The organism is Pullulanibacillus pueri, from assembly GCF_014639255.1.
Taxonomy (GTDB): Bacteria; Bacillota; Bacilli; order Bacillales; family Sporolactobacillaceae; genus Pullulanibacillus; species Pullulanibacillus pueri.
In genome coordinates, this window is sequence record NZ_BMFV01000012.1 from 1 (window position 1) to 108,835 (window position 108,835).

Sequence of the window (108,835 nt, forward strand, 5' to 3'; positions counted from 1 at the left end):
AATTTCTAAGAAGATTATCGCATGAGTGATCTATAATTTCCTACGTGTAATTTATTTGACGCTTACCCTTATCTAATATGCTATAAACTAATGAGTCTCGCCAATCACCATTTTTCATTAATAAATTCTCACGAAGCTTTCCTTCCTGAGTTAAACCTGCTTTTTCAAGCACTCTCTTAGACCCTAAATTATCTGGATTGCAATAGGCAGTAATTCGGTGAAGGTTTAATTTTTCAAATCCAAAACCAATTAACATCTTTGCTGCTTCCGTTGCAATACCTTTCCCCCAATACATTGGGTTTACAATGTAAGCAATATCACCTGATTTATTTAAGAAATCCCTTATATTTATTTCCCCAGCACCGACCAATGCATCATCTTTTTTAATAATAATTGCAAAAACATAACGTGTTCTTGGTTTTTTTAATTTATCTTTCAAGATTTGATTTACAAACGTTTTAGTTTCTTCTTCAGAATTCGAGTCCCAAACTTGATATTTACTAACTATATCTTGAGAAGCGTACCGATGTACCCCCACCCAATCACTTTCATTAAATTCCCTTAGATATAATCTCTCGTTGTTTAAAGAACCACTATTCCACTCCATCATTTTCCTCCCTCTTAAAAAATGATTAAATATTCAATCATCATTGTCGTTAGTACAAAGGGTTTTAATTATCTTTAACTAACTCCTCGGTTAGTTAAAGAACAACTAATCCTATTCATTTGTTAGTTTTTAAGACTAATATCCCACAGTCTCTTTAAGGATCTTTCATTGAAAAACAGGTTTACATTCAATGTGAGGCATCATCGTGCCAACAAAATATCATTAATGTTATTTTTACCATTCAAATATTGCTTAAGAGTAAAATTGATCATTTCGAGGTATGTAAAACGAATAATTCATTCTGTGGAATCCAAAATAGTTCCCCTTCATCAGAAGGAATAAAATTCATCTGGTCTGTCTTTCCAAAGTAGACATATTGTTGCCGCATTTCTCCGATATTTTCCGCTTTCTATTTTTTACAATCAATCTGTTATATAGGTAAAAAATACATCGTTATCAAATTCTCATATAATAAATAAAAAGACGATTTTTCTTTATTTAAGAAACGCCACTGAGAGTTGAAAATAAAATTCGTATCAAGAAATCGGCATAATTACTCTTGCAGTCGATTCATTATCACTTTCAAAACATCGTTCTGCGACATATCATTCGTCAGTATTGTTTCTCCATAAACTCCCAAATAATCGTTTGGATTCCACCAAGCACGTAAAGAGTCTTCTCCGAATTCCATCTTTTTCGAACTTAAGTTGTGCCGCAAGACTGTTTCCTCAAAAGATAAATCAAAATAAAACGTATATGTCTTTTGGTCAAAGAACTGGATTAAGTTATTCAGCATTTCACCATAGCGACTTTTATATAAAATTCCTTCCACAATAACAAATTCACATTTATCTTTACCGTATTCTGCAATCCGTTGAATTAAATCAATCGAAAGGTTCCCGTCTCTATCGTGAACCTTCAACATCTCACGGCGAACAACATCCTGGGAAACCAGGAGTGTTCCGTCACCCAAATGATTCTGAAGACTTTTCGCCGTGGTTGTCTTTCCACTCCCAGAATTTCCTCGTATGATAATTAGCTTTGATTCCATATTCTCCTCCTATACATACTTACTGCCTTATGTAAATCTTCATTTGTTTAAACGACATTTTTTTATTCATTCGATAAAGAAATAAATTATTCCTTCTTACATAAAAAAAGGCCGCTCTGCTTATACCAGAAACGCCCTCTCTAATTCAATAAAGGTGTTTTACAAACTTATTAAATTCACAGTAACGATGATGGATAACGAAACCCACATAATAAAAATAAAAGCTACAAAATGACTCGACGCTTCTCCCTTTATAGCTTTAATAAAAGATAGGATAAAGACATATCCAAACACTAAGAATAGAATTGCATATAAGAAAAACAAATTTTACCTTCCTTCCAATAATCTATTAAATACTTTTATCATTAGCTTGTTCCACTAAGCTAATCTTTTGCTTCAATAGAACCGTAATTCTAATTCTGGAGTAACTCTAATTTCCTAAATCAATGATGAACTGTCCATTCATTAATATATCAAGTCCTATTAGACCATTGATTCCCCAATCTATATTCCCAAAATCTAACTTCAGATTAGGAATTTCATAATTATCCAGTTTAATAAAATCAACTGGTTTTCGGAAAGAATACTCCTCACCGCCAATTCCATAAGAACTTACAAGAGGATCTCCATTCTCAAAGTATATGCCTATCTCATCAACAATATCAGATGAAATAAGAGTATGAGCTGCACCTGTATCAATAACAAGTTTATCAATTGTTTTTGTTAGTCCTTTATAAGAGATCATCATTTCAACTTCTAATAAATGATTCACAAAGTCTAACTTCATAATCGTATACCTCTTAAACCTATTGCTTTTCTCATCTCAATTACGATTTCTTCAGCTCCTGTATGATAAACAATGGTATCGCCCTTAGATTGGAGTAACTCTTGAGTAGCTAATTTAGGATCTTTAATAACATTAATTAACGCGACATCAGTTACAATCTTTTCATCATCTTCTAAGTAAAAGTCAATGATGTTAAGTTTAACATATTGATTTGGGTACATACTCCTAACTTCTGACCACTTCATAACATAGTCCACCCCTTTTACTCTTTACCAAAATTATATCACCGATATTTCTAACTCTCATGTTTTATAATACCTAGATTGAAGTATCGTTATTATGCTAACCTGCTTCTTTAACTTAATAATTTTAACAAAAAAGCGCTAATCCATCATACTAATTTTTTAATATAACAATTGCAATCGTGAGCACGTTTAAATTTAGATTTTATATAACTCTGATCATCTCCAGTATAGTGAGCAAAGGCTTGTACAACCTTCAGATTAGGAACATTTACATTAATAACTTCTTGAACTTCCTCGTTTCCTTCTATAAACACTTGCAGATAAGAATACACTTTTTCAAAGTTGTTTTTGATGTACCACTTATTTACCCATTCATCATCTCTTGTCCAAGCTTCAAGATATTGTAACCCTTTTTCTTTAGAAATCTGTTCTGCTTGTTCTAAAAGTTTAGTTCCAATACGCTTTCTCTGAAAATCAGGATGAGCGGCAATATGCCAAATCATACCTCCGAGTCCTTTACCTTTGGTACAAATGGTATTTTCCTCTTGTTCATATTCAATATCCAATAAGCCAACAATTTGTCCATCTTCTACTGCAACTATTTCAATAGCTGAGTTTTTGTATATTTCCTTTTTGTTTAAAACGTTGTCATAGTAGGCAGTATTTAAGAATGATAATGTTCTACAACGGATCCAACTCACTTCATCAGATTGGGTATAACCTCTTATTTCCATCCTAACCCACCAATTCATTTCTAATTTTTATACAATCCTTATTACAATATTAAAGGAGCAATTTCTTTCTCGTAGTATTGCCTCCGTTTGTTTAAAAAGTTTATGTTATACTTAAAAAAATTATATTGTCTATTTATAATACTTGTATTTCTTACAGGTAAATCCCGAAGTAGATAATCCTTCCGTTTTGTCAGCAATATATAACCTTTATTATTAATCACAATAGAAAATCAGCCCGAAGTTTTTGCCATATCCTCAGCTGCTCCTTTTTTCAACTCTTCTGTCCGTTACTTCAAGAACCCAATTTTGATTTATTCTTGAAAATGCACTGAAAACGTTCAACTCCAGGATACTTTTCTCCTAAACTTTTTATTTCAAATCCATATTTCCTATAAAAATTTATAGCATCATTATCTGTCTCAGCTAATACATAAACTAATGAATATTTTTCTAAAATAAAGTTAATCATTTCACTCCCTATTTTTCTGTATCTATGACTTGGTGATACTGCAATATGCTTAATCACACAACGCTTTTGACCTAATAGTTCAAAACCAATACAACCTACAATCTCACTGTCAAGAAAATAGCCATATAGCTTCCTCGTTGGTAATTTTATATACATTCGATATTCTTCATTAATGTTTTTTTCCGAGGTAGCAAAAGATAAAAGCTTAAACACACTTGGGGAAATTTTACTTGAATTTAACTCTTCCACAAGACACCACCTTATTAATGAAACTGACCTTTAATTTATGTTTAGGATTCATTTGCAAAACTATTTTCAACATATTCTCTAATTTTTTTCCACTCATCATTTTCTTTACGGAATGTCTCAACAAAGAGCATTTTATTATTGGTTAAATTTCCATCAACTTCAAAAGTCACCCAAAATACAGCCACTCCTTCTTTTTGTTGATTGATTACAGTTAATATATCTTCAAAGAACCATTTGGGATTTCTACCTTTATACATATTAAAGGCTTGTTTCCAGCCTATAGCTGAATTGTCATACCCCCAATCATTTATCTTCGCATCCTTTCCTGGCCATCTTACTTTTAACTCTTTAGAAGAATGTCTCGACATTCTTTCATTATCACAGCTATTCCATGACTTACGGTATTCTGACAAAAACCCTTTAAAATCAGATAATATAGAATGCTCCATTTTTAATTTATTCCCCCTTTAATTTTATAAACAACTTCTATCCCCTTATGCCACAATCCTGCCCTTTACTTACATAAAAAAAGAGCGATCTCCTCCAGAAGGATCGTCCCATAAGTTGAATGATTATTAGCCAATAATCGGGTAGGTTTTTCTTGATAATAGATCGTTAACCAGCATCATATGTTCTTTAAATAAGTTGTCAGGCAAATCATCAAGTGAAAAAAACTTATTTTGTATAGACTCTTTCTTGCTCTCAATTAATTCGCCCTTATGTTCCCTACAAAGGAAAGAAATTAGAACCAATGAAACTTGATCTCCATTAGGAAAAGTTTTGTCATATTGCGGCCCTGAATAAATGCCAAATAGTTCGAGGTGGTCTAATTGAAGTCCTGTTTCTTCATAAACTTCCCTCTTTGCTGCCTCCTGAACGCTTTCATCTAATTCCATAAAACCACCAGGAAACCCCCACTGCCCATTATCTGAGCGTCTTTGCATAAGGACTCTATTTTCTTTATCAAAAACGATTGCCCCCGAAACAACCATTATCACCTTTTCGTTACCAACCATTGACCTCAAATATTTTATATAATCCAAATTTCTCCTAACCTTTCTTTTTGTAAATATTTTCCTCACATTCCTTATTCCACACTCTTACTTCTCTCCCGTTTCCTTTTTCTCCATATTCTATGCCAGCCTCAAGTTCTACTTCTGTTCTTAATTAGCAAATATTGCCGATAGCAAACTCATTGAACTTCACATTTTAACTCCTCCTACATAACAAAAACATGATCCTCAAATCTTTAAAGTTCTTTTTTCATGTTTTGCTTTCTCAAGCTTTTACTGGAGATTTTAATTTCAATCCATAAGCTTTAGTCAATACGTTTCCTCAATTTTAAAATGTTAACTTATTAAAAGCAATCTACATTGATTTAATCCTTCCTTCGCTAAACTATCCTTTACTTCAATAACATTGGGGCAATAGCCTTCTTAAACGACAGCCCGCTTTAGTTGAAGAAGCATTTTATGCATTTATTTAAAACACGTGGTCTAATTACCTTAGTATAGAGTGAATTTTCTATATATAAGAGTCGCATATAATGTATAATAAAATTGATTTTCCTTTTCTGGCACAATACATAAGAAGAAATGGGGGCTATATAATGGGTGAAATTTATGTGTATCATACAGTTACTGAAAAACCTATGAAACTTGGACAAATAATAGTATTTGATAATCATCATCATAATGGCGTTTATAATCGGGTTTTGGCTTGTAAACATATACTGGATGGCCATGAACCCAAGGATAGTTTATCAAATTTCATTCATAAAGATTTGGAATATTGGACTGTTAGAACATACAGAGAACTAGCGTTGGAAAAGGTTAGAAAGGAAAAATATCCAAAATACCCCTCTAGAATGGCGTGTTTATACACGTCAAAAACTTTGTCAGATGCAGAGATGTGGGCAAATTCATTTATGAATAGTGGAAGAAAAGTTTATCAAATAGTGAAGTTACGAACAGATGGTCATGTGTTTGATGGTGATGCGTTTAATGTATTTGACGGAACTAAAAATGCATCAGGAAAATGAAAAAAATGCAGAATGCTACTGGAGTAATAAACCTAATAAATTCGGTAGAAAACCATTAGTTGAGACTTTAATAAATGGTAATATAGAAGTTGTAGAAATAGTTAAGGAGTTTGAAGAAAATTAAGATGATTTTTTCTATCAACCAGAATTATCCTTTTTAAGTTACAGCTGCATATAGCGTGCGAACGAGCAACAGTTTTGACAAGCCCTTTTTTAACTTATAGAGTTTTTTGTCACCCTAAAATACACACAAATTGTCTTATTCAACCAAACTCCCTATATTAATTTTGAGGGTTTCTCTTCATCATCACGTATCTAGCCAATATACCAGCGAATATATAAACTATAAAAAGCCCCCAATCAACTCTCTTAAACAACATGAATCCTAATATTCCAAAAATAAAACACGAAATAATAGCTGCAACAAGAAATTGTAAAATCTCTTTCATTATTTTTACATTCATCAGTGTCCCCTCTTCCACTAATTGCTCCTTAAACATGTAAGGACTACAACCTTATTCCAGATAAGCAGCAAGTCTATAATAAAAAACATTTTCTACCCGGATTCTTTATTAAAATCCCGATTGCCAAGCTATGATTATAAATGAAACCCCAAAATTCAATGCCAATCCAACCAACAATTTCACCTTCAATCTTATACGCAAATAGTTTTTTAGATGATAATTCCATATATGTACGATATTCTTGGTTAATGTTTTTTTCTGAAGTGGCAAAGGATAAAAGACTCCACACATTGGAGTGAATTTCTTTTGATTTCATTTCTTCCAAGAAAACACCTCCTTAGTTGAAAAAATAACGGGGCTTTGTTCAAGAATTCTGCCCCGTTAATAAACAATGGTTGTACTATTCTATCATTCTTTTCTTTAAAAACACAATAAAATTGTCAGCTTTTCAAGACAATTTATTTGCTCTGAAGACATGGTGAGGTTCACCGTACCGTTTTTAATGTCGTTATTTTATTTTAATGAAAAAAAGCCTGTTTATGCTACTATACATGGCTATTAAAGTTAACCCAAAATCTCAATATCTTTCAAATTCAACATACTAAAATCAACCTTAATTGCCCCCATTTCATATATAATATTTGATCTATTGTTAAATCCACCGTGGTCATCATTGCCTACAGTTATTAACATATTATTTTTTTGACAAAAGTCTACAAGAACATTTGTTGTTTCCCCTGTATGAGTCGTGTAATAACATTCAAAGCCATCTGCACCCATATTTTTAAGTTTTTTTAAACGAGGTTCTATTTCTAAAAGATTGTTCTTCATGTTTTCTCCGATATGGGCAATAACGGCTTTACCATTTGCATTATGTATTGTACTTATTACATATTCTATTGATGGAAATGAACTTTTTGGTTGAACATGATAATCGCTGACGAGCTTAAAAAAACTAGGAACATTATTCACTAAATTTTTGGTTTTTAAGTAGTCAAAACCTTTCCAACCACCGTTTTTTAGATTTCGATTGAAAGCATTATAATCTTCTATACCTATTTCCTTATAGTCAACACTCATCTTTTTGATTAATTCTAAATCAATATCAGCATAAACCGACTCGCATTGTTTGCAAATATCAATAATTTCTTTGTTTTCAAATTCGAAATCATAAGCGAGGACATGAAATTCTTTACCTTCAAAAGAGGTAGAGATTTCTGCTCCTCGAATTAATTTGATATGGTTCGCTTTACACAAAGGTATAAGCTCATTATAAGCTGCTGTTGTGTTGTGGTCGCTTACACATAATAAGTCACTGCCAAGCTCTCTCGCCTTTTTGACAATTTCCTCAGGAGAACGGGTACTATCGGAATAGTGTGAATGAATATGTAAATCTGCATACATTATAATTTCACCTCTAACTTGTAATTGAATGTCTAATTCTTCTTTCCTTATATATTGATTAGTTGCACTATACCATGACGGTCATGGACTCTCTTCGTTCTTGTTAACTATGTTTCCGCATTTGTAATTTCATTGAATTCCATCTCATTTAATAATATTTTTCATTTTTTTGATTTTGGTATCTTGATAGGCATAAATTCGTCACTAAATAAGATACCCTACCCCTAAAATCAGTGCCAATATACTAAATATTCTAGTGTAATTCATACGTAATTTAACACCGTCTGAAAATAAAATTCGTACCCAGATGCACCAGTGTAATGGGCTGTCGCAACCGTGAGTTTACTGCCGTTGGCTTTTATTCTCTTCGCTTTGACGGATGATCTGGTCAACGACTTGATTGATCGGTGCGGTGGCGTCGATGATGATCCCGTTTTTGGGAATGCCTTCTTTCGTTTGATGCAAGCGCGAAATGATTTCCCGTTCCCCTGGTCTTCCACCCCAGTCAGTTGGGTCCAGTGCCACTCGCTCATCAATCCTCCAGAGACAGGTGTCCAGGTCGACCTCAAGGACAAACACGCCGTCAAATAGATCGATGAATTTGGAAAAGTTCCGTGAACCACCGCAGAAAAATGTTACCACCTCATCCTGATTGGCGACCAAAGCTTTTACTTTATCTACATGCCAAATGTGGTTCTCGTACGTGGCGCTATCCGTTGGGATACCAGTTTCCGGATCGCCTTGATAAGCCAATTCACGATCGCCATGAATGGCATGGTAGCCGCGTCGCTGTAATTCGTTGCAGACCGTAGTTTTGCCGGCACCAGAACCGCCTTCAACCAGATAATTCCTAATACCCATGATTATTAGACCCTCCATTCACCTAGATAAGCTCACTATATTTTGATATGTCTATCTGTCGCTAAACTGCTTCTTTTCTTCAATAACAAATAGATATTATCCTTCTTGAATTCTCGCTACGTTAATTTAAGACTACGTTATTTTGTTTTGTTCGTTGCCCAATTTAGGATTTTCACAGCGGTCTCCTTTTGAGATATATTTGTTGTGTCTAATAATTCTATGATAGGATCATTCTTTTTTCCATTTTCTATGAACCAATTATTATATGAGATCATATCTTTTATAAATTTTTTATCGTTACTATTCCTCCACGAAGGTCTTTTATTTAATCGATGGGTTAGCTCTTTATCTTCACATACTAAGGCTAAATAGAATATGTCGGAAAAATAGCGTCTTTCAGTACAATTTTCAAATTGATCAGGCATTGCTGATCCACACAATACAACCGGCTTGCCACTTTGAGAAATATTTTTGGCCATTCTTAACCAAAGCTCTCTATATTCACGATAATTGTTCTCAGGAGTATTAAAGCGGTTGTCCCATAATATATCAGTCTCCATAAACACGAAATCTTGAGTTAATGCCGAAAGATAAATAGCTGAAGTTGACTTTCCTGAACCACTTGCTCCAGTTATAACAAACAAAGGAAGTTGTAAAAATTGATGTTTATAATTGCATTCTGGGCACTCAGCAAAAGCTTGTCCATCCTGTACTTCAATTATCTTCTCTACCTTGTATTCCCCACAATTTAAACAAACATTAAACATTTTAAAAGACCTCCCCGAAGTCCTAGTTTCAACTCATTCAACCCCAGCTTACTTATATCTTTACAAAAGTAATACTGGTTCATCAATAAAAAAGTTTTATGCTTCTTAAACTTCACAGACCCGTTAGCACAAAAAATGATAGCCCGCCTTTTAACAATCGCCACCGTTAATTCAATAACTATAATTGAGATCCCAACTTTATGACGGAGCCATTCTCCTTTTTTCAGCCTCTATAAAGTCATAAACATTCAATATTTCTTTATCATAGTTGTTTTCGATTTCAAAATACCTAACACCTGCTTGTAAACATTTTGATTTAAATAATTTATGTTCCTTGATTAGTTCATTACTCGTTATTTCTTCTGGCCAATCCCGGACTTCAATAACATTCCTATGTTTCACTATATTTGTTTCGAAATTTTCTTGAATATAATTCGGTGAAAAGCCTAAGAAAACTGGAATAATCTTTTCTGAATAATTGATGTCAAAGTCCTTCATATAGCGAGGCAATATGTAGCATCCTTCAATAATAATGTGCTGTTCATTCTCGATGTTTGTCATAATAATTCCTTTTAATATTGGCCAGAGATGATCTCCAATGACTTCGGTATCGTCTAGTGGTGTGAATTTACAATGCTTATCTCCTCTGTACAAGCCCATTTTCAAATGATCTATAGAGAGATAAGAAATATGATATTTTTCTAGTAATTTTTGAGCCATCAAGGTTTTTCCAGTTCCGCTGACAGCACTTATCAAAATAACCCTATTACTCTACCCCATTTCGATTTATTTGAAATATAACCGATTACTACACTAAACTGACCCTTCGTTCAACAAGAATCGCTACATTTATGCTTTACCCATATAAATTCCAAATCTAATAAATCCTCTACCTTTACCTTTTGCTGTAATTATGTTACCATCCTGAACTACTGCATCTTCTAAGTGGTTTTCTTTTTCGAAAACACCTAAATTCTCGATAGCTTCTACCATCAAGCCAATAGTAAATTTGTTACCTCTTAACATACCTTCTTTTGCTAAAATGAACGAACAAAAATTCATTAAATTATCTGATTTTTTAATAAAATAATATGATAGCCTAATCAAAGGTTATTTAAGATGAGCCAGAGTCATTTCATATATTTATCTGTACCCCTATCTTATTTACTTAAGCACTTATCAAGGAGTATTCATTTTAGAACAACGCTCAATTTTTTAGCTACAGATACCATTATCAGTTCTTCTTCAACGAAAGCCCCGTTAATGCAATAAGAAATAACATAGTCTCAAGAATGACATTAAAAATCAAATGACGCCTTTATAGGTTAGGAAATAAAAGAGTGCTGTAACCAAAATATTTGGTATTGCCATAAAGAAACATTTTGTTGTAAATTTATCTCTATTTAATCTGTCTTCGCGCGTTTCTGTAGCATAATTTGCTCTCATTCTGTCACCGCTTGCTAAAGTACCAGAGAGAATAGCACACAAAGCAATTAAAATACCCGATACTATGGCAGTCATTAAATACATTTTATCTAAGCCCCAAAAAGCCCATGATACAACGACACCAACAACAGAAATGCCTAAACCAATCCAAATAAATCTGATAATAAGCACCTCCTATAAATTATTACGAACTAAAAATTAAAGCGTTCCATTATTCAATTTCTTGTTCCATCGTCTGAACAAGTGTAGAGAAACCCTGGTTCCATAAAAGTGCTTCATTAACAATAACCCATTTCCTTATTGAAACATCACACATCGTTAGTTCTCCAATACCCCAAAAGGGTGTTCCATCTCAACCTCTCCCACAGTTTATTTTCCAAATAATTAACAACATAAAACAATTATCGCAACACACCCTAACTTTAAAAGGAGGAGATGGATTTGAAAGTGTTATTATACAGCTTGTTCATATCAATGGTTATTTTAACTGAAAACGTTCATCTCGCTTCAGGAAGGACATCCTTTCCCAATACAAGTGATGATGGACTATTGACGTTAAACGATAAGGAGTTAATCCCCTATTTCAATCAAACGCTATCGCCTCATTCAAAACTCGGAGAAACCTGTAATAAAACGGTGTCAAGCCAAGAAGCTTTGACCAAAAATAAGACAGATTTAAGTAACGGTCCCCTTAAGAAATATCGGATTGTTTCCTACTATGGTCACCCAAAGTCATCTCGAATGGGAATTCTAGGGCAATTAAGTCCTAATGAACTTGTTTCACGGTTAAAGAAACAAGCACAAGCCTATTCAAAATTAGATCCGTGTCATCCTGCGATCCCCGCCATTGAATTAATTACCACTGTGGCTCAACGTACACCCGGAGCAAATGGTCTTTATTATCATAAAACATCATCTGCGGATATTGAGAGGTATGCCACCCTTGCAAAAGAAAATGGAATGTTGCTCATTTTAGACGTTCAATTAGGGCGTGATAGCATTATCCATCAGGTTCAAATGTTGAACCAATATTTAAAGCTTCCTTACGTGTCTCTTGCCATTGATACAGAATTTCATGTCCGTGCTAGACAAACGCCTGGTGTTCAATTAGGTCACGTCGATGGAAATCATATACAAACAGCAGTTCGATACATTAATGATCTTATTGAAAAGAATCATTTGCCAGATAAGGTGATAATCGTTCATCAGTTTAAGTATGGAGTGATTGGAAATAAACATGCCATTAAACCAACAAATCACGTTGAAGTTGTTCTCAATTTCGATGGATTTGGTAGAGCCAAAAATAAGAAAGACGGCTATCGTTTACTTGTTAAGAATCAACCCGTTCAATATGGAGGATTCAAATTATTTTATAAACAAGACACCCCACTACTCACACCTAAAGATGTCTTGAATTTAGATCCAACGCCAGTCTTCATCGACTATCAATAATCTAAACATACACCCTCTTGTGTTTTTTAAAATTGAATGTTAACAAAAATTACCTTACATTCATTTCATAAATGTTAAAAAAATAGTACTATGCTTAAAGGAGCGATGAAATGCTGAGAATGAAATTATTTGCCCTCTCTATATGTTTAGTGTTGATGTTATCGTCCTGTAGCGCTCTACATCAATCAGATAGTAGTTCAAAGGATAAAAACATCTCTGTTTCCTTAAGTAAGATGGAGGAAGCAAGTCATAATAAAAAAAAGATACCTTTTAATGGAAAAAAGATGTAAATGGAAAAATAAATGTACTAATAATTGGCAGCGACGCCCGTGGAGAAAAAAGATCCCGTTCTGATACAATTATGGTTGCCCAATATGACCCTCATTCTAAAAAAGCAAAACTTGTGACCATTATGCGCGATTCTTATGTCAATATTCCAGGTGAAAGTCCACACTACAATAAGATCAATAGTGCTTATTCTCAAGGTGGTCCTGAATTATTACGAAAAACCATTAAAAAAAACTTTGGGATTGACGTTAATCACTTTATCACGATCGACTTTAAAGGATTTGTAAAAGTGATTGATATGATTGCACCAGAGGGCATTGAGGTCAATGTGACTAAAAAAATGATCGAGGACATGAATTTAAATGTAGAACCAGGCGCGCAAAAGCTACATGGAAAAGATTTGTTGTCATATGTTCGTTTCCGGCATGATAAGCTAAGTGATTTTGGTCGAGTACAAAGACAGCAAGAAGTTCTTTCCTTATTAAAAGATACATTTAAGGAACAATTGGGATCCGTTAATGGAATCCTGGAACTGCCTGAAATTGGTGAAGAAATCATTCGTGATATTGATACGGATATGGACTTTAAAACGTTTCTCTCTCTTGGTAAAGTTGTGCTATTTGACCAAGTTAAAGGTATCGAATCTATGCGTGTTCCTGTACCGAACAGCTATTCTAATAGGGAGTATCCTCATGCTGGGCAAGTGCTTCAATTAGATCTTGACGAAAATAAAGAAGCGATACAAAACTTTTTTGAGAAAAATCCAAAGCCTGTAACCAAAGAAAAAAGTGAATAGCAAGAGAGAAACTTAGAAAGAGATAATAGAAGTAGAGGCTTGTAAGGATCATATCCATATGCTAGTAAGAATGCCACCAAAGATAAGTGTATCCTCTTTTGTTGAATATCTTAAAGGGAAAAGTAGTGCGGTTGGTAAACCTTTCAGAGCCCTTTGAAGGGCTGACAAGTAACAAAGGCTTTCAGCTTCAGAATAAACCACCCATTCACTCGGGTGGTTTTGATTGTTAATTAAGAAACGAACTTGACCATTTAGAGAATAGCTATAACAACGATACCGGACTATTATGTCAGAGCAACTATACACCAATCACCTATGACTGTCATTTGTAAATTATCTATGACTTTTCTCTTTATATTAATGTTGGGATTAAGTAAAATAGCTCCATTCTCAAATAATTTATTTACCTTTGACCTTGAAATGCCAAATATTTCTGCTAGTAGTTTATCTATTCTAAGACCAAAATCATATTTATAGCAAAGTCGAATAGTAATCTCGTTAGATAATGAATCGACTTTTTCTTTTCTTAACTCATATCGTATATCCGTATTCACATCATTACACAGTTTTCTTAACTTTTTAATTTGAAAAGCATAGTACCAAGTTGTCTCTTTATCATTATTCATAAACTTTTGAATTAGCATGGAATCAATGTTATTAATATTGACTCTTGATAAAATAGGGTAATTCCAAGTTCCGTCACAATGTATACAGTTATAAATTAACCAAATATCAATGTTTTTGTGATTCGCATTCACCCTAAATTTCTCACTACAATAAAATTCTGTGTTCGTTTTACATTTACTACAATTTCTTTTTATTTAAGGTGTTTCCTTAGCAAGGATCTCATAAGTAAATAAATGATTAAAACTCATTAACCAGTTCCTCCTATTTGTTCAGAGGAACGCAAAAAACGGTTGAATGGAGAAAGATTTCCCATAGAAAAGCGGAATACCTTATAGGTACCCCGCTGGAATTAATACAACTGACTATCCTGCGTTCCCTGTAATGGCTAAAAATAGGCACACTTCTCCCTCATTAAACAATATTGTTCAAAAAAAGAAATGCACTTTTTAGTTGCTTAACCATTACAAGTATGCTGGCAAATCAAATTCCACCTTCCGTACTTCTCCTGTATTATTAGTATATCATCATTATTTTTCTATATCAACAATTACCATTGTTTTGACAATTCAAAGATATAACTATTTACTCTATCGCCTCGTTCTATATATTCACTTCTATATTGAGTATTTTTACCGCCATCCTCAAAAGATCTTCTTAACTTTTCGCCCTTAAAGTGGAATAACTGTAAAGCTAATTAGGCTTTTTAAAAGCTGCGTTTCCCTGCCCAAGCTCCTTGCATTTTACTCAATAATACAATTTGACCGATATGATACGCGTCATGCAATGCTAAACTCTTCAATTCAAGTACTAATGATCTTTCTCCGGGGATTTGTCTATACAAATCTTCACGGTCAGATTTTGCTAGTATTTTTTCAAGTTCCCTATGAACATGAAAGTATTCTTGTTTTGTTTCCTTCCAATTTTCAAGTGTCTCAGTTGGTAATCGAAATGTAGATGCATTATTTTCTGCCTGTGGTTCATTCGCTGTTTCACCAAGAAAACGCATCAGAAGTCTCTTTTCATAGAAAAGTAAATGACAAACTAATTCCCATATGGAATTCATTTCTCCCTTAACCGGCTTCCAAATTGCCTGTTCAAGAGTAATATCCTCTAGCACCTTTTCAAGTGGTGGAAACCAATCTTCTTCATCTAAGCAGCTTGTCCATTGCTGTAACAAAAGTGTCTTTACATCCATTTTCTATTCCCTCCAATTTAAGATAAATCCATTGGTCCGAACTTCATTTTCGACATGTTGTTCTGGCATAACTTACAATTTCGAGATAAACCCTCTCATTTCCTCCCTCATTCCATAACCAGGCTCGGTGATTGAATAGAGCTAAAGACGATTCTTCCACTTAAAGCCCTTTTGTTTAAACACAAACATTCTCAATCAACTATTTTTGGATTAACGTAAAATTCCCAAAAACAACTCTAATGAGAGAAAACATAAAGAGACAGACAATTTTAATCGGCCATTATTAAAAGTTATCAAACCTTTTTCTTAATGAGCAGTTTTTTATACAGCCTGATATTTAGGCATTCGCCTTCACACAATTTTGGAAAACGAACGAAAAACATGCCTACTTATTCAGTTGAGCATCAATAGTTTATTTACCAAAATGCACCGTCAACACAAAATGATTGGAGCGGAAGTGCGTTCTAACGCTGATCCTACCCACGTCAAAAAATCGTAAAACACGATTTTTCTGTGAGGGCTTATTCTCTTAGTTCCTGTGGGTATGAGAAAAGCGAGCGTTCTGAGGTGGAAATCTACACCTCAAGATGACCAGAATTTTATATTTTCTTATTCCTTTTTTAAAAAAAGACCAGAACGTGTCTGGTCTTAGTGTATATCTATAAATTTATTCGGTTTCTTCAGCTTGCTCATTCAATTCCAGTGGGATCCAAGCATCAGTTAGTGCGCCATCTTCCTCTTGATCTATATAGTAAGACCCATTATTGTAGCGGTCTGCAGATCGCAGAGTATTGACGTGAAGATCAACGATTTTTCCTTTTGAGCTTTCTAAACGGATATTTGTATTGTCCTCGACAAGGAGTGCTTTTACAATACGGTGCGGGGATGCTTTTAATTCCCGTAACATGATTAATCCGCGACGTGCTCTTGTGGATTTTTCTAATTCACGATAGATAGACATCTTCTTAATCGCTCCCCTTTGGGTGGCAATAAGAAGATCAGGGTTTGAACCCACCGGGAAGGTTAAACTACTGACAACATAATCATCGTCTTTTAAATTAATACCTTTTACTCCTGCAGCCCTTTGGCCAACAATACTGGCTTCACTTTCATCAAACCAGAGACCATAGCCTTTATTGGTCACAATGAGAACATTGGCAGTACCATCGGTTAAAGCAACATCCACTAATTCATCACCTTTTTTTAATTTTAAGGCCATCAGTGGTTTGGAGCGACGCTGAGCTTGATAATTTTCTAACTCTGTGCGTTTAATTTGTCCCAATTTAGTGGTAAAGGTCAAATATAATGGCGATTTAAACTCACTAATCGCTATAGCATCCACGATTGTTTCATCTTTATCAATGGGAACCATTTGAGCAATATGCTGGCCCATCTCTTTCCAACGTTTATCGGGAATTTCGTGAATCGGTATATAGAGATAATTTCCTTTATTCGTGAAAACCAGTAACGTATTGGTGGTATTCGCTCCCGATTGCCAGAGAATTCGGTCGCCCTCTTTCATGGTGATGTCCTCTGTATTAGAGGCGGCATAAGAGCGGAGACTCGATCGCTTTATATAACCTTCTTTGGTTAAAGCGACCATGACATCTTCGGAAGCAACCGTCACTTCTAAGTCAATTTTAATCTCTTCTATTTTTTCTTCTATTTTCGTTCGGCGTGGATCCGCATAACGATCTTTGATATCCTTTAATTCCTTTTTGATGACCGCAATGAGTTTTTTTTCAGAGCCTAAAATAGCTTCCAAACGAGCAATTGTTTTTTCCAGTTCGTCGGCTTCTTTTTGTAAGGTCTGAATATCTGTATTGGTCAAACGATAAAGCTGGAGATTCACAATGGCTTCTGCCTGAGGCTCCGTAAAGCCAAAGGCATTGGATAAATTCGTTTTAGCATCTTTCTTGTCTTTTGACGCTCGAATCGTTTCTATCACTTCATCCAGGATTGAAACCGCATGAATTAAGCCGTCAACAATATGACGACGATCTTGCGCTTTGGCGAGTTCATATTGCGAACGAAGGGTAATGACTTCTTTTTGATGCGCTATGTAAGCCTCTAAAATAGGCTTAAGTCCCATAAGTTTTGGGGTTTTATTAACAATAGCGACCATGTTAAAGTTATACGTAATTTGTAAATCAGTATTTTTATAAAAATAGTTCAGGATTCCTTCAGCGTCACCATCTTTTTTTAATTCAATGACAACACGCGTTCCCGTTCTGTCCGTTTCATCACGAACTTCAGCGACACCTTCAACCTTTCGATCCAACCGGAGTTCTTCCATCTTTTTAACTAAATTCGCCTTATTGACCTCATAAGGAAGTTCGGTAATTGTGATTTGTTCACGACCAGCTTTTAAAGGTTCTATCGTGGCCTTTCCTCTGACTACTACTTTTCCCTTACCGGTACTATAAGCTTTTTTTAAGCCTTCAACTCCCTGAAGGATCCCTCCCGTTGGAAAATCCGGACCTTTAATCAATGTCATTAGATCTTCAACCTTACAATCAGGATTCTCCATCGCCATGATTGTTGCGTCAATGACTTCTCCTAAATTATGCGGTGGAATATCCGTCGCATAACCCGCAGAAATACCCGTCGAGCCATTAACAATAAGGTTCGGAAATTTCGATGGAAGAACCGTAGGCTCTTCAATAGAATCATCAAAGTTCGGAATAAAATCGACTGTTTTTTTATCTATATCTCTAAGTAACTCAGAAGCAATAGCAGAGAGCCGTGCCTCTGTATAACGCATCGCAGCAGGTGGATCACCGTCAACGCTCCCGTTATTGCCGTGCATTTCAATCAAGACATTACGGACCTTCCAATCTTGACTCATACGCACCATCGCATCATAGACCGAACTATCTCCATGAGGATGATAGTTACCGATCACGTTACCAACGGTTTTCGCTGACTTACGGAAAGGCTTGTCTTGTGTATTGCCATCCTGCGCCATCGCGTAAAGAATCCGCCTTTGCACAGGTTTGAGGCCATCCCTTACATCTGGGAGGGCCCTTTCTTGAATGATGTATTTACTATATATTCCGAAGCGATCTCCAATGACGTCTTCTAAGGGTAGATCGAGTAATTTTTCAATATTCGCCATGGGTTACAGCGCCCCTTCTGTTACTGAAATGTTTTCATTATCGAGGATATTAGTCTCTTCATCTAAACCAAATGCTACGTGGGACTCAATCCACTTCCGTCTTGGTTCAACCTTATCTCCCATCAGGACAGCCACACGTCGTTCTGCCCGGGTATCATCATCAATTTTTACTCTAATAAGGGTTCTTGTTTCTGGGTTCATTGTGGTTTCCCAGAGTTGGTCAGCATTCATTTCGCCAAGCCCTTTATAACGCTGAATGATATACCCTTTACCGATTTTAGCGATCGCCTTCTTCATGCCTTCTTCGTCCCAAGCATACTCGATCACTTCTTTACGACCTGTCCCTTTGCTCACTTTATAAAGGGGTGGAAGCGCAATATAAACTTTCCCCGCTTCGATAAGAGGACGCATATAACGATAGAAAAAGGTGAGGAGCAACACTTGAATATGCGCACCGTCAGTATCCGCATCGGTCATAATAACAACTTTATCGTAATTACAATCCTCGACATTAAAATCAGGACCAACTCCGGCTCCTATCGCATGGATAATCGTATTGATTTCTTCGTTTTTAAAGATATCACCAAGCTTAGCCTTTTCAGTGTTAATAACTTTACCCCGCAATGGAAGCACCGCTTGAAAAGTGCGATCGCGCCCCTGTTTAGCAGAACCTCCAGCAGAATCACCCTCAACCAAGTAAAGCTCGTTCTTTTGACTGTTTTTTGAGGATGCAGGCGTTAACTTTCCGCTAAGAACAGTATCTCGTCGTTTGCCTTTTTTCCCATTTCGGGCATCTTCACGGGCCTTTCGAGCAGCCTCTCTTGCCTGAGCTGCTTTTATTGCCTTTTTTATGAGCATTTCACTTGTTTTTGGATTTTCCGCCAAAAAGTAGGAAAGTTGTTCAGAGACAACCGCATCAACTGCGGAACGTGCTTCACTTGTCCCAAGTTTGCCTTTAGTCTGTCCTTCAAACTGAAGCTTATCTTCTGGCACACGAACAGAGACAATACCTGTAAAGCCTTCTCTAATATCAGAACCATCGATGTTCTTATCCTTTTCTTTTAAAAGCTCGGCATTCCTCGCATAGTCATTAAACGCCCTTGTCACTGCGGTTTTAAAACCAGACTCATGAGTTCCTCCATCCTTTGTTCTTACGTTGTTCACAAAAGATAAAATGTTTTCTGAGTAACCATCATTGAACTGAAAGGCGACTTCAACTTCAATGCCATTGCTTTCGCCTTCAAAAGCCGCAACAGGATGGAGAATATCTTTATCCTCATTCAGGTATTCAATGAATGCCTTAATTCCCGTTTCATATTGATAGGACTCTTCTTTATTATCGCGTTTATCAATCAATGTGATTTTAAGCCCTTTTAATAAAAAGGCAGCTTCACGTAAACGCTCACTTAAGGTATCAAAATTATAATGTGTCGCACTAAAAATCATGGGATCAGGTTTAAAATGAATTTCTGTCCCCGTTTGTTTACTCTTGCCTATATTCTCTAATGTTGTTACTGGATGGCCGCCGTTCTCAAAGCGTTGTTGAAAGACGCCACCGTCTCGTTTGATGGTAACCACTAACCATTCAGATAAGGCATTGACAACTGAAGCACCAACCCCATGCAAACCTCCAGATGTCTTGTAACCACCTTCATTCCCAAACTTTCCTCCGGCATGGAGAACGGTGAATATGACTTCTGGTGTCGGCTTTCCGGTTCGATGCATACCAGTAGGCATTCCCCGACCTTTATCTATAACACTCACGCTATCATCTTTATGAAGCGTGACAATAATTTCATTTCCATAACCCGCTAAAGCCTCATCGACTGCATTATCTACAATTTCATAAACCAAGTGATGAAGACCACGGGCATCCGTAGAGCCGATATACATGCCGGGGCGTTTTCTAACAGCCTCGAGTCCTTCTAGAACCTGTATTGTATCATCGGTATATGTTGATTTTGCCAAATAAATAACCCCCTTCACCCTTCTCAGACTCCTGACATTAAGCATATCAGAACATCTGTTTCTAATAAAGGTCTTTCTATATGTTAATCTCATTACTACAAAATGTTGCACTGCTTCAAACGACTTTATTTTCAATTATTGGTCTATTAAGGGGGCTTGTCAAAGCATGTGAGACTTTTTTCAACTGTTTTTTCCTTCAGAAAAACACTCGTATACAATAAGTCCTTCTCTTTTCGAGTCTCTATTCCATTAATAAATCCTAAAATAAAAAGATGAATCGATCATTAAAAGGTGCTGACATTCTTGTTCATTAGTAAAGCTTACTCAATACGATAAATTCCCCGATACTTCTTTGTCAAATATTGAATTAAATAGGTCGCATTTAAGGATTCATGTGTCGCCTCTTGCACAATCTGAATGGGTTTTTTTAATGCCCCATATTGATGAATATGCTCAGTGAGCCATTGACGTATCGGTGCAATATCTCCCTCGATTAAAGACTTATTTAAAGAAGGAGAATCTTCCAACATTGCATGCTTAAATTGTGCAGCGTAAACATAGCCTAACGCATAAGAAGGAAAATATCCAAAATCTCCCCCTGCCCAGTGAATATCTTGAAGCACACCTTCACGGTCATTAGAAGGCCTTATCCCTAAATACTCTTCCATTTTCTCATTCCAAATTCCAGGTAAATCTTTCACCTTTAAATCCCCATTAAAGAGTCCCTTCTCAATTTCATAACGAACAATAATATGAAGAGGATAGGTCAATTCATCTGCTTCTATTCTAATAAGAGAAGGACCGGCGATATTGATTGCCCGATAAAAATCGTCAAGAGAAACCCTATCAAATGCGCCATTTGCATATTTTTTAAAAGGAGAATAAAAACTTTCCCAGAATTCACGACTTCTGCCTAATAAGTTTTCAAAAAATAAAGACTGAGATTCATGGATGCCCATCGATGTTCCCTGACAAAGAGGCGTACCGATGAGTTTATGGGAAATATTCTGTTCATAGAGAGCGTGCCCACCTTCGTGAATAGTCCCAAAGATAGCCAATCTAAAATCCGATTCATTATAGTTTGTCGTGACTCTAACATCCGCTGGATTTAAAGTCGTTTGAAAAGGATGTGCTGTCTCATCTAACCGTCCAGCTTCAAAATCAAATCCCATCTGCTGAAGAATATAATGACTAAACGCTTGCTGTTGTGGCTTAGGAAAATGACAAAATAAAAAATCAAATGGAGGTCGACTCCCCGTTGCACTTATCTCCCTAACCAAAGGAACAATGGACTCTCTTAATTGCCCAAACACTTTATCTATAATATCAACGGTAACGCCGGGTTCATATAAGTCCAACAGTGCATTATATTTATTTTCTGTAATTCCCCAATAGCCCACCATCCGCTTTTTAAAAGCGATCAATTTTTCTAAATAGGGTTGAAGGCGAGCAAAATCGGAGGTTGCTTTTGCTTCTTCCCATATAGATTCCGATTGGGACTGCAAAATCACATAGTCTTTATATTCATTCGCTGGAATATTGATATTTTGATTATATTGCTTCTCACATTCTTCAACCGATCGTTTCGTCACATCTGTCAAATATATTTGAACTGAAGGATCCGTTAATGCCTCTATGTAATCTTTCATTTCAGTTGATATTGACATATTAAAAACATCTTCTGATAAAGTCCCTATCACTTCAGAGCGTTGCTTTATACCCTTTTTGGGAGCTCCTGTTCTCAAATCCCAACCTATAAGGGCTAAAGCTTCTTCATAATTTTTCATTTTAGCAATGTAATTAAAAAATTTTTTCTCGATCGCTTGAACAGCTTGTTTCATCGGTCTGTATCACTACCCTTTCTTAGTTTACACTAATATTAATTAATAATGGGACAAAACGTAAAGATTTTTTCTAAATAACTATACGACATAACGAAATGAAAATCCTCTAAACTTAGTCTCAATCCTTTTTTTCTTACGTGAATTCCCTTTTTTTAACGCTGAAAATAAAAATAAAATTTTTAAGTATAATTGGCTCAAAATGACGCAATCTATAAGTACACAACGATAAAGGAGTGATTAAATATGGCAAGTAATAACAGCAATCAAATTTTAGTACCAGGAGTAGAACAAGCAATTGATCAAATGAAGCAGGAAATCGCTCAAGAATTCGGTGTTCAATTAGGTGCAGACACAACATCTCGCGCTAACGGTTCCGTTGGTGGAGAAATTACCAAACGTCTTGTAGCAACTGCTCAACAACAAATGGCTGGAAGATTCCAGTAATTGAATAAAAATGGCTTTAAAGACACTCGCCTTGCGAGTGTCTTTATTTTAATTTCAGAATTTATAAGTTTAACGATTATAGTGTTGATCGCCACTCCAGGTCGCTCACTTACCTCATGCCCACACGATGTGAGTAGGGTCGGCGTTCGACGCACCATCGGGGTCCCCGAAAAGTGTTCTTTACTTTTTGGGGTAGTTGAGGTGCTAGCTTTGACGTTGTCACACGGATGACGGTTTTAGTCGAAGTTCCTTAATGACGTGACGTTTTTAGCCGATCGACCTTAGTGGCCTCAGCTAACTTGGGAATGGTTTATCTGTGTGTTCCAAAGTATTTATGATTAAAAGTCAAAATCACCTGTTCCTGCGTCTGCTCGTATTGCTTCGTCGCCAGCTTTCTCGGAACAACTCGAAGTTTACTCGTGAAGTCACGCTGGTTGCTGTCCCCGAAGAAGCCAGAGCGCCTTCCGTTCCGATCAACGTTGCTGCCGGTGCCTTTTGGGATTAAAATCTTATTCCGTGTTTTAATAAGGACCGGGCATGCTTTTTCGCCCAGTTTTTCTTATATAGAAGACGCGCACGAAACAAGAGTGAAACTAACAAATCAGCATTGCGCCTGCACAAAACAGGCAGTTAGCTACAAAAAGGATCACCGGGTATCCAATTGATCGAAGCACAAGGTGCCCTCGCTTTTTCATATACCACCACTTTGATTCCGAAAATATTTTTATTAGTGGTCTAGCTTCAGGATCGCTCCAAGACTGGGGCGATTTTAATCAAAGTCCTTTAATTTTTTTATATCTGTTTTTAACCTTGGGACCCATGCTCATCCCCATTATCCCGCCCTCTTCCACCTCATTCACTTGATGATTAACTATAACTTTTGGTATGATAAATTTTTGCAGCACTGAGACAGAGACCACGCGTTTAGTCTAGTTTTTCTTATTTTGCGAGATTAAAATTGTGTTTTAAACGCAGGGACTGGCAAGAGATGGCTCCTCGCTTTTCTTATCAAGGTATTTATTCCCAAACCAAAAAGGTTGTATTCATTGTTATTTCTTTATATACTTTACTACGTTAAATAATTAATAAACTAAACTCACCTGAGAACAACAACGAGAAAAGGAGTATTAAATAGATGTCATCAAAAGCAAAACTTAGTGTATGGGTCCTCACCGCCTTGGTTGTCGGGAATATGGTAGGATCAGGGATTTTTATGCTTCCCAGTAATCTGGCACAGGTTGCCCGTCCAGGCGGCGTATTATTAGCGTGGATCTTCACAGGCGTTGGGGTCCTTTTTATCGCCCTTATTTTTGGAAATCTTGCCGTTAAACGACCGGAAATGACAGGCGGGCCACAAATTTATGCGAAGGGTTTATTTTCACAAGGCAGCCGTCTTTCTTCTTTAGCCGGCTACTTCGTCTCTTGGGGATATTGGGTGGCGAATTTTGCAGGAAACGTTGCCGTTATTACCTCCTTCGCCGGATACCTTTCTACATTTTTTCCGGTTCTTAATAGTTCATCCATAGTTCTATCTATAGGGCATTTTAATTTAACCGTTGGGCACTTATTGACTTTTATTATTTGCTCTGTTTTATTATGGGGGCTTCACTTTTTAATTCTTAGAGGTATTGAAGGCGCAGGAAAAGTGAACTTAATCGCAACGGCGGCTAAACTTATTGGATTCTTACTTTTTATCATTGCAACACTTTTTATTTTTCAATCGAGCAATCTGGTTCCCTTTGCAAGTCCTAAAGTGGTTGATGGGCAATCCATTGGTTTGTTAGGACAGTTAAATCATGCTGCTGTGGCAACGCTTTGGGCTTTTGTTGGTGTAGAATCTGCGGTTGTCTTCTCATCAAGAGCTAAAAAGGTTCAGGATGTCAAGAAAGCCACAATCTTTGGATTACTTATTGCTACAGGCGTATATATTGCGATTACATTATTGGTGATGGGATCATTAAACCAATCTGCATTGAGTCATTCCTCTAAACCGCTTGTTGATGCCTTAACGGTAGCGATTGGCAGTGGTGGCGGCTATCTCTTAGCAGGACTTGCTGTTGTTTGTCTCTTTGGATCTACCATTGGCTGGATTCTTCTCAGTGCTGAAGTCCCATACCAATCTGCAAAACAGGGTCTGTTTTTAAAAGTTTTTGGCCATGAAAATAAGAAAGGAACGCCCACCAAATCTCTCGTTATCACGAATATCGCAACGCAAATATTGATATTTTCAACGATTTCGAGTTCAATTGCAGATGCATTTAATTTTGTTACTACAATTGCCACCCTATCATACCTTTTACCTTATTTGGTTTCGGCGTTGTTTCAAGTCAAATTAAGTTTTACGGACTCTTTACAAAAGAAAACTCCAGTGTATAGTCAGTTTATCATTGGTTTTTTAGGAACGGCTTATGCCCTGTATGTCGTTGTTGCTGGGACTTCTGATATGGAGACCTTTTTATGGGGCATTTTCTTTGTTGGCGTTGGGATTGTCTTCTATCCCTTTATTCTTTTTCAAGAACGCCAAAATAAGGTGATGCTCTCATCCAAAAATAAATAAAGTAAAATAAGAGCCTCTTCGTTCTAGGTAATCACCCTAGAGCAAAGAGGCTCTTTTTAAAAGACTAGGAATTATTAAATTCTGGTCATCAGGCCAGTGCTGATCTCCGTTCAAAAACGTTCGCTTTCCGCAGGCACGGTCTTAGTTAATTTGCTATTTATTTGGTTCCCAAGTGGATCTTCGAACACGTCCTTTTCCCGTCGGAGTCTCGCGTCTTCTACTTCAATCAGTGGGATTGCTGACAGTGCCTTTTGGTATAAAGCGACTTAAATACAAAGGCGATCCATCTATCGTTTTAGCGGAGGAACTATTTCCTAATGCCTAAAAATTACCGTTATAACTTAAAGCGTCTGACGAGTTCATTAAGGGTTTCAGCTTGTTTAGCAAGATCTTCTGAGTTCGCCGAAATCTCTTCCATTGCTGCACTTGTCTGTTGGACAGAAGCAGAGGTTTCCTCGATGCCTGCTGCGGCTTGCTCTGAAATGGAGGAAACATTTTCTACCGATTGACTAATGGTATGACTATTATCGGCAATTTGCTGTAATACTAGTGAGATTTCACTCACTTGTTTATTCATACCTTTAACAGCTTCATTGATGGCATTAAACTTTTCGCCTGATAAATTAACCTGATCGGTACCTTCTTTCACTTGATCATACCCTTGCTCGAGTGTCGTTGTTACATTGCTGGATTCGACTTGAATATTATTGACAATCGTAGTAATTTCATCAATCGAAGCCGAAACTTGTTCAGAAAGTTGACGGACTTCATCAGCGACAACGGCAAAACCTTTACCATGTTCTCCTGCTCTTGCAGCTTCTATCGCCGCATTTAAAGCTAAAAGATTCGTTTGATTGGCAATAGAATGAATCACATCGACAAGTTTCGTGATGGCTTGAGAATGCTTAGCGAGTCCACTCACCTTCTCAACAGAGGTTTTTACAATCTCATGAATGGCCTGCATCTTATCGACTGAGGTTTGCATCATTCTATTACCTTCTTCAGTCATATCTAGGACTTCAAGGGACGTTTGTTCTATGTACTCCCCATTAGTTCTTGCCTTATAAATCGTTTCATTTTGTCCAGAAACAACTTCAAATACAGTGGTGACAGACGATGCTTGATTTTCTGCCCCTGAAGCCAATTCCTCCATCGTAGCAGCAACTTGCTCACTGCCTTCTTTCACCTCACGGGAGGATTGGGACAATTCCTCACTTTGACTGCTGACACGATCGGATACCTGTACCATTTCAACAACCATCGCGTGTAAGCTGTCTTTCATCTTATTCACAGCTCCACTGAGTTGGCCAATTTCATCATTGCTTTTATCATTCAGTTTTTCAATATTTAAATGCCCCTGGGAGACCTGAGAGGTTAGAACCACGACGCTCTCTAGTCTTCTTCTAATGATCCGAGTGATGAAATATATAGCCAGACCTCCAAGCAGCATCGAAATAATGACACAGGTGATGAGCAATATAACCGCTTGATTGAGGGATGATTTAGCATTATTGATCGCTGTTGTTCTTTCGTTATCGACAATTTGGCCTAACTGGTCCAGACTGACTGTCGTCTGCTCACGCAGTGTCTGCGTTTCTTTTCTCAGTTTCGCAATGCCTTGGTCATCTTTTCTTCCCACAGAAGACACGATCCCGTTTAAAAACAAATAATCAATCTGATCACTATTGCGTTTCACCGTGTTGAAAAGTTGCTTTTGTTCTGGGGTATCCATTTTAGGTTCTAGCGCTTTTTCATGCGTCGCAATTTGATCGACGCGTTGTTTGAACTGTGTGATAAACTGACGATCGTTAGAATAAATATAATCCGCAATCCGAATGTCCTTTTCTCGAAATATTGAGGCCATTTCTTTCAGCTCGATAGAACGATCGCCTCTCCTATGGACTTGATCAATATTTTTACTTACCGTATTTAATTGAATTGCCACAATGATGACGGATAGAGCAAATAAAAGGAGTGTAACAATGAATGCGCTACTATACTTCCAACCAATGCTAATATTCCTCCATTTTATTCTCTCTAAGTTTAACTTTTTCACATCGCATCTTCCCCTGTCTTTTGTATGATTCTAGATGCACCCCGTTTGAAAATATGGACTCTTATTTTTTATCGGTGATTTTTGGTATTTTTTCAAGTTAAAATACTTAAAAAAGTATTTTGCATTTTAGTGATCTACCAAATGGTCGTTTAAGATCTTTAGGATCTAAAAAGAACATCAATGACTCATCTATTAGAAAGCCGGGCGAAATCATGCCCAATCCTTATTAAAGTGCTGAAAAAAGTTTTTAATACCAAAATGCATTGTTGCCAACACCAAGTGGTTTGGAGCGGAAGAAGCGAGACTCCTTCGGGAACAGCGCGAGTCCGAAGATCCACTTGGGAACCCTAATATTTCATTCCCAAGTTAGCTGAGGCCGTGCCCGAGGAAAGCGAGCGTTCTGTAGCGGAAATCCACACTGTCCTGATGACTAGAACTTTATACATTCAAATTCTTAAAAAAAGAGGAGCAGCTGGCCCCTCTTTGATTCCCGTTCCCATTTACTTTTGCAATCGTTCTATAAAGGTATTTAATTTATCCAACGTCGTAAGATTACGATTACAATTTAAACTATCCTGACAAATATAGTTGCCTCTTTTAATGGACATATCTCTTCTTATTCCTTTTACCTTAGCGACAAATAAACCAACCTCTCCATGCTTACCGCATAATGTACAAATGCCCTTTTGTTGAAGGGGGTCAAAACTCCCATAAATCCCTGTCAGCTTATTTTGATAGTAAGCGATGATATATTTTCGGTGATTCGCTCGGATATCAATCCAGCTTATATAAGAATGTTCTTTGAGATCAAAGTCATCAAAAGAAGGGCTTTTAAGTTTCTTTGCTTTAGGAAATAATCCCTTTATCATTGGTTCTGTGAGGCGTGTAAAGGGGATGACATAGGGTTTTAATGTGGCAACATAATGTTCTCTCTTTCCCTAATTGCAGCAATAGGTTTCAGCAATTCTCTTTGTTCTCCATTGAGTTGATGGAAGAGATTAAAGACTCTTTCCTGACTTAGCGATTTTTGAGCATTCAATACGTTGATATCATTCACAGTCGAATAGGCTTTAATAGGCATTTCCGTTTGATACTTGATGTAATTGAATTGATCACTTTGAATAAAAGGTTCCATGTGACACACTCCTTGCAATAACCTTAACCTGGGGCTTCTTTTATTTTAGAAAATAACCCCTGACAATACTATGTAAAATTTGATTTCAAAATAAAATAGCCCTAAATATGGGGAAGTAATTCCTCTTTTAACGGTGGTTATAATTATGTATAGTTATAATGAGTTTAAAATAAACATAAGAAAAGAGGTAACTTATGACAAACTATAAAAACACAACTATAAATCACGATTTGATAAACGAAGTCAAGGAAAAAGAGAAAGAAGGATCTAAGGCATTATTAAATTTTTTATCACACCAGGATATAAATACGCTTCATCAGCTCTCTTTGGTATTTAAGGGTGGCTCAACAAGATACCCCGGTTTTAGAATAATGACCCTTGTGCAATTCCCTGTTTTTTTTGCCACAGGTTTAATCATTGTTTTTAGTATGGTAACATCAAACTCAACATTTGAATTTGTACAATATATTAAATTTGCTTTTGCAGTGTTTTTAGCAGTACATGGTTCTATTATGATGTTTAAGATTCATGGTTATAAAAAGGAATCCGCACTCATAAAGAGCTCTAAAGATCTTTTATCCAAAGAGAAAATCATCTACATGATTGACTTTACATTAAATGAAAAATATAAAAATCTCTCATAATTAATTATGAGAGATTTTTATATTTCTTTCTTAAGAGATTAAATCTTTTGCTGCTGACACTAGCGAACCAATGGCTACAACTGCGGCAGTCACTCCAACAGCTACCTCACCAGCTCCTGAAACAAAGGCAAGTACTGTTCCTATAATAACAAATCCTAATACAAGGTCAGCTACAGCCAGTTGTTTAGTAGTTTCCCATGTGAAAATAGGCTTGCTGACAGGTACTGGTTCAAAATCGGGGTCGTCTGGATCTTGTGTGTTATCAATAGTGTAAGATACGGATATCTTAAGGTGAACCGGCTCGCGTGTATTAAGTGGAAGAGTCTGCTGAGATATTAACTCTACTTGGACAACTGGCCTAGTAAAGGTGTAATCTGGATTATACCCTCCATCTTCATAGATAGGAAAGACCTTTAATCCTGCATTAACAATATTGCCTAGTTCCTCTCTTGTGAGTGCTTTTGACCTAACTCCGCCATCACCATCACCCACATTACCTGTTAAATAACGGCCTACATAATCGAATTCTGCGCGTTTGACAGCTTGAGCTAGTGAACTTGTTAAAATTGTTGCGGTATCACAAGCTAAAGCATCACGACCCGTATCACCCGCACTTGATAAAAGTTGCTTGATTGTTGTCATGTTCGCTACACCAGTAATAGGAAGAACCATAAACTCTTGGTACTTTCTAACAGCAGATTTCCACTGCCTCATCATATATACCGTCAAAAGGGCCCGTGTAGTAACGCCCATTAACATATAGTGCATATTGTAAGATTTTCACGAAGTTGTGGCGAGAATCATTTAGGGACAAAGTCGGGCAACTAGATGTTGTACCATTCCCGAAATAACCATTTGCCACATACGGCTAAATGCGGTGTCGGGTTGGTTCCGTTTGTCTAAATTTGGATCAGGGGCAATGTCGGCATTGTCCAGCTCTCGCGTATGTCGTTGGACAACTTTCTGTTGATCGAAAGGCCCTCTTATTCAAGACAGTCACGTCAAGGCGTTACAGAGTATTTCACATTCTATAACTATGAACGTCCCCACTGTCTTAGGGTTACCTCTGACAAAACCTGCTACTGTAAGGATAGACAATTAGACTGGATCCTTCCAAAATGTTAGGGGTTATTTCCATTTATGGAGATAGAAGTGCCTCCCACTCTTATTCCAAGTAAGCTTTAAGCAAAAAAGACCCACTTTATTTTATAATAAGTGTCTTAATAATGGGGTCTTACCTTATTTTCTTTATTACAGAAAAATAAGCACTGAGGATCCACTTAAGGATCGCCAGTGCTTTGTCATTTATTTATTTTCGTGAATAAACGATTTTTTTGATGGATTCGATCGAGAGGAAATGTTCTTGTGCTAATTGTTCAATCGATTGCCCTTCTTTAAAGGCACTTTTAATTGTCGCATTTCGCTTATCTATAGCCCTACGACCTCCTGAATAAGTCCCCCATTTGTGGTAACTCGTCACTGGCTTTGGGATATATATCGTTTCACCTTGCACATATTTTTGAATTTCTTCAATCAATGCCTCTGGTAACTTCGTCGCTGCTTTAACTGGTCTCATTGTATCAGCCCCTTATTTTTAATGCATGAAATAAGGTGCAAAACCAATGATTGAAGGCGATGCAGCTTGGCGATGTTTAATTAAAATGCCACCCCATGCAAAGTATCGCCGTTTCAATCCTAGGCTTTGCATGAGACGCTTTTGACTTTGGCATATCACTCGTATATACCATGCGATTCACCTCCTAAACTATACAGTATCATACTAAAATTAATTTTACATATGTTCATTTACTTGCTTTAATAATAAATGTCGTCGGGAATTTTCTCGCTTTATACAAAGAATAATAGCGGTCGGAAACATCTGCATCTCCATCGCAAGCCGCCGGGACATCACTTTCTATTAGGGCTTCAATAGTAAATCCCACTTGAATGAGTGTGTTAATATATGTCGCTAATTTTCGCTTATGAACGACCATCGGTACACCTTCACCTTTAAAATTTTCAAAGGTCATTAGGTCTTCTTGTTGATAAGAACCTTCAAGATATACCTTGCCTTCTTCCATTTTTAAATGAGCGTATAAAGGATGATCCCAACTAAAGATAAATTGCCCACCCGGTTTGAGATAGTTATAAATCAGTGTGAAGGTTTGCTGTAATTGAGTCGTCCATCCAATTGCATAAATAGAAAAGACAACATCAAAGTAGTTTGTCGGTAAACCAATATCCTTTTCCATAGGGGCACAATAGAGATGAGTGTCCAAACCCTTTAAGGTCATCTCAGCCGCCTTTTTCTGTGATTCTGATAAGTCCACACCCCATAACTCACTTACCCCCTGGTCTGCCATATAGCGTAAAGAGTGTCCGCTTCCATAGCCAATCTCTAGCACTTTCTTATTTTTGAGGTCTCCAAATAAGCCGAGTTCCTCTTCTGTCTGCGTAAAAGGACCGTAGCTCGGCAAGGCGTCTTTCCCATTAAAGTGATGGGCGACTTTATTCCACCCTTGTTTATTTTGATCGATAATCTTAGAATTCATTTTTCCCTCCTTTATTCAATAGAAGACAAATTTTTTGGAATATCAGCGCCTTAAAGGATAACGGGACTGTTTTCTTTCCATCTATTTGTAAAGGCCTTTTTAAGAAACTCATCCTGATTAGCATACATGCGAATCACTTCACGGATTTCTTCAGGTCGATAAGTTTCGTTCCTATTGTTTGCAAGGCATTCATAACCCGACCCGCGCTGCAAATAATCAGACGTTGCAACGCTATACCACTTCTCTTCATCCAAGGGGGTACTACCGATCAAAATTTCAGAGAGGGTCTTCCCGTCATGCACAATGGTGGCACCAGAAACATGCAAGCGACCAACATATTTCCCTCTAAAACCTGCACCTCGTCCTTCAGAAAGACATAATTGAACATCAAGCGATTCTTCTAATGCTTGTTTAATATATTTGCCTTGAATTTCAAACGCCGTTGGATTTAAAGGTGACGGACATATCTCGATTAATTTCTTTTGTGTCAGATAATCAGAAACGCCAGCATTGACAATACCACTATTGATAAGACCAATATCACAATTGAGCATATCCTTAAGTCCATCAGCAATTAAATTCGTGAGTGGATTTTCGTTTATTACATCATGCCACAATGGCTCTTGGATGGAATAAAGGGGCTGACTTAATACCTCAATGGCCTTCTCTTTATTCTTCTTCACAATAGACGTTACTTGTTCACTTATTGGAATATCAGCGGTCGCTATTGTTTTAGAATCTAGCAACTTCACGTGACCGTTCTCAATCTCAAGTTCAAGTAATCCAATATATTCGCCATAACAGCCCGCACTATTTAAAATAGTTTCTCCAATAACTTTAGCTTCTGGATAAAGCTGATGATCATGGGCAGAGATAATCACATCGATACCTGTGAGTGCTTCTGCAAGTTCGTTATCAGCGAATGTTCCCACGTGATTGAGAATAATGCAAAGATCATACTGCCCTTTGCAACGCTCCAATTCATGAACAAGGGCTTTCTTATAGTCAGTGATTTGAATACCCAAGCCTTCATTAAATTCGCCAAGATCAGGAGAAGAACCCGTAATAAAGATTCGAAGCCCACTTTTCTCAATAATCGTGCTGGAGAATACCCCATTGATCTTTGTTTGATCCTTTTTGAACAAATTATTACTCATAAATGGCATTGGACTCTGGCTTGCCATTAGCTCAAGCGTGTCCACACCATTGAACATCTCGTTATTTCCAATGGTTAAAGCATCATAGCCGACTGCCTCTAAGAGTTCAATGGCTGCCATCCCTCTTGTCCCTTGCAATTCAATGCTTTTAAAATCAGCAAAGTCTCCACCATCAAGAACAAGCGTATGTTCATCTTTAAGGTCTTGAATAAGCGTGGCTACTCTTGCAAAATTTTCAAAATGGCTATGGAGGTCATTTGTATGTATGATAGTGAGTTTCATCTTTTTCTCCTCTATTATTACGATTATTATTTTGTCAATGCCTTAACTCATCTATAACTAAAAACATTTGAAGCTTTAAATCTATTATTTGCTAGCTGAGTACACATTAACTTCCGAAAATGGATAGTAACGAAGGCTGACTTTTCCGACAACTTGGTCTATATCGATAAACCCAAACTCTCGGCTATCCGAACTATTGCGGCGGTTATCGCCCATAACCCATAGTTTACCTTTGGGGACGCGTTGTTTTCCAGTTAACTCTTCTAGACTAAAATCATAATCTAATTGGCCATTTGATAGCTTCTTTTTATATTTATCGAGATAAGGTTCATCCACCTTCTTTCCATTGCGATATAGTTGATCATTTTGATAAACAATAGTATCTCCAGGAAGTCCAATCACCCGTTTTACATAGTCTTTAGTCGAGGTCGCATGGAAAATAATGATCTCTCCATGTTTTGGCATAGAAAAATCATAATTGACTTTATTCACAATTAATCGGTTACCATTGTGTAACGTAGGATTCATAGATTCTCCTTTAACCAAATAATTTGCAAAAATGAAATTTTTCACGACTACAGCAAGGATGATCGAAATCCCAATGGCTTTGATCCAACTGAATATCTCGCTCCTATTCTTTTTAACCACGAATCCTCCTCCTTTTACCAGAAAACAATAATGAAGGATTTCGCCACCAACCACAATTTCCCTTCTATAGAAATAAAAAACTCTCCATCTTTATGTTTACTCTGTCACTTATAGACCCTCTAATATTTCGGTAAGTTCTTGGTAGTGTTCGGCTAACCAAGCCATTTCTTCTGAAAATCGAAGTGGCGGACCGCTCTCCTGATCCATTTTAGAATGGATCCACCATGTACTCTCCATGTACCACAGTAAGCGCAATGACGTGTTAAATAGTCTTGTGTTACCTGTTTTTCTTCACGATAACCTTCAATAAAGGCATGTGCAGCTGAAAGATTTAGTGCCCCTTGATCTAATGCTCCCGAAATCACCGCTCGAGCGACATCTAATTGTGGGTAATCAAATTTCATTCGATCAAAATCGATGATGGCCTGTAGATTATTGCCGTTAAATAATAAATTATCCACCCAAAGATCTCGATGCGCCCAACCCCATTCATGAAGATTAAAATCATTAAACGTTATATATTCAGTCGTTCTTAATTGGCTTTCTACAATAGAAAGGAGGTGAGTTTTCCCTTCATCATTAACCTCATCCAAAGTGTTTCGCCAATACATTAAACGTTCTTTAGGACTCGGAGGTTTAAATTCTGGATATGCTTTCGCCTCTAAACGGCCATCATTTAATAACTGATGCATTTTCCCTGTGGTTTTACCTAATTGATACATCTGGTTGGAGGTGAGTTGGCCTGGAGGTACTACATCCCCTTCACAGAATTCCATGACCAAATAACGCTCCCCATTGTCTGATTCAAGCAAAAACTCCTCGCCATATGGCATCAGTCTTGGACAGGCTATTCCTTCTGCATTTAGTCTATTTTGCTGAACAAAAGCAATGAGCAATTCTTCATTGCTATATAGTTTGAAGCGCCCTTTATTATACTGCTTGATGAGAAATTGCCCTGAATCTGTGGTCACTTTCCATTTTAAGTTGAGCCAGCCACGATTGATGGCTTCAGTCTCTCTTATCGTCACCCTAAAAAGTCGCTGAAAGCACTCAAGAATATCCTGTTTAATTTTTTCATTTGTCATGACTTCCATGGTTTAGCACCTATGTCCATTCCTTTTTAACGAGATAGTGCAGTTCTGCAAACTGATTAAACGACCTTATCCCTTTTAACGTCAGTTTGATTTCGTTATCCCTTTCTTTGAACAACGGAATCCCCTTGCCTATTAATGTGGGGGCGACGATCATGATGAGTTCATCAACCAATTCTGCTTTTAAGAAATGATGTAATAAATCGCCTCCTCCAGCGATCCAAATATTCTGCCCCTCTTGATTTTTTAATGTTTGTGTAAAAGCAACGATATCCTCCTTAATAAATATTACATCATCGGTATTTTCGTTCTCATCCCTTGAAAAAACAAAGCAATTCTTATTTTTATAGGGGAAATTCCCTGATTCATGTTCCATAATCCAATCATACGTTCTTCTTCCAAGTAAAATAGTATCGACAGTTTCATAGAATTCTAAATATCCGTTATCGCCTTCACCTTCTACTGCAAATAGCCACTCTAATCCATCACTTTCTGTAGCGATATAACCATCTAAACTGGTTGCAATATAGACAACGACCTTTCGCTTATGATTCACGAGCTACACTCCTCCTGACAAGGAATATATGTTCTTCTTACATTTTAACTTAATACTCTGTCATTTACAACTCTTCTTTTACATGAATGCATAACTCTTATTTAACGTTGGATCAAACCCTCACCTGCCATAATAAGAAGCAATTGCGGGACAACCGCTTGATGAAATCCAATGATGCCGTTCTCTTCTAAGTACATACACCCAATATGCGACGGGCTTTCTGTTTGAATAATACGCGACATAATAAAATTCGAATCAAAATTTGATACTCTTTCCCCATCTTCTTTACGAAACTAGTAAAATTTCATTGCTCCACCCTTTTTCTAACCTGTTATTTAATATTTTCTTTCATACATTTTGCAATCCATTGGTCCCTGTAAGTACATCAATGAGCATCGATTCAACAATGAGTTCGATTCATCCTAACCAATCTCCTTCCTTTAAAGACAAAATGTCTATGTAAGCTATCTGTACATAAAAAAACACCCCCATATCATGGGGGCCACTGAAAAACATGAATTTGATATTTAAATGCAGAAATATACTCGCTTTCCGCGGGCGATCCGCGAGCCTCCTCAAGTCTGATGTGATGTGCTTTGCGGGGTCTCGCTTGGCTCGCTGTTCCCGCAGGAGTCTCGCATATTTCTGCAATTCTATTCTTGAATTTGACTTTTTCAGTGACTTCATATCATGGAAGTGTTTGATGTAAACGTTTATCACTCTATTGTTATATCTCACGCCATCACATCTTCAAAATCATACCACCGACTTCGGGGAAAATATGACATCCTTTTGCCGATAAACACTAAGCACGATCCCTATAAGAATAGAGTTCATTAAGGTCGGCATCAAGCCATAACTGATAAAGGGCAATGACATCCCTACTAAAGGTAATAATCCTAGATTCATCCCAATATTATAAATAAACTGTAAGGCAAAAAGATAAATAGCGCCGACCATGAGAATTTTTCCAAAGGGATCCTTTATTTTTTTCACGACATACATCATTCTGTATAAAAGTAACCCTAAAATGAGAACAAGGAAGATCGCAAACACCCATCCATATTGATAGGTTATTGCAGCAAAGATATAATCAGTCTGTTCACCATGTAAGAGCATGGAAAAATCCTTTGTATTGATATGGCCCAACCATCCAGAATTTAAAAGGACTTCTCTTATTCGTAAATAGAGATATCCGGTACTGTTTGCATGTTGTGCAGGGTGTAAAAACCCTGACAGTCTTTCTAATAGCATGAATGTCCTGTTTAGAAATATCCCCCCTAAAAGAAGCATCGCTAAAAAGAAAACAAAATACATTTTTACCATTTTCCTTTTATCTAGCTGACTCCAGCCACTCATCACACACACCATTGTGGTATAAATAATCACAGTCGGTAGATTACTGGTTGAAATGAAGAGTAGGAATGGAACAAAAAACAAAATACCTATCTTAATAGCAGAGGCATGGTTCTCTCTAAAGAAAGCGGCCCAACTCATATAGAATAAAGGAATAGCCATTAAACTTTTGATCGTCAGTGGACCTATAATGAAATAAGGATTCCCATTTATATACGCATTATGGAAGAACTGTAGAACGAATAAGATCAACATTCCCCCTATATAAAATCCCCACTTGAATTTTTTTAGTTTGCGATAATCAAAAAACATGAGACTGATGATTAGAGCCAATCCCCATAGCGTATAAACAACCTTCTGCGTTGTGAATTGAATAAATGAACCTATAGGCAACAACCCAACGGAAAGAATAATAAGGAGTAATATGCCTATCCACCAATCGATACGTGGCCGATGAATTTTATTCAATTGTTGCCCCAATTGAAGCGGGCTCCCCATCTGTTTAATGGCTTTTTCTTCTGCGTCAGCTTCTGACAAGCCTTTTTTGATCCAATGAGCCTTCTCATGATTGATATGATCATCGAGCTCACGTTGGATCGCAGCTTTTACCTCTTTCACTTTAATTTGACGGGTTACTGTTTGAAGAAATTGATGTCTGAGCCCGCTCATGGAAAACTCACTTCCGTTAACAAATAACTTAAGGATTCGCGGTCCACATTTCTGTTCTTTTCTAATTGGACTAAAAGTTTCTTCCCCTTGTGATCTAGGACATAGTGCTTGGTTGTCTCATCTTGCCAAAAAGAGTGTATGTATCCTCTTGTCTCTAGTCGATGCAAGACGATGTATAAAAACCCCTCATTCTCTTCAAATGTCTTTACCCCTCGACTTCGCAATTGTTGCATTAACTCAAATCCCGATTTTTGTTGGACAAGGAGCTGTAAAACGGCTTGTATAATAGCCTCCGAAGGCTTCTCATCTTGATGAATCCTCTGCTTTATTTTAGCCATGTGCTGATCAGTAAACGTCAACTGTTCAAAGGTGGTTCGCTTCATGGCCTGCCGAAGCTTATTTAGACGCTCTTCCACTTCACTCGCCTCCTAAACTTTCTTTTAATAATGTTTTCGCACGTCTTAATCGTGTCTTTACAGTATTAGGATTCACTCCTATCACGTGTGCCAGTTCATTTATCGGCATTTCTTCAAAATAAAACAAATAAATAACCTCTCTATATTTCACAGGTAGCTTCATAACTGCAGAGGTTAATTGCGCATCCTCATCCTGCTGAATAATGACTGATTCAACACTCTTATCCTTGGTTTCATATTGAGTAAAATCAATATCTGAAGGGTAGACATTTTTGCTATACCACTTTTTCAAATAATCTTTACACTGGTTAATGGCGATTCTCCATAACCATGTTTTTATTTTTGATTTTCTATTGAACGTATGGAGTTTCCTATAGCATTTGATAAAAATTTCTTGGGTGACATCTTCCGCAATCGCCTTATTATTCACATAAGAGTAAACCAGTTGTAAAATGTCCTGGCCATAATTCATCATCAATTCATCTATTAATCTATCTTCATTATCGATAACGTTATTTTCTGATAATATCTCCTCCACTTTCTCACCTCCCAAGTATTGGACGAGTCTCACTCATCCAAAGTTTTATTTATCAAGAAAAGTTTTTATATACCATTAAAAAGAGGTGCCTCCTCTTACATAGGACAGCACCTTGTGAGCTTGCTTTTATATCATTAAAATTTCTCTAAGCTCTTCTTCACTAAGAACCACTGAAGCATTGTCCCCAGAGTCAATGATTTCTTTTATCAAGTGTCGTTTTTGCTCTTGGAGTTCGTTCATTTTCTCTTCAATGGTGCCACGCGCAATCAGTTTGATCACATTGACGACCTTTTTTTGCCCGATGCGATGGGCGCGGTCTGCGGCCTGGGCTTCTACCGCTGGATTCCACCAAGTATCATATAATATTACCGTGTCCGCACTCGTTAAATTGAGCCCTGTTCCGCCTGCTTTTAAAGAGATAAGAAATAAATCACGTTCGCCCGCATTAAATCGATCGCAAATGTTGAGCCTCTGTTCAGATGGCGTCTGCCCATCTAAATAAAAATACGTGTGACCTTTAGCTACAAGGGCTCTTCCTATGAGCGCGAGCATTTTTGTAAATTGAGAAAAAATGAGTACTCTTTTTCCCGATTGTCTTGCTTCCTCTAGAATTTCGAGCAACTGCTCAAATTTCGCTGAGCTTCCTTCATAGCCTTCAACAAATAAACCCGGATGACAACAGATTTGTCTGAGTCGAGTTAACCCCGCCAGAATCTTAATACGATTTTTTCGGATCGTCTCCTTATCCAGATGCTTTAAGGTTTGCTCGCGTAACTTCGCTAAATAGGCGGAGTAGATGCGCTTTTGGTCCGGTAATAACTCTACAGATTCTACAGCCACCATTTTTTCTGGAAGTTCACTAAGGACCTCTTCTTTCACTCGGCGTAATAAAAACGGACGGATCCTACGCGCAATCGCTTTAGTTGTCAGCTGACTATACTCTTTTAACCCAAGAAAGAGTTCAGGAAAAACAACATGAAAAATTGACCACAATTCTTCTGAAGCATTTTCCACAGGAGTCCCTGTCAGTGCAAAGCGATTATCGGCTTTTATTTTCTTTACAGCACGTGCCGTTTGCGTGATCGGGTTTTTAAACGCCTGGGCTTCATCAAAAAACGCCGTATGAAAAGCTTGCTGCTCATACCATTTAATATCAGCCCGTAAGAGGGGGTACGACGTAATCATGACATCAACATTTTGGAGGGTCTGTTGTGTGTTCGCTCGCTCCTTTTTATGACCATCAATGATCTGAGTCTTTATTTCAGGGACGAATTTTTTTATTTCACTAAACCAGTTATAGGTCAAAGAAGAGGGACAAACAATCAGTGCTGCCCGCTTGCTGTTCCGGATAGTCTTAAGTTCAGATAGAATAAAGGTAATTGCTTGGAGCGTTTTCCCCAGTCCCATATCATCTGCAAGAATCCCGCCAAATCCATAGTGAGCGAGGGTCTTCATCCACTGGAACCCTTGATTTTGATATTCTCGTAAGGTGGATTTAAGTTGAGTGGGCACTTCGAATTCGAGACGCCCAGGATGACGAAGAGTATCCATAAATTCCCGAAAGGATTTCTCTAAAGTAAAAATATCCCCTACTTCAACGGTATCAAGAAGCTGAAGACTCTGCTCTACAGTTAAATCTAAGCCATCCGCTAATGCCTTGCTTTCAATATAAGGCGAATAGAGAAAGCGTCTGATTTCTTCATATTCTTTAGCCTCAAGGGACAATAATGAGCCATTTGGCAACCGATAATATTTACGTTTCTCCTCTAGAGCAGCTAAAATATCTCGGATCTGTTGTTCTGGAATACCCTCCATCTCAAACTTGAAAGCAAGCCAATTGATGCGATCTTTTTTTACTTTAACCCGAATGCGTGGCCTGAAACCCCCACGTGTGACTCGATTTCTCACCGCTGTTGTCGCATAGACTTGTACTTTTTTTTGAAGTTTCGGGAGCTTTTCCATTAAAAACTCATACTCCAGCTCCTCATTATGCATAAAATAGCCGCCGTCCGTTTTAGTGAAAGCACTGTCGTCCATTAATTGCAAAATTTCTTCTTCCCTCTCGACATCCCTAACTACCAGAGAGCCTAAAGGAAGTTCTCGATCTTCTAATGGGTGTATTACATAGTGATCATAATGAAACTCCAGTCCTGCCAGAAGCCTATTTTTCACGCGATCTAAATAAAGCTTAGCGATCAGTGGTGTTCTCATTAAACGCTCCGTGATAGTTTTAGAAATGTTCACTTCACCTAAACTTTTTAAAGCAGGTGCCGCTTTTTCCAGAAAAAAACCGATCTGTTCTTTAGGGATGGGAATATGTTCAGTACCTGACGCTTCTAGCATCTGTTTGAGTTCCGCAAGTCGTACGCTCTCCTCGGCCCCGACACGAAAGAGTTTATCCTTATATAAAACCGTCTGGTAAGGAGTCAGAACAGTCACGTGTGGTAAGCCATTAACCATGAGTTGATAGTCCTCTCCGTCCGCTTCGGAAAAATCAAAGGTAAGAGGGAGGTTACTTCTCGCGACCTGTAAACCAATTGAAGTCTGGCCATCATACTCCAGTTTTAAAAACGGCGTCACCATCAAAAGCGGAAGCAAACGGTCCCATATCGAAGGAGGAATGAGCAGCATTTCCTTATTAAAGTTTTCTGGAACATGATCAACATAAAGCTTTTCATCATACACGATGTGAATGAGCCTTTGAAAAACGGCGTCAACCTCTCTCTCAAAACAATGATAACGTTGATCATATAGCAATGAATCCGAGAGACGGTAAGACAGCCCCTCTTTCACATGCTTCAAAAAGTCACGAATTTGTCCGATCTGAATCGAGCCAACGTTAAGTTCAATTCCGAACATTGTTCGCTTTGGACCCATGGTCATTGTTTTGAGTGTAAATGCGACCTCCAGTACTTCTCTATCCTCAAAATGGCGCTGAACACCACTTGAGCGTATCGGGCGATTTGTAAAAAGCGTTCGCAACCCTTCTGTTAAATGCTGTTGAATTCCATCGGTTCCCTGCTTCTGCCGCTCAGAAATGGCGATTAAAACCGCGGCTATATGCTGACAGTCTTTACTAAAGGAAGCAAGCTTTGGGCATGTACATGTCGTTTGTAATTTACCGTCCTTCTCCGTTTTTACCGTGACATGGAATGCCTCCATTCCCTTGACTACACCTTCGCAATAGTCCGGTTCATAGTGTTCTATCGTCACCTTTTTGGATCGATAAAAATCCTCTCCTCTTTTGAAGGAGACGTTCCCGCATCGGTCTATGATCATGGTTTGACTTATATTCCTGTTCAAGTGTCTTGCTCCCTTATTGTAACGCTACTTTTGTCATCATTGTATCATAGAGAGAATGGGATATAGAATGGATAAGATTGCTTTAACTTCAAAATACTCTTTTCCACAGGTGGGATTTTATAGTAAAATCAGCTTATGAAAGGAAGGTGACTGATATGAAAGCCATCCAATGGCTTAAAAAAATAGCTGTGTTTATTCCCTATTTATTACTTTTAATCAATATAATATGGGCGAAATTTAGCGACTTCCTTTTTTCCTCCTTGAGTTTGAATGACCTTTTAAACCTTTTTATAAACACTCTTCCTCTCACTATTTTAGTTTTAATAGATCTCGTTAAACGTAAGCCATCAAGCCTATTTCAATTGTTGATCCAAGCCAGCTTCTATGTTTATTTATTAGCCGTTTGGTATATCACCCTTTCACGCGAATCCGTTCAATTCGTTTTTACAAATCCATTTTGGATGCACCATATTAACCTTATTCCGTTTGTGATTTTTAGAGATTTTAGTCTCTTTAATGAACAAATTATTGGCAATGTGATCATGCTCATGCCTTTGGGCATGTACATTCACTTACTGTTTAAACCATTGGCTTCGCCTTTAAGGGCATTCGTTACTATTTTCTTAGTTTCTTTTTCAATAGAGTTGTTGCAACTTTTATTTTCCGTAGGCAGTAGTGATATTGACGATCTCATTCTCAATACCTCTGGTGGATACCTTGCTTATCTCATTTTCGGCGTTCTTATTTTTTTATATAAGAAATCTCCTATTAAATTTAATCAACAAAAAAGGACATCCGTAAAGCGTTCAACTTATAAATTTTGAGGTTATAACAAAAACCAATGGATTCTTCCACTGGTTTTGTCATTCATATCCCGTTTTTATTCCTACTATCCCTTTTCCAAAAGATCGTCAAGTCCATTCTCAGAGACTACCTGAATGCCATTACGTTTAAGCAAAGCAGCTGTCACACCATTTCCGGAAACCTTTTTACCAGAAAAGTCCCCATTGTAAATCATCGTACTTCCACAGGATGGACTATTTTCCTTAAGGACAACGGCAGTAACCCCCAGCTTTCGTACTCTCTCTAAAGTTGCATAAGCCCCCTTTATGTATAAGTCCGTGACATCAGTCCCTGATTTTTCTATGACTCTGGCCTTCCCATCCAATACGTCTTCCCCACTGCCGCCCTTAATCTCAGCGGGTTCTCTTGGAGTTGAAAAACCACCAAGCAATTCAGGACAAATAGGCAAAGCCCTTTTCTCCTCGATGAGTTGTTGAATACGTTCATTAAGGCTATTTGATCCATTATATCTTACATTTAATCCTGCTAAACACGAGCTGACTAATATCATAAAAGTTCCCCCCACCCAGCCTTTCATACTATAGCTACTATATAAAATTTAATCGTTTGGTGAATAAGAAGTCAATAGAGGCTAAACGATAATTGAATCTCTGTATTATGCGTTTACAAACAAGGCAATACTAACTGTTAAAATGAAAGAGAGGAATGGAGTTATGGAAGACAAGACAAAATACATTTTCGCTGATCTACAGGAAGATGACATCAGTAAAATTCAAGCCTTAGAGGATCGCTTAGGTGTAACACTTATTGCCTATGAAGATCCTGAAGAGGCGATGAAAAAAGGAGAGGATTTCTCATGAAAAATCATCTCCTTTTTTCGTGCAGTTTTATTTATCGATTGAATTTAAGACATCATCAATAATTTCTGTGTTGGCAATTGTACCGGTATAGAGCCAGCTTGAGCTTGCTGGAAGTTCAGTGACATGATTGTTTTTAACCGCAGGGATGTTTTTCCATAGTGGCTGTTGCAATACACTCGCATCCTTCTTATCACTATTGATGAAGAAGAGATAATCGGCATCAAGTTCTGTTAACTTTTCTAATGAAATCGGATTCCAGTTACTTGTTGCTTTAGCTGAAATTTCGTCCACTACTTTGGGTACTTTTAATCCCAAATCGTTGTATAAAACATCTCCACTTGAGAGATTTTTAGAAACCATGAAGAATTTACCACCAGTGAGCCACACCGCCGCTACTGACGGAGACTTCCCATCTTGCTGTAATTTTTCCTTCGCTGCTTTTGCTTTCTTTTCATAGTCAGCTAAGACTTTTTTGGCTTGATCCTCTTTATTCAATACCTTACCCACTGCGAGAAGTTCTTTGCGCCAATCATTATTTTTTTCTTTCCCAACCACATATGTAGGGGCAATCTTATTATATTGGTCATATTTCCCACCTTCTACCATATCTGCAGAATCCATGATAATCAGATCAGGTTTGACTTTTTGAACTGCTTCAAAGGGAAGATCATAGGAAATAGTAGGAACACCCTTAAGGCCGTCATCTTGCAGGTAATCCTGAATGCCGTTGGCCACACTCCATTGAGCCACTGGTTTAACATCAAGTGCTACAAGGTAGTCCTCTAGATAAGAAGCAAGAACACGTTTCGGCTTCGTTGGTACTTTTAATTTATGTCCCATGGCGTCTGTGACTTCTCGGGTTGTCGACGACTGTTCGGCAGAAGATTTGCTCTCTTTACTCTTGCTTGATTGATCCTGACTTCCACACGCCACCAAACCTATTGACAACAGGGCAATGCCACATAATTGCATGATCTTTATTGTTTTTTTCCTGTAAGTCATTTTCATCCCCCTAAAGTTATGTTAAAATATGATTACAACAAATGATAATGATTCTCAACATCAATTAAAACGGAATTCTTTCATTCTGTCAATGCTTTTTTAATTTTTTTACACCAATAAACTCTACATACTTAAGATGGACTTACTGAATACAGGGAAAGAAGGAAGGACATAGTGAAGAAAGCGGAAACAAGCGAGGTCATTCAGAGCATACATAATGAAAAACCTTATAAAAGAAAACTTGCTTATCTCATTCTTATCTTCGGTTGGATGGCTGTTATTCTAGCTATCGTGAGTTCAATCTATATCGGAGCTTCTCACGTTCATTATGCTGCGGTTTGGCGTGGTGTCTTTTTTTATGACCCAACGAATTCAGCCGATGTGATTATCCACGATCTGCGCTTACCTCGTGCACTTGCAGCAGTTTTTGTTGGGGCTGGTTTGGCCGTTTCTGGTTCGATTATGCAAGGCATGACTCGAAACCCTCTTGCTTCTCCTTCTATCTTAGGGGTAACATCGGGTGCGCTTTTTTTTATGGCGATCGCCTTCGCGTTTTTCCCTCATCTCACCTATAGTCAAACGCTCCTATTTTCTTTTGTTGGGGCTGGCATGGGAGCGGCTCTTGTTTTTTCTATTGTCGCGGCCTCTAGGGGAGGAAATACAACGGTTAAACTTGCGCTTGCCGGAGCAGCGATTACCTCCTTGCTTAGCGCCTTATCTACAGCCATCGGACTGCGTTTTAACGTCTCAAAAGATATGAGCTATTGGTATGCAGGGGGTGTCTCTGGAATTCAATTCCAACAATTAAAATATGCCATCCCTATTATTATTATTGGAATTTTGATTGGGATTATGCTCTCCCGCTCCATTACGGTTTTAAGTCTAGGAGAAGAAGTGGCAACAGGATTAGGGCAAAAAACAAAGGTTGTACGGTTTGTGGGCATTATTGTTGTCCTGTTACTTACAGGCGCAGCCGTCTCGATTGCGGGAATGATCGGCTTCATCGGATTGGTCATCCCTCATATTACGCGTTTTCTCGTAGGATCTGATTATCGCTTTATCATTCCTTGCTCGGCCATTATTGGAGCACTAGCATTACTAGGGGCAGATATGCTCTCCAGAATGGTGAACGCCCCTTTTGAAACTCCTGTTGGCGCAGTGACCGCTATTATTGGAGTGCCATTCTTCTTATATTTAGCACGTAAAGAAGGAGGCGCACTATAAATGATCGATAAATATGCTAAAAATACTAGAAAATACATTCTTTTAATGATCGGACTCTTTATTTTATTACTTGTCATGTTTGTCGTCAGTATCAATACTGGCTTTATGAAAATACCACTGACAGAAGTGTGGTCGGCCTTTTTTGGCCATGATGTGGGGGATCAGCGTTTAACCTTATTTGAATTTCGCTTACCGCGTATTATCCTAGCAATGTTAATTGGCGCTGGAATTGCGGTAGCAGGTGGTATTTTACAAGGCATTACTAAGAATCCACTTGCCGACCCTGGAATCATCGGCATTAATGCAGGCGCTAGTTTTGCCGTCGTTCTATACACCTTTTTATCAGGAAGTACCACTTTTTTAACGGGGACTCTTTCTATTTTTGTAATGCCTTTTACGGCTTTAGTCGGTGCTTTTATTGCTGCCATTTTAATTTATACCATTGCAAGAAGAAAAGGTGCGATCACTCCTATCCGGCTCATTCTCGTGGGTATTGGGATAAATGCTGCCTTTGCTTCTGGAACATTGGTTCTCCAAATGAAAATGGATCCACAAGATTTCACAAAAACGTTGACGTGGATCTCAGGGAGTATATGGGCAACCAACTGGGATTTCGTGCTTTCTACCCTGATCTGGCTCGTGATCCTCATTCCTTTAGCGATATATAAATCTCGTTTTTTAAATGTTTTCAGTCTAGGTGATTCTATATCCATAGGATTAGGGGTTCCCCTTGAGAAAGAACGCCTAAAACTTTTAATTATCGCCGTAGGCTTAGCGGGTTCTTGTGTGGCAGTTGGCGGAGGCATTACCTTTTTAGGTCTTATCGCTCCACATATTGCAAGAAGACTGATAGGGTCAAACCATGGAAAAATTTTACCTTTAACTGCCCTCCTTGGCGCTTGCATTCTACTCATTGCAGATACCCTTGCACGTGTCGTCATGTCACCAATGGAACTCCCTGTTGGGATCGTTATAGCAATACTTGGTGCCCCGTATTTTATTTACTTACTCATGAAAGTGTAATAGCTTATAAGAAAAACTTGGATTACACTAAGTCCTTATCCATGAAGATTAGTTTTTCTACCGATCTCTTTATCGCTTCAATTGGCTATTACTTTCTTATTCTTTGAAAAAGGGGAGGAATTCGATTTAACTCTCCTCCCGTTTTACTTTAATCTTAATTTATTTTATGAGATTTTCCTCCATTAAACGAGCAATCTCCTGAGAATCATCGTCTTTTCTTGTTTTTAATCCGGCAATGACCCTCTGCTGTCTTTCTCGTGAGTGATTTTGATTTAGTTTCCACTTTCCTTCTAACTTTTTGATTTCTATTTCTATACCCACAACTCCATTGGTTAATGCCTCCATAACAGGATCATTAAAGTCGACTTTCCAAGGGGAAGTTTGAGAGGCTTCATAAAAATCAGTTGTCCTTTCTAGAATTTCTTTTTTTTCACAACTCTCTTGCTTGATATGTACTCTTCCATAAACAGATACAGCGGTATAGTTCCAAGTCGGTACCGTGTTTTCCTCCTGATACCAAGTAGGAGTAATATAGGCATGCGGACCTGTAAACACCACAAGCACGTCCTGATCATTAATATTTTTCCAATGAGGATTCGCCTTGGCCATATGACTCAGCAAAATGGCCTTTTCAGGTCGCGTTTCATCCACTATAAATGGTAAATGCGTGGAAAAAGGACCCTCCTCACTTTGCGAAAAAAGTAAGCCAAAACTATACTTTTTTATAAACTGGATTAAACGATTTACATCCTCTTCTTTATAAGCCCTTGGTAAATACATGGAAATTCTCCCTTCATTCTGTTATGTGTTAGATTACAACTGTTTTAAAAAGACATGGCTGACTCTATCAAACTTCATTTTCTCCTCGTAAAACCGATGCGCGTCGTGACGTTGAACGCCTGAGGAAAGCGAGACTATTCCATAGCCTCTCTCCTTGGACCACGCTTCGACAAAGCCTAAGAGTTTTTGCCCATAGCCCTTTGAGCGCACTTCAGAATCAGTCACTAAATCACAGACCCAAATATATTTGCCATTACTTAATGTCATCATTGGCATAAAACCGGTCACAGCAACAATCTTACTCTGGTCATATAAAGCAAACAATTTGTAGCCTTCAAATTCAGAAGCTTCTCTTACCATCCTAAGGTAGTTCTCCAAGTCAAGTTGAGTGCGAAGTTGATGCATCACGGGGTAAGCGTCCTTCCACTCTTCTTCATGCCTCAATTCTTTTATATCCATTGGGTTCACTCCCTTTTATTGCTATTAAAGCACAAACTGGTATGATGAAAAGGTCCAGATTTCAATCAATTATCAGTACCAGTTTAGAAGGAGTCGGTTAATATGTACGAAATCACCCCTAACCTTGACCCAACAGCCAAAACACCTCTGTATGTGCAACTTTCAGATTACCTTAAACAAGAGATTATTACAGGGAAGATTGCTTCCACTGAAAAATTACCTTCGAAACGCAAACTCGCTCAGCATTTAGGTATAAGCCTTAATACGATCCAAGCAGCTTATGATCAATTAGTGGCAGAAGGCTACATAGAAAGCATGCCACGTAAAGGTTTATTTGTCACAGAAATGGAGCAAAACACCTTTTTTAAACCGAGAACATTGCTCATAGACGAAAAGAAACAAGAGGGTCCTGCTGATAAACTAAAGATCAATTTTAATTCAGGTCACGTCGATCTCGAAGCGTTCCCCCATACGATTTGGAGAAAATTATCCGTACAGTCATTAGTTCAAGATCAAAATACGCTCTATTACAATCATCACCCTCAAGGTGAACCTGAGCTTCGCGAAGCCATTGCCCAATCCCTTTATGAATCACGAGGGGTGGCATGCACCGCAGAGCAAATCATCATCGGTGCTGGGACACAATCTCTCATCAGTCTGCTGTATTTAATGATTGGAAATGAATCTCCTTATGCTTTAGAAGATCCGGGCTATCATAGAGTAAGAAAGGTCCTGTATCATCATGGCGCAACCCTTGTCCCCATCCCCTTGGATGAAGAAGGGATTGACATTGAAAAATTGGCTCAATCTAAGGCTAAAACCGTTTATGTGACCCCCTCCCACCAATTTCCTTATGGCATGATTATGCCTATTAAACGCAGGACGGCTTTATTAAAATGGGCGGAAATGACTGAAGGGTATATTATTGAAGATGATTATGATGGGGAATATCGCTATAAAGGAAAACCGATTCCTTCTTTACAAGGACTCGATAGGAATGAGAGAGTCATCTATTTAGGAACATTTTCAAAGGCTTTAATTCCCTCTATTCGCATCAGCTATATGGTATTGCCACCCACCTTATTATCGACTTATCATCAGCACTTTACGTTATTTAAACAAACGACTTCACGCCTTCATCAAGAGACCCTGCTCCATTTTATTCAAGAAGGCCATTGGGAAAGACACTTGAATAAGATGCGAACTCTCTATCGCAAAAAGCATGATGTCCTCCTTTCGACAATTAAGCAATGGATGGGAGAAAGGGTTAGGGTCATTGGTGATCAATCGGGGCTTCATATTGTTTTAGAAGTAAAAAATGGCATGAAAGAGGAAGAACTAATCGCTTCAGCAAGGCAAAAAGGGGTGAAAATTTATCCCCTTTCCATCTATTTTAACAACCCTAAAGCGACTAGATGTTCGAAAGTCTTATTAGGTTTCGGGGGTTTATCAGAAAAACAAATAAAAGAAGGCATTGTATTATTAAGCAAGGCTTGGAAGTTATAGTTTCACTTATCTTTAGAATAGAAAACCTGCGAAGAGCACCCGTGCGTCGGCGGCGCTGAGGAACACACTTTTCTTAAGTGTTCCGAATCTCGTGTCTTTCATTCCAATCAACTGGATAGTTGACGCTACCTTTGGTAAAAATGTCAAAAGCCAAAGTTGCACTTACAAGGTCTTCCACAAATGTATAATTTCTGACGTTATTAAATAAACATCCGAACTATTCATATGATTTGAATGCGTTCGGATGTTTCTTTGAGGAAAACCTTCTGTTTCAACTTCTTTTGAAATTGACTTGTCATTTACCCTTGATCTACAAATTGCCATTCAGCTTTGGCTCCAGAACCGTACCCAAGTGTTGCCCCACCGTCAACCGTCATGGCCTCCCCAGTCACAAAGCTCGAAGCTTCGCTAGCCAAAAATAAGGCTACACGAGCAATTTCCATTGTAGAAGCCGTATAGCCGAGTAAATGAGAACGATCTTGTTCAAGACGCGCTTGTTCCGGGTTCCTTTGCTCGCTTAACCACCGTTCCATCAATGGTGTATTCACCCCTGCAGGACATAGTGCATTCACTCTCACACCCTCTGGAGCCATATCAATAGCCAAGGCCTTGGTTAAGGCGATGACAGCCCCCTTTGTAGCTGAATAAGCGGGATTATGCTGTTGTCCCATAACGCCTGTCATCGAAGCCATATTGATGATCCGCCCCTTCGTTGCTTTTAAATGGGGTAAGGCATGCTTAATTGTTAAGAACATACTCTTAACATTAATTTGAAAAAGACGATCCCACTCTGTTTCTTCAATGGTTTCAATGGCTTTTGGTAAAATCGTTCCCGCATTGTTAAAGAGAATATCGAGATGTCCAAAGGTTTCAATGGTTTGATCCACTAACGCCATAACTTGGTGCTTATCCGTCACATCACAAGTGATACCGATGGCTTTATGCCCCTGAGAGTGTATGTTTTGAACAACCTCTGCAATCGCAAGCTCGTTAATATCAGTAACGACCACTTTTGCGCCTTCAGCAGCAAAGAGCTCAGCCGAAGCAGCACCTATCCCGCCAGCTCCTCCTGTAATAATTGCCACTTGATCTTTTAATGTCATGTCCATTTTCTCCTCATTTAAAATTTATTTGCCGTTCACTACCCCACCATCGATCATAAAAGGAGCACCCATCATGAATTTTGATTCATCTGAGGCTAGGAATAAAGCTGCATAGGCGACATCAATAGGCTTACCGAGTTCATTGCTTAATTGTCGCTTCTTAATTCCTGCGACTGCGGCTTCAGGATCAGGATCCTTAGAGAGATAATCTTCTACAAAAGGTGTATAGATGGTACCAGGCATTAAAGCATTCACACGAATATTATAAGGCGCATAATCCACTTGCATCGACTTCGTGAGCGAAAGCACCGCTCCCTTACTACTTGCATATACTGCCCGGTTCGCCAATCCCATTTCCGCAATACATGAGGACATGTTAATAATGGAGCCGCTTTTTTGCTTCATCATCTGAGGTAAAAACGCTCTTGAAACGAGAAAGACACCGTTAACATTTACATTCATGACCCGAAGCCATGTTTCGAGGTCTAATTCATGTAATTGACCTACCCCACTAATTCCCGCATTATTAAAAAGTACATCAATATGGTTTCGTTCAGCTATAACTTGCTTTGTCATAGCTTGAACATCCTTTTCATCAGTAACATTACAATGTATATAGGTCGCTTCTCCACCGGCTCTTTCAATCTCTTCTATAGTTCCCTGACTTCCCGTCTCATTAATATCAACAATAGTCACATGAGCGCCTTCCTGTGCAAATAATAAGGCAGTCTCTTTGCCAATGCCTGATCCTGCTCCAGTTATTATGGCATTTTTCCCTTCAAGTCTCATAAATTCACCTCAATAAAGTGTTTTAGACACATTGGTTTTAATAGATTTATAATGAAGAAGATTCACTGACGCAACGATTGCTTAATGAACCGAGTCCTGCGATAGAAATAGAAACTTCATCCCCATCCTTAAGGAATATAGGGGGCTTTCGAAACACCCCTACACCATGAGGGGTCCCTGTCGCAAGAATATCTCCTGGCTTAAATGTAAAACCTTTGGAAAGGTAGGTGATTTGGTCAGTGATATCAAAAATCATTTCCTTTGTATTAGAATCCTGAAGCGCTTCACCATTTACTGTTAATCGAATGGAGAGATCATGTGGATTGTCAATCTCATCGGCAGTCACGATATAAGGACCAGTTGGTAAAAAGGTATCGAATGATTTCCCACGAACCCATTGACCATCAGAAAACTGTACATCTCTCGCACTAATATCATTCACGATCATGTAACCAAAAATATGATCAAATACCTCATCTTCTAAAATATTTTTCCCTTCTTTTCCAAAGACAACCGCTAACTCTGCTTCAAAATCAACTTGCTCCGATTCATTAGGGAGAATGATTTCGTCATCAGGTCCGACAATACAAGACGGCCATTTTGAAAAAATCAGAGGCTTTTCTGGAGGTGTCACGTTTTGCTCACGACAATGATCCATATAGTTATTGCCTACACAAACGACTTTTCCTGGATCACTTAAGGGAGCCTTAATAGTAACTTCACCAACAGGATAACCGCTTACATTAATATCTGCACGTTCCACTTTGTCTTTAGCGGACTGTAAAAGCGCTTTTCCCCCTTGAATTAAACCTAACATCGTTAATTCAGGAGAATCCATGACCTGATTAAGATTAATGACATAATTGTCGACGAGCGCACCTACAAATGATTGATCTTGATATACAACTGTTACCAACTTCATTACAAATCCTCCTCTTTTGTATTTGATTTTTTATCTATTCTTTACACACGGTACAAATATTGAGTGACATATTTTGATTATATGCTTTGTATTTGTTTTTTTCTCCAAAACCACAAAAATTTTCAGATTAGGATGAATAATGGTTTAATGATGGTCTTATATGGATAGAGCCCTCTATTTGATACCGATAACAAAAGTATAAATTTAATAGTTTCATTATGTCAATCGATAACGATCGAACTATACCGATTGAAAAGTTCTCTATCTTTGGGCTTGTGGACAAAATAAGTGTTATTGATATCATTTTTATATTATAATAAGAATCACCTTACTCCTCCTATATACCTTAAAAATACAAGATTATAAATAAAATACTTCATTGCAACTTTATTCAAGTGTTGAATCGAAGCAGAAACTCAACTTATACTTACAAAAAACGATAGGATGATTTTTTATGGTTACAATATATGACATCGCAAAAAAAGCTAATGTCTCTCCTATGACAGTATCCCGTGTTATAAATAATTCATCAAATATCAAAGATACCACACGCCAAAAAGTTGAAGCTATCATTAAAGAACTGGGTTATATTCCTAATTCAGCTGCTCGTAGCTTAATTTCTAAAAGAACCCATATTATTTCACTCCTAATCACAGATATCACGAATCCATTTTTTACACGGGTTGCCCGAGGCGCCGAGGATAAAGCAAAGCAATCGGGTTACCAGCTATTATTGAGTAATAGCGATGAAAACATAGATAAAGAAACTGAATACATTAATATGCTTTTATCAACTGGTGTCGATGGGGTTCTATATGCACCTATGGGTGATGAATCCAAAAAAAATTTAAGGACTCTCGTCAAAAGTAACATTCCATTTGTTCTCATCGATCGAGATATTCAAGGAATCCAAAGCGATATTGTTCTTGGTGATAGTTATGAGGGTGCGCGCCGTCTTGTCGAGCATTTGCGGGATCAAGGACATAAGAATATCGCTTTAATAAATGGACCCTCAAATACCTCTACTGCTCGCGAACGGCAAAGAGGTTACGAAGAGACTCTACGCTTATCCAATCTCCCTTATAAAAAAAAATTAATGTGGGAAATCCAATATAAAGAAGATACCGCTGATGACGTCATTGAGCAACTCCTATCGCTCCCTAAAAACCAGCGTCCCACCGCGATTTTTGCAGGGAATAATTTTATTGCAGTCAATGTGATCAAAGCCCTCAACAAAAAAGGGATCCAAGTTCCAGATGACATGGCTATTGTATGTTTTGATGACTTCGAACCCATTTCCGGATTCAACCCTTTTCTCACGGTTGCCGCACAATCCGCCTATAGTTACGGTTACATGGGAGCTCAATTTCTCATAGAGCGCATAGAAGGAACTGGACCAAAAGAAAATCGGCGCATTGTCCTTCCCCCAGAAATCATTGTTCGAAAATCTTCATTAGGATACACCTTCAAAGGGCGCAAATAACCTTTATTAATATCTTAAAAAAGCACTCCTACATTTCCCCCTATCAAAATAAATCTTTTGATAGGGTTGTAAAATTAGCCGATAGGAGCTATCCTTCGGCTAATTCAAATGCTAAGTTTTTATTAGAAAATCAGTAATGGATTAAGTTATCAGTGACCAACTTGATTATTGATATCAAAACATGCAAGTTGCTTAATAATTGGTGTATCAATTGCTTCGGTCACCATTAAACGTAATTGATTTGTGACGATAGGATCAAAAGAATCAATCTTCTTGTGACCAACGGCAGTTCCAACGAACACTTCTTTCCAATCGCCATCCTGTAGATATTCTAGTCTGTATTTTCTCACCCTTTCTCCATATGTAATATCTTCCTTTAATATAACATGGTTGATTAGTATAGGTTTGTCCATTTGAAGGGTGATGACATTTCCTTTTCCCGAAGTCTCAGAAAGAGGTTGTGCAAACTTTGACTTGATTTCTTGACCAAATGCAATGACTCTTTCTGCATCTATTTCAGGGATTAGCCCATACTTATCAGGAGCTACATTTAATAAGAGATTTGCACCATGGCCAACTGACCGATAATAAATATCCATTAATTCTTCAAGAGATTTTAAATTATGCTCGTCATCCGTGCGCCAAAACCAATGACGATTCCGAATCGGCACATCACATTCTGAAGGAAGCCATTCCGGTGTATCCGGTAACCAGGTTGGCGCTGAATCAGTGAAAAGGCTAAGTCGAGCTGTCTTACTTGAATTCCAATTTGGATAAGGCGCCACTCCATCTTCATTTCCTGCCCATCTTATTGTCGGCCGCCCCATATTAAAGACCATAGCTTCTGGCTGGTAACGCTCAACCAAATCAATGATTCTCCGCCAATCATATTGACGACCTTCTGATCCCGCTCCATCAAACCATACTTCAACCAATGGACCATATTGAGTCAACAATTCTGTCAACTGCTGACAATAAAAGTCATCATAGGCATTTTTATCTTTATAACACGGCTCATGTCGATCCCACGGAGAAAGATATAATCCAAATAATAACCCTTCCTCCTGGCAAGCGGTCGCAACCTCACCAACAACATCCCCTTTTCCCTGTTTCCATGGACTGGATTTAACAGAATGTTCCGTAGTCGTTGTTGGCCATAAGCAAAAGCCATCGTGATGTTTTGCTGTTAAAATAATATATTTAAACCCTGCTTGTTTTGCAATCCTTACCCATTGTCTCGCATCTAAATCGCTAGGGTTGAACTTTTTAGGATCCTCTTCTCCAGTTCCCCACTCTTGATCATAAAAAGTGTTGATTCCAAAATGAAAAAACATCCCGAGCTCAAGATCCTGCCATCTGCTTTGTTGCTGCGTAGGTACAGCTTGTTCGGTCATTTTAAGCACCTCCAATAAATAGCCCTCATTCATTTTTATGAGAAGAAAGAGAGGAGAAGTAGAAATCTCCCCCTCTTACATTGAATAAATTCTCCTAATTTTTATACTTAGCATCGTATGCCTCTTGATAAATTTTCACATAGTCCTTAATGCCCATACTGTCTAATGTTTTGATGTATTTATCCCAATCCTTATCGATATTGGCTTTCCCCGTGATAAATTTCGCCTTCATTTCATCAACATAATCTGTAACTGTTTTTTCTAACGTTGCCATTTCATTAGATTGTTCCTCTGTGAAAAACAGATCAGGCACTGGTTCTATATCTTTTGGAAGATAGGGCTCGTATTGTTCTGTTGCTTTCCAAAGGACCTCCTCCTGTGTTCCCTTGGGGACTGCATGACTAGAACGAAATTCTCTTGTCCTTAAAGATGGCCCCGTTTGCATCCAAGCATGATTTGTAAGGGCTTCTGATTGTTTAAGTTCAACCCACGACGCTTGTTTTCCATTTAATCCTGTTTCACCCTCTTTAGCATTGCGCCATTCTTTATCTGGACGTCCAATGACAGAGCGTAAGGTGATATCCCGCTTATACATAGCATCCGCCCAACGCATGGCAACATCAGGATGCTTACAATTTTTAGTAATGATAAATTCTGCTGGTTGTGTCACAGGTGCAGGCTCATAAAGAGTCACGCGGTTTCCATCAGGTCCTTTTAGTGGAGGAACAACAACGTAATCGTTTCCTCTTCCTTTATCACTAATATCTGCAAATGTAGAACGTGTCGCCGCTACCGCCACCCCTAAAATAGGGGTACCAGGATTCTCACCCAATTTCATAAATTGTTCTGAGTCTTGAGTGAATGACCCCGAATAAATAAGACCATCAGCATACAATTGATGAAGATACTTTAATCCCTCTTGCCACTCTGGTGTATTATACGGCACCTGTATTTTCCCGTCTTTTACAAACATATCACTGTAAATAAAGGGATTCATTAAGAAACCAGCAATATCTTCATGCCAAGAATTCTTCATCCCTGATAGTGGGATTTCATCTGCTTTGCCATTTCCATTCGGATCCTGTGTTTTAAAGGCTTTTAACATAGCCGTAAATTCATCGGTTGTTGTTGGTATTTTCAAACCTAACTTATCGAGCCATGGTTTGTATACCCACATTTTTTCAGACATTGAACAGTGGTAACAGTCATTGACTTGCGGAAGGGAGTATATATCACCATCAGGTGTTGTTATTGCATCTTTAACGCCAGGGACATCATTAAGCATTTTCTTGGTCTCAGTCCATACTTATCAATTAAGTTATTAAGAGATTGAAAGACGCCCTTTTTCCCGTACACCATCAATTGTGATTTTGTCACAGGCATATGCATAATGACATCAGGCAAATCGCCACTTGCTAACATAAGATTAAGTTTTTCCGCAGCACCATCTTCAGGTATAATTTCCCACTTAACATGAACGCCCGTTTTTTTCTCATACCATTTAGTAAAATCATTAGTATTAAAGTCTTTCACCAGTGAATTAGAAGGGATAAGAACAGTGAGTGTTACTTTATCCTTCACAATCGGGAAAGTATCGGGATCTGTTACAATAGGTTTAACATCGGCGGTTGTTTTCTTTGAAGTTTCTTTACTCGAGCATCCAGCCATTAGTAATGAACACAACAACAAAAAGGTTAAAATGACTATAAACTTATGTTTCATCAAATTCCTCCTCAACCCAATCAATAGAATTTTCTCCACTCTAAACCCAAAAGGTTGGCTACCACCTCCTTTTAGCAGGGCATAGATTTACTCTTTTAAAGATCCAATCATAACCCCTTTTACAAAATGCCTTTGTACAAAGGGGTAGATAATTAAAACAGGCAAGGATGAGACTACAATTAATGCGTATTTCAGGAGTTCTGTAAGACCAATCCTGGATTGAAGCATCGCAATATCTCCAATCATAGAAGGATCAATTTCACTTTGCGCAAGAATATTTTTCAAAATCAATTGTAACGGAAAGAGATTCTGATCTCGCAGATAGATAAGAGCGTCAAAATATTCGTTCCAATGCCCTACAGCATAAAACAATGCAATGACAGCAATAATCGGTCCAGACAGAGGCAACACAATTCTTGTTAAAAATTTCATGTCAGTACATCCATCCAGTTGAGCTGATTCTAATAGTTCGTCTGGAATTGTCGTTTTGAAATAAGTTCGGGTTATAATGACATTAAACACAGACATCGCGTTGGGGATGATCAAGGCCCAGCGTGTATCTAGCATGCCAAGATCTTTGACAAGAAGGTAAGTTGGAATCAATCCACCATTAAAAATCATTGTAAAGACAAATAACAACATAAATAAGTTTTTGCCTTTAAAATCCTTTCTTGAGAGTGGATAAGCAGCCATAATAGTTAATGCAATATTAATGAGAGTCCCGACCACGGTATAAAAAATAGAGTTTGCGTACCCCTTCCAAATTAAAGCATAATTAAATACTTCCTTGTAAGCTGTTAAACTAAAATCTACCGGCCATAACCACACCCGTCCTGAAGTAACGGCTTTAGTTGAACTAAATGAAGCACTTAATACATAGATAAGCGGGTATAAAACAGCAATCAATAGAATACATAGAAAAACATAATTACATATAAGGAAAATTCGATCTCCTTTAGATTCTCTGATATTACTATTCATACTAAACCACCCCTATCTTCCAGAGTTACCAAAGACTTTCTTGTCCTACTTTTCTCGCAAGTCGATTAGCACCGATGATTAAAACAAAGGCAATCGCCGCCTTGAAAAATCCAATAGCGGCAGCATATGAATACTGCGGAATTGGGGCCACTAAACCAACCTTGTAAACAAACGTATCTATTACTTCTGATGATGATAGATTCAAGGAGTTTTGTAATAGCAATACCTTTTGAAACCCTGTATCCAAAATACTTCCCATATTTAAGATCAACAATATAATTGTTGTTGGTAGGATGCCTGGAATATCAATGTGCCAAATTCGTTTTAAAATACTTGCACCATCAATGATCGCTGCTTCATGAAGACTCGGACTTACACCAGTTAAAGCAGCCAAGTAGATGATGCAACCAAAACCTACATTTTGCCAAATATCAGACCAAACATAAATAGATTTAAATAATGAGGGCTCTCCCATAATGTCAACATTATGCACTCCGAATAAAGAAAGGACTTGGCTAAAAGGACCTCTAGGAGAAAGAAACAATAAGATGATGCCCACAATAACAACAACTGAAATGAAGTGAGGAGCATAGGTAATCATTTGAGCAAATTTTTTAAACCGTTTCCTGTAAACGTAATTTAAGCTTAAAGCTAATATTATCGGGAATGGAAATCCCGCAATCAAGTGATAAAGGCTTAGCAACAACGTATTTTTAAGGACCCTTCCAAATTCATATGAGTGTATAAATTTTATAAAATTATCTAGCCCCACCCACGGACTTCCCCAAATCCCTAAGGTTGGATCAAAATTTTTAAAAGCAATGATTGCTCCATACATAGGGACATATTTAAAAACAATGACATACAAAAGCGGTAAACAAAAGAGCAAATAAAGTTGCCAGTGATTCTTAAGCGCTTTCATGAATGTGAACCTTTTTTTAACTGAAACCTTCGTTTGACTTGTAAGTTTAGATGTTTGCAATTTAGTTGTGCCCAACGCTTTCCCCCCTAATAGAATTTTTATATCTGAAAAATATGTAAACAAATGATTAAACGAAATCTAATATTTCACTCATCTTAAAGCTATCTTTTTAAACTTAAGTCATTCTGTATTTTAGTTATCGGTAACATAATAGTAACATCGCAAAAATAGACTGTCAATTTAAATTTTCTTTCTTTATAAAATATTTTTAATCGTAGGTAATTTCCGGTCATCCTGTTGAAAAGTCTATAAATAAGCATAGCAAACTAAGGGAAAATGGAGTCGAATGACTCTCATCTCTCCCTTTGATGCAGCAGGTTAATTTGGGTATTTTTATTCAAAGTGAGTTGTTGGTTGACTTATTCTATCTTAAATACATGCGCAATTGGGGCTTGTTCCTCAATATGTGGGAGCCTAATGCGTACTCCCTCATTGATTTGCTGGTAAGATACCTCAATCTCTTCTTTCCCCAACATAAGAATATGTTCAACTTCACCCGTAAAAGGAAGGAGTATATATTCTTTTACAACGTCTTCCTTTTGATAGAGATAGAAACAGTACACGGTCTCACCTTTGCACGTAAATCCACAATTCTCTTTAAAATACGGCGCGCATATTCGAGTCCCATAGACGGCTTCTCCATAAATATTCAACCACGCGCCTAATTCTTTCATTCGCGAAATTGCTCCACTTGGCAACCGTCCATCTGGCTGTGGCCCAACGTTCAAAGCTAAATTTCCACCCTTAGCAATTACTTCAACAAGCGTATGGATAATCTCGCGTGCTGTTTTATAGTCATCCTCATATTTAAACGAAAAAGATGTCCCCATTGTAATACAGCTTTCCCACGGTACAGACAATGGATGTTCAGGGATAGTTTGTTCTGGTGTGATGTAATTTTCATAGGGACCACCCATAGTTCGATCAGCTGTAATGAGCCATGGTTGTAACTTCCGAGCTTTTTGAATGACCTCTCCTAGACAAATATCTTGGCGTTTATGGCCGACCCATCCCGCATCAAGCCACAACACATCAATTCGTCCATACCGGGACATGAGTTCCATAATCTGTTCATGTGTAAATTGAACAAATGACTCCCATAGCCACGGATACTCTTCTGGGTCATAAGAGGGTCCGCGCCACATGGATCTTCCTCTCTCCATTCCCTGTGCCCAATAATATTCTGAATGCCAATCCGCCTTAGAAAAGTAAGTGGCAATCGATAGCCCTCTGGCACGAAAGGCATCAAAAAGGTGTTTGCAAATATCAGCATATTTATGTTTATGGAAAGGAGTATCTTGACCTGTAATCCGATAATCTGTCATATGAGTATCCCACATGCTAAATCCGTCATGATGTTTCGTTGTAAAAATTAAATATTTGAATCCCCCTTCATAAGCCAAATCAGCCCAAACCTCTGGTTGAAACCGAATAGGATTAAATGTCTTATTCAAGTCAAAATATTGACGCTTTAATTCTTCCGAATCTCTCTCCCAATCAATACCTTCCCTTGACCAATCACCGTCTTTATCACTTAATGCCCATGATTCAACTATACCTAGTTGTGAATATGGCCCCCAGTGCATCATAATTCCCAGCTTTTGGTCTTTAAACCATTCAAGACGTTCAAGAAGCAATGGATCCTCTGGCTTTACCCATTCTTTTTCAGCGCTATAATTGTGCACACCCTGTTCAATGATTTGTTCTTCATTTTGACCAGCCATCGTCTCACCTTTCTCTATTTTTCTCGTAAAAGAGTATAAAATAATAGATTGATTTCTACCTATTTTATGGTTGTTTTCCACCGATAATTGTTATCGATAACAATTATCGGTGGAAAATGGGTCCTTATTTTTTCATGACCTGGACAGGGTTCAATTCTATAGTTCTTATCCAATCCGACATTCTTGCAAAACACGGTCAGTCAATTTACATCCCAATCCTGGCTCTTCAGGAAGATTATAATAACCTTCTTTGACTTGGATCGGGTTTTCCCAAATGTCTGCGATAGATTCATAACAATACTCTACCATTGGTGCATTCGGAGTAACGGCTGCCAATTGGACATGGAGTTTCTGTTGCACATTAGTATGAGGGATACATTCAAGATTATAACTGCGGGCAAGTGCAGCAACATCAAGCCATTCATCAATGCCTGAGAGCTTTGTACAGTCTGCCTGAACAATATCAACAGCGCCCATTTCAATATAATCCCGAAAATCATATTTAGTGTAAATTGTCTCACCAACAGCAATGGGGACATCGAGTCTGTGAGCCAACTCTGCGTGGGCCTTTTTATCAAAAGGATGCATAGGTTCTTCTAACCATTCAATATTAAATTCTTCTAGACGTCTCCCCCATACAATCGCCGTTTTTAAATCCCAAACCGTGTTAACATCTACCATTAATTTTACTTTATCTCCAAGTGCTTGTCGGACTGCCTTTACGCGTGCGTAATCCTCACTTGGATCGGGACGCCCTAACTTCATTTTAACGGCATCAAAACCACGATCCACAATTTTAGACATATCTTGTATAAGTTCATCGGTGGACCATGACAACCAACCACCATCCGTGTTATAAGCTTTGACTTTATCTTTACAAGCACCAAGATATTTCCATAAAGGTTGACCCGCTATCTTCAGGCGAATATCCCAAAGGGCAAGATCGATCGCGCATAATCCAACTTGAGTTATCCCCACTCGACCAATAAAATGATTAGAATAGTGGAGTTCACGTACAATTTGTTTATGTTGAAGAGGATCTTTACCTTTTAATAAGGGTGCATAATTATCGTCTATAACAACCTGTACTGCTCGCGTTCCCTTAGTATAGTTCCAATTGAAGCCCCAACCACTAATCCCCTCATCGGTGTCCAGCCGGACAGCAATAAATTCTACTGATTCCAATCGGGTTTGAGAGTCCGTAATCGCTCTCTGTTTCAAAGGAACATCAAGTAAATAAGTCTCAACATTTGTGATTTTCATTTAGAAGTCTCCTCATATTATTCTATTCTCTTTTTTTAAAAGAACTCTTTTTCGGCTCATTCAGCATTGTATTGATCCTTTCTATTCCTTTAAGAAAATTTCCACCACGGGCACGGTAACGTTTGGTTTTTGTACAGGGAGCTCAAGCGTCACACTATCGGGCGCTATTTCCCATTCAGTACTCGTAATCACTTCATTTGGATCATGCTCTTTATAATGAATTTCTGAAGCGTCATGAAGGAATTGAGCATATTCGATTTTACCTGATAAACCTTTTAAATGAACATGCTTAAACGGCCATGAGAAGAGATGTAAATATAAGCGGTTTCCTCTCTGCGTATATCGACAGTCAACAGGAGCCTGGAAGTTGCTCGCCGCCGCGCCGTAAATTGACCGTGAGTGAAGCCTCATCCACTGCCCAATCCCTTGTAAAGTCTCTAGCGAACGCTCATCAAATTCCCCACGTCCATTTGGTCCGACATTTAATAATAGATTTCCATTTTTCGACACTGTATCAATCAACATTTTTACAAGCATATCAACCGATTTCCAGTCAAGATTATCTCTGTCATATCCCCAGCTCCCATTTAACGTTTGACAGGCTTCCCAAAGGACCGGCAAGTCATTTATTTCTATCGGAGCATTCGGCTGATACTGTTCAGGTGTCACTACTCCTCGCCCTAAGTCTAGGCGATCATTTAAAATGATATCAGGCTGTAATTCGAAGATCATTTTCTCTAATTCTTCTGAGTGCCAATCCTCAGCCCCTTTACCTTTGGACCAGCCCCAATCTTGGTGTGGATAAGAGAAATCAAACCATAAATAATCGATCTTTCCATAGTTTGTGAGTAATTCGCGCACTTGTCCATGCAAATATTCACGGTATTTTTGAATCTCCCTCCCAGAGGCTTTGGCTTTAAAAGCTTCATCCTCCCGTTGAGGATGCAGACCATCAATGGGAAAATCAGGATGATGCCAATCAATTAAAGAATGATAGAAACCTACTTTTAACCCTTCTTCACGAAAGGCTTCCACCATTTCCTTCAACAAATCCTTATTGGCAGGTGTGTTTGTAGCCTTGTAATCTGTTAATTGAGAATCCCAAAGAGCAAAGCCCTCGTGATGTTTTGTGGTTATTACAAAATACTTCATTCCAGCCTCTTTGGCCGCTTTTGCCCATTTTTGAGGTTGATATAAATCAGGCTCAAAGTGTTTAAAATACTTTCTATACGTATCAGGATGAATCTTTTCACGATTCATCACCCATTCATGACGTGCAGCTGCGGCATATAGCCCCCAATGAATAAACAATCCAAACCGATCATGAATTAGCCATGTGGGATCCCCATAATAATTTGGGATATTTGCATAGTTTGTTTCTTCTGTTCTGACACTCATCTAAAGACCTCCTTCAATAAATTTAATCACTTATCATTTTTTTGCATCATGCATTTTCCCTCATTATACTATCAATAGGAGTGAGGTAAATTGCGAAAAACGGCATTATTGTACTCTTTATTGATATCATGAAACCCTTTTCATTTATTGTTTTAAAATGAATAACGTGCATCCTAATTTTCTCGCAAACAACCTATAATTCTACCATGGCTTTAATCACCTTAGACTCCGGTTGAAGCCACTTATCGAAATGATCGATGAGATCATCAAACCGACAACGGTGAGAAAGATAACCTTTAATGTCGATATTCCCTAATCTTAAATTCTCAATCACAAAATGAAAGTCTTCACGTGTTGCATTTCGACTGGCCATCAATGTTAATTCTTTGCCATGGAAGTCAGGGTCAGAGAATGTGATCTCATGTTTCATTAATCCGACAAAGACAAGGGTCCCACCATGCGCAACATATTGAAAGGATTGGTTCATAGAGTGTTGGTTCCCTGTCGCATCAAAAACAACGGTCGGAAAGTCGCCATTGGTGATCCTCGCTAATTCTTCCATTGATTGTCCTGTGGTCGGATTAACAGTAGCATCTACCTTAGCCCATTCCTTACTAAATTGAAGTCGCTCTTCATTAACATCCATCGCTATGACTTTTGCTTGCTTCTGCTTAGCCAGGGCCATAACCCCCAAACCAATTGGACCTGCTCCAATAACCATGATGTATTGTCCAGCTCGTAGTCCTGACCTTCTGACGGCGTGGGCACCGATGGAAAAAGGTTCTATAAGTGCGGCTTGTTCCGCCGATAATCCTTTAGTTTCAATCAAATGATCTGCGGGTACGCTGATATATTCAGCCATTCCTCCATCCTTATGCACACCAATTACTTTGAGGCCAGTACAACAGTTTGGTTTACCGTTACGACAGGCAATACACTTTCCACATTCCATATAAGGGAGAATGGTCACTTCATCACCATTTTCGAAGGCATCAATCTCTTCACTCGTCTTCACGACAATACCTGATAATTCATGACCTAACACACGGGGATAGGTAAAATAGGGCTGATTCCCTTGATAAGCATGCAAATCGGTCCCACATATGCCAATCCTTTGCACCTTAATCAATGCTTCACCTGCACGAAGCGTTGGCCTTTTAATCTCACGGATTGAAAATTTATGAGGTTGATCGCAAATCATGACTTTCATCTTCCATTCACTCCTTTCTTTAAGCCTTCATCCTTTTAATTTATAGAAATTTTGTGCATTCCCTCCAAAAAAGGCTGCTTGCTGAGTCGGTGTCACGTTTGTTGGCAAACAATGGCTAACCAAATTGTAGACCTCTGCATAACTTGCTGCTTGAAGACAGACAGGCCAATCACTCCCATACATGATCCGAGAGAATCCAAAGGTTGCAATAATATGACGGACATATGGAACAAAATTATTGATCTCCCAATTCTCTCTATCAGCCTCAGTCACCATTCCTGATAACTTACAATAGATATTCGAGTGAGTTGCTATGGCTTCGATTTGTTCTTGCCAAGGCTGCAATGCCCCAGAGGCGATCGGTGGTTTGGCCAAATGATCAACAACCCCTCGTAAACCTGGAACCCTGTCTAACAGCTGAATTAAAATAGGCAACTGATCTGAGGTCACAAGTAAATCAACCGGAACGTCCTTTTCCACAAAAAAAGATAAAGCTTTAATATAATCCGGTTGAAGGACACGTTTGGGATCTGGCATATCTTGTATCATCAATCGGAAACCCACAAACTTAGGATACTGACTAAAGTTTTCCAAGTGATGCATATATTCAGGATCTGTGAGGTCTAACCATCCAACCACCCCTAGGATCGAATCATTCCTTTCGCTTAAAGAAAGGAGAAATGATGTTTCCTCTAGAGTAGGGGCTGCTTGCACAAGAATCGTTCCATCGATATGTTGTTTCTGTAGATCTGGTACCAAATCTCCTGGTAAGTAATCCCGATATAACAAGTAATTATCTGGGGTGATCCAACCATAATCGCCCCGAGAAATCCTCCAATAATGCTGATGTGCATCAATTTTCATATTTTCCCCTCATTCTTTAAGTGGTGGTGAGATGATGCCTTTTCTTAGAATAATATTCGCATAAAGGGCATTTTCGCCTGTTGCAACGATTGCATATGCCTTTTTTGCTCGCTCATAAAAAGCAAAGCGTTCCACGTAATCAAAAGGTTCAACTACTTCCGTATATTTCTGGAGCAAATTTTGATAGTGATTCCAAATCGGTGTTCTTACAGTGTCACCTTCAACAACCTTCATCAGCGTAGCAGGATGTGATACATATTCATCTAATGGGAATAAAGGCAAGATCGCTTCAAGGAGGTCTGAAATTTGATGACCGTCACATGATACGAGACGCTCTGCATGGCTAGCTGCGGGAAAATTCCCATCAGCAAATACGATTTCATCTCCATGTCCCATTTCCATTAACACTTTTATCAATGACGGACTAATGAGTCTTGAAATCCCGCGTAACATTGAGTCACCTCCTCTTTCAAAGTTCATAATCATTATAATAATCAGTTCTATAAATAGAAATGGCTTTTTATATCATAAATATATCTTTTATTGATGTTTTCAGAACAATCGTTAACTCTTGGTCATAGCAATTTTTAGATGGAGATCACAAAGAAAATTAAAGCTTCGTTTGTTTGTAGTGCTACTGTTTTCTCTAAATACATGCACTCTCTTTTTCGCTTTGCTGATAAAAAGAACCCCCATTTAGAGTCTGCTAAATGGGGAATTGACTGCAATTTCAAGTATAGTTATAACAGTTTTAGACACATATAACGCAATCCCAAAAAATCTTACAGAGAGATATGAGCACTATTCATGGCCTCCAATTGATAACGTCCTTCTCTTATGGTTACAAATTCTAAACAGCCATTATCCGTTGTATAGGTAGGGATAATGCCTTCACTGTTAAACTCTTTGATTACCAGTGGAATTTCAGATTTTATGCGACAGCGTTCCCCAGCATGGGAAAGAATCTCGGCTTGAATCAGCTTTCCATTTTTCCATTCTATATTAACCTCAAATCCACCTCTAGCTCTCAATCCTTTTACATAACCTTCCGGCCAGGCATCTGGAAGTGCTGGCAGGAGGTGCAAATAGCCATCGTGTGACTGCACTAACAGTTCTGCAATCCCGGCAGTTACTCCAAAATTACCGTCAATTTGAAACGGGGGATGGGCATCAAACAAATTCGCATAAACTCCTCCTTTATGATAATTCTCTTTATCATCTTGTATGAGTTGTAGGAGATTAGATAGTAGCTTCAGCGAGCGATTTCCATCTCCGAAGCGTGCCCATAAAGCGACTTTCCAGCCAAGGCTCCATCCTGTTCCACCATCTCCACGTCGTTCAAGTGATTTTTTCGCAGCATTAAAGAATTTTTGATTCTTATACTTAGTAAGCTGTCTCCCAGGATAAACGCCAAAAAGATGAGACACATGACGATGATGACGATCTTCTTCTTGAAAGTCTTGGAACCATTCTTGTAGCTGACCTTGTTGGCCGATTTGCATGGGGAAGAGTTGTTCTCGAGTGTCACTAAGCTTTTGGCTCCATGCTTCATCGATCTGTAAAATAGTCGCAGCCTCAATACAATTGGTGAATATATCCCAAATCAAAGATAGATCCATTGTGCTTGCAACACTAACTCCCGTCGTCCCTTGTTCAATGATGAATTTATTTTCTGGTGACGTCGAAGGCATTGTTACCTTATACCCCTCATGGTCTTCCACTAACCAGTCCAAACAAAAAAGTGCTGCTTGCTTCATAATGGGGTAGGCTGTTTCTCGTAAGAAATGAGTATCTTGAGCAAACGTATAATGCTCCCATAAATGCTGGGAAAGCCATGCCCCTCCCATTGGCCAAATAGCCCAAACAGGATCACCTTTACCGTAATCACCTACTGGTGCCGTTTGTGCCCAAAGGTCCGAATTATGATGTGCTGTCCAACCACGGACACCGTAATTGACCTTGGCAGTGACTGCACCATTTACTGCTAAATGTTCAATAAAGTTTAAAAGCGGCTCATGACATTCTGCTAAGTTACATGTTTCCGCAGGCCAATAATTCATTTCAGCATTAATATTCAATGTCCAGTTACTACTCCATGGCGGTTGCAGTTCCATATTCCATATGCCCTGAAGATTCGCGGGCTGTGTATTTGACCGAGAACTCGCGATCATCAAATAGCGACCATATTGAAACAAGAGTTCAATAAGACTTGGATCAGCCCCGCCAAACTTGACAATATGCCGGTCTGTAGACAAGTCTTCAGGTGCTTGACGGTCTCCTAAATGAAGTTTTACCCGATTAAAAAGTGCCTGGTAATCTTCTATATGACTGTTTCGGAGTTCCTCATAAGTATAGTGCATCACTTTCTCAAGAGGCTGTGAAGCGAGTAAGCTAACCTCATCCTCTGTTTTACTCGGTAAACAATCAAATCCCTTAAAACCTGTCGCCGCATTAAAATATAACGTTATTAAACTCGCATCACGGATAGACAGCTCTTCTGGAGAAAGCCATTCAAGTTGCCCACCTTCAAGCTGAACGGCCAGGCGCCCTTCGAATCGCATCGCCTTTGTTGTTTCCCACTCTCCATAAATAATAGGCTGATCTGAGCTATGATACTGTGGATCAACATGCTCTGGCGCTATCCCTTTCAAAATGAGCTGACCTTTATCTCTAGTCTTTTTATGTTGAAGTAGGCTGTCAAAAGCTACACGAACATTCAACTGTTTGGGACGATCGCACTCGAGGCGAATAACGATGACTTGATTAGGGTAAGAAGCAAACACTTCTCGCTTATACTTTACTCCAGCCATCTCATATTCTGTTCCCACGATGCCATTTTCTAAATCAAGATACCTTAAATAAGTATCGACCGTTCCTCCCCCATGTTCAAAAGATAAAAATAAATCTCCGAGCGGTAGATAGGATTGGGTATATGGTCCCATCATTTCTCGACAAAGGTGATCGGCCTCCATATACTTGCCTTCTTGCAACAGATGACGAATTTTCGGTAAAACTTCTTTCGTCTGTGGATTATTCCAGTCTTTTGGATATCCTGACCATAAAGTATCTTCATTCAGTTGGAGATGTTCCTGATTGACGTCACCAAAAACCATTGCCCCGAGACGACCATTCCCTATGGGAAGCGCCTCAGTCCATTGAGATGCTGGTCTACTGTATTGAAGTTTCAAGACTCCCATCCTTTCTATTACTCTTGTAATTACTGATCATTATACTAGCAACTTGCACAAGTAAAATTGCGAATCATTGCAAAATTGTACTGTTTATTGATATAATGAAAGCGATAACAATAAAATAAGGGGGGGAACCACATGAAAGCTTATAAACGCCCATTCGATGAGGATGCACCCTTTCCTTTGGAGCTCACCTATCGTAGCACAAAGGGACCTCAAAATGAACTCCCTGACCATTTCCATGAATGGTATGAAATTGTCTATGTCTACGACGGATACGGCACTTTTTTTATCAATAATCTGTTTTATGACATGTATCCCGGTGATATTTTTATCATTCCAAGTGGCACGATCCATCATACGTTGCCGGATCACTCGCGTCCGTTAACTTCTACTGCTCTCTTTTTTGATGATACCATGATTTATCGAGAATTGATGGGTAAATCCTTTTCATATATGCATGTTTTTGATAAAGGTAAGCAATTAAATGACTACAAGCTCTCTCTCGGAAACGAACAGCAGCATCATATCGAATCACTGTTTGACAGGCTTTACCATGAACTTTCTCACCAATCCATTGCGTATCAGTCAGCCTGCATCCATTTGCTTCATCTCTTTTTATTGAGTCTCAACCGCATGGTTGCAGAAATACATAAAGAACCCCTACCAACTGTTGATAAGGGACCAAAGTGGATGAGAGATATCTTAAAATATATTGAAATACATCTCATTGAAAACTTGACACTGTCTGAACTCGCTAAAGAAGCCTGTGTCAGTCCAGAACATTTTAGTCGAGTATTTAAACAAACGACCGGGATGAACGTCACGGACTATATGACCACTAAAAAAGTAATCAAAGCCAAGGAGCTACTTCTTTCAACAGATGACAATGTGGCGGTTATTGCTGAAGAAAGTGGCTTTTATAGTACCCCTCATTTCTACCGCGTCTTCAAAAAATATGTCGGTGAAACGCCTTCCTCCTATCGAATGAAATCATACACATCTTGATGCACCAATAAAAAATGTTACGCGAAACTTCCCTCGTTAGAGTTAACGGCTTACCTCTATATGAGCGAATGATCAAGTATCCATGTCTTTCTTGTTTCAGTATCTAGAATCCTTGTACGCGTATCATTTTTAGCACTAAAGACTTCTTCACCTTTTTCATCAAAACAATAGGCAATCGGTATTGAATAGCCACAATTTCGATAGGAGCCATCGGCGTGACTGACGCCAATCACCAAGGCTTTTTGAGTTATCGCGATTTGTTTCGCCTCATTCGTCCAATCTGAAAACTGCTCCTCACTAAACATACCAACACCAATAGGATTAAAAATCAAATCAACCGATTGGGCTTGATCCAATCCTTCTAATCCAAGGAAAACCTCACGACAGAGTAGATAAGCAATTTTCACATCACGATCAACAACTTTAGAAGGAGAATAGAGTCGCTCCTTTTCGGGTGTTTTGGCCCTCTCTAAAATCAATTCACCGGCTCTATTAACAATAAAAGCTCGATCCTTATCGTTATGATCCTTGTAACCCGCGACCACATAAAGATTATACTGATGCGCCAGACTGCAGATTCTTTCTCGCTTTTCTTCTTTAAAATAGCCTTCTGGAAATACGATGATATCCGTGTCGGGATGGTGGAGTATTTCATGTTCTAACTGTTCTAATTCTTGTTCACGTTTCGGTTGGGCGATGAGAATTCTCATGGTCATAGCCTCCCCTTTATTATGAGATTTATTGATGACTTAGCGGCTAAAGGATGTTCAAGCTTCTGCGTTCATTTCCTTCCAAACTATTCCTCTTTTGGTGATCATTTTTCACAAGATCAGAAAAGAACTAAGATAGCTTGTTTCTGCTTAGTGGTTCATTGACACTTCGTAATCACTTTCCATCAATTTTATCCGATCGTAAAGTTCATGATTAATAGGTGTCGGGAGACCATACTTCTCCCCCAAGGTTATGACAGTTCCAGAAAATAAATCAACTTCACTATAGCGCCTCGCTTCAACATCTTGAGCCATTGAGGGTTTCCCTTCTGGACTCAGTGTGTTTAAAACGCTAAGCCAGTATGTTAGATCTTCCTCTGTCAAATTCACACCTTCTTGCTCCGATAACGCGATGACATCTCGCATCGCAGCAATCATCATTTCTCTAGCAGGACCTTCTTTCTGAATGTCACCATAATTTCCTCTATGTACAGCAACCGTCTGATTCACACCAACATTGAGCATGAATTTCCCCCATTGCCTTTTAAACATGTCAGATTCGATTTCATAAGGAAGCTCTACTTCATCAAAAAAAGCGGCCAATCGCTTCATCTTTTTAGAGATCACACCAGGTTGTCGTTCACCAAAACAAAGCAAACCCATATGATCATAGGAAAGCTTGTTTCCCACTTTCACAGCGTCCATACCTTGGGCAACACAATATAATACCTTATCAAGGCCATATGTTTCTCCGATAATGCCTTCACTAGAAATCCCGTTCAAGGCTGATATTAGGATGGTCTGCTCACCAACATGATGACGGACAGCTTCTATCGCTTCTCTCAAACCATTGAATTTCACAGTGAAAATAACCAGATCGGCCGGTCTTACAACTTCTTCAGGTGTGACATAGTGAAACTCACAACGCTCCCCATTACAATAAATGCCCTGGTTTTGATAGTTTTCAATCCGCTGTTGATCTGCAATGATGCTTAAGTTCTGTTTTGGAAGTTTCTTCGATAAATATTGTCCGTACATGACACCCAAGGCGCCGAGCCCAATGATGGAAACGTTTTTTATTGTCACGTTGTCGCTTTCCCTTCCTCGTTTTTATTTCAATTTTATCATAAAATTCAAAATCAATTAAGTGACTTCATTAAGTGACTTCCTTGAGAGAAGAAGCTGATGAATCGGCTCTACTTTATTAAGAAATCTATTGTGTTAACCAAGTATTGATTAACAGATCGCCCTTTAACAGCTTTTGTTTCTGTTAAGGCGTTCACTCTTGACTCCCCCCTTAAGCACGGTATAATTTTTTAAAATTAAGTTGCGAACAATTTTATTAAAGGAAGATGAACCTTGGAACAAGAGCAAAATTTTTTAACATTAAATGATCACTTGTGTTTTTCCATTTATGCCTGTTCAAGAGCTATACTACGCTTATATCGCCCCTATTTAGATGAACTAAAATTAACCTACCCGCAATACTTGGTTCTTGTCGTTCTATGGGAATATGAACAAAGTACGGTAAAACAACTCGGGGAGTTGTTGGAGCTTGATTCAGGGACCCTCACGCCGATGCTTAAACGAATGGAAGCTGCTGGACTTCTTAAACGAAGTCGTGATACAAAAGATGAGCGAGTTATTATCGTCAAGATCACGGACGAAGGGAAATCCTTACAAGAAAAAGCACTCTGCATTCCCCAATCCTTAATGGATTCAACCGGAATGACAACTGAAGAAGTGAATGCTCTCAACTCAGCAGTTAAGAAACTTTCCAAATTGGTCAATGAATGAATATAATAGAAAACTCGGCTTATGCTTCACCACTGCGCTAAGCACAGCCTGTTGTTCTTACTTTCACACTCACTCACTAAGGTTATTGCCAAGCCTTAATGGCTTAGCCCAAGTTGCACTTATAAGGGTTTCAAAAAATTGTAATTCTGGTTACAAAAAAGGCCTCTCAAAATCGTCCTGATCCTGAGTAGGCCGTTTGTTTGGCCTGAAAGTCCCGATCGTCCAGCATTTCTGTTCTTCGGATGGTTAACCTTCATTTTCTTCCAATAAAAGCTTTTTATGTTTCTTAGCCAAGCTTAACAATTCAAATTTATCGGCTTTGATGAGTTGTTGAAGGCGAAAAGCTTCTTGCCTGGCTAAATCAAATAGTGCAAAATCAATGCTTCCCTCATGATAAGCTTCTTCAAGTTCATCCTCATCAAGCAAGTAACTCTCTCCAGATGGCAAAACAACAATATCTAAATACAAATCATCCATCCACGGGATCTGATTTTCGACACCATTCTCATAACAAATATCGATATACCATTGCACGATATCTCCACATGCATCAAACATTGTTGTCATTGAATAATGTTTTCCAAAAGGAAAGTGTTGGAGCCAAAGATAACCGTCATCCACAATACAGACCCTCTTATGGCCATACATTACAAATAACGGTTCTGTTACCTTAACGACTTTGATGAGTGTTATATGGCCTTGAAATTCTTGTGTATGAAGAAAAGTCTGTGCATAATCTCTTTTCACAATCCGCGTCCAATCAGGTCGATCACCATATTTACGTTTGAACATATTGACTCCTTTGTGAACATTCAGTTATTTGTTTTAAAAAAAGAGCTTCTTAACAAGACTTCTTTCACTTTCGGGAATCTTTTCTTCCCATTAAATGTAACACACTTTTTTCATAGCGTCAGATGTATAGCTTAGTGGAAGACCTTACAAGCGCAACTTTAGCTTTCGCAAATTCAACATCTTCTAAAACCATACAGAAAACGTAAATAATTGACAGGGATAGAGACATACTAAAGCAGTGAAATGGAGGTGAGATCGCCATGGCAAAGGATAAAAACGATATCGTTCAACATGGTGTCAACGCGGCTAAAGCCCAAGCAAAAGATAGCCAAGAAAAACAATACGTTGAAGAATTAGCATCTGAGCTTTCTGGCTCTTCTAAGAATGCAACAAGATCAGCAAAAAAATAAAAGTGTTTTAAATAAAGCAATTAGGGTTTGACACCTTCGTCAAGCCCTATTGTGACATTTTCAATATAAAAACAAAGCCGAGAGCAACATCTGTCATCTTTGTTAAGTCCATACTGTCTCTGTAAAGCTTATCAGTCAAAAGTAGATCTGTACTCCACAAGGTACAAGTAAGAGTCAATAGGTTTCGACCTATACTATTTTTTGAAATTAGAGAAGTGCGTTCCATAGCCTTTTAATAATAATGCTTGCTTAACAAAAACTTCTGATTGAAGAGGATAGCATGGAAACCAAGGAGTTTTTTAGTCTAAGAACACCATTCTCCCCATTGGTTTAAATGACCGTACATGAAAAGACCTCACCAACATTGATGAGGCCATTTCTTTCATCGAACTATATCTTTATGTCTACCTTACCGCTCTTTTTCAATTTATCTACAATTTTTGATAAGTCTTCATTTTGCTTTTGTTGCTCTAATTGCTCTTTGATTTGTGATTTTATATCTTTGAGCTCAGGAGCGTCTTTTTGCGTTTTACTATATTGGTCGTAAAACTGTTGGATTTCTTTATCCGAGACAGCCTCTGAACCGACTTCTTTATCCACATATTTGTCAAACACGAGCTGTTGTGAAATATTCTCCTTCATTTCATCAAGTGTTAAATTTTCTTTTTTTAACGCAGCCTTAAATTTATCTTCACTGCCGTATTGGTCAACCATTTTATCATATTGACTTTTTATCTGATCAGCAGTGGCTTTATAACCTTTTGCTTTGGCATCTTGTAAAATTAACGTTTGCCCGACAATGGTGTTAAGTGTTTGTTGTTTCACTTGTTCAGAGACCTGATCGCCGGTGGTACTTTGCCCTTGTTGCAAAAGGGAGGCATACAATTGCGCTGCTAAAGATTGATAAGTAATATTATAATCCTTGCCTTTAATTGTTGTCCCATTGATGATGGCCACCGTTTTCCCTTCATCTAACAAACCTTTTTGGATTTGTTCTTGCATTTGTTTCTGAGATTCATCTTGATTTTCTGTATTAGTGTCACTTTCCGTTTGTGATGCTTGTTTTTCTTGATCAGATGATTGCGAGGCATTATCACCACTACTCTCGCATGCTGTTAGGCTTAAAGATAGCAGTAAGGCTGCTAATGTGAGCGTCCATTTTTTCAAATTGCTTCATCTCCTTTAAAGGATGCTTGACTAACCGTAACATGGACATCTATCATAATTCAAGTCCCAATGGTCTTAAAAACAAAAAGATGGGAAAACTCCCATCTTTCATAGGTTACCCTCTAAACATTAATTGTCGTAATATATAGGAAAAATCTATGAACTCCTGACGAGGACTTACGCAGAGTTGTTGGTATTCATGAATCCAGATGCCTTCAGGATGCATGTAATTGACGGGAAGAAAACTTGCTTCTAGGGTGAGTTTTACACTCTCTAGCTGAAGAGCCATACACACACCTCTTTCCATCAAAGCTTACTCTTCAAAGTTAACGTTCAATTTCAAGCGTGCTGGAGATGTCAATGTCCTTTAAAGCTTGCGAGGCTAAATGATCAGCTTCTTGATTGTTTTTCCTTGGCACAAGCTCATATTCAGACGTGATTCCAAGATGTTCGAGTTTCTCCTCAATCCTATCTGCCCATTTATTCAACTCTACTTCAAAACAGGGCCATTCGCCAGTGAGTTGATTAATAACCACCTGAGAATCCCCCATTATTTTTACTGGGAGATGGTGAACCCCTAAATTTTCAATCTCTTGTAAGGCAAGATAAAGGGCCGCGTATTCAGCCTCATTATTTGTATCGAGGTTATTCACTAACCTGTTTTTACGCCTACGATAGAATTTCCCGTTCTGTTCATAATAAATTGCACAACCAAGGCCTGATGTTTTGGTATCTACATCAAATCCACCATCAAAATAGACCGTGACATTATGCGGTTCTGTCTGAATCCCCTGCATAAATTTCTTTAATTCCTTCATATTCCAAGTACTGTCACGATGATCAGTAAAAACGATTGTTTTGACCCGACCGGTTTTTTCAAGATCTTCGGCAAACAAAAGTGCCTTCTCAGCTGGCATTTCTTCAGAATGAAATACTGCTTCCAAACCTTTTTTCGTTTTATAGGTGATTTCAATACTCACATTCATCGTAAAGCCCCTTAGTATGTTGTTAAAATGACAATGTTCTCTTCCTATGTATTTCCAAGTATGGCCATTGTTCCATGCAGAAAAACAAGGGAATTTGTGAATTATCTTATTAAAAATTCATGACACACATTTTGTTATTGTATCTATACTTCTGCACCCTAACTTAGATAATCATTTACCTCTTCAATCTCAAATAATCCAACACCTTCTAATAAATACTTTAAAGTCCAGAGATGGTCACTGCCTATAAGGAATAAAATTCTATCCTCCTTACGATTGGATATCTGAAGGAGATTGGCGAAAATGCCCAGCTCTCTTTCTTGCCATTTCGTTAAGAAGTCTATTCCAAGCCGTTTGTCTCCTCGCTTCACGGTTGTAAAAGAGAGATAAAGCTGACGAAGCCTTTTGATCTGCTCACCATCATTGATCTGTTTATACACATCCATGATGGAAATCGCTTCACTAGGTTCAAGTTGTTGTTTTATAAAATCGAGTAATAACTGATAAGAGTCGGGATCATTTTTTTCAGCTTCACTAAAAAGAGTGGTGACATCTGCTTCTGTTAATTTCCCCTCATCATTAACCGGATAAAGTGTGCTATGATTGAGTGCCTTTGCTAACCGAAAGGCGATTTGCTGAATTTCATCATTGGTCAAGTTTCCATGCTCTAAATAGTGATTAAAATCATTAATGAGTGTCTCTCTATCTTCTTTTAACCATTCAACGGCAATTTTAGTCGGCTTGAATTGAGATAAGCAATGAACAACCTGTTTAATTTCAGCCTGTTTCTTTTGAATGATATCTCCATACTGATTCATATGAAGCGTTCCAACGAGCAATATTTTTATTTTCTCTCCCAAAAGCCATCCTCCTAGTGTGAGTCATTCATAAAACACAGTTTCACAACAGAACAACCTTACATATTAAGTGCATCAACATTACTGTGTAGCATTAAAGGCGACAAAATCTTGAAGCCCTCGGCAAATTGACATGGGGACGGAGCCTTCGCTGCCATTTGTATTGCCTTCTGAGTGAAATATGCCTTCAAAAAATCGAGATGATCTCCAGAAAACTGGCTATTATGGGCTTGGATTGCACTAAGTTTCAATTCCCAAAAATCATCGACATTAATATATGTATTAGGGCGATGCGTCGTATAGTAGGCAATCGCCTTGAGTTCTGGCCGCTCTCCTTCGGTTAACTGTTCAGGATAAAAATGTGGATTGCCACATGTTCGAGCAACAAATGATGCTACTCTCCCTGTGACACTATGATCGATATGGGCTTCATAAGGAAGCCATGGGTCGACGGTAAAAATAATATCAGGATTCACTTGACGAACGACTTTCATCATTTGCGCACGCAAATCTTCTGTATCAAATAAGTGACCGTCAAGAAAATTCAGCCAATGAAACTGTTTTACTCCAAGAAGATGGCCAGCTTTTAACTGTTCCTTACGTCTAATTTCTATAATTTCCTGTGTCGATAATGTAACATTGTAGCTACCAGACTCTCCATTTGTGACTGTAAGATAATGCACCTCTATACCATCAGCTATAAGCTTTGCGATGGTTGCACCGGCGCCTATTTCATTATCATCAGGATGAGGTTGGATAAATAATGCTCGTTTCATATTAAATGAACTTGGAATACTATAGGAAATCACTGTCTCACCTCTTAAATTCAAATAGATGCTTACCAACAATATTATCAGAGCAATATTAATTTTTTCATAGATTCATTTAATAAACTCTATATTTCTATAGATCTATAATATCTCCGTATCCTCATGGCTGATCAAAGTCCCTCGATGCTCTCCCTTACAGATCCTGCCCATGGTCCCACTCTCATCAAAATTGAACAGATGTACAGGCATTTGATAATCTCGTGCAAGCAAGAGGGCCGATTGATCCATGACTTTTATGTTATTGGTAATAACGTCATTGTAATAAAGCCGACGATACATTTTTGCCTCTGGATCATGCTTAGGATCACTGGTGTAGACCCCATCGACCCCTTGTTTAGCCACTAAAATGGCGTCACTCATGGTTTCGACTGCTCTTTGGACACTCGGATAATCTGTAGTGACGAAAGGCTGGCCATTGCCACCTCCAAAAATAACAATGTACCCCTTCTCCAAATGATGAACCGCTCGTAAACGGATATAGGGCTCTGCAACAGCCGGAATGGGAATGGATGACATGACCCTAACATCGTGATCGGTCTTACTTTTGAGTACCCCTCTTAACATCAAACTATTGATAATGGTTCCTAATGTTCCAATATTATCAGCTTCCACTCTATCAATGCCCCAAGCCTCCGCTAAACTTCCTCTGAAAATATTTCCTCCTCCGACAACAATAGCGACCTCTACTCCGTCATTGACAAGGGTTAAGATTTCATTCGCGATATGCTCTAAATTCAAGGTACCAAAGCTATTCCCGTTGTTATCCGCCAGTGCGCCACCACTTAGCTTCACTAATACCCGCTTATACTTATTCATATCCTGTATCCCTCCAGAAAAATGTCATTAGAAAACTTGGCTTTTCGCCAAGTCTAAGTTGCACTTATAAGGTCTTCCGCCAAGTTATGCATTTTGACGTTATAAAAAAAGAACTAAAGATAAATAAAATATCTTCAGTCCTTTATGATGAACGTATGGGAGAAAATCAAATGATCTTGGTCCAGCTGCTATTTGTCGTTTGCTTATCATCAAAATCCCCCGCATTCATTAATTTATTGATTATTTTTACTCAGTTTATAGAAAACCCATCAAGCGGTCAAGGGGGATGAGTCAAAAAATCATTATCTTGAATGTGAAATTCATTCTGTTCTTTCATTCTCCCCTAAACATACCGGACCATGAGCTCTTCATCATAGTAAGTTCCATTCACTTTTAACGCTTTTTTATCCATGCCATAGGTGTTAAAACCAAAGGCATTATAAAGTGTTTTTGCTGGCGTATTGGTGGCCATTACAGATAAATAGATCTGTTCTACACCTTCTATGTCTTTCACCTGTTCCAACACTGTCATCATTAATTTTTTGGCGATGGTCTTCCCACGTTTTTCTGGTGTGACATACATGGCATAAATCGTCGCCCTATGTTTCATTTTATTTTTTTGCTCCCTGACCAAACTCACACTACCAATAAGACTTCCATTGTCGAAAGCACCAAAAGTATAGGAATAGAGGCTATTTAATCTGTTTTCAAATATGTCAATTGAATATTCCTTTTCTTCTTCATAGCTGGAAGCAAAAGCTTCAGGATTCGTTTGTAAGGCTTCAAGTCGTAACTTTAGGTACATCTCTGCATCTAGTCCATTTAATCGTCTGATTTCCATCTGTTTTCACCTTTTACTCGTGTTTTTTATTTTATAACCCTTAATCTGGCTAACTATAATCCTAGTGTCTACATTAGCCAATATCTAGTGAGAAATATCATAATAATTTTGCCATATAATATTCATCGTAAAAGGTGCCATCGATGACAAGTGACTGTCTTTTTGTCCCCTCTATGTCGAAACCCCTTTTCTTATACAAAGCAATACCTGCTACATTTTGAGTCACTACGCTCAGCTCTAATCGGGAGAGATGATGCGCCTTACCCCACTTATCAAGTGTTTGAAATAATGCTGTACCGATGCCTTGCCCTCTATAATTTTGTAAAATTCCAATGACCAAATAAGCAGAGTGCTTCTTTCTTTTGACGTTTCCACCAATAACGATTAAATAACCTACTAACTGGCCATCATCGTCTTCTGCGACAAAGATTGTGGAGTTCTCTTGCTGGCTCAAGCGTTCTAACTGTTGCCTTTGCTTTTCAAAGGAGGTTTTTCTTTCGCCTGCTTCCATAAGCATAAATTCACTTTCAGCTTCAACTTGTTGAACCAAATTCGTGAAACAAGCCGCATCTTCTGGTTGTATTTCTCTTATTAGCATGTTATTCCCTCAATTTTAAAATTATTTTATAGGTATACTTTCTCCATCATTTGCAAATATTCCTTTAATCTATTAGAAAAACCAGGCGTAAAACATGCCTGGTTCTCATTCAGTTGGGCATTAAAAAGTTATTACCAAAATGCTTCGTCAGTATCAAGTGGATTGGAGCGGAAGACGCTCTGGCTCCTTCGGGAACAGCAACGAGCGTTACTTCACGAATAAACGTCGAGTTGTTCCGAGGAAGCTTACTCCGAAGTCTATCTAGTAGACGCAGGAACAGGGGATTTGTGGTTTAAATATTTTGGAACACACAGATTAACCATTCCAAAATTAGCTGAGGCCACTAAGGACGATCGGCTAAAAACGTCACGTCATTAAGGAACTTCGCCTAAGACCGTCACGTCCGTGTGACACCGCCGAAGCTAGCACTTCCTGTGCGTCGAACGCCGACCCTACCCACATCGTGTGGGCATGAGGAAAGCGAGCGTTCTGAAGCAGAAGAGGCTAGGGCTCCTTCCAGAACAAGGCAAGTGTGACTTCACGAATAAACGTATACATTTTATATTTTAAAAAGGGAAACACCTGATTAATCGGCGTTCCCCTTTTAAAGTTCTCATTATGAAGGTCACACATTTTAAAAAGCATGAAATACGCTCGATTATTGATTTAAGTCTTCCAGTCTAGCCCCTTTCGTCTCAAGTGCAAGTGAAACAGAGATCAGTAAGCCACACAAACCAATGGCTGTAAAAAACCAAAGAGCGGCACTATTCCCCCACCAGGCTACGAAATTGGGAAATACTAATGTCCCTAAGATGGAACCAATGCGGCTAATCGAAGTCGCAAACCCTGCAGCACCTGCTCTAATACTTGTTGGAAATAATTCTGTTGGATACACAAAATTAAGAATACCTCCCCCCATATTTGCGAATAAAACAGCGGCACTAAATAGGATGACGAGAAAGGCTACCGTAGGGTGTGGCATGATGGCTAGGATGAGTAAGCCCAAGGTTAACCCCGCAAATGAAGTGATAATTAAAGGTCTTCGTCCCCAGATATCAACCAGTTGAGTGCCAATAAGCGCTCCAATCAATCCCAGTACACTCACAATGGCTGAAGCCACATACGTTTGATTGAGTGAACCTTCTGTAAAGGCTGAAAGTAATGTCGGCGTATACATTGAAATGCCATAATAGGCAATGGCATAACAAAACCAGAAACCACAAACAAAGAAGGTCCGTTTAAGAAGTTGGTGGGAAAAGAGCATGCGCAATCGCACTTTCTTTTCAGTTTGAGCCGTTAAAACCGTCTTGCGTCCAGTCAAGGAAAGCATAATGGCTTCTGCTTCTTTTTCCCGGCCCTTTGAAACGAGCCACCTTGGAGATTCTGGAAGACCAAGCCTGAAAATGAAAATAATAATAGCAAAAATCGCGCCGACCAATATCATGTATCGCCAAGCATTGTCACCCAATTGTAATAACACGATGCCTGTGATATAGGCAACAACCGCGCCGACAAACCACATCATGCCCAGAAAAGTCCCTGATTTACCCCTAGTCTTTGTTGAACTAAATTCGGATACGAGCGTCGCAGAAATAGGATAATCTGCACCTATCCCTACACCCAATAGAAAACGAAAAAGGATCAGTTCGACTACATTCTGTGAAAAGGCGGAAAGTGCAGCAAAAAGAACAAACGCCACTAAATCAATGATATACATCGCTTTTCTTCCAAATGTGTCCGTAAGGTTTCCTAACCACGATGCTCCAATTAGTGAACCAATGATAGCGGCTGCCACAATCACACTCTGTTCACCCGCACTGACATGCCATTGCTTTAAGATCAGTGGCATAGCTACTGCAATAATCGTCAAATCAAACCCATCAAGGAATGTTCCACCAGCAGAAACAAACGACACTTTACGCTGAAATTGCTTTAGCTTTTTCGCATCTACTGGCGCATCAAAGGACTCAAAACTCATGCTTCACCCTCCCTTTTTATCCTATCAATACAATCAAACATGAGTGTATTCATCCCTATGGCGTTTATGATGGTTTTTCTTATAACGTCAGAATTTATAACTTAACGGAAGACCTTATAAGTGCAACTTAGGCTTATCGCATTAAGGCTTGGCCAAAAGCCCAGTTTTCTAATAACGTCAGAATTTATAACTTAATGGAAGACCTTATAAGTGCAACTTTGGCTTATCGCATTAAGGCTTGGCGAAAAGCCCAGTTTTCTAAAGTGACCTTTAAATGACATGATGAGTAAAGAAGTTGTAAAAGAATTTGTACAAGCCTGCAATCGCGGTGTTACATTCGCGTGTTAAAGTGATATTAACTTCAGAAGAAAAGGAGCCACTAATTTGAAAAAGTTTATCCTATCTATGAGTACAGTGATTTGCTTAAGTATTGGCATTTCAAGTGCCGCCTCAGCAAGCTCAACTACATATACGGTTAAGAGCGGCGACACGCTTTGGGACATTGCCCAACAGCATCACCTCTCCGTCAACCAACTCAAAAATTGGAATCACCTACATTCAGATATTATTTTTCCAAAACAAAAATTAGCTGTTGCGGAAGCGAAAGCTGCCGCAAAAGTTACGAGCACAAAAGAACTCACAGTCACAGCAACAGCGTATACCGCCAACTGTGAAGGCTGTAGCGGGATTACCGCCACAGGCATCAACCTGAAAAAGAATCCTGATTTGAAAGTCATTTCGGTTGATCCCAAAGTCATTCCTTTAGGATCCAAGGTTGATGTTGAAGGTTATGGCACAGCGGTTGCTGGAGATACCGGTGGTGCTATGAAGGGTAAAAAGATTGATGTCTTTGTTCCCTCTCAGAAAAAAGCTGAAGACTGGGGCCGTAAAAAAGTAAAAGTGAAAATTTTAAAGTAAATGATGAAAACCAAGTGCGACTTCAGCACTTGGTTTTTTTAATAAGTCCTTTTAAAATGAAAAGATATACAATAAAGACGCCTATAAACAAGCTTTCAGCGCATACATTATTTACTCCCACGATATATATGTAGAGTGGAGGTGACGCGAAATGAAGACGATTCATGTGGTTCTACTCGATTATAATAACAGGGTTTCTCTTGAAAAGGCGATTGTTAGCGTGCAACACATTCCCTATGTCTCAAAAATAACGGCTTTAAGCAACAAACCTCTACTTTCATCCTTTAAGCTCTCTTCCCTCCCTTTACAAGAAAAGCTTATTGTACACAATGATATTGGAATGACATTAAATCAATTGATCACAAACATAAACACAGATTTTGTTTTATTTTTATATAATGAGGATTACATTAATGATCCTCAGACATTAACTGCCGCAATAAAGCGAGATGCTGATGTGTTAACCGCACCCTATACTATACAAAATATAACCAACCAAAGACCTTGCCTGATTAAAAGCTCTCTTTTAAAGAAACACCCTTTTTTAAACGCTACACAAGTGCCGTTTTCCGAAGCAATCTATTCGATTTGGCTCAACACACTCAAGAAGGAAAAAATGTTACAGCTTGACGATGGCTGCATCCGTCAATATAGAAAGACCAAAAATGCTGATGCCTATCAAAAACAACTCTATCTCAACAAGCTCGACTTCACTGAACAAGGGGTTCACACACCCCCCAACCTAACGATCCTCATGCCCACTTATAATATGGCAGCTTATATTGAAACAGCCTTATTTTCTTGCTTGCACCAAACAAGGCGGGCTGCAAACATTTTAGTGATTGATGATGGATCGACGGATACGACGGCTTCTAAGTTAAAAAAATGGGAGCAGGCAGGCCACATACACTATTTTCAAACTAAAAATGGAGGAAAAGCGAGGGCACTAAATCAACTCTTACCGCATGTGACAACTGACTTTATTTTAGAATTAGACGCTGATGATTGGCTTGATCCAAATGCGATCGCCTCCATAAGTCAACGACTTCAGCGATTCCCTAAAAATTGCGCTGTCCTGTATGGGGATCTTAGATATTGGCGAGAGACATCAGATAAAAAGATCCAATATAAAGGCATAAAAAAAGGCCAACATGTTGGCAATGAAAAAGCCTTAATGACTTATCGCTTTCCTTTGGGGCCTCGCATATACCGGACATCTGCCTTAAAAGCAATCCAAGGCTTTCCCGTTATTGACTTTCAGGACGGACGCTTATTTGAGGATGTGAGTGTTTTAAAGGCATTAATAGCTTACGCTTCTTTAAAATATGAACCTTTTACTGTTTATAATGTCAGAGAACATAAAGAGAGTATTACAAAAAGTAATCACTCCAAATGGAGTGATTACTTAAAGAGCCTTAATTAAGCAAGAAATCTAACAAAGTTGATGGCATCTACACCAATAAACACTCGATCATTGGTGCCGTAACCAGATGTTTCTACCACTAATGCTAAGCTATTGGTAACATTAACTAAAATGCCTTGAACTAAGTTATTGTCTGTAGCAACCTCTGCCCTTTCACCGATTCGGCTTTGAAGTTCTTCAATAAACGTAGTACTAAACATGTGACAAGTGACCTCCTTTATTGAGTCTCTGTAACAAGTTCGATTTTATCTAATTTCACAAGGACTTGATCCCCAGAATTTTCCACAACTACAACATAATCACTTCTAACGGCAATTAAGGTTCCAGTAATTGTATCGAATGGCGTTGTCAGCTGAACCTGTTGACCTACTAAACTTTCTAATAGCTCACTTATAGAAGTTGGTGTTGTAGGTGTCGGTGTCGGCGTTGTAGAACCCGACCTTGATAGATTTAAACTGCCATCTAAAAGAAAACTCAAATCTAGGTTTAGCCCTGATTGTTGTTGTTGATTTAACTGATTGAGTAGGTTCATTAACAAAGCTCTACGCAATGTTTGATCAGCCATTTATGTCATCCTTTCTTAATCAAAAATTGTTCTACCAGTATTAATATATGAATGTCTACACTGATGGTATCAGCGATCAACCATTTTAATAGAAGTTCCACTATTAACCATGCTTAATGAGCCCCTTTTTTGCACTGATAGACTCCTGACGTGTATTTTTAAAAAAGGGTTGGCTCAGTGGAAGTCACTGAAAAAGTCAAATCAAGAATAGAATTGCAGAAATATGCGAGACTCCTGCGGGAACAAAGAGCCAGGAGAGACCCGACCAAACACACCCTATCTGGCCCCGAGGAGACTCGCGGATCGCCCGCGGAAAGCGAGTATATTTCTGCATTTAAATATCACATTCATGTTTTTCAGTGGCCCCGCTAAGTGATACCCTTTTCTAAAAGCATTATCACGGTTAGAGACAACGCTGATTTAGTGCTTCCCAGCAATAACGTCAGGAAGAACATAATCCGATGGCAGTCCCTTAATAACGGCATTCCACACAGGATGACCCTGAGGGGCATGTTTTGATAATTCCTGTTTTGATAGCAGCCCTTTTCCTTCCGTTCCGGCACGACCCTTTTTCTCTGAATGCATGAGCTGTGAATAAAGACTTTCTAATTTAGAGATCATGGTGTCTATTGACCACGTTTCTTTAGCCTTTCTTTTGCCGTTATTTCCAATTCTTCTAGACAAATGAGGATCTTCTAACAGCTGATTCATTAGCTTATATAATGCCAATGCCTTCTGTCTTCTAAATACGAACCCGGTTTTTCTGTGCTCAACCATGCTAGGTAAACCACCTGCATCACTCACAATTACTGGTACACCTAAAACCTGGGCCTCCATCACTCCATAGGGTAAATTTTCTTGTAGACTTGGAAGCACAAATATATCACTTTGTTTCAGAAGTGTTGGAATGTCATTTCGTTGCCCTAAAAGTGTCACATAAGGCTCGAGACCTAATTGAGTAATTTGGCTACGTAGGTCTCCCTTTAAGTTACCATCTCCTACGATCCAACACTGCCAATCCGTCCGTTTGTCTTTAAGTTGTCTTAGAGCGTCAAGTAATGTGTGATGCCCTTTTAGTGCCGTTAATCTCGCGATGCAGATGATGAGCTTTTTACCCGGTGGCTTTGTGATAAGTGGAGGGTTTCGTGCTGCTTTTTCAAAGGCCCTTATGTCCATGCCATTGGGAACAACGATCAATTGATCCTCTGGCACAGAAAATTCCCTTTTCATCACATCTTGAAGCCAGACTGAAGGGACAATCGTCTTATCACTTGAACATGCTCCAACAGATTCTAAGTCATGACAATATTTCTGAACTTCGGGTTCATGACTCAATCTTTCAATAAAATCCAATTCTTTGGTCAGACTGCTGTGTAATGTTGCTATAAGAGGGACATGCGTAGGTTTTACTCGAGCAAGTGAACGTGTTGAAATCACATCTTGTGTGTGGATAATATCGTATTGATTTAAATTTAAAGAGGCGGCTGCAAGTTCCAAACTATATCGACACAACTCCGTTTCTATAATCCAGCTATTCATTGACATACCTAAATGCTGATTAATCCAGGGCTTGATTTGAGACCTAAGCCCTTTTATTCTTATTAACGGCTTTCCTAGTATATAAAATTGGGGCCGATACCCTGGATACCGTGCTAAAACATCGACCTCGTGCCCCTTATTTTCTAAGTTTTTTTTCGTTTGTTCCACATATCTCCAGAGGCCTCCTGTATGGGGTAACGTCCAAAATGTAGCCATTAAGATCTTCAACTTTCCCCCACCTCCTAACACTCTAATTCCATAAAATCATATCGATGCTCATATAATATGAAAATCAAGCTCCTATTTTAGTCTGAAAAATAAAAAAGGTCCTTACTTAAATCTTTTTTATTTATATAGTATGTTCATTTATTAAGAAAGATTGGATATTTAGATTAGAAGACTATAAATATACGCTTATCCACTAGGTTAACCCCCTCTTTCTAACAAGATGAATAGAGTAAGGGTGACGAGTTAGCTTTAGGACCTCAAAAGTTCATGGCTATCTCTGGACCATTGCTCCATATAGTATCGGATCGTTTCATTCTATATTCTGACTATAGATGATTTTTGCTTTTGTAATAATTGATTGTTTCTTTGATCCCCTCATCAAATGAAACTGACGGAGCCCACCCCATAACCTGCCTAGCTTTTTCATTATCCAAACAACTGTCTCTTATGTCTCCTGGTCTGGCCGATTCGTAACAGATAGCAATGTTGTTAGGGATATAGTGAGATAACATGTCAACAACTTCACTAATCTTTTTCTGTGTCTTAGTCCCGATATTAATAATCTGGTTATCTCCTGTTTCTAACGCAAGGACATTTGCCCTTGCAACATCCTCCACAAAAACAAAGTCCCGCGTTTGGTGACCATCACCAAAGACCATTATCGTTTCTTTATTCAGTAACTTTCTTATAAAGATGGAAATAACGCCACCTTCTCCATTTGATGTCTGACGCGGTCCATACACATTCGCATAGCGTAATATCGTAAAGGGAAGACCAAAGAGTCGATGAAACACTTGGATATATTGTTCTGATGAGTATTTAGATACCCCATAAATAGAAAAGGGTCGAAAAGGTGCCTCCTCCTTAATGGGTAATTGATCATTGTTGCCATAGATCGCACACGATGAGGAAAAAATAAATTTCTTAATGTTATATTTTACGGCGAGGGTTAAGAGATTGATAGTCCCTAAGACGTTAATCATCGCATCATGGGTTGGATCCTGGATCGACTGAGAAACATTAATCTGTGCGGCAAGATGTATGATCGCCTCGGGTTTTTCTTTCTTAAATACTTCTTCTAACTCTGGTGAAGTAATGTCTTTTTTATAAAAAGAAACAGGAACAGAAGTATTTTCCTCTACCCCTGTCGTTAAGTTATCGACAACAACCACTTGATGTTGAGATTCGTGAAGCAAGTCAACAATATGAGATCCGATAAAACCGAATCCCCCTGTCACAAGTACTTTCATTTTAAAAACCCCTTCTTCTTCACTGCGCTCGTACTCTTTCACATTTGTATACCAAACAAAAATCATTTTTTAATTGATAAGCTTCAAGTTCAAGCCAGTACTATAATATATGAGCTCATACTGTTTTTCTTGTGGACGCGTGAATCAGGAGAGCCGTCTATTTTGGCTTCAAAATGAGGGATTCCCTTACAAAGAACCACCAGTTATGTAAAATAACAGAGTAACACAAGGCATAAAATATGAATTGGATCTATTTGACTTTGCTGTTTCAAGCGTCATGGATTCACTGACCAAACGGGTCCGTGCCAAGAAGAGACCATTTAAAAATGAGGACAACAACACCTATGAAAAACTTGTCTTGGCTTTATTCCTTCGATAGCCTCTACTTCCTAATTCTTCTCAAAAAGAAAGAACCCGGTGGTCTCTTTCCCACTGGATTCTTAGGCTGAATCATCACTCCATTTAGACATTTTTTGCAAGATTCACACTGGTTGTTTTAATATGCTCTACAAATTCCTTAATCCTTGGTATTTCCTCCTGTCCCCTTAGATAAGAAAGATAATAGGTCTGTTGAAAGGTGTTTACCGTTGGAATCAGCTGAACCCGGTCTGCTTTCACGGCCTGAACAGCAGCCCATTTTGAGACATAACTAATGCCGATCCCCACCTCAACAGCTGTAAGGATAGCCTCTGTGCTGCCAAACTGTGCTGCGATTTGAATATCTTGTAAATTCAGACCATGGTTGCTCATTTCTATTTCCATTCGCGAACGTGTCCCTGAGCCCTCTTCACGAAATACAAAAGGATACATGACAAGATCTGAGAGTTGGACTGGAGCGGTTAGTTTGCCCAACGGGTGATCTTTTGGCGCGATTAAAACAAGAGCATCAGCTGCGATGGCTTCTGATACGATGTTCTTAGAAACTATTGGAGCCCCGGTTACGGCAATGTCCACTTTCTTATTTAATAGCCGTGACTCGATCTCGCGTGAATCTGAAACCTCATTCAAGATATTCATTTGAGGAAACCGTTGATGAAAACCACCAATCCAATGAGGAAGGAGATAAGTTCCAGGAATGGTACTCGTCCCAATTCGTATAGTTCCTGTTAAAGTCTGGGGAAAGTGTTGAATTCCGGTCTCGAGCTCTTGCCACTTTTCAAGAAGCTGCTGTCCCATTTCGTAGACGTAACGTCCTGCTACCGTCGGTTCAACATATGTAGAATGACGTTCCAATAAACGTACACCTAACTCCTTTTCCAACCCCTTAACCTGGCTACTTACCGCCGGTTGAGTGACACCTAAAATTTCAGCCACTTCCGAGAAACTTGCCTTTTTAATGACTAACACGAAGGTTTGAATTTTTTTCAAGTTCATTTATGCCTCATTTCTAGAATCAAGCCCGTTGACTATGTCTATATGATACCAATATGATAGCATATCTTCCTTTAATTTGTAGGATCGTAGTGGTAGTCCGCAAATACACCTTGACCTTTCGCAGATAAAATATAATCTAAGAAAGCCTTCGCCCGTTTAGGGTGGGGGCCTTTCGTTGTGACAGCAATGTAATTGATTGACTCAACATTGTATTTTTCGGGGATTTCAATTATTTTAACTTTACTTTTATACTGAGCGGTGACATCGGTCAGGTAAACAACACCCGCATCTCCATTCCCCATTGAAATTTTCTCCAAAATTTGTTTGACATTCGTCTCCGTTGAAGCCACACGGCCCATGACATCCTTTTTAAAGTTTGGCCCATAGTCTCTTGAGGCCTTATTAATAATCTGCCTTGTGTATTGTCCTATAGGTACCGTATCAACTCCAATGATGAGCTTCGCCTGTTTCTTACCGAGATCTTGAAGATTGTGTATTTGCGCTGGGTTGTTTTTAGGAACAATAATCACCTCATGATTTTTAGAGACCTTATAAAAGTCTTTGACATAACCTTCTTTCTGTAATGTTTGAATATGACTAAGATTAGCTGAGAGAAATATATCTGCAGGAGCGCCTTGTTCTAATTGAGTTTGAATGATCTGTGTGCCTGCATAGCTGGCTTTAATTGCAATTGCAGGGTTGGCTCTCTCATAATTTTTAATAATGGTATTCATTGGATCTGTTGCATTGGCAGCAATTAAAGCCTCCATGGTCACCACTTTCCCTGTATGAGAGGTCCCAGCAAAGCCTTTAATGCCCGAAAATAAAATAAGAAATATGATGACAGCGACCATAGAAGTAATCGTGACGCTTATTTTCCAACGATTTTTCCGACGCCTTAATACCATGGATTTCTTTTGAAGTTGATGTTGTCTCTCTTTACTTAATGTTGAAGTCTGACTATCATATAACGTATGGGATGCATATACTCTTGCCTTGTCCTCTGACACACCTATGTAAACATGATCCCCTCGCTTAAACGTGGAGGCTTCAGTAGGAACATCAATTAAGAATGACTGATTCCCTTTGATGTGCAAACGATCAAAGGCCCCAAGGGTACTTATGTCCACAATATCCCCTTCCCAATGATAGTTTTTTCCAAGTGGGAATTGGGATACCTCAGCTTCCCAAGGATGAAAAGCAATCATTAAGCTCTGTTTACAATGACTTGAGTCTTCTGCTTGTTGAACAACCAAATTCGTACCAACAAATTCCGCAACAAATGGACTAGCGGGTTGCTTAATTATTTCTTCAGGGGTCCCCTTCTGAATCATGCTTCCCTGATCAATCACCGCAATCTCATCACCTAGTACTCTTGCATCCTCGTAATCATGAGTCACAACAACACAAGGAATAGAAAGGCTATCGAGCAACCCTTTGAGCTCAGTTCTCACATGACTGCGAGTCGAAATATCCAATGCTGACAGCGGTTCGTCTAATAGAAGTAAACTCGGACGGGTGACAAGAGCCCGCGCAAGAGCAACTCGTTGTTGCTGCCCACCAGAGAGTTGAGTTGGAAAAACATCCTCCAAGGCTTCAAGTTGTAATAAAGATAATACCTCTTCTAAACGTTTTTTCTTTTCAGGACGTTCTAAATGACGAATACCATATAAGATATTCTCCCTTACAGATAAATGAGGAAACAACGCATAATCTTGAAAAACAAAACCAATTTGTCGATCCTCCGTTGGGATAAATAGGTTCTCTTTGGTTGCTGTTAGTTTTGTGCCATTGATCTCAACAAAACCTTCATCTGGTGTCTGGAGCCCCGCGAGCAATTGAAGTGTTGTTGTTTTTCCGCAACCTGAGTGGCCAATAAGTGCCAATGTCTTATTGCCGACTTCTATCTCAATATTTAGTTCAAAATCCCTTAACTTCTTTTTAAAATGAAATGATAGCATCTGAATCCCCTTCTTTTTTCTTTGCATCCTGTCTGAGATGTGACATCCGCCCCACCAAAACAACCAATAAAAGGAGGACAAAGGATATAAAGAGTAATAGTGCTGACATTGCAATAGCCGTTTTTGAATCTGACTGCATAGCGGTATAAATAGCAAGAGGTAAGGTTTGTGTCTTACCCGGAAGATTGCCAGCGAACATCATCGTTGCACCAAATTCACCTAATGCCCGGCCCCAGCTCAGCGCTGCGCCTGTTAAGAGCCCCCCTGAAGCTAAAGGAATAGTGACACGCCAAAACGTTTGCCATCGAGAAACACCGAGTGTTCGTGAAACCGCCAAAAACTTATCATCGATGGTTTCGAATGCTTGCATCGCTGAACTTATGTAAAAGGGTGCCGAAATGAAGACTTGTGCCATAATAACCGCTTGTAAATTAAATGAAAAAGAAAGACCAGAAAAAGATAAAGTCGAACCTAACCAACCGACTCGTCCGAATACGAGAAGAAGCCCGACGCCAGCGACGGCTGGAGGGCTGACAATCGGCATTTGAATCAAAACTCTGACGAACCGATTCCCCCAAAAATGACTTTTAGCTAACCAATAAGCGACCGGCGTTCCACAGAGAATAATAATGGCTAAAGCTATTAAAGTGGTGCCTAAACTTAAATACAGTGCTTGATAGGAGACTTGTGTGTTGAGCTTTTTGAACAATTCTCCTGGAGTCATGGACACAAACACAGATAATAATGGAACGAATAGAAAGCCTAACATGATCGCTATGCCAAGGGCTAATATAAGCCGGATAAACGGTGTCCAAAAGTTTTTCATTTATTTTCTCCTCTCAAGGGTATAATATTTATTTATACATGATATAAAAAAATATTATCACAACCTTATAAATGAATAAACTCCCAAATCGCCTTAAACAATTAAACCCACAGTCTTTTAAAATAGCATAAAGAAAAAAGTACCACTACCTACAACCGTTTATGCATCAAAAAAAGGCTTGGAATCTCCAAACCTTTTTATCGTTTTCCGACAGAAGACGCCCACTTCAAGCCACTTATAAGCGTGCTAAGTGGTGGGTAGTTCAAACTTGTTTTTTTGTCATATAGGCTAGAGATATGTAAATAATCCCCACCAATGCCATCAAAATGGCACTTTTATAACCTTGGGAAGCTACAGAAAGGAATGAGAAGACAGCCCCTATGCCAACAAGGAGGCACAATAAGATATATAGAACTCTCCAAACTCTATATTTTAGGCCAAGAGACCCTATCCCCGTCACTAAACCTAAAATAAATATGGCCATGACAGGAATGATTTTCACAGTCAGATCTGCTGATGAAAGTGATTGTGTCTCCCACGCATTCGATAAACTTACACCGATGAAAACCAGGACACCCTGTCCTATCGCGATAATAAGTGTTAACAAACAAACACTTAAAGCGATACCTCTTGTAAGTCCAAACTTATTCATTTGATCTCCTTTGAACCCTTTTGATTCTTCTGAAATTTATATGATTATAACACATTTGATTTTTTCTTCAATCCCACCCTTTATCACGCCTCTCTGCAATCCATTGAATTATATAAATGTTGCATGATTTCTTAAAAAAGGTTATTTTCCTTACTTGACAAAATATTTTGATATGACTATGATAAAAGGAGCAGAACCCACCGCGCCTCTTCCTAAGGGCTTAGGTGGGTCATTTTTTTATCATAAAGACAAAAAGATTATCAATATTTAGAGAAAAAGATGGGAGCAGAGAGAGGACATTAAAATGAATACAAAAGTAAACCCTGTGGAAGTAAAGGACATCATGATTGCACATCAAGTTTTAAAAGATACCATCGTCAAGACCCCCTTACAAAAAGATCCAATTTTATCTGAGCGGTACAACTGTAACGTCTATTTAAAGCGTGAGGATTTACAAGTCGTCCGCTCCTTCAAATTAAGGGGCGCCTATAATCTGATGCAAAGTTTAACAAAAGCAGAACTTGAAAAAGGGGTTGTTTGTGCGAGTGCAGGCAACCATGCTCAAGGCGTCGCGTATTCTTGTAAGGCCTTAGGTGTCAAAGGGAAAATTTTCATGCCCACAACAACACCAAGGCAAAAAGTAAATCGTGTAACTTTTTTTGGTGAACCTTTTGTAGAAATCATACTTACAGGGGACACTTTTGATGATTCGTATGAACAAGCAAAGACCTACTGTGACGAGTATGATATGTCATTTATTCATCCTTTTGATGATATTCGCACCATCACAGGTCAAGGGACAATTGGGATAGAAATTCTGGACAGTATGGAAGAACCCATTTCCCATGTGTTTATGTCCATTGGTGGTGGCGGATTAATTTCTGGTGTCGGTGCCTATATGAAAGCGATTAGTCCTGATACCCAAATTGTTGGTGTCGAACCCGCTGGGGCTGCTTCGATGAAAGCCTCATTAGAACAAAATAAGGTCGTCAAACTTGAGCATGTCGATAAGTTTGTCGATGGTGCTAGCGTACAGCAAGTCGGGCACCTGACCTTTGAAATTGTGAAAAGCATTGTGGACGATATTGTTATTGTCCCTGAAGGCAAGGTCTGTACAACACTATTAGACTTATACACCGAAAATGCGATCGTTGCTGAACCCGCTGGAGCCTTACCTGTAGCGGCATTAGATTTTTATAAAGATCAAATCAAAGGGAAGAATATCGTCTGCCTCATTAGTGGTGGGAATAATGATATTGATAGAATGCAAGATTTTAAGGAGCGCTCTTTGATTTACGAAGGCTATAAGCATTATTTTATCGTCAACTTCCCACAACGTGCAGGAGCGCTTAGAGAATTTATGGATGAAGTTTTAGGTGAAACAGATGACATTACCCGTTTTGAGTACACTAAGAAAAATAATCGCGACAAAGGTCCTGTCCTTGTCGGTATTGAACTAAAACAAACCGAAGACTATCAACCTCTTATTGATCGAATGAATATAAAAGGGTTTAGCTATATCGAAATTAATAAAGACCCAGATTTATTTAATTTACTTATTTAAACCTCAATCATCAAAAATTTTATATTAGAAAACTTGGCCTGAACACATTAAAGTTGTCGCCAAGCCTTTATGGCACACTTATAAGGTCTTCCGCTAAGTTATACATTCTTACGTTTTAAAAAAACCCACCTGAGTGCTTTGAACTCAGGTGGGTTTTCATTAATATTATCTTCACATTGTAGCTTTATCGATCAATAAATAACAACTGGTTCATATTGGGTAAGGTTGTCATAAACTGATTTCATCACCTTAGGTGGCGTATTGACACAGCCACCAGATCCTTGTTTTAGATAGGCGGTACTTGACCAGTTTGTGCGCCAACTGGCATCATGAAACCCATCACCACTTAAAGTAAAAGGTGCCCAATAAGAAACCTTAATGGAATAATGGGGATTACCCGCTTCACTTCCTTTAAGTACAGAAGGTGATGCTTTATATTCGATATACCACACCCCTGTTGGTGTATCTTCATGGGTATCATGTCTACCAGTGACTACGGGTGTGGTTACTTTTAATTGACCATCTTTATAAATCCAAATCCGTTGTTCCTTGATGGACACCTCAGCATAAGTGTTTCCAATCCCATGATTCGTTGGATTATGATAGCCGACACCATTCACATTCCAACCCACGCCATAGACATTATACGCCAGAATCGACTTTTGTCCTTTTTCAAAGGCCTTGTCAAGCCGCTTTGATTCAGCCTTTTCATCAATGGCCCAACCGTAGGATTGCCCTTTTACTGAAATCACTTTACCCGCATGAGTCTTGAAGGTGTAATTTTTATTCAAAGTTGATTGGGCTTTATTAATGGCCTTTAGCTTTGCCTTAATCCCCTCGGTTTCAATGTGATACTTTAAGTCTTGCGAAATCGTGGCATTTTTAACGTAATCGCTTGCCTTCAATGTATACACCTTGTCCTGCACTTTATAATCAACCGTTCTCTTAATAAGGTCCTGTAGCTTTTCCTTTTCTGCTTTAACTATGGAGCTATCTGCCTTGATAGGTTGTAAGTAAACAGGCGTAAGATGGATGACACTACGAAACGCTTGTTTTTGATAGGCTTTTAATAAGCGTTTCACATCATACTGTTTTCCAGGCACACTTTTAGAAACAATGATTTTCCCCTTAACGAGCTGGGCTTTAGCATCCTGTGGTGCTGCTAAGTCTTTATTTAAGGATTGCAGTGCCTTTTCAATGTTCTTCTTCATCGCCTCCGATTGCTCTTGATCGGCATGAGTTGGAAAAAAGGAATAGTCTTTCGTTTTACCTGTTGGCCAAAAAGTTCGCTGCTTTCTTAATATATCTTGGACATCTTGCAGGCTGTCATTCGTGATCTCAAGCTTCGTATCTTTGCCATCCAAAATTTGCTTTTGACCGACATATACGATGTTTTTTAAGACCATTGATTTTAATTTCTTTGTCGCCTGCTCAGCAGTCAACCCACCCACCTTTGTGCCATTGATCGTTACATGTGCATTAAATCGCGTCATTTGATAATAAATTAGGCCTGCAAATGCGACAACGATGATGAAGAGAATACTAGATAGGATAATATAGATTTTACGCATGGACCTCACCTCACGAAACTGCTAAATCTAACATAGATTAAAAGGATTATAAATCTATTTTCTTCTCATGTCCATATCGATTGAACTCCTATATTATACCAGACCCCCGATCTTAGTACTCTCTCTTTTTTATCCAATTTTTGTGAATCCCTCACCACCATTATGTTTATTATGTGGCCTATCACAAATATGCCACTTTTTTATTAGATGATCATTCCTTAATCATCTGACTTTAGACCTTAATTTATGTAGTGACTTGCTTATGTTCCATGACCTTGAAAATCATTAAAATGAATATAACGGACGAAATTAGCATGATGATGCCAGCCATTATCGGGAGTAATACGGGATAGTCGTAGACATTAACCGTTTGAAAATCTACAAATAACGGCTTAACCTTCATCACATAAGGGAAAGAAAAACTCAAAAGCGTCTTCAACCATTGGACTTGAGTAAACTCCCTAATATAAGGGAACGCGAATATCCCTGCGCTTATAAAGAATGACATTAATGCATGTTTATTCACAGAAGAAATCAATAAAATAAGTAAGGCAAACCCGAAAGCTGCTAACAAATGGAGTCCGATCTGAATCAAGTGATACTCTAACAGGTTAAAAGCATATGGAGAACGATGATAGTCAAATAGAATCTGTATCGGTGCCTTCCAGCCTTCGTTGCCTATTCTGATTATGGTGATAAAAAAGTTATACAGTTCTAATGTAGACACCACACTTAATGTATAGAGCAGCGCTGCTCCTAATTTCGCCCATACTAAGGCTTTTCTGCCTTTTTTGGTACTCAGTATGTAGTGATCAACGCCAGAGCTATATTCTCTAGAAAAAATCGAAGAAAGACCGATTAAAAGCATGACTCCCGTTATAAGAAACGATAGGAAACTGATAAAATCAATCATTTGCTGGGGGCCTCTATAATTATACACATAGTTTAAATGATCGACCTTTTGTAGCATGTTTATTTGCAGTTCAGAGTTATAATGATGTTCGTTCTTAATATTGCTTATTTGTTTTTCATTCGCACTTTCAGTGGAATGTAAGACCGCTATCTCTTCGTACATTCCTAATTTTGATAAGTCTGTAAGCGTGAATGCCGTGTTCTCCAGATTAAATCCTTTACTGAGCACTTGATAGTTCTTTTCAGCCTGTTGAACTTTTTCCGTTGTTAAGGGGCCTTCCCATCGATGATACACGTCTTTTTTTAAAAGATCGACATTAGGAAAATCAGCAATAAGTGTCGCGAACACGAGTAAAAAAAGAAAGATAACGTAAAGGCTTTTTTGCTGAAAGATTTTCAAGAGCTCATACTTTAACAGCTGCATCTTGGGAGGCCCCCTCATCAAAATGATAGAGATAGAGATCTTCTAAGTGCGGAACCTCAGAGATTGCGTGAATATGGGGTCTCGTATCGCTCAAGATCCGCAATTCATATTTCTCCCGCACAAGCGCGATATTCACCACTTTATACTTGGATTGCAGCTCTAAAATCTCTCCTTCGCTGACTTGAACGGTCCACACTTTCCCTTCTATCTCATTTAATAACCTTTGCGGTGTATCTTTTTGAATCAATTGCCCCTCTTTGAGAATGAGAACTTCCTTTGCGATATATTCAATATCAGAGACAATATGGGTTGATAATAAAACAATACGATGAGATGATATTCTCGATAGCAAGTTTCGCAATCTTATCCTTTCCTTAGGATCAAGACCTGCGGTTGGTTCGTCGACAATTAATAGTTTAGGATCATTTAATAAGGCTTGAGCAATTCCGATACGCCGTTTCATACCGCCAGAGTACTTCCCCACTTTTTCCTTGCGCTGCTCTGATAAGCCAACAAGATCAAGAACCTCAGTAACCTTATCTTGTGTCTCTGCTTTTGTCAGTCCCTTTAAGTAAGCGATATAGCTCAAAAATTTTTCAGCGGTAAAGCTCTTATAAAGACCGACCTGCTGCGGTAAATATCCAATAAGCTCACGATAGCGATGCTCCATATCATTGATGTCTTGACCATTGAAAGATATGTGGCCAGAACTCGGATTCATCACAGTGGCAAGGATTCGCATCAACGTGGTTTTTCCTGAACCATTCGCTCCTAAGATGCCATAAACCCCCGGAGTCAACTCCAAACTAATGTCATCAAGTACAATTTTATCGCCAAAACACTTAGAGATCTTATCAAGGATTAAGTTCATATGTCATTCCCCTTTTATACATGTGTGTAATTCTACCAATAATGACAAGGCCGGCGCTGATGGTTATGAGAATATAAACCACAGGTGAAAGACTCTCAAGCTTTCCGATAAAATGAGACTGGCTTATTAAGCCACCAAAGGAAATCCAAATCATGAGCGAGGCTGTGATTGCATAAAAATGACGCAGTCGATTCACTATAATAAAGGCAATTGCTGTCATCACAGTAAACGGAGTTATCCAGAAAAGCAGCAATTTCCATAGCCAGATATGATGATAAAAAACAGTAAGTGAAACTGAAATAACAAGATTTATAAGGAGGTTAAAACCACCGATAATGACCATTTTCGATAAAATCATTTCTTGTAAACTATATTTAAATGACATCTCAAGCTCAGCCATGCCGGTATTCCGACTTTTTAAAGCTTCCATAAGACCGGTCAAAGTCGGAATAGGTGCTAAGATCATAATCATTCCATAAGGGTTCTGTTCACCTAAAAACACTGCAGCAAGAGCGACTAAGAAAAAGAGACTATTGGCTACCCAAAATAAAGGTGATATATAAAAGATCTCATGTAAGGCCCGCTTAAGGAGCACTGCCATATTTCTAAACATCAGCTCTCTTTTGTTGACTTTGACAGGAACAAAGGGCCTAAGCCTGTCGATTGTCATCATTATTTCTGCCTCACTTGGATATTCCACATCATACTCATCTAGCAGGGAACCGACGTCTTGTTCTAAATGCAGCAGCTCCTGGTCCCTCAATGCCACATCTACTAGCCCTTGATCATTTTTGCCTTCTCGCTTGGTCATCCTCTTCACCTCTTTTCAAACTTATTGACAGTTTAGTCAATCCTTGTTTTAATCGTGATTTTACCGTTGACACACTTGTCTCAGTCAGTGTAGCAATCTCTTTAATCTTCAAATGATGATAGTATTTCAAAATGACTGCCTCCCTCTGATATTCTGGGAGATTATGAATGGCATGCTTCACTTGTTCTCGCGTTTCTTTTTGTTCAAAAATATAGGAGACGCTCTTTTGCTTACTTTCCAGTGTCTCAGTAAGTTCAGATTGCTTATTGATCTGCCTATAACCTGCACTTTTCCAGTAGTCTCGACAGTGATTCACAGCAATTGAAAATAACCAACTTTTGAAAGCCCCTTTTTGCGAATAGGAATGAATGCTTTGCATCATTTTTATAAAAATGTCTTGCGTCAAATCATAAGCCGTTTCTTTGTTTCCAATTTTCCGATAGACAAAGGCATAAAGGGGTTTATAATATTTTCGAGTTAGTACTTCCATTGCGGCTTGACTTCCTGTGAGTATTTCTTTAATGAGTTCTTGATCCTCAGGCATTTTGACCACCTCATAAACTAAGACGAGATTTTATAAAAAAAGATTTAATTTTTTTGTCTTTTTATAGTTTTCATGACATAAAGAGAATCTGATAGCTACCTCTTCCACATCCAAACCTCTATACTGTAGTGAAAAGAATTTAATAGAAAATCATAAGCTTTATTGATAGTTTAGTTGTTGTGTAATAGTAAAACACTATCGAAAGCTCCATCTATACAGAAAGATCGGATTCGCAATTGAAGATCCCTTCATCACTTTAAGTCTTACTGAAGAACATAAAGCACCTCCCATATCGTATCACAAGAATCAGGAGGTGCTTTTTTCATTTATTAAGTTTGAACTCATTTTCAGAGGCTCTCTTTTATGCACTAAGGGTTTTCTTTTTCCAATAGAAAGATAACATTCCCAGCAATCAAGTAACCGTTATTCCAATTTTCAATGCAAATGAATCGAAAAAATACTGTTGAGCCCGTAATCCTCTAACGGTAATTGCCATAGTAGTCTTTTCTTTTTTAAATCATAACAGGCGACCCTTGTAGGTAAAACACCGTAGCCGGCCCTACTCCTGCCCTCTCCTTCATTACCAGCTGAGTTACTCGGTCGTAATCTAGAAAAACCAATAATCACTTTATTGTTATTAAGCACCTGGATTCCTCTACACCATCCAAGGGGCTTATTATAATTTGTAAATTTCGTTAAATCGCGTATCGCTCTAATTCTGTAGGTGCGAGCATCGACAATGACAACCGTGCCATCAACCCGAGTGAAGTAGATAAAATTACCAACGACAACGCCGTCATGAATTAAGGCCTTGCCAATATATATACGCTTAGATGGATCGGTTAAACAAATGACATCTTTTTGTAAGCAACGTGTCGCCCAAACATGACCATTTAATTCAAATACATAATTAGGATGCGCTTCATGTGGTTTAGTGGTTGGGACTTTTCTGTAATCTATATTTTTAGAAAATCTTACCCATGGATCTTTACCTAACACATTCCATTCCTCTAAAACGTCTCCTTCATAATTGATCTTCAAGACCAAATCCAATCCCGTGCTTACGACCAAAAGGTTTCCATCTTTTGATGGTCGAACATGGTGGAGGTCATTAAAGCAAGGTAATGAAATATAGTGTAATTGTTTGAAATCTGGAAGTGAGTAAACAATGACTTCAGTCTGTGTACACGTGTAAAGTCTATTACCTTCGACTGTCCCTGCTTTAAAAAGAATGGACGGGTCTGGCTCGGGACAAACGTTTTGAGGAGAAACATAGTCTAAGCAAGGTTGAACGTGCATATTCTCAAGATCGACCTTCAAAATTTTCCCCTTTTGAAATTGTCGCCACTCTTCTTGGATTTCCCCTTTTTGCTGACCTCCTAATATATATAAATAGCTCATTATACATCACCCTCTTTAAATCTATTCTAGCTAGACAAACAAAAATGGTTAAGAGTGGAGCTGTTCTTGAAAGACTGAAATCGTCTCATCAATCATGCGATTTAAATTCCATTTTTTCATAGCCCATTCTTGTCCGTTTGTTCCAAGGGAGTTTCTCAGTGCTTTATGATTCACTAATCTTTTTAAATTGGTATATAAACCTTCAGCACTTTTTGCAGGTGCCAGCAACCCTGTTTTTTTATCCTGTATCATTTCAGGAATTCCCCCTACGGCTGTAGCTACTATTGGCTTTCCTGCAAGCTGAGCTTCCATTACCGCAAAAGGTTGGTTTTCCTGCAAACTTGAGAGGACAACAATATCTGCTCTTTTTAATAGGGCAGGAACATTATTTTGATACCCAAGAAACACAACATGATCTTTCAAACCTAGAGTTTCGACTTGGGTTTTCAATTCTTTTTCTAAATGGCCATCACCGATCAGCCAACAAACCCAATGAGGGGTATCTTTTAATTTTGCGAGAGCTTCCAATAAATGTTCGTGTCCCTTAACTTTTGTCAGCCTTGCTGGACATACTATGACTGTCTTCTTAGGGTCGTGAGGAAAATGGACCGCTTCATCCATCTTTGCTTCAAATTGTTCAATATCCATCCCATGTGGTACAACCATGAGTTTATTAGCAGCAACTTTAAATGTTTCAACCATAAAATTTTTCATCCATTCAGATGGGACAATCCATAAGTCACAAGATCGGATAGCTTTCGATTCGTAATTGACTGAAAATTTATAAACTTGAGAGTCGCTGTTTATCTCACCTGCAAGTAATCTATTATAAATAGGCGTGCCGTGAATCATCCCAATAAGTGGGGTTTTTTTAGGTTTTACAAAGGACAACGCATAAGCCGTTTGAATATCTTGAGCGTAAATGACATCGTATTGTTCTAATCCAAAGGCTAAAGCCACATCACCATAAATATGCCGATCCGTTTCTACCTGTCTAAAATAGGGATCTAATCGGGCGAGTTGGCTAATTCTTTTTTGAATCTCAGGTTTAAGTTTATATTGTAATTTTCTTGAATCAAAACTATGATGATGCTCATTCAAGAAAAAACGAGAGATTGAGTGACGTGCAAGTAAATCAACTTTGTGTCCCTTGCGTTCAAGTCCATGCTTTAACTGACTAATATACGCCGAAACGCCTCCAATATTGGGATATTTAAATCGTGATGCAATAAGAATCTTCATCATTGAAAAATTCCCTTCTTAAAATAATCTATAGATGTTCATATAAATGTTTATTTTTTTTAAGGAACTCAATGTGTTTTTTCATATAGTTAGAAAAATTCATCGGCATATTATTGTAGGCTGTAAACTTATCTTCAGGCTTGGCAAAGGTTAAGTTCAATTGTTTCATAACACTAGGATAGATAGGCAAAATATGCCTCCTGAAATCCGTATGATGGACGATATAACCTATTTCTTTAGCTGGTAACCCAATTTTAGATAGAATTTTCATGGCTACATATCGAATCACATGGTAATTTGGATGATTCAGAGTGAAAAACAAATGAACGTCTTGATAATGCCGTTCGATAAAATTATCCAAAGTGACATCAAGTTCACTTGAACGTCTCTTTAATTCATTCAGGCTAGCCTGAACATTCGTTTTCAGTTCCTTTGCTGAATAAAAATTCTCATCAGAGATAATGGAGAGTATTTCTGAATCACTTTTTCCTTCCTTTAATAATTCAACGACATTTTTATCAACATAGGGTTTAATCCCTTTAGCAAACTGTGGATGATAACCCGTAAAATAAGAAACGGGAAAAGTAATGGTTGTACATTTATCAGGCAACTGTTTTAAAATGTAATCCGTTGAAAGGTAAGGACCAAAAGTGTTGCTCACTTTTTGGTATAAGAACAAATCACAATCTTTTATTTCTTTTAATTGACTCTCATTCAAGCCTGTTTTAGGATCACATAGATGAACAGGAGGGACTTCAATCATCGTGTAGGCTTCTCTAAAGGATTTTGATGACATTAAATATTGACGTATAGGATCTATTTGACAGTTCCCATAAACAAGACATTTTTTTTTCAAAAAAAATCCTCCTTAATGATTGATGTTCACTTATGTCAATAGCATATGAGTGGTTCAAAAGCATTGTGAAATAAATAGACTCATACGCTTAAAAATAGGTTAATGAAATGATAAAAGAGTGTATGAGTTAGTCACTTCCTAAAATGTGCGAGTTAAGGCGTTATTCTTGTAACAATGCAAGAATTGGTAGAGTTTTTCAAAACCCTTCAGGGTTGAGTCATTTAGTCTAGGAACTTAAGAGGATTAATGAGGAAGATAAGCTGAGATGTTGATGAGCTAAATAAAAAATGACACTCTAAGACGTTCAAGTGTCAAAATAAGCAATCAAACTATATATGGACCTACTCTATAAAGAACAGTATGTTTTAAAAATTGATTTACCGCATCGCCACTATCCGATCATGCATCACGATGAAATGTTTGGCAAGAGGCGCCGTGCTTCGTCGGCCAATTTCATTTGTACAGATATAACTTGAGTCAAATGATTGATTTCCTTTTTTAATGCGTGTGACGTTTCTGGATTGAATGTTATTAAAGCTTGCATTAACTTTGGAACTTCCCAAGCACTTCTTAAAGCAACAGAGATACAATGGGCATTACCTCATCAATTTATTTTTGATATTCATTTTTTAATTCCCGCAGTAATTGAAATATTTGACCTCTATGATGCGCTTCATGTTCGATTAAATGATACACGACCCACTCAGGAGTAATTTCATACTGCTCTATCACTCTTGGCTTCCGCCAGTCTACAAGATCCATAGAACGAAAATGAGAAAGGAATACTTCCCGTACTTTACTGAGCCGATCAAAGTGGTTCTCTAGGCTCTCGCCCTCAATATGGCTTAAAAAGCCATCTTCCGTTGCGAATGCTACTGGGAACAAAGCTTTAATTTCGGGGTCCCACTCACTACAAAGAACCTCCTCATATAACCAATCCGCCTCAACCAAGGCAATATGATACAGTAATGAACCTATCGATTGTCTTTCTCCTAGTGTTGAATCAAGAAGTGATTGACTGATCCCTGTTAATTTTGTGATGATATCACGGCGAACCTCTTCTAACCCCCAAAGCCAACGGCTGATTTCTTCTTCTTTACATCCTGGCAGCACGGAGACGCTTAGCCTCTTTTTTTCCATACGTTTCCCTCCACGGTTCATGACTTTTATTTTCTATATTCTTCTTTCTATATTCTTCAAGGATCAAACCATCTCCTACACAGGGTGAGCATTATTCACAAACGATGACCTGCCGCTTAAACTTTGCTTTTAAGACATCACAGCGATCCACAATGTTAAATCCGGCATTCTTAATGATATCATCGATGGGCTCGACCGTTACAATGACCATCCTTTCAGTTAATTTCCTGGCACTCTGAAGCATTTCAAGCTGTTCTTCTTTTGAGACTACAGAGCATAAATTATAAGGCATATCAATAATGGCTACATTAAAATGACCTGACATTTCGCGGATATCCTTTAAGATGACGTCACCTTTTAGACCGAAATAGGCAATGTTTTCACGCGCGCCCTTCATCACAAGCGGATTATTATCACTTCCGACAATATCGATGCCCATTGATAAAGCCTCAACTAAGACGGTCCCGATCCCACAACAAGGATCAATGACCCTCAGGCCATTAGGGTTGGGAACGGCAATGTTGACAATAGCTCGAGCCACGCGCGTGCTCAGTGCGGTTGAATACTGATGGGGCTTCTTTTGATGGTGATACCAAAGGCTTTTATTTTCGAGATACGTACCGAATATCCATTGTCCTTTGAATTTCGCAAGAGCAAACACGATGTCTGGCTGTTTTAAATCAGCCGTTCCACGGATGCTAAGACCGACCTGCCGTTCTATTTTACGTCTTTCTTCATAGCCTATCTTTTCATGCGAATCGCCATAGACGAGATTCATAACCCTTACTTTAAAAAACAATGTCACAGCGGGCAATGCCTTTATTTTTTCTATAAGTTGTTCTAATGTCGCAGCTTTCAAAATGACACCTAATCTTTCTTTTATAAAAGGACTCCTGCTCGGATCAATCTTTAATGGACTTTCTATTATTTTAGCTTCAGTATCGACTTTAAAAAGCATCCGTCTCTCTAAGTAACATAAGGCAAGTTCTTCCTCGGGTCCTGAAAAAGTATAGATGTATGTCGTCGGTTCAAATTTTCTCGTTGATGTCATCCTTTACCTCCAATGTCCTAAAACCTCTTCTGATGAAATCAATTCTTCTTAAAAAATGTACACGTTTAAACTTTATAGTTCTGATAAATCAATATAAGGAGATCCTATCTACGAGCTCATTTTAAATTCAAAAACGTAACGAGCTGCTGATTTAAATAGCTGACACTATAAGAGAAATCGTGCTGGTACCAATCAATAATCATACCAATGATGGCATTGGCTTGGTAGGCACTAAATAATTCAAGGTTTACGCCTTCTGTTTCTAGTGACTGATTGTCTTCAAGAAGCAATTGCTTCACTTTGTCAAATAACAAATAATAATAGGTTAAAGGAACCTTTTTTGAAAAGACAATTCTATAGAAAGGCTGATATTTATCAATATGGTGAAAAATGCGGATCGTTGATGGATTCAACTCACTTGTTTTAAGCACTGTAACATAGCGATACGGTTCCTGATAAGATTGTGTCAAATCCTCTGTAATCTCTTTAAAGTACTCTCCAAACACATCTTCAACTTGTCCATAGTGCAAATAAAAAGTGCCCCTATTAATTTTAGCCTTCCTACATAATTCTGAGATAGAGACCATTTGTAAATCTTTTTCATTGAGCAAATCTAAGAGCGCTGTGTGCAACGCTTCTTTTGTTTTTATGATACGTAAATCTGTCCGCAAATTCTTTCACCTCTTAATGAACACAATTTTATCTTTATGTTAATTAATGTACATTTTCTTGTTTTTTTGCTTATTGTAAACGGTATCTTATATGATTATAATTTTTATTGTACAGTTGTTCAATAAAAATATAGGGGGCATTCCAAATGAGATTAGAAGGAAAAGTAGCTATAGTGACGGGTGCTGCTTCAGGTATGGGAAAAGCCATTGCCAAAGGTTATGCAAAAGAAGGAGCAAGAGTCGTTGTTTCCGATCTCAACTTAGAAGGTGCGCAAAAAGTCGTTGAAGAAATTCAATCCACTGGTGCTGAAGCGATTGCCGTAAAAACAAACGTAGCTTCGGAAGAGGAGTTACAACAGCTTTTCAATGAAACAAAACAAACCTTTGGCACTTTAGATATTCTTGTCAATAATGCCGGTATTATGGACGGTATGGAGCCTGTGGGGGAAATTTCTGACGAACGCTGGGAAAAAGTCTTTGCTGTAAATACGACAGCTGTCATGAAATCAATGCGTCTCGCTGTCAATCTCTTTTTGGAACAAGGTTATGGAACTATCGTCAATAATATCTCAGCTGGTGGCCTATACGGTGCCCGTGCTGGTGCGGCGTATACTGCGTCTAAACATGCCGTCGTCGGGTTAACAAAAAATACAGCCTTCATGTATGCCAATAATAACATTCGCTGTAATGGCATCGCGCCTGGAGGCGTCGAAACGAATATTGCTTCGAGTATGACTAGTCTCAGTGAATTCGGTGCTAAGCGCCAAGCATTAGGAATGGCCATTAATCCTCGTACTGGCCAACCAGAAGAAATCGCACAGTTAGCCATTTTCTTAGGGTCCGATGAAGCCAGCTTTATCAATGGACAAGTTGTTACTGCTGATGGTGGCTGGACAGCTTATTAATGCCTATTGTGCTTATTGCATAGAAAAAGGATAGTGTGTAGGCTATCCTTTTTCTATCACTATTGAAACATCCCTCTCTACTTTCCGTTCCTACATCTCCTAAAATTGGACATGCTATCGATCAAGCTCCCGTTTCTAAAAAAGTCATTTTAAAAAGGCCTCCGTTTTAGACACGCGCACCTTATCACTAGAAAAATACTTTTTAAAATAGCTTTCGACCTTGAGATGTAAGTCTTTAAAATACCATTTCGATAAATCATTTTCACTAAATAATTGCGGCATGCCTAATCGTTCTGAGCGCTTCCCTCTTGCCCCATCCCCAATACTAAGTGTATCTATCCAAATATGGTCCGCAATATCTTCTAGTACTTTTGGAAAGTCTCTTGTAAAGGGTAAGACTGGTGAAAGTGAGGCTTGGGTAGTAATTCCTGCATCATGCACTGCTTTTAAGGCGTTGAGCCGGATCTTTATCCCCGGTGCTAGAGGCGCAAAGAGTTTCTTCATATCCTCTCGATCGGTTTCAATCGTCATCGATACAAGTACCTCGCATTTTTCTTTCAATTGCATTAATACATCAATATCTCTTGTGATGAGGGGAGAACGCGTTTGAATTTGAAGGAAATCAGGAGGATGTTGGACCATCTCCTCTAATATCCCTCTTGTGATAGTGACCTTCCGTTCAATGGGTTGATAAGGATCTGTAGCTGAAGACATAAAAATATTGACAGGCTTTTGCTTTTTACGAAGTTTCACAATTTCCTTTTGGTAATTATCAGCGGCATTGGTTTTTATCTCTAACCAATCACCCCAAGGAAGATCTTTAAACTTTTGAATTGGCATTTCTCTTACATAACAATATTTACAGGCAAAAGCACAGCCACTATAAGGGTTCAAAGAATGGGTAAAGCCAACATCTAAATACCCCTTTGCTTCAGTAAGAATTTTCCTAGCCTGAATTTCCTTTTTATTGATCTTCAAGACAAACCCTCCTTTGCGTTCATCCTACATTTAAATCAAATCAATGTTTATAATAGCTTGTTAATCTTTTTCGTTAGCGCATTGAATTTTTCATCGAGTTCAACATAGGTTTTATCCTTTGGGGTCATAAAACTTAACTTTCCTAGTATTGCCTGTCTCTCTGTTTCTAGTTTTAAGCGTAAGGCTTCTTGGTCTTCCTCTATTATTGAAGAACCCTCTCGTTGCTTCTTGATCAGATGGCAGCTGATCACCAGTTGATCATTTGTCGTCTTTTCAAGAAAATAACGGTCATGGGAAACAATCAATAGCGTCCCTTGATACTGAGCTAACGTGTCTTCGAGCTGTTCACGCGATGGCAAGTCAAGATGGTTAGTGGGCTCATCTAAAATAAGAACGTCTTTCTCTTCTAGAATGTATGCCATTAATTTGCATTTCACACGTTCACCCATACTCATATTTCTAATAGGTTCAGTCCATTGCGAAGCTAAAAAGCCTAAGTGTTTCATCAGGTTTCGGACCTTCCCTCGTGCTTCATAGGTTTCTTGATAAAAAAGCTGTTCGGGTGTTTTGTCGAGAGGTAAATCAAAGACCTCCTGTGTTAAGTAGCCGACATCAGCAGATGGTGAGACCCATACTTCACCTTCTGCCTTTTCCTGACCCAAAATGATTTTCAATAAAGTCGTTTTTCCGCTTCCATTTGGACCGATGATGGCAACCTTTTCTCCATGTTGAATAGTAAAATGAACATTTTTAAATAGTGTCTGGCTGTCGAAAGCCTTGGTTAAATTCTTCACTTCTAGAAAGTGTTTTCCCACCTTAGGATGAGCGCTGATTGAAAAGTTGACCTTATCCTCTTTATCAACACGTTCAATCTTAGCTGTCTCTAGCTCCTTTTCTAGCCGTCTCCGTTTGGATTTAACTTGAGCATCCATCCGTTTAGCCTTAACCCGATAATATTCTTTTGTTCCTTCTTGTTTAGTCGATTGAGCATGCGCTTTTTGCGACCAAGACGATAGGGCATTTAGTTGTCCTTCTATGCGTTCAACCTTCTTTTGCTGACTATCATATTCACGCTGTTGGGTCAATCTCGTGTGTTCACGCGCTTCTATATAACTTGTATAGTTGCCTTTATGTGCAAAAAGCCGCCCTCCCTCAATAGCCCAAATTTTTGTAGCAATCTTGTCCAAAAAATAGCGATCATGGGAGACCACAATCATAGTCTTTCTATTGTGCTTTATTTGTTGGATAAGTGTTTCTGTACTTTGCTCATCCAGGTGATTGGTGGGTTCATCTAGTAACAACACATCGGCGTTCGCTGCAAAGCCCTTAGCGAGACGCGCTTTCAATTTTTCCCCTCCGCTTAATTGTTTAAAATTATGTGTAGGGACATGCCATTTTTCAAGGAGCTTAACTTCCATTGTACTCATATCTTCAAAAGTAAAAGATTCCGCCTCCTGTTCAACTATGACTATGTTGAGATGCTTTTGCGGAGCCTCGATATGCCCCTCCGTCGGCATCCAATCCCGATGCAATAGTTGCAACAATGTTGATTTCCCTGCACCATTTTTTCCGATGAGACCAATGACATCCCCGTGTTGGACACTAGCGCTGATAGCTTCAAATACTGATACACCGCCGATTTCATAGCTCACATTAGATAACTTTAAAAGTTCTTTCACATTACCTAGCCCTTTCTTCAATGGGAGGAAAGCAAGCACAAGATAGCCACATTAGCAATGACATCTCGTGTTTTTATAAAAGGTTCAGATATACAATAGTGTGTTGCTTTTACTATAGATTCCGACGTAACTACCGCTACGGAAATACACTCCGCTTTCCGCGGGCGGCTGGTGAGCCTCCTCACGCT

The 108,835-nt window shown here is 38.6% G+C and carries 105 protein-coding genes and 2 pseudogenes; 20 read left to right on the forward strand and 87 right to left on the reverse strand.

Translation table 11 applies throughout. The annotated features are described in order from the left end of the window. Positions 1-40 precede the first annotated feature (40 nt). The 8 genes from IEV91_RS09115 to IEV91_RS09150 all read right to left on the reverse strand — a co-directional run bounded on the left by IEV91_RS09115 (position 41) and on the right by IEV91_RS09150 (position 5,185). On the reverse strand, positions 41-610 hold the full coding sequence (locus tag IEV91_RS09115) for a GNAT family N-acetyltransferase (RefSeq protein WP_188497123.1): 570 nt from the start codon (positions 608-610) through the stop codon (positions 41-43). 550 nt (positions 611-1,160) lie between these two features. Beyond that, positions 1,161-1,658, reverse strand: a complete 498-nt coding sequence (locus IEV91_RS09120; RefSeq protein WP_188497124.1) for a kinase — start codon at positions 1,656-1,658, stop codon at positions 1,161-1,163. A 430-nt stretch (positions 1,659-2,088) separates the two neighbouring features. Beyond that, entirely contained in the window at positions 2,089-2,445 is a 357-nt protein-coding gene (locus tag IEV91_RS09125) for a retropepsin-like aspartic protease (protein ID WP_188497125.1), read from the reverse strand. Continuing rightward, the gene (locus tag IEV91_RS09130) at positions 2,442-2,690 is read right to left on the reverse strand and encodes a hypothetical protein (protein WP_188497126.1); all 249 of its coding nucleotides are present in this window, start codon (positions 2,688-2,690) and stop codon (positions 2,442-2,444) included. Before IEV91_RS09130 ends, IEV91_RS09125 begins: the two co-directional genes overlap by 4 nt. A gap of 146 nt (positions 2,691-2,836) precedes the next feature. Then, on the reverse strand, positions 2,837-3,424 hold the full coding sequence (locus IEV91_RS09135) for a GNAT family N-acetyltransferase (RefSeq protein WP_188497127.1): 588 nt from the start codon (positions 3,422-3,424) through the stop codon (positions 2,837-2,839). Positions 3,425-3,716: 292 nt separating this feature from the next. Beyond that, positions 3,717-4,142 (reverse strand): GNAT family N-acetyltransferase, encoded by a 426-nt coding sequence (locus IEV91_RS09140; protein ID WP_188497128.1) that lies wholly within the window; start codon positions 4,140-4,142, stop codon positions 3,717-3,719. A gap of 41 nt (positions 4,143-4,183) precedes the next feature. Then, the gene (locus tag IEV91_RS09145; RefSeq protein WP_188497129.1) at positions 4,184-4,591 is read right to left on the reverse strand and encodes a hypothetical protein; all 408 of its coding nucleotides are present in this window, start codon (positions 4,589-4,591) and stop codon (positions 4,184-4,186) included. A gap of 126 nt (positions 4,592-4,717) precedes the next feature. Further along, the gene (locus tag IEV91_RS09150; RefSeq protein ID WP_188497130.1) at positions 4,718-5,185 is read right to left on the reverse strand and encodes an NUDIX hydrolase; all 468 of its coding nucleotides are present in this window, start codon (positions 5,183-5,185) and stop codon (positions 4,718-4,720) included. Positions 5,186-5,688: 503 nt separating this feature from the next. Here IEV91_RS09150 and IEV91_RS09155 point away from each other — a divergent pair. After that, positions 5,689-6,183: a DUF2441 domain-containing protein gene (locus IEV91_RS09155; protein ID WP_204871257.1), complete on the forward strand. Its 495-nt coding sequence runs from the start codon at positions 5,689-5,691 to the stop codon at positions 6,181-6,183. A gap of 281 nt (positions 6,184-6,464) precedes the next feature. Here the strand turns inward: IEV91_RS09155 and IEV91_RS09160 are convergent, their stop codons facing one another. The 8 genes from IEV91_RS09160 to IEV91_RS09195 all read right to left on the reverse strand — a co-directional run bounded on the left by IEV91_RS09160 (position 6,465) and on the right by IEV91_RS09195 (position 11,296). Further along, positions 6,465-6,683, reverse strand: a complete 219-nt coding sequence (locus IEV91_RS09160; protein ID WP_188497131.1) for a hypothetical protein — start codon at positions 6,681-6,683, stop codon at positions 6,465-6,467. Between the two features lie 37 nt (positions 6,684-6,720). Next, positions 6,721-6,972, reverse strand: a complete 252-nt coding sequence (locus tag IEV91_RS09165; protein WP_188497132.1) for a hypothetical protein — start codon at positions 6,970-6,972, stop codon at positions 6,721-6,723. A 239-nt stretch (positions 6,973-7,211) separates the two neighbouring features. Further along, positions 7,212-8,051, reverse strand: a complete 840-nt coding sequence (locus IEV91_RS09170) for a PHP domain-containing protein (protein ID WP_188497133.1) — start codon at positions 8,049-8,051, stop codon at positions 7,212-7,214. Positions 8,052-8,393: 342 nt separating this feature from the next. After that, positions 8,394-8,912: an AAA family ATPase gene (locus tag IEV91_RS09175; protein ID WP_188497134.1), complete on the reverse strand. Its 519-nt coding sequence runs from the start codon at positions 8,910-8,912 to the stop codon at positions 8,394-8,396. 137 nt (positions 8,913-9,049) lie between these two features. Continuing rightward, the gene (locus IEV91_RS09180) at positions 9,050-9,679 is read right to left on the reverse strand and encodes an AAA family ATPase (protein WP_188497135.1); all 630 of its coding nucleotides are present in this window, start codon (positions 9,677-9,679) and stop codon (positions 9,050-9,052) included. A gap of 198 nt (positions 9,680-9,877) precedes the next feature. Beyond that, complete coding sequence (locus tag IEV91_RS09185) at positions 9,878-10,399, reverse strand: 2-phosphoglycerate kinase (RefSeq protein ID WP_188497136.1); 522 nt, start codon at positions 10,397-10,399, stop codon at positions 9,878-9,880. Positions 10,400-10,528: 129 nt separating this feature from the next. Further along, a complete protein-coding gene (locus tag IEV91_RS09190) occupies positions 10,529-10,705 on the reverse strand; it encodes a hypothetical protein (RefSeq protein WP_188497137.1) in 177 nt (58 codons plus the stop codon). A 279-nt stretch (positions 10,706-10,984) separates the two neighbouring features. Then, on the reverse strand, positions 10,985-11,296 hold the full coding sequence (locus IEV91_RS09195; RefSeq protein ID WP_188497138.1) for a DUF5316 domain-containing protein: 312 nt from the start codon (positions 11,294-11,296) through the stop codon (positions 10,985-10,987). Between the two features lie 276 nt (positions 11,297-11,572). Between IEV91_RS09195 and IEV91_RS09200 the strand changes: the two genes are divergently transcribed. The 3 genes and pseudogenes from IEV91_RS09200 to IEV91_RS09210 all read left to right on the forward strand — a co-directional run. Continuing rightward, positions 11,573-12,577: a hypothetical protein gene (locus IEV91_RS09200; protein WP_229745507.1), complete on the forward strand. Its 1,005-nt coding sequence runs from the start codon at positions 11,573-11,575 to the stop codon at positions 12,575-12,577. 298 nt (positions 12,578-12,875) lie between these two features. Further along, on the forward strand, positions 12,876-13,661 hold the full coding sequence (locus tag IEV91_RS09205; RefSeq protein WP_505891282.1) for an LCP family protein: 786 nt from the start codon (positions 12,876-12,878) through the stop codon (positions 13,659-13,661). 19 nt (positions 13,662-13,680) lie between these two features. Further along, positions 13,681-13,788 (forward strand): annotated as a pseudogene (locus IEV91_RS09210) (transposase); the annotation flags it as partial. Positions 13,789-13,945: 157 nt separating this feature from the next. On the opposite strand, the gene IEV91_RS09215 reads toward IEV91_RS09210, so the two are convergent. The 5 genes from IEV91_RS09215 to IEV91_RS09235 form a co-directional block, all read right to left on the reverse strand. Then, positions 13,946-14,419 (reverse strand): DUF1062 domain-containing protein, encoded by a 474-nt coding sequence (locus IEV91_RS09215; protein WP_229745500.1) that lies wholly within the window; start codon positions 14,417-14,419, stop codon positions 13,946-13,948. A gap of 572 nt (positions 14,420-14,991) precedes the next feature. Continuing rightward, positions 14,992-15,483 carry a DinB family protein gene (locus IEV91_RS09220; protein ID WP_188497141.1) on the reverse strand — a complete coding sequence of 164 codons (492 nt, stop codon included), beginning with the start codon at positions 15,481-15,483 and terminating at the stop codon, positions 14,992-14,994. Positions 15,484-16,150: 667 nt separating this feature from the next. Then, positions 16,151-18,601 carry a DNA topoisomerase IV subunit A gene (gene parC, locus IEV91_RS09225; protein ID WP_188497142.1) on the reverse strand — a complete coding sequence of 817 codons (2,451 nt, stop codon included), beginning with the start codon at positions 18,599-18,601 and terminating at the stop codon, positions 16,151-16,153. Positions 18,602-18,604: 3 nt separating this feature from the next. Next, complete coding sequence (parE, locus tag IEV91_RS09230; RefSeq protein ID WP_275584369.1) at positions 18,605-20,569, reverse strand: DNA topoisomerase IV subunit B; 1,965 nt, start codon at positions 20,567-20,569, stop codon at positions 18,605-18,607. 320 nt (positions 20,570-20,889) lie between these two features. Next, a complete protein-coding gene (locus IEV91_RS09235; RefSeq protein WP_188497144.1) occupies positions 20,890-22,410 on the reverse strand; it encodes a carboxypeptidase M32 in 1,521 nt (506 codons plus the stop codon). Between the two features lie 246 nt (positions 22,411-22,656). Between IEV91_RS09235 and IEV91_RS09240 the strand changes: the two genes are divergently transcribed. Together IEV91_RS09240 and IEV91_RS09245 are read left to right on the forward strand one after the other, a co-directional pair. Beyond that, positions 22,657-22,857 carry an alpha/beta-type small acid-soluble spore protein gene (locus tag IEV91_RS09240; RefSeq protein WP_188497145.1) on the forward strand — a complete coding sequence of 67 codons (201 nt, stop codon included), beginning with the start codon at positions 22,657-22,659 and terminating at the stop codon, positions 22,855-22,857. Positions 22,858-23,992: 1,135 nt separating this feature from the next. Beyond that, positions 23,993-25,414, forward strand: coding sequence for an amino acid permease (locus IEV91_RS09245; protein WP_188497146.1), 1,422 nt, complete (start codon positions 23,993-23,995; stop codon positions 25,412-25,414). 334 nt (positions 25,415-25,748) lie between these two features. Here the strand turns inward: IEV91_RS09245 and IEV91_RS09250 are convergent, their stop codons facing one another. From IEV91_RS09250 to IEV91_RS21675, 3 genes are all read right to left on the reverse strand, one after another. Then, entirely contained in the window at positions 25,749-27,470 is a 1,722-nt protein-coding gene (locus IEV91_RS09250) for a methyl-accepting chemotaxis protein (RefSeq protein WP_188497147.1), read from the reverse strand. A 500-nt stretch (positions 27,471-27,970) separates the two neighbouring features. After that, positions 27,971-28,339 carry a FusB/FusC family EF-G-binding protein gene (locus IEV91_RS21670; RefSeq protein ID WP_229745501.1) on the reverse strand — a complete coding sequence of 123 codons (369 nt, stop codon included), beginning with the start codon at positions 28,337-28,339 and terminating at the stop codon, positions 27,971-27,973. A 38-nt stretch (positions 28,340-28,377) separates the two neighbouring features. Continuing rightward, entirely contained in the window at positions 28,378-28,605 is a 228-nt protein-coding gene (locus tag IEV91_RS21675; RefSeq protein ID WP_229745502.1) for a hypothetical protein, read from the reverse strand. Positions 28,606-28,799: 194 nt separating this feature from the next. Between IEV91_RS21675 and IEV91_RS09260 the strand changes: the two genes are divergently transcribed. Continuing rightward, the gene (locus IEV91_RS09260; protein ID WP_188497148.1) at positions 28,800-29,249 is read left to right on the forward strand and encodes a hypothetical protein; all 450 of its coding nucleotides are present in this window, start codon (positions 28,800-28,802) and stop codon (positions 29,247-29,249) included. A 369-nt stretch (positions 29,250-29,618) separates the two neighbouring features. On the opposite strand, the pseudogene IEV91_RS21680 reads toward IEV91_RS09260, so the two are convergent. From IEV91_RS21680 to IEV91_RS09315, 11 genes and pseudogenes are all read right to left on the reverse strand, one after another. Further along, positions 29,619-30,111, reverse strand: a pseudogene (locus tag IEV91_RS21680) (peptidoglycan-binding protein); the annotation flags it as partial. A 447-nt stretch (positions 30,112-30,558) separates the two neighbouring features. Beyond that, positions 30,559-30,825, reverse strand: a complete 267-nt coding sequence (locus IEV91_RS09270) for a CD3324 family protein (protein ID WP_188497149.1) — start codon at positions 30,823-30,825, stop codon at positions 30,559-30,561. 226 nt (positions 30,826-31,051) lie between these two features. Then, positions 31,052-31,801, reverse strand: coding sequence for a class I SAM-dependent methyltransferase (locus tag IEV91_RS09275; RefSeq protein ID WP_188497150.1), 750 nt, complete (start codon positions 31,799-31,801; stop codon positions 31,052-31,054). Between the two features lie 50 nt (positions 31,802-31,851). Continuing rightward, entirely contained in the window at positions 31,852-33,240 is a 1,389-nt protein-coding gene (locus IEV91_RS09280; protein ID WP_188497151.1) for a bifunctional metallophosphatase/5'-nucleotidase, read from the reverse strand. Between the two features lie 84 nt (positions 33,241-33,324). Next, positions 33,325-33,888 carry a signal peptidase I gene (gene lepB, locus IEV91_RS09285; protein ID WP_188497152.1) on the reverse strand — a complete coding sequence of 188 codons (564 nt, stop codon included), beginning with the start codon at positions 33,886-33,888 and terminating at the stop codon, positions 33,325-33,327. Positions 33,889-34,040: 152 nt separating this feature from the next. After that, entirely contained in the window at positions 34,041-34,982 is a 942-nt protein-coding gene (locus tag IEV91_RS09290) for a phosphotransferase (RefSeq protein ID WP_229745503.1), read from the reverse strand. A 10-nt stretch (positions 34,983-34,992) separates the two neighbouring features. Then, the gene (locus tag IEV91_RS09295; RefSeq protein WP_188497153.1) at positions 34,993-35,535 is read right to left on the reverse strand and encodes a dihydrofolate reductase family protein; all 543 of its coding nucleotides are present in this window, start codon (positions 35,533-35,535) and stop codon (positions 34,993-34,995) included. A 756-nt stretch (positions 35,536-36,291) separates the two neighbouring features. Further along, on the reverse strand, positions 36,292-37,560 hold the full coding sequence (locus IEV91_RS09300; protein WP_188497154.1) for an FtsW/RodA/SpoVE family cell cycle protein: 1,269 nt from the start codon (positions 37,558-37,560) through the stop codon (positions 36,292-36,294). Further along, the gene (locus IEV91_RS09305; RefSeq protein WP_188497155.1) at positions 37,557-37,976 is read right to left on the reverse strand and encodes a PadR family transcriptional regulator; all 420 of its coding nucleotides are present in this window, start codon (positions 37,974-37,976) and stop codon (positions 37,557-37,559) included. The genes IEV91_RS09300 and IEV91_RS09305 overlap by 4 nt, the downstream gene beginning before the upstream one ends. A 1-nt stretch (position 37,977) precedes the next feature. Further along, positions 37,978-38,514, reverse strand: a complete 537-nt coding sequence (locus IEV91_RS09310; protein ID WP_188497156.1) for a sigma-70 family RNA polymerase sigma factor — start codon at positions 38,512-38,514, stop codon at positions 37,978-37,980. 126 nt (positions 38,515-38,640) lie between these two features. Continuing rightward, on the reverse strand, positions 38,641-41,817 hold the full coding sequence (locus IEV91_RS09315) for a DEAD/DEAH box helicase (protein ID WP_188497157.1): 3,177 nt from the start codon (positions 41,815-41,817) through the stop codon (positions 38,641-38,643). A 155-nt stretch (positions 41,818-41,972) separates the two neighbouring features. On the opposite strand from IEV91_RS09315, the gene IEV91_RS09320 reads away from it, so the two are divergent. Then, a complete protein-coding gene (locus IEV91_RS09320; RefSeq protein ID WP_188497158.1) occupies positions 41,973-42,641 on the forward strand; it encodes a VanZ family protein in 669 nt (222 codons plus the stop codon). A 65-nt stretch (positions 42,642-42,706) separates the two neighbouring features. On the opposite strand, the gene IEV91_RS09325 is transcribed toward IEV91_RS09320, so the two are convergent. Continuing rightward, positions 42,707-43,171, reverse strand: coding sequence for a 2-thiouracil desulfurase family protein (locus IEV91_RS09325; protein ID WP_188497159.1), 465 nt, complete (start codon positions 43,169-43,171; stop codon positions 42,707-42,709). A 163-nt stretch (positions 43,172-43,334) separates the two neighbouring features. Between IEV91_RS09325 and IEV91_RS09330 the strand changes: the two genes are divergently transcribed. Then, on the forward strand, positions 43,335-43,481 hold the full coding sequence (locus IEV91_RS09330; RefSeq protein WP_188497160.1) for a hypothetical protein: 147 nt from the start codon (positions 43,335-43,337) through the stop codon (positions 43,479-43,481). A 27-nt stretch (positions 43,482-43,508) separates the two neighbouring features. Here the strand turns inward: IEV91_RS09330 and IEV91_RS09335 are convergent, their stop codons facing one another. Next, complete coding sequence (locus IEV91_RS09335; RefSeq protein WP_188497161.1) at positions 43,509-44,483, reverse strand: ABC transporter substrate-binding protein; 975 nt, start codon at positions 44,481-44,483, stop codon at positions 43,509-43,511. A 174-nt stretch (positions 44,484-44,657) separates the two neighbouring features. On the opposite strand from IEV91_RS09335, the gene IEV91_RS09340 reads away from it, so the two are divergent. Both IEV91_RS09340 and IEV91_RS09345 read left to right on the forward strand, forming a co-directional pair. Continuing rightward, on the forward strand, positions 44,658-45,707 hold the full coding sequence (locus tag IEV91_RS09340) for a FecCD family ABC transporter permease (protein WP_229745504.1): 1,050 nt from the start codon (positions 44,658-44,660) through the stop codon (positions 45,705-45,707). Then, entirely contained in the window at positions 45,708-46,730 is a 1,023-nt protein-coding gene (locus tag IEV91_RS09345; protein WP_188497162.1) for a FecCD family ABC transporter permease, read from the forward strand. A 159-nt stretch (positions 46,731-46,889) separates the two neighbouring features. On the opposite strand, the gene IEV91_RS09350 is transcribed toward IEV91_RS09345, so the two are convergent. Continuing rightward, positions 46,890-47,510, reverse strand: a complete 621-nt coding sequence (locus IEV91_RS09350) for an FMN-binding negative transcriptional regulator (RefSeq protein ID WP_188497163.1) — start codon at positions 47,508-47,510, stop codon at positions 46,890-46,892. Positions 47,511-47,543: 33 nt separating this feature from the next. Beyond that, on the reverse strand, positions 47,544-47,969 hold the full coding sequence (locus IEV91_RS09355; RefSeq protein WP_188497164.1) for a GNAT family N-acetyltransferase: 426 nt from the start codon (positions 47,967-47,969) through the stop codon (positions 47,544-47,546). A gap of 102 nt (positions 47,970-48,071) precedes the next feature. On the opposite strand from IEV91_RS09355, the gene pdxR reads away from it, so the two are divergent. Continuing rightward, positions 48,072-49,475, forward strand: a complete 1,404-nt coding sequence (gene pdxR / locus IEV91_RS09360) for a MocR-like pyridoxine biosynthesis transcription factor PdxR (RefSeq protein ID WP_188497165.1) — start codon at positions 48,072-48,074, stop codon at positions 49,473-49,475. A 299-nt stretch (positions 49,476-49,774) separates the two neighbouring features. Here the strand turns inward: pdxR and IEV91_RS09365 are convergent, their stop codons facing one another. From IEV91_RS09365 to IEV91_RS09375, 3 genes are read right to left on the reverse strand one after another with little or no spacing between them, the layout of a single operon-like run. Then, positions 49,775-50,578: an SDR family NAD(P)-dependent oxidoreductase gene (locus IEV91_RS09365; RefSeq protein WP_188497166.1), complete on the reverse strand. Its 804-nt coding sequence runs from the start codon at positions 50,576-50,578 to the stop codon at positions 49,775-49,777. A gap of 24 nt (positions 50,579-50,602) precedes the next feature. Further along, positions 50,603-51,367 carry an SDR family NAD(P)-dependent oxidoreductase gene (locus tag IEV91_RS09370; protein WP_188497167.1) on the reverse strand — a complete coding sequence of 255 codons (765 nt, stop codon included), beginning with the start codon at positions 51,365-51,367 and terminating at the stop codon, positions 50,603-50,605. Between the two features lie 46 nt (positions 51,368-51,413). Further along, positions 51,414-52,289 carry a fumarylacetoacetate hydrolase family protein gene (locus IEV91_RS09375; RefSeq protein ID WP_188497168.1) on the reverse strand — a complete coding sequence of 292 codons (876 nt, stop codon included), beginning with the start codon at positions 52,287-52,289 and terminating at the stop codon, positions 51,414-51,416. Between the two features lie 454 nt (positions 52,290-52,743). Here IEV91_RS09375 and IEV91_RS09380 point away from each other — a divergent pair, with 454 nt between their 5' ends. After that, positions 52,744-53,772, forward strand: a complete 1,029-nt coding sequence (locus IEV91_RS09380; RefSeq protein ID WP_188497169.1) for a LacI family DNA-binding transcriptional regulator — start codon at positions 52,744-52,746, stop codon at positions 53,770-53,772. A 149-nt stretch (positions 53,773-53,921) separates the two neighbouring features. On the opposite strand, the gene IEV91_RS09385 is transcribed toward IEV91_RS09380, so the two are convergent. The 12 genes from IEV91_RS09385 to IEV91_RS09435 form a co-directional block, all read right to left on the reverse strand. Continuing rightward, on the reverse strand, positions 53,922-55,166 hold the full coding sequence (locus tag IEV91_RS09385) for an alpha-L-fucosidase (protein ID WP_188497170.1): 1,245 nt from the start codon (positions 55,164-55,166) through the stop codon (positions 53,922-53,924). Positions 55,167-55,260: 94 nt separating this feature from the next. Then, on the reverse strand, positions 55,261-56,451 hold the full coding sequence (locus tag IEV91_RS09390; RefSeq protein ID WP_268236374.1) for an extracellular solute-binding protein: 1,191 nt from the start codon (positions 56,449-56,451) through the stop codon (positions 55,261-55,263). Further along, a complete protein-coding gene (locus tag IEV91_RS21890; RefSeq protein ID WP_268236375.1) occupies positions 56,415-56,888 on the reverse strand; it encodes an extracellular solute-binding protein in 474 nt (157 codons plus the stop codon). The genes IEV91_RS09390 and IEV91_RS21890 overlap by 37 nt, the downstream gene beginning before the upstream one ends. A gap of 87 nt (positions 56,889-56,975) precedes the next feature. Continuing rightward, the gene (locus IEV91_RS09395) at positions 56,976-57,869 is read right to left on the reverse strand and encodes a carbohydrate ABC transporter permease (protein ID WP_188497171.1); all 894 of its coding nucleotides are present in this window, start codon (positions 57,867-57,869) and stop codon (positions 56,976-56,978) included. A gap of 25 nt (positions 57,870-57,894) precedes the next feature. Then, complete coding sequence (locus IEV91_RS09400) at positions 57,895-58,791, reverse strand: ABC transporter permease (RefSeq protein ID WP_188497219.1); 897 nt, start codon at positions 58,789-58,791, stop codon at positions 57,895-57,897. Between the two features lie 419 nt (positions 58,792-59,210). After that, a complete protein-coding gene (locus IEV91_RS09405) occupies positions 59,211-60,575 on the reverse strand; it encodes an alpha-L-fucosidase (protein WP_188497172.1) in 1,365 nt (454 codons plus the stop codon). A gap of 165 nt (positions 60,576-60,740) precedes the next feature. Beyond that, positions 60,741-61,838, reverse strand: coding sequence for a mandelate racemase/muconate lactonizing enzyme family protein (locus tag IEV91_RS09410; protein WP_188497173.1), 1,098 nt, complete (start codon positions 61,836-61,838; stop codon positions 60,741-60,743). A gap of 81 nt (positions 61,839-61,919) precedes the next feature. Further along, complete coding sequence (locus IEV91_RS09415; RefSeq protein ID WP_188497174.1) at positions 61,920-63,236, reverse strand: alpha-L-fucosidase; 1,317 nt, start codon at positions 63,234-63,236, stop codon at positions 61,920-61,922. A gap of 193 nt (positions 63,237-63,429) precedes the next feature. Beyond that, positions 63,430-64,446, reverse strand: a complete 1,017-nt coding sequence (locus tag IEV91_RS09420) for a zinc-binding alcohol dehydrogenase family protein (RefSeq protein ID WP_188497175.1) — start codon at positions 64,444-64,446, stop codon at positions 63,430-63,432. 27 nt (positions 64,447-64,473) lie between these two features. Next, complete coding sequence (locus tag IEV91_RS09425) at positions 64,474-65,310, reverse strand: amidohydrolase family protein (protein WP_188497176.1); 837 nt, start codon at positions 65,308-65,310, stop codon at positions 64,474-64,476. A gap of 9 nt (positions 65,311-65,319) precedes the next feature. Continuing rightward, the gene (gene fucU / locus IEV91_RS09430) at positions 65,320-65,763 is read right to left on the reverse strand and encodes an L-fucose mutarotase (RefSeq protein ID WP_188497177.1); all 444 of its coding nucleotides are present in this window, start codon (positions 65,761-65,763) and stop codon (positions 65,320-65,322) included. A gap of 329 nt (positions 65,764-66,092) precedes the next feature. Beyond that, the gene (locus tag IEV91_RS09435; RefSeq protein ID WP_420850723.1) at positions 66,093-68,507 is read right to left on the reverse strand and encodes a glycoside hydrolase family 95 protein; all 2,415 of its coding nucleotides are present in this window, start codon (positions 68,505-68,507) and stop codon (positions 66,093-66,095) included. A gap of 132 nt (positions 68,508-68,639) precedes the next feature. Here IEV91_RS09435 and IEV91_RS09440 point away from each other — a divergent pair, with 132 nt between their 5' ends. Continuing rightward, entirely contained in the window at positions 68,640-69,509 is an 870-nt protein-coding gene (locus IEV91_RS09440) for a helix-turn-helix domain-containing protein (protein ID WP_188497179.1), read from the forward strand. A 56-nt stretch (positions 69,510-69,565) separates the two neighbouring features. Here the strand turns inward: IEV91_RS09440 and IEV91_RS09445 are convergent, their stop codons facing one another. Next, positions 69,566-70,219, reverse strand: coding sequence for a carbon-nitrogen hydrolase family protein (locus IEV91_RS09445; protein WP_188497180.1), 654 nt, complete (start codon positions 70,217-70,219; stop codon positions 69,566-69,568). 150 nt (positions 70,220-70,369) lie between these two features. Beyond that, on the reverse strand, positions 70,370-71,305 hold the full coding sequence (locus tag IEV91_RS09450; RefSeq protein WP_188497181.1) for a ketopantoate reductase family protein: 936 nt from the start codon (positions 71,303-71,305) through the stop codon (positions 70,370-70,372). A 273-nt stretch (positions 71,306-71,578) separates the two neighbouring features. On the opposite strand from IEV91_RS09450, the gene IEV91_RS09455 reads away from it, so the two are divergent. Next, positions 71,579-72,016 (forward strand): MarR family winged helix-turn-helix transcriptional regulator, encoded by a 438-nt coding sequence (locus IEV91_RS09455; protein WP_188497182.1) that lies wholly within the window; start codon positions 71,579-71,581, stop codon positions 72,014-72,016. Between the two features lie 246 nt (positions 72,017-72,262). On the opposite strand, the gene IEV91_RS09460 is transcribed toward IEV91_RS09455, so the two are convergent. Next, the gene (locus IEV91_RS09460; protein ID WP_188497183.1) at positions 72,263-72,808 is read right to left on the reverse strand and encodes a ribonuclease FAU-1 family protein; all 546 of its coding nucleotides are present in this window, start codon (positions 72,806-72,808) and stop codon (positions 72,263-72,265) included. A 260-nt stretch (positions 72,809-73,068) separates the two neighbouring features. Here IEV91_RS09460 and IEV91_RS09465 point away from each other — a divergent pair, with 260 nt between their 5' ends. After that, positions 73,069-73,218: a hypothetical protein gene (locus IEV91_RS09465; RefSeq protein WP_188497184.1), complete on the forward strand. Its 150-nt coding sequence runs from the start codon at positions 73,069-73,071 to the stop codon at positions 73,216-73,218. Positions 73,219-73,608: 390 nt separating this feature from the next. On the opposite strand, the gene IEV91_RS09470 is transcribed toward IEV91_RS09465, so the two are convergent. The 9 genes from IEV91_RS09470 to IEV91_RS09510 form a co-directional block, all read right to left on the reverse strand. After that, positions 73,609-74,385 carry a SurA N-terminal domain-containing protein gene (locus IEV91_RS09470; protein ID WP_188497185.1) on the reverse strand — a complete coding sequence of 259 codons (777 nt, stop codon included), beginning with the start codon at positions 74,383-74,385 and terminating at the stop codon, positions 73,609-73,611. A 115-nt stretch (positions 74,386-74,500) separates the two neighbouring features. Beyond that, positions 74,501-74,674, reverse strand: a complete 174-nt coding sequence (locus tag IEV91_RS09475) for a hypothetical protein (protein WP_188497186.1) — start codon at positions 74,672-74,674, stop codon at positions 74,501-74,503. Positions 74,675-74,711: 37 nt separating this feature from the next. After that, positions 74,712-75,371, reverse strand: a complete 660-nt coding sequence (locus tag IEV91_RS09480; protein ID WP_188497187.1) for a ribonuclease H family protein — start codon at positions 75,369-75,371, stop codon at positions 74,712-74,714. Positions 75,372-75,529: 158 nt separating this feature from the next. Next, entirely contained in the window at positions 75,530-76,231 is a 702-nt protein-coding gene (locus IEV91_RS09485) for a DUF5694 domain-containing protein (RefSeq protein WP_188497188.1), read from the reverse strand. Positions 76,232-76,287: 56 nt separating this feature from the next. Further along, positions 76,288-77,037 carry a PIG-L deacetylase family protein gene (locus IEV91_RS09490; protein ID WP_188497189.1) on the reverse strand — a complete coding sequence of 250 codons (750 nt, stop codon included), beginning with the start codon at positions 77,035-77,037 and terminating at the stop codon, positions 76,288-76,290. A 102-nt stretch (positions 77,038-77,139) separates the two neighbouring features. Next, positions 77,140-77,874, reverse strand: coding sequence for a UMP kinase (gene pyrH, locus IEV91_RS09495; RefSeq protein WP_188497190.1), 735 nt, complete (start codon positions 77,872-77,874; stop codon positions 77,140-77,142). Positions 77,875-78,217: 343 nt separating this feature from the next. Continuing rightward, entirely contained in the window at positions 78,218-78,715 is a 498-nt protein-coding gene (locus tag IEV91_RS09500) for a GNAT family N-acetyltransferase (RefSeq protein ID WP_188497191.1), read from the reverse strand. Between the two features lie 97 nt (positions 78,716-78,812). Next, complete coding sequence (locus IEV91_RS09505; protein ID WP_188497192.1) at positions 78,813-79,313, reverse strand: GNAT family N-acetyltransferase; 501 nt, start codon at positions 79,311-79,313, stop codon at positions 78,813-78,815. Between the two features lie 658 nt (positions 79,314-79,971). Further along, positions 79,972-81,291 carry an MFS transporter gene (locus tag IEV91_RS09510; RefSeq protein ID WP_188497193.1) on the reverse strand — a complete coding sequence of 440 codons (1,320 nt, stop codon included), beginning with the start codon at positions 81,289-81,291 and terminating at the stop codon, positions 79,972-79,974. Positions 81,292-81,675: 384 nt separating this feature from the next. Here IEV91_RS09510 and IEV91_RS09515 point away from each other — a divergent pair, with 384 nt between their 5' ends. Then, entirely contained in the window at positions 81,676-82,209 is a 534-nt protein-coding gene (locus IEV91_RS09515; RefSeq protein WP_229745505.1) for a 3D domain-containing protein, read from the forward strand. A 151-nt stretch (positions 82,210-82,360) separates the two neighbouring features. Beyond that, the gene (locus IEV91_RS09520; RefSeq protein WP_188497194.1) at positions 82,361-83,632 is read left to right on the forward strand and encodes a glycosyltransferase family 2 protein; all 1,272 of its coding nucleotides are present in this window, start codon (positions 82,361-82,363) and stop codon (positions 83,630-83,632) included. Here the strand turns inward: IEV91_RS09520 and IEV91_RS09525 are convergent. From IEV91_RS09525 to IEV91_RS09560, 8 genes are all read right to left on the reverse strand, one after another. Continuing rightward, positions 83,629-83,832, reverse strand: coding sequence for a hypothetical protein (locus tag IEV91_RS09525; protein ID WP_188497195.1), 204 nt, complete (start codon positions 83,830-83,832; stop codon positions 83,629-83,631). The two genes, IEV91_RS09520 and IEV91_RS09525, sit on opposite strands and share 4 nt — an antisense overlap. A gap of 17 nt (positions 83,833-83,849) precedes the next feature. Beyond that, positions 83,850-84,164 (reverse strand): DUF2642 domain-containing protein, encoded by a 315-nt coding sequence (locus IEV91_RS09530; protein WP_188497196.1) that lies wholly within the window; start codon positions 84,162-84,164, stop codon positions 83,850-83,852. 453 nt (positions 84,165-84,617) lie between these two features. Next, on the reverse strand, positions 84,618-85,952 hold the full coding sequence (locus tag IEV91_RS09535) for a glycosyltransferase family 4 protein (protein ID WP_268236377.1): 1,335 nt from the start codon (positions 85,950-85,952) through the stop codon (positions 84,618-84,620). Between the two features lie 338 nt (positions 85,953-86,290). After that, on the reverse strand, positions 86,291-87,214 hold the full coding sequence (locus IEV91_RS09540; protein WP_188497198.1) for an NAD-dependent epimerase/dehydratase family protein: 924 nt from the start codon (positions 87,212-87,214) through the stop codon (positions 86,291-86,293). A gap of 462 nt (positions 87,215-87,676) precedes the next feature. Next, positions 87,677-88,588, reverse strand: coding sequence for a selenium metabolism-associated LysR family transcriptional regulator (locus IEV91_RS09545; RefSeq protein WP_188497199.1), 912 nt, complete (start codon positions 88,586-88,588; stop codon positions 87,677-87,679). Between the two features lie 71 nt (positions 88,589-88,659). Continuing rightward, the gene (modA, locus tag IEV91_RS09550; RefSeq protein ID WP_188497200.1) at positions 88,660-90,549 is read right to left on the reverse strand and encodes a molybdate ABC transporter substrate-binding protein; all 1,890 of its coding nucleotides are present in this window, start codon (positions 90,547-90,549) and stop codon (positions 88,660-88,662) included. Continuing rightward, positions 90,530-91,375, reverse strand: coding sequence for an ABC transporter permease (locus IEV91_RS09555; RefSeq protein ID WP_188497201.1), 846 nt, complete (start codon positions 91,373-91,375; stop codon positions 90,530-90,532). The genes modA and IEV91_RS09555 overlap by 20 nt, the downstream gene beginning before the upstream one ends. A gap of 262 nt (positions 91,376-91,637) precedes the next feature. Then, positions 91,638-92,027: a hypothetical protein gene (locus tag IEV91_RS09560; RefSeq protein ID WP_188497202.1), complete on the reverse strand. Its 390-nt coding sequence runs from the start codon at positions 92,025-92,027 to the stop codon at positions 91,638-91,640. Between the two features lie 304 nt (positions 92,028-92,331). On the opposite strand from IEV91_RS09560, the gene ilvA reads away from it, so the two are divergent. After that, positions 92,332-93,591 (forward strand): threonine ammonia-lyase IlvA, encoded by a 1,260-nt coding sequence (gene ilvA / locus IEV91_RS09565; protein WP_188497203.1) that lies wholly within the window; start codon positions 92,332-92,334, stop codon positions 93,589-93,591. 191 nt (positions 93,592-93,782) lie between these two features. On the opposite strand, the gene IEV91_RS09570 is transcribed toward ilvA, so the two are convergent. The 11 genes from IEV91_RS09570 to IEV91_RS09620 form a co-directional block, all read right to left on the reverse strand. After that, positions 93,783-95,162 (reverse strand): L,D-transpeptidase family protein, encoded by a 1,380-nt coding sequence (locus IEV91_RS09570; protein ID WP_188497204.1) that lies wholly within the window; start codon positions 95,160-95,162, stop codon positions 93,783-93,785. 244 nt (positions 95,163-95,406) lie between these two features. After that, positions 95,407-96,498: a hypothetical protein gene (locus tag IEV91_RS09575; protein WP_188497205.1), complete on the reverse strand. Its 1,092-nt coding sequence runs from the start codon at positions 96,496-96,498 to the stop codon at positions 95,407-95,409. Then, positions 96,479-97,369 carry an ABC transporter ATP-binding protein gene (locus IEV91_RS09580; protein WP_188497206.1) on the reverse strand — a complete coding sequence of 297 codons (891 nt, stop codon included), beginning with the start codon at positions 97,367-97,369 and terminating at the stop codon, positions 96,479-96,481. The genes IEV91_RS09575 and IEV91_RS09580 overlap by 20 nt, the downstream gene beginning before the upstream one ends. Continuing rightward, positions 97,353-98,180, reverse strand: coding sequence for a hypothetical protein (locus IEV91_RS09585; protein ID WP_188497207.1), 828 nt, complete (start codon positions 98,178-98,180; stop codon positions 97,353-97,355). The genes IEV91_RS09580 and IEV91_RS09585 overlap by 17 nt, the downstream gene beginning before the upstream one ends. Beyond that, on the reverse strand, positions 98,155-98,724 hold the full coding sequence (locus IEV91_RS09590; protein ID WP_188497208.1) for an RNA polymerase sigma factor: 570 nt from the start codon (positions 98,722-98,724) through the stop codon (positions 98,155-98,157). Before IEV91_RS09590 ends, IEV91_RS09585 begins: the two co-directional genes overlap by 26 nt. 435 nt (positions 98,725-99,159) lie before the next feature. Further along, the gene (locus IEV91_RS09595) at positions 99,160-100,125 is read right to left on the reverse strand and encodes a hypothetical protein (RefSeq protein WP_188497209.1); all 966 of its coding nucleotides are present in this window, start codon (positions 100,123-100,125) and stop codon (positions 99,160-99,162) included. 48 nt (positions 100,126-100,173) lie between these two features. Further along, a complete protein-coding gene (locus tag IEV91_RS09600; RefSeq protein ID WP_188497210.1) occupies positions 100,174-101,370 on the reverse strand; it encodes a glycosyltransferase family 4 protein in 1,197 nt (398 codons plus the stop codon). 25 nt (positions 101,371-101,395) lie between these two features. Continuing rightward, positions 101,396-102,223 (reverse strand): WcbI family polysaccharide biosynthesis putative acetyltransferase, encoded by an 828-nt coding sequence (locus tag IEV91_RS09605; protein WP_188497211.1) that lies wholly within the window; start codon positions 102,221-102,223, stop codon positions 101,396-101,398. 609 nt (positions 102,224-102,832) lie between these two features. Then, positions 102,833-103,363 (reverse strand): DinB family protein, encoded by a 531-nt coding sequence (locus tag IEV91_RS09610; protein ID WP_188497212.1) that lies wholly within the window; start codon positions 103,361-103,363, stop codon positions 102,833-102,835. Positions 103,364-103,454: 91 nt separating this feature from the next. After that, positions 103,455-104,414 carry a TRM11 family SAM-dependent methyltransferase gene (locus tag IEV91_RS09615; protein WP_188497213.1) on the reverse strand — a complete coding sequence of 320 codons (960 nt, stop codon included), beginning with the start codon at positions 104,412-104,414 and terminating at the stop codon, positions 103,455-103,457. A 116-nt stretch (positions 104,415-104,530) separates the two neighbouring features. After that, positions 104,531-105,085, reverse strand: coding sequence for a TetR/AcrR family transcriptional regulator (locus IEV91_RS09620; RefSeq protein ID WP_188497214.1), 555 nt, complete (start codon positions 105,083-105,085; stop codon positions 104,531-104,533). Positions 105,086-105,231: 146 nt separating this feature from the next. Between IEV91_RS09620 and IEV91_RS09625 the strand changes: the two genes are divergently transcribed. Continuing rightward, positions 105,232-105,990, forward strand: coding sequence for an SDR family oxidoreductase (locus IEV91_RS09625; protein ID WP_188497215.1), 759 nt, complete (start codon positions 105,232-105,234; stop codon positions 105,988-105,990). Positions 105,991-106,134: 144 nt separating this feature from the next. Here IEV91_RS09625 and IEV91_RS09630 read toward each other — a convergent pair whose 3' ends face one another. Beyond that, positions 106,135-106,968 (reverse strand): SPL family radical SAM protein, encoded by an 834-nt coding sequence (locus tag IEV91_RS09630; RefSeq protein ID WP_188497216.1) that lies wholly within the window; start codon positions 106,966-106,968, stop codon positions 106,135-106,137. Between the two features lie 47 nt (positions 106,969-107,015). Continuing rightward, positions 107,016-108,647: a ribosomal protection-like ABC-F family protein gene (gene abc-f, locus IEV91_RS09635; RefSeq protein ID WP_188497217.1), complete on the reverse strand. Its 1,632-nt coding sequence runs from the start codon at positions 108,645-108,647 to the stop codon at positions 107,016-107,018. Positions 108,648-108,835: the final 188 nt, after the last annotated feature.

What these genes read in the sequence shown, in the direction of transcription:
- IEV91_RS09115 (WP_188497123.1), bottom strand. Translation starts at nt 610, where the DNA reads ATGATGGAGTGGAATAGTGGTTCTTTAAACAACGAGAGATTATATCTA.
- IEV91_RS09120 (WP_188497124.1), bottom strand. Translation starts at nt 1,658, where the DNA reads ATGGAATCAAAGCTAATTATCATACGAGGAAATTCTGGGAGTGGAAAG.
- IEV91_RS09125 (WP_188497125.1), bottom strand. Translation starts at nt 2,445, where the DNA reads ATGAAGTTAGACTTTGTGAATCATTTATTAGAAGTTGAAATGATGATC.
- IEV91_RS09130 (WP_188497126.1), bottom strand. Translation starts at nt 2,690, where the DNA reads ATGAAGTGGTCAGAAGTTAGGAGTATGTACCCAAATCAATATGTTAAA.
- IEV91_RS09135 (WP_188497127.1), bottom strand. Translation starts at nt 3,424, where the DNA reads ATGGAAATAAGAGGTTATACCCAATCTGATGAAGTGAGTTGGATCCGT.
- IEV91_RS09145 (WP_188497129.1), bottom strand. Translation starts at nt 4,591, where the DNA reads ATGGAGCATTCTATATTATCTGATTTTAAAGGGTTTTTGTCAGAATAC.
- IEV91_RS09155 (WP_204871257.1), top strand. Translation starts at nt 5,689, where the DNA reads ATGTATAATAAAATTGATTTTCCTTTTCTGGCACAATACATAAGAAGA.
- IEV91_RS09160 (WP_188497131.1), bottom strand. Translation starts at nt 6,683, where the DNA reads ATGTTTAAGGAGCAATTAGTGGAAGAGGGGACACTGATGAATGTAAAA.
- IEV91_RS09170 (WP_188497133.1), bottom strand. Translation starts at nt 8,051, where the DNA reads ATGTATGCAGATTTACATATTCATTCACACTATTCCGATAGTACCCGT.
- IEV91_RS09175 (WP_188497134.1), bottom strand. Translation starts at nt 8,912, where the DNA reads ATGGGTATTAGGAATTATCTGGTTGAAGGCGGTTCTGGTGCCGGCAAA.
- IEV91_RS09180 (WP_188497135.1), bottom strand. Translation starts at nt 9,679, where the DNA reads ATGTTTAATGTTTGTTTAAATTGTGGGGAATACAAGGTAGAGAAGATA.
- IEV91_RS09185 (WP_188497136.1), bottom strand. Translation starts at nt 10,399, where the DNA reads ATGGCTCAAAAATTACTAGAAAAATATCATATTTCTTATCTCTCTATA.
- IEV91_RS09190 (WP_188497137.1), bottom strand. Translation starts at nt 10,705, where the DNA reads ATGTTAAGAGGTAACAAATTTACTATTGGCTTGATGGTAGAAGCTATC.
- IEV91_RS09220 (WP_188497141.1), bottom strand. Translation starts at nt 15,483, where the DNA reads ATGGATGTAAAGACACTTTTGTTACAGCAATGGACAAGCTGCTTAGAT.
- parC (WP_188497142.1), bottom strand. Translation starts at nt 18,601, where the DNA reads ATGGCGAATATTGAAAAATTACTCGATCTACCCTTAGAAGACGTCATT.
- IEV91_RS09235 (WP_188497144.1), bottom strand. Translation starts at nt 22,410, where the DNA reads ATGAAACAAGCTGTTCAAGCGATCGAGAAAAAATTTTTTAATTACATT.
- IEV91_RS09240 (WP_188497145.1), top strand. Translation starts at nt 22,657, where the DNA reads ATGGCAAGTAATAACAGCAATCAAATTTTAGTACCAGGAGTAGAACAA.
- IEV91_RS09245 (WP_188497146.1), top strand. Translation starts at nt 23,993, where the DNA reads ATGTCATCAAAAGCAAAACTTAGTGTATGGGTCCTCACCGCCTTGGTT.
- IEV91_RS21670 (WP_229745501.1), bottom strand. Translation starts at nt 28,339, where the DNA reads ATGATAAAGGGATTATTTCCTAAAGCAAAGAAACTTAAAAGCCCTTCT.
- IEV91_RS21675 (WP_229745502.1), bottom strand. Translation starts at nt 28,605, where the DNA reads ATGGAACCTTTTATTCAAAGTGATCAATTCAATTACATCAAGTATCAA.
- IEV91_RS09260 (WP_188497148.1), top strand. Translation starts at nt 28,800, where the DNA reads ATGACAAACTATAAAAACACAACTATAAATCACGATTTGATAAACGAA.
- IEV91_RS09270 (WP_188497149.1), bottom strand. Translation starts at nt 30,825, where the DNA reads ATGAGACCAGTTAAAGCAGCGACGAAGTTACCAGAGGCATTGATTGAA.
- IEV91_RS09275 (WP_188497150.1), bottom strand. Translation starts at nt 31,801, where the DNA reads ATGAATTCTAAGATTATCGATCAAAATAAACAAGGGTGGAATAAAGTC.
- IEV91_RS09280 (WP_188497151.1), bottom strand. Translation starts at nt 33,240, where the DNA reads ATGAAACTCACTATCATACATACAAATGACCTCCATAGCCATTTTGAA.
- IEV91_RS09290 (WP_229745503.1), bottom strand. Translation starts at nt 34,982, where the DNA reads ATGGAAGTCATGACAAATGAAAAAATTAAACAGGATATTCTTGAGTGC.
- IEV91_RS09300 (WP_188497154.1), bottom strand. Translation starts at nt 37,560, where the DNA reads ATGAGCGGGCTCAGACATCAATTTCTTCAAACAGTAACCCGTCAAATT.
- IEV91_RS09320 (WP_188497158.1), top strand. Translation starts at nt 41,973, where the DNA reads ATGAAAGCCATCCAATGGCTTAAAAAAATAGCTGTGTTTATTCCCTAT.
- IEV91_RS09325 (WP_188497159.1), bottom strand. Translation starts at nt 43,171, where the DNA reads ATGATATTAGTCAGCTCGTGTTTAGCAGGATTAAATGTAAGATATAAT.
- IEV91_RS09330 (WP_188497160.1), top strand. Translation starts at nt 43,335, where the DNA reads ATGGAAGACAAGACAAAATACATTTTCGCTGATCTACAGGAAGATGAC.
- IEV91_RS09335 (WP_188497161.1), bottom strand. Translation starts at nt 44,483, where the DNA reads ATGACTTACAGGAAAAAAACAATAAAGATCATGCAATTATGTGGCATT.
- IEV91_RS09345 (WP_188497162.1), top strand. Translation starts at nt 45,708, where the DNA reads ATGATCGATAAATATGCTAAAAATACTAGAAAATACATTCTTTTAATG.
- IEV91_RS09350 (WP_188497163.1), bottom strand. Translation starts at nt 47,510, where the DNA reads ATGTATTTACCAAGGGCTTATAAAGAAGAGGATGTAAATCGTTTAATC.
- IEV91_RS09355 (WP_188497164.1), bottom strand. Translation starts at nt 47,969, where the DNA reads ATGGATATAAAAGAATTGAGGCATGAAGAAGAGTGGAAGGACGCTTAC.
- pdxR (WP_188497165.1), top strand. Translation starts at nt 48,072, where the DNA reads ATGTACGAAATCACCCCTAACCTTGACCCAACAGCCAAAACACCTCTG.
- IEV91_RS09365 (WP_188497166.1), bottom strand. Translation starts at nt 50,578, where the DNA reads ATGACATTAAAAGATCAAGTGGCAATTATTACAGGAGGAGCTGGCGGG.
- IEV91_RS09370 (WP_188497167.1), bottom strand. Translation starts at nt 51,367, where the DNA reads ATGAGACTTGAAGGGAAAAATGCCATAATAACTGGAGCAGGATCAGGC.
- IEV91_RS09375 (WP_188497168.1), bottom strand. Translation starts at nt 52,289, where the DNA reads ATGAAGTTGGTAACAGTTGTATATCAAGATCAATCATTTGTAGGTGCG.
- IEV91_RS09380 (WP_188497169.1), top strand. Translation starts at nt 52,744, where the DNA reads ATGGTTACAATATATGACATCGCAAAAAAAGCTAATGTCTCTCCTATG.
- IEV91_RS09385 (WP_188497170.1), bottom strand. Translation starts at nt 55,166, where the DNA reads ATGACCGAACAAGCTGTACCTACGCAGCAACAAAGCAGATGGCAGGAT.
- IEV91_RS09390 (WP_268236374.1), bottom strand. Translation starts at nt 56,451, where the DNA reads ATGCTTAATGATGTCCCTGGCGTTAAAGATGCAATAACAACACCTGAT.
- IEV91_RS21890 (WP_268236375.1), bottom strand. Translation starts at nt 56,888, where the DNA reads ATGAAACATAAGTTTATAGTCATTTTAACCTTTTTGTTGTTGTGTTCA.
- IEV91_RS09395 (WP_188497171.1), bottom strand. Translation starts at nt 57,869, where the DNA reads ATGAATAGTAATATCAGAGAATCTAAAGGAGATCGAATTTTCCTTATA.
- IEV91_RS09400 (WP_188497219.1), bottom strand. Translation starts at nt 58,791, where the DNA reads ATGAAAGCGCTTAAGAATCACTGGCAACTTTATTTGCTCTTTTGTTTA.
- IEV91_RS09405 (WP_188497172.1), bottom strand. Translation starts at nt 60,575, where the DNA reads ATGGCTGGTCAAAATGAAGAACAAATCATTGAACAGGGTGTGCACAAT.
- IEV91_RS09410 (WP_188497173.1), bottom strand. Translation starts at nt 61,838, where the DNA reads ATGAAAATCACAAATGTTGAGACTTATTTACTTGATGTTCCTTTGAAA.
- IEV91_RS09415 (WP_188497174.1), bottom strand. Translation starts at nt 63,236, where the DNA reads ATGAGTGTCAGAACAGAAGAAACAAACTATGCAAATATCCCAAATTAT.
- IEV91_RS09420 (WP_188497175.1), bottom strand. Translation starts at nt 64,446, where the DNA reads ATGAAAGTCATGATTTGCGATCAACCTCATAAATTTTCAATCCGTGAG.
- IEV91_RS09425 (WP_188497176.1), bottom strand. Translation starts at nt 65,310, where the DNA reads ATGAAAATTGATGCACATCAGCATTATTGGAGGATTTCTCGGGGCGAT.
- fucU (WP_188497177.1), bottom strand. Translation starts at nt 65,763, where the DNA reads ATGTTACGCGGGATTTCAAGACTCATTAGTCCGTCATTGATAAAAGTG.
- IEV91_RS09435 (WP_420850723.1), bottom strand. Translation starts at nt 68,507, where the DNA reads ATGGGAGTCTTGAAACTTCAATACAGTAGACCAGCATCTCAATGGACT.
- IEV91_RS09440 (WP_188497179.1), top strand. Translation starts at nt 68,640, where the DNA reads ATGAAAGCTTATAAACGCCCATTCGATGAGGATGCACCCTTTCCTTTG.
- IEV91_RS09445 (WP_188497180.1), bottom strand. Translation starts at nt 70,219, where the DNA reads ATGAGAATTCTCATCGCCCAACCGAAACGTGAACAAGAATTAGAACAG.
- IEV91_RS09460 (WP_188497183.1), bottom strand. Translation starts at nt 72,808, where the DNA reads ATGTTCAAACGTAAATATGGTGATCGACCTGATTGGACGCGGATTGTG.
- IEV91_RS09465 (WP_188497184.1), top strand. Translation starts at nt 73,069, where the DNA reads ATGGCAAAGGATAAAAACGATATCGTTCAACATGGTGTCAACGCGGCT.
- IEV91_RS09475 (WP_188497186.1), bottom strand. Translation starts at nt 74,674, where the DNA reads ATGGCTCTTCAGCTAGAGAGTGTAAAACTCACCCTAGAAGCAAGTTTT.
- IEV91_RS09480 (WP_188497187.1), bottom strand. Translation starts at nt 75,371, where the DNA reads ATGAATGTGAGTATTGAAATCACCTATAAAACGAAAAAAGGTTTGGAA.
- pyrH (WP_188497190.1), bottom strand. Translation starts at nt 77,874, where the DNA reads ATGAATAAGTATAAGCGGGTATTAGTGAAGCTAAGTGGTGGCGCACTG.
- IEV91_RS09500 (WP_188497191.1), bottom strand. Translation starts at nt 78,715, where the DNA reads ATGGAAATCAGACGATTAAATGGACTAGATGCAGAGATGTACCTAAAG.
- IEV91_RS09505 (WP_188497192.1), bottom strand. Translation starts at nt 79,313, where the DNA reads ATGCTAATAAGAGAAATACAACCAGAAGATGCGGCTTGTTTCACGAAT.
- IEV91_RS09510 (WP_188497193.1), bottom strand. Translation starts at nt 81,291, where the DNA reads ATGAGTTTTGAGTCCTTTGATGCGCCAGTAGATGCGAAAAAGCTAAAG.
- IEV91_RS09520 (WP_188497194.1), top strand. Translation starts at nt 82,361, where the DNA reads ATGAAGACGATTCATGTGGTTCTACTCGATTATAATAACAGGGTTTCT.
- IEV91_RS09525 (WP_188497195.1), bottom strand. Translation starts at nt 83,832, where the DNA reads ATGTTTAGTACTACGTTTATTGAAGAACTTCAAAGCCGAATCGGTGAA.
- IEV91_RS09530 (WP_188497196.1), bottom strand. Translation starts at nt 84,164, where the DNA reads ATGAACCTACTCAATCAGTTAAATCAACAACAACAATCAGGGCTAAAC.
- IEV91_RS09535 (WP_268236377.1), bottom strand. Translation starts at nt 85,952, where the DNA reads ATGGCTACATTTTGGACGTTACCCCATACAGGAGGCCTCTGGAGATAT.
- IEV91_RS09540 (WP_188497198.1), bottom strand. Translation starts at nt 87,214, where the DNA reads ATGAAAGTACTTGTGACAGGGGGATTCGGTTTTATCGGATCTCATATT.
- IEV91_RS09545 (WP_188497199.1), bottom strand. Translation starts at nt 88,588, where the DNA reads ATGAACTTGAAAAAAATTCAAACCTTCGTGTTAGTCATTAAAAAGGCA.
- modA (WP_188497200.1), bottom strand. Translation starts at nt 90,549, where the DNA reads ATGCTATCATTTCATTTTAAAAAGAAGTTAAGGGATTTTGAACTAAAT.
- IEV91_RS09555 (WP_188497201.1), bottom strand. Translation starts at nt 91,375, where the DNA reads ATGAAAAACTTTTGGACACCGTTTATCCGGCTTATATTAGCCCTTGGC.
- IEV91_RS09560 (WP_188497202.1), bottom strand. Translation starts at nt 92,027, where the DNA reads ATGAATAAGTTTGGACTTACAAGAGGTATCGCTTTAAGTGTTTGTTTG.
- ilvA (WP_188497203.1), top strand. Translation starts at nt 92,332, where the DNA reads ATGAATACAAAAGTAAACCCTGTGGAAGTAAAGGACATCATGATTGCA.
- IEV91_RS09570 (WP_188497204.1), bottom strand. Translation starts at nt 95,162, where the DNA reads ATGCGTAAAATCTATATTATCCTATCTAGTATTCTCTTCATCATCGTT.
- IEV91_RS09575 (WP_188497205.1), bottom strand. Translation starts at nt 96,498, where the DNA reads ATGCAGCTGTTAAAGTATGAGCTCTTGAAAATCTTTCAGCAAAAAAGC.
- IEV91_RS09580 (WP_188497206.1), bottom strand. Translation starts at nt 97,369, where the DNA reads ATGAACTTAATCCTTGATAAGATCTCTAAGTGTTTTGGCGATAAAATT.
- IEV91_RS09585 (WP_188497207.1), bottom strand. Translation starts at nt 98,180, where the DNA reads ATGACCAAGCGAGAAGGCAAAAATGATCAAGGGCTAGTAGATGTGGCA.
- IEV91_RS09590 (WP_188497208.1), bottom strand. Translation starts at nt 98,724, where the DNA reads ATGCCTGAGGATCAAGAACTCATTAAAGAAATACTCACAGGAAGTCAA.
- IEV91_RS09595 (WP_188497209.1), bottom strand. Translation starts at nt 100,125, where the DNA reads ATGAGCTATTTATATATATTAGGAGGTCAGCAAAAAGGGGAAATCCAA.
- IEV91_RS09600 (WP_188497210.1), bottom strand. Translation starts at nt 101,370, where the DNA reads ATGATGAAGATTCTTATTGCATCACGATTTAAATATCCCAATATTGGA.
- IEV91_RS09610 (WP_188497212.1), bottom strand. Translation starts at nt 103,363, where the DNA reads ATGGAAAAAAAGAGGCTAAGCGTCTCCGTGCTGCCAGGATGTAAAGAA.
- IEV91_RS09615 (WP_188497213.1), bottom strand. Translation starts at nt 104,414, where the DNA reads ATGACATCAACGAGAAAATTTGAACCGACGACATACATCTATACTTTT.
- IEV91_RS09625 (WP_188497215.1), top strand. Translation starts at nt 105,232, where the DNA reads ATGAGATTAGAAGGAAAAGTAGCTATAGTGACGGGTGCTGCTTCAGGT.